General features: G+C 62.8%; 87 protein-coding genes and 1 pseudogene (1 of these 88 only partly in view). 54 read left to right on the top strand and 34 right to left on the bottom strand.

Features of this window, described 5'->3' with window-relative positions; genetic code table 11:
• Both HU764_RS24415 and HU764_RS24410 read right to left on the bottom strand, forming a co-directional pair.
• A partial coding sequence (locus HU764_RS24415; protein WP_217835015.1) for a M16 family metallopeptidase occupies nt 1–1,460 on the bottom strand: 1,460 nt, incomplete at its 3' end.
• Nucleotides 1,453–2,808, bottom strand: coding sequence for a M16 family metallopeptidase (locus tag HU764_RS24410; RefSeq protein WP_186683357.1), 1,356 nt, complete (start codon nt 2,806–2,808; stop codon nt 1,453–1,455). The genes HU764_RS24410 and HU764_RS24415, both read right to left, overlap by 8 nt.
• A 231-nt stretch (nt 2,809–3,039) precedes the next feature.
• On the opposite strand from HU764_RS24410, the gene ftsY reads away from it, so the two are divergent.
• From ftsY to rpoH, 4 genes are all read left to right on the top strand, one after another.
• Nucleotides 3,040–4,584, top strand: a complete 1,545-nt coding sequence (ftsY, locus tag HU764_RS24405) for a signal recognition particle-docking protein FtsY (RefSeq protein ID WP_186702456.1) — start codon at nt 3,040–3,042, stop codon at nt 4,582–4,584.
• Complete coding sequence (gene ftsE, locus HU764_RS24400) at nt 4,581–5,252, top strand: cell division ATP-binding protein FtsE (RefSeq protein WP_027592328.1); 672 nt, start codon at nt 4,581–4,583, stop codon at nt 5,250–5,252. Before ftsY ends, ftsE begins: the two co-directional genes overlap by 4 nt.
• Nucleotides 5,249–6,271, top strand: coding sequence for a permease-like cell division protein FtsX (gene ftsX, locus HU764_RS24395; RefSeq protein ID WP_085272240.1), 1,023 nt, complete (start codon nt 5,249–5,251; stop codon nt 6,269–6,271). Before ftsE ends, ftsX begins: the two co-directional genes overlap by 4 nt.
• A 113-nt stretch (nt 6,272–6,384) precedes the next feature.
• Entirely contained in the window at nt 6,385–7,239 is an 855-nt protein-coding gene (gene rpoH, locus HU764_RS24390; protein ID WP_023378197.1) for an RNA polymerase sigma factor RpoH, read from the top strand.
• Nucleotides 7,240–7,409: 170 nt separating this feature from the next.
• Here the strand turns inward: rpoH and mtgA are convergent, their stop codons facing one another.
• Entirely contained in the window at nt 7,410–8,120 is a 711-nt protein-coding gene (mtgA, locus tag HU764_RS24385; protein WP_027592330.1) for a monofunctional biosynthetic peptidoglycan transglycosylase, read from the bottom strand.
• Between the two features lie 64 nt (nt 8,121–8,184).
• On the opposite strand from mtgA, the gene HU764_RS24380 reads away from it, so the two are divergent.
• From HU764_RS24380 to trmB, 4 genes are all read left to right on the top strand, one after another.
• Nucleotides 8,185–8,556: a DUF423 domain-containing protein gene (locus tag HU764_RS24380; RefSeq protein ID WP_027592331.1), complete on the top strand. Its 372-nt coding sequence runs from the start codon at nt 8,185–8,187 to the stop codon at nt 8,554–8,556.
• Nucleotides 8,557–8,658: 102 nt separating this feature from the next.
• The gene (thiS, locus tag HU764_RS24375) at nt 8,659–8,859 is read left to right on the top strand and encodes a sulfur carrier protein ThiS (protein WP_033693942.1); all 201 of its coding nucleotides are present in this window, start codon (nt 8,659–8,661) and stop codon (nt 8,857–8,859) included.
• A 54-nt stretch (nt 8,860–8,913) separates the two neighbouring features.
• Nucleotides 8,914–9,708, top strand: a complete 795-nt coding sequence (locus tag HU764_RS24370; RefSeq protein ID WP_027592333.1) for a thiazole synthase — start codon at nt 8,914–8,916, stop codon at nt 9,706–9,708.
• A gap of 9 nt (nt 9,709–9,717) precedes the next feature.
• On the top strand, nt 9,718–10,440 hold the full coding sequence (trmB, locus tag HU764_RS24365; protein WP_027592334.1) for a tRNA (guanosine(46)-N7)-methyltransferase TrmB: 723 nt from the start codon (nt 9,718–9,720) through the stop codon (nt 10,438–10,440).
• Nucleotides 10,441–10,727: 287 nt separating this feature from the next.
• On the opposite strand, the gene HU764_RS24360 is transcribed toward trmB, so the two are convergent.
• From HU764_RS24360 to HU764_RS24320, 9 genes are all read right to left on the bottom strand, one after another.
• Entirely contained in the window at nt 10,728–11,054 is a 327-nt protein-coding gene (locus HU764_RS24360) for a DUF3392 family protein (protein WP_027592335.1), read from the bottom strand.
• A 9-nt stretch (nt 11,055–11,063) separates the two neighbouring features.
• Nucleotides 11,064–12,251 (bottom strand): radical SAM family heme chaperone HemW, encoded by a 1,188-nt coding sequence (gene hemW, locus HU764_RS24355; protein WP_186702455.1) that lies wholly within the window; start codon nt 12,249–12,251, stop codon nt 11,064–11,066.
• Complete coding sequence (gene rdgB, locus HU764_RS24350) at nt 12,248–12,844, bottom strand: RdgB/HAM1 family non-canonical purine NTP pyrophosphatase (protein WP_099430691.1); 597 nt, start codon at nt 12,842–12,844, stop codon at nt 12,248–12,250. The genes hemW and rdgB overlap by 4 nt, the downstream gene beginning before the upstream one ends.
• Nucleotides 12,841–13,275: a DUF4426 domain-containing protein gene (locus HU764_RS24345; protein ID WP_186676962.1), complete on the bottom strand. Its 435-nt coding sequence runs from the start codon at nt 13,273–13,275 to the stop codon at nt 12,841–12,843. Before HU764_RS24345 ends, rdgB begins: the two co-directional genes overlap by 4 nt.
• Before the next feature lie 22 nt (nt 13,276–13,297).
• Nucleotides 13,298–13,918, bottom strand: a complete 621-nt coding sequence (gene metW / locus HU764_RS24340; RefSeq protein ID WP_008092977.1) for a methionine biosynthesis protein MetW — start codon at nt 13,916–13,918, stop codon at nt 13,298–13,300.
• Between the two features lie 7 nt (nt 13,919–13,925).
• Nucleotides 13,926–15,065 carry a homoserine O-succinyltransferase MetX gene (gene metX, locus HU764_RS24335; protein WP_186676979.1) on the bottom strand — a complete coding sequence of 380 codons (1,140 nt, stop codon included), beginning with the start codon at nt 15,063–15,065 and terminating at the stop codon, nt 13,926–13,928.
• A gap of 102 nt (nt 15,066–15,167) precedes the next feature.
• Nucleotides 15,168–15,758 (bottom strand): YggT family protein, encoded by a 591-nt coding sequence (locus HU764_RS24330; protein WP_027592340.1) that lies wholly within the window; start codon nt 15,756–15,758, stop codon nt 15,168–15,170.
• A gap of 10 nt (nt 15,759–15,768) precedes the next feature.
• On the bottom strand, nt 15,769–16,587 hold the full coding sequence (proC, locus tag HU764_RS24325) for a pyrroline-5-carboxylate reductase (protein WP_186676982.1): 819 nt from the start codon (nt 16,585–16,587) through the stop codon (nt 15,769–15,771).
• A 38-nt stretch (nt 16,588–16,625) separates the two neighbouring features.
• Complete coding sequence (locus HU764_RS24320) at nt 16,626–17,312, bottom strand: YggS family pyridoxal phosphate-dependent enzyme (protein WP_186676997.1); 687 nt, start codon at nt 17,310–17,312, stop codon at nt 16,626–16,628.
• 65 nt (nt 17,313–17,377) lie between these two features.
• On the opposite strand from HU764_RS24320, the gene HU764_RS24315 reads away from it, so the two are divergent.
• A complete protein-coding gene (locus tag HU764_RS24315) occupies nt 17,378–18,367 on the top strand; it encodes a type IV pilus twitching motility protein PilT (protein ID WP_186702454.1) in 990 nt (329 codons plus the stop codon).
• A gap of 112 nt (nt 18,368–18,479) precedes the next feature.
• On the opposite strand, the gene HU764_RS24310 is transcribed toward HU764_RS24315, so the two are convergent.
• Nucleotides 18,480–19,106, bottom strand: a complete 627-nt coding sequence (locus HU764_RS24310; RefSeq protein WP_027592344.1) for a C40 family peptidase — start codon at nt 19,104–19,106, stop codon at nt 18,480–18,482.
• 167 nt (nt 19,107–19,273) lie between these two features.
• Here HU764_RS24310 and HU764_RS24305 point away from each other — a divergent pair, with 167 nt between their 5' ends.
• A complete protein-coding gene (locus tag HU764_RS24305; RefSeq protein ID WP_085272247.1) occupies nt 19,274–19,693 on the top strand; it encodes an NINE protein in 420 nt (139 codons plus the stop codon).
• A 44-nt stretch (nt 19,694–19,737) separates the two neighbouring features.
• Here the strand turns inward: HU764_RS24305 and HU764_RS24300 are convergent, their stop codons facing one another.
• The 3 genes from HU764_RS24300 to HU764_RS24290 all read right to left on the bottom strand — a co-directional run bounded on the left by HU764_RS24300 (nt 19,738) and on the right by HU764_RS24290 (nt 24,507).
• Nucleotides 19,738–20,436, bottom strand: a complete 699-nt coding sequence (locus HU764_RS24300) for an SPOR domain-containing protein (protein WP_186677016.1) — start codon at nt 20,434–20,436, stop codon at nt 19,738–19,740.
• Between the two features lies 1 nt (nt 20,437).
• Nucleotides 20,438–22,174 (bottom strand): arginine--tRNA ligase, encoded by a 1,737-nt coding sequence (gene argS / locus HU764_RS24295; protein WP_186677018.1) that lies wholly within the window; start codon nt 22,172–22,174, stop codon nt 20,438–20,440.
• A gap of 113 nt (nt 22,175–22,287) precedes the next feature.
• On the bottom strand, nt 22,288–24,507 hold the full coding sequence (locus HU764_RS24290; protein ID WP_027592348.1) for a primosomal protein N': 2,220 nt from the start codon (nt 24,505–24,507) through the stop codon (nt 22,288–22,290).
• Between the two features lie 168 nt (nt 24,508–24,675).
• On the opposite strand from HU764_RS24290, the gene rpmE reads away from it, so the two are divergent.
• The 3 genes from rpmE (at nt 24,676) to HU764_RS24275 (ending at nt 27,162) form a co-directional block, all read left to right on the top strand.
• Nucleotides 24,676–24,891 (top strand): 50S ribosomal protein L31, encoded by a 216-nt coding sequence (gene rpmE, locus HU764_RS24285; protein ID WP_027592349.1) that lies wholly within the window; start codon nt 24,676–24,678, stop codon nt 24,889–24,891.
• Between the two features lie 2 nt (nt 24,892–24,893).
• A complete protein-coding gene (locus HU764_RS24280; protein ID WP_186702453.1) occupies nt 24,894–25,715 on the top strand; it encodes a thermonuclease family protein in 822 nt (273 codons plus the stop codon).
• A gap of 178 nt (nt 25,716–25,893) precedes the next feature.
• The gene (locus tag HU764_RS24275) at nt 25,894–27,162 is read left to right on the top strand and encodes a malic enzyme-like NAD(P)-binding protein (RefSeq protein ID WP_027592351.1); all 1,269 of its coding nucleotides are present in this window, start codon (nt 25,894–25,896) and stop codon (nt 27,160–27,162) included.
• A 218-nt stretch (nt 27,163–27,380) separates the two neighbouring features.
• Here HU764_RS24275 and HU764_RS24270 read toward each other — a convergent pair whose 3' ends face one another.
• Entirely contained in the window at nt 27,381–29,831 is a 2,451-nt protein-coding gene (locus HU764_RS24270) for a penicillin-binding protein 1A (RefSeq protein ID WP_371918104.1), read from the bottom strand.
• Nucleotides 29,832–30,012: 181 nt separating this feature from the next.
• Between HU764_RS24270 and pilM the strand changes: the two genes are divergently transcribed.
• From pilM to HU764_RS24150, 24 genes and pseudogenes are all read left to right on the top strand, one after another.
• Entirely contained in the window at nt 30,013–30,876 is an 864-nt protein-coding gene (gene pilM / locus HU764_RS24265; RefSeq protein WP_186702452.1) for a type IV pilus biogenesis protein PilM, read from the top strand.
• Nucleotides 30,873–31,409, top strand: a complete 537-nt coding sequence (locus HU764_RS24260; RefSeq protein WP_186702451.1) for a PilN domain-containing protein — start codon at nt 30,873–30,875, stop codon at nt 31,407–31,409. Before pilM ends, HU764_RS24260 begins: the two co-directional genes overlap by 4 nt.
• A 29-nt stretch (nt 31,410–31,438) precedes the next feature.
• Nucleotides 31,439–32,419 carry a pilus assembly protein PilP gene (locus HU764_RS24255; RefSeq protein WP_189662476.1) on the top strand — a complete coding sequence of 327 codons (981 nt, stop codon included), beginning with the start codon at nt 31,439–31,441 and terminating at the stop codon, nt 32,417–32,419.
• Nucleotides 32,346–33,611 (top strand): type IV pilus secretin PilQ, encoded by a 1,266-nt coding sequence (locus tag HU764_RS24250; protein ID WP_186677028.1) that lies wholly within the window; start codon nt 32,346–32,348, stop codon nt 33,609–33,611. The genes HU764_RS24255 and HU764_RS24250 overlap by 74 nt, the downstream gene beginning before the upstream one ends.
• Nucleotides 33,612–33,615: 4 nt before the next feature.
• Nucleotides 33,616–34,134, top strand: a complete 519-nt coding sequence (gene aroK / locus HU764_RS24245) for a shikimate kinase AroK (protein WP_186677042.1) — start codon at nt 33,616–33,618, stop codon at nt 34,132–34,134.
• A gap of 96 nt (nt 34,135–34,230) precedes the next feature.
• The gene (gene aroB, locus HU764_RS24240; protein ID WP_186677045.1) at nt 34,231–35,328 is read left to right on the top strand and encodes a 3-dehydroquinate synthase; all 1,098 of its coding nucleotides are present in this window, start codon (nt 34,231–34,233) and stop codon (nt 35,326–35,328) included.
• A 15-nt stretch (nt 35,329–35,343) separates the two neighbouring features.
• Entirely contained in the window at nt 35,344–36,969 is a 1,626-nt protein-coding gene (locus tag HU764_RS24235) for an SPOR domain-containing protein (RefSeq protein ID WP_186702449.1), read from the top strand.
• A 372-nt stretch (nt 36,970–37,341) separates the two neighbouring features.
• Complete coding sequence (gene gltB, locus HU764_RS24230) at nt 37,342–41,787, top strand: glutamate synthase large subunit (RefSeq protein ID WP_186677047.1); 4,446 nt, start codon at nt 37,342–37,344, stop codon at nt 41,785–41,787.
• 123 nt (nt 41,788–41,910) lie between these two features.
• The gene (locus HU764_RS24225; RefSeq protein WP_186702448.1) at nt 41,911–43,329 is read left to right on the top strand and encodes an FAD-dependent oxidoreductase; all 1,419 of its coding nucleotides are present in this window, start codon (nt 41,911–41,913) and stop codon (nt 43,327–43,329) included.
• A gap of 251 nt (nt 43,330–43,580) precedes the next feature.
• The gene (gene hemE / locus HU764_RS24220; protein ID WP_027592362.1) at nt 43,581–44,645 is read left to right on the top strand and encodes a uroporphyrinogen decarboxylase; all 1,065 of its coding nucleotides are present in this window, start codon (nt 43,581–43,583) and stop codon (nt 44,643–44,645) included.
• Between the two features lie 113 nt (nt 44,646–44,758).
• Nucleotides 44,759–45,106: a YgiW/YdeI family stress tolerance OB fold protein gene (locus tag HU764_RS24215; RefSeq protein WP_186677061.1), complete on the top strand. Its 348-nt coding sequence runs from the start codon at nt 44,759–44,761 to the stop codon at nt 45,104–45,106.
• Between the two features lie 130 nt (nt 45,107–45,236).
• Complete coding sequence (gene gbpA / locus HU764_RS24210) at nt 45,237–46,703, top strand: N-acetylglucosamine-binding protein GbpA (protein WP_186702447.1); 1,467 nt, start codon at nt 45,237–45,239, stop codon at nt 46,701–46,703.
• Between the two features lie 55 nt (nt 46,704–46,758).
• Entirely contained in the window at nt 46,759–47,271 is a 513-nt protein-coding gene (locus HU764_RS24205) for a cytochrome b (protein WP_186702446.1), read from the top strand.
• A gap of 4 nt (nt 47,272–47,275) precedes the next feature.
• Nucleotides 47,276–47,773: a hypothetical protein gene (locus tag HU764_RS24200; protein WP_186702445.1), complete on the top strand. Its 498-nt coding sequence runs from the start codon at nt 47,276–47,278 to the stop codon at nt 47,771–47,773.
• Complete coding sequence (gene gspD, locus HU764_RS24195; RefSeq protein WP_186677085.1) at nt 47,770–49,611, top strand: type II secretion system secretin GspD; 1,842 nt, start codon at nt 47,770–47,772, stop codon at nt 49,609–49,611. The genes HU764_RS24200 and gspD overlap by 4 nt, the downstream gene beginning before the upstream one ends.
• Nucleotides 49,608–51,071, top strand: a complete 1,464-nt coding sequence (gene gspE / locus HU764_RS24190) for a type II secretion system ATPase GspE (RefSeq protein WP_186677087.1) — start codon at nt 49,608–49,610, stop codon at nt 51,069–51,071. The genes gspD and gspE overlap by 4 nt, the downstream gene beginning before the upstream one ends.
• A gap of 20 nt (nt 51,072–51,091) precedes the next feature.
• A pseudogene (gene gspF / locus HU764_RS24185) lies at nt 51,092–52,279 on the top strand (type II secretion system inner membrane protein GspF); the annotation flags it as partial.
• 1 nt (nt 52,280) lies between these two features.
• A complete protein-coding gene (gspG, locus tag HU764_RS24180) occupies nt 52,281–52,727 on the top strand; it encodes a type II secretion system major pseudopilin GspG (RefSeq protein ID WP_099455598.1) in 447 nt (148 codons plus the stop codon).
• Nucleotides 52,724–53,188 carry a type II secretion system minor pseudopilin GspH gene (gene gspH / locus HU764_RS24175; protein WP_186702443.1) on the top strand — a complete coding sequence of 155 codons (465 nt, stop codon included), beginning with the start codon at nt 52,724–52,726 and terminating at the stop codon, nt 53,186–53,188. The genes gspG and gspH overlap by 4 nt, the downstream gene beginning before the upstream one ends.
• A complete protein-coding gene (gene gspI, locus HU764_RS24170) occupies nt 53,166–53,549 on the top strand; it encodes a type II secretion system minor pseudopilin GspI (protein WP_186677106.1) in 384 nt (127 codons plus the stop codon). The genes gspH and gspI overlap by 23 nt, the downstream gene beginning before the upstream one ends.
• Nucleotides 53,536–54,120, top strand: coding sequence for a type II secretion system minor pseudopilin GspJ (gspJ, locus tag HU764_RS24165; RefSeq protein ID WP_186677108.1), 585 nt, complete (start codon nt 53,536–53,538; stop codon nt 54,118–54,120). Before gspI ends, gspJ begins: the two co-directional genes overlap by 14 nt.
• Nucleotides 54,117–54,974: a type II secretion system minor pseudopilin gene (locus HU764_RS24160; RefSeq protein ID WP_099455594.1), complete on the top strand. Its 858-nt coding sequence runs from the start codon at nt 54,117–54,119 to the stop codon at nt 54,972–54,974. Before gspJ ends, HU764_RS24160 begins: the two co-directional genes overlap by 4 nt.
• Complete coding sequence (gene gspL / locus HU764_RS24155; RefSeq protein ID WP_186702442.1) at nt 54,967–56,079, top strand: type II secretion system protein GspL; 1,113 nt, start codon at nt 54,967–54,969, stop codon at nt 56,077–56,079. The genes HU764_RS24160 and gspL overlap by 8 nt, the downstream gene beginning before the upstream one ends.
• Nucleotides 56,076–56,546: a type II secretion system protein GspM gene (locus tag HU764_RS24150; RefSeq protein ID WP_186677119.1), complete on the top strand. Its 471-nt coding sequence runs from the start codon at nt 56,076–56,078 to the stop codon at nt 56,544–56,546. The genes gspL and HU764_RS24150 overlap by 4 nt, the downstream gene beginning before the upstream one ends.
• A 13-nt stretch (nt 56,547–56,559) precedes the next feature.
• Here HU764_RS24150 and HU764_RS24145 read toward each other — a convergent pair whose 3' ends face one another.
• Nucleotides 56,560–57,747, bottom strand: a complete 1,188-nt coding sequence (locus HU764_RS24145) for an MFS transporter (RefSeq protein ID WP_225935768.1) — start codon at nt 57,745–57,747, stop codon at nt 56,560–56,562.
• A 165-nt stretch (nt 57,748–57,912) separates the two neighbouring features.
• Here HU764_RS24145 and HU764_RS24140 point away from each other — a divergent pair, with 165 nt between their 5' ends.
• A complete protein-coding gene (locus tag HU764_RS24140) occupies nt 57,913–58,812 on the top strand; it encodes a LysR family transcriptional regulator (protein ID WP_027592365.1) in 900 nt (299 codons plus the stop codon).
• A 110-nt stretch (nt 58,813–58,922) separates the two neighbouring features.
• The gene (locus tag HU764_RS24135) at nt 58,923–59,696 is read left to right on the top strand and encodes a ParA family protein (RefSeq protein WP_027592366.1); all 774 of its coding nucleotides are present in this window, start codon (nt 58,923–58,925) and stop codon (nt 59,694–59,696) included.
• Nucleotides 59,697–59,806: 110 nt separating this feature from the next.
• Here HU764_RS24135 and selO read toward each other — a convergent pair whose 3' ends face one another.
• The 6 genes from selO to betI form a co-directional block, all read right to left on the bottom strand.
• Complete coding sequence (gene selO / locus HU764_RS24130) at nt 59,807–61,267, bottom strand: protein adenylyltransferase SelO (RefSeq protein WP_186677126.1); 1,461 nt, start codon at nt 61,265–61,267, stop codon at nt 59,807–59,809.
• Nucleotides 61,268–61,415: 148 nt separating this feature from the next.
• Nucleotides 61,416–64,733 (bottom strand): mechanosensitive channel MscK, encoded by a 3,318-nt coding sequence (mscK, locus tag HU764_RS24125; protein WP_186702440.1) that lies wholly within the window; start codon nt 64,731–64,733, stop codon nt 61,416–61,418.
• 36 nt (nt 64,734–64,769) lie between these two features.
• Nucleotides 64,770–66,512: a potassium/proton antiporter gene (locus HU764_RS24120; protein ID WP_027592369.1), complete on the bottom strand. Its 1,743-nt coding sequence runs from the start codon at nt 66,510–66,512 to the stop codon at nt 64,770–64,772.
• Between the two features lie 251 nt (nt 66,513–66,763).
• Entirely contained in the window at nt 66,764–68,461 is a 1,698-nt protein-coding gene (betA, locus tag HU764_RS24115) for a choline dehydrogenase (protein ID WP_186677138.1), read from the bottom strand.
• A 76-nt stretch (nt 68,462–68,537) separates the two neighbouring features.
• Nucleotides 68,538–70,010, bottom strand: a complete 1,473-nt coding sequence (gene betB / locus HU764_RS24110) for a betaine-aldehyde dehydrogenase (protein ID WP_099455585.1) — start codon at nt 70,008–70,010, stop codon at nt 68,538–68,540.
• A gap of 38 nt (nt 70,011–70,048) precedes the next feature.
• Nucleotides 70,049–70,705, bottom strand: coding sequence for a transcriptional regulator BetI (betI, locus tag HU764_RS24105; RefSeq protein WP_027592372.1), 657 nt, complete (start codon nt 70,703–70,705; stop codon nt 70,049–70,051).
• Between the two features lie 478 nt (nt 70,706–71,183).
• Here betI and HU764_RS24100 point away from each other — a divergent pair, with 478 nt between their 5' ends.
• Together HU764_RS24100 and HU764_RS24095 are read left to right on the top strand one after the other, a co-directional pair.
• On the top strand, nt 71,184–73,187 hold the full coding sequence (locus HU764_RS24100; protein WP_027592373.1) for a BCCT family transporter: 2,004 nt from the start codon (nt 71,184–71,186) through the stop codon (nt 73,185–73,187).
• A 118-nt stretch (nt 73,188–73,305) separates the two neighbouring features.
• Nucleotides 73,306–77,991, top strand: a complete 4,686-nt coding sequence (locus HU764_RS24095; RefSeq protein WP_186677158.1) for a dermonecrotic toxin domain-containing protein — start codon at nt 73,306–73,308, stop codon at nt 77,989–77,991.
• Between the two features lie 5 nt (nt 77,992–77,996).
• Here HU764_RS24095 and HU764_RS24090 read toward each other — a convergent pair whose 3' ends face one another.
• The 4 genes from HU764_RS24090 to gpmI form a co-directional block, all read right to left on the bottom strand.
• Nucleotides 77,997–78,764: a divergent polysaccharide deacetylase family protein gene (locus HU764_RS24090; RefSeq protein ID WP_186702439.1), complete on the bottom strand. Its 768-nt coding sequence runs from the start codon at nt 78,762–78,764 to the stop codon at nt 77,997–77,999.
• Between the two features lie 8 nt (nt 78,765–78,772).
• Complete coding sequence (locus tag HU764_RS24085) at nt 78,773–80,089, bottom strand: S41 family peptidase (RefSeq protein WP_027592376.1); 1,317 nt, start codon at nt 80,087–80,089, stop codon at nt 78,773–78,775.
• Between the two features lie 102 nt (nt 80,090–80,191).
• Nucleotides 80,192–81,496: a murein hydrolase activator EnvC family protein gene (locus HU764_RS24080; protein WP_027592377.1), complete on the bottom strand. Its 1,305-nt coding sequence runs from the start codon at nt 81,494–81,496 to the stop codon at nt 80,192–80,194.
• A 241-nt stretch (nt 81,497–81,737) separates the two neighbouring features.
• On the bottom strand, nt 81,738–83,273 hold the full coding sequence (gene gpmI, locus HU764_RS24075) for a 2,3-bisphosphoglycerate-independent phosphoglycerate mutase (protein ID WP_186702438.1): 1,536 nt from the start codon (nt 83,271–83,273) through the stop codon (nt 81,738–81,740).
• A 206-nt stretch (nt 83,274–83,479) separates the two neighbouring features.
• Here gpmI and HU764_RS24070 point away from each other — a divergent pair, with 206 nt between their 5' ends.
• Genes HU764_RS24070 through secB form a run of 3 tightly spaced genes read left to right on the top strand, consistent with a single transcriptional unit; the run spans nt 83,480 to nt 84,674 of the window.
• Nucleotides 83,480–83,893, top strand: a complete 414-nt coding sequence (locus HU764_RS24070; protein ID WP_027592379.1) for a rhodanese-like domain-containing protein — start codon at nt 83,480–83,482, stop codon at nt 83,891–83,893.
• Between the two features lies 1 nt (nt 83,894).
• Nucleotides 83,895–84,149 carry a glutaredoxin 3 gene (grxC, locus tag HU764_RS24065; RefSeq protein WP_003249204.1) on the top strand — a complete coding sequence of 85 codons (255 nt, stop codon included), beginning with the start codon at nt 83,895–83,897 and terminating at the stop codon, nt 84,147–84,149.
• A gap of 39 nt (nt 84,150–84,188) precedes the next feature.
• On the top strand, nt 84,189–84,674 hold the full coding sequence (gene secB, locus HU764_RS24060) for a protein-export chaperone SecB (RefSeq protein WP_027592380.1): 486 nt from the start codon (nt 84,189–84,191) through the stop codon (nt 84,672–84,674).
• 154 nt (nt 84,675–84,828) lie between these two features.
• Here secB and trmL read toward each other — a convergent pair whose 3' ends face one another.
• The gene (trmL, locus tag HU764_RS24055; RefSeq protein ID WP_099455580.1) at nt 84,829–85,290 is read right to left on the bottom strand and encodes a tRNA (uridine(34)/cytosine(34)/5-carboxymethylaminomethyluridine(34)-2'-O)-methyltransferase TrmL; all 462 of its coding nucleotides are present in this window, start codon (nt 85,288–85,290) and stop codon (nt 84,829–84,831) included.
• On the opposite strand from trmL, the gene HU764_RS24050 reads away from it, so the two are divergent.
• Nucleotides 85,289–85,726, top strand: coding sequence for a hypothetical protein (locus HU764_RS24050; RefSeq protein ID WP_099455579.1), 438 nt, complete (start codon nt 85,289–85,291; stop codon nt 85,724–85,726). The genes trmL and HU764_RS24050 overlap by 2 nt on opposite strands.
• Nucleotides 85,727–86,123: 397 nt before the next feature.
• On the opposite strand, the gene ntrC is transcribed toward HU764_RS24050, so the two are convergent.
• From ntrC to glnA, 3 genes are all read right to left on the bottom strand, one after another.
• Nucleotides 86,124–87,560, bottom strand: a complete 1,437-nt coding sequence (ntrC, locus tag HU764_RS24045; RefSeq protein ID WP_027592383.1) for a nitrogen regulation protein NR(I) — start codon at nt 87,558–87,560, stop codon at nt 86,124–86,126.
• The gene (glnL, locus tag HU764_RS24040) at nt 87,557–88,642 is read right to left on the bottom strand and encodes a nitrogen regulation protein NR(II) (protein ID WP_027592384.1); all 1,086 of its coding nucleotides are present in this window, start codon (nt 88,640–88,642) and stop codon (nt 87,557–87,559) included. Before glnL ends, ntrC begins: the two co-directional genes overlap by 4 nt.
• A gap of 342 nt (nt 88,643–88,984) precedes the next feature.
• Nucleotides 88,985–90,391: a type I glutamate--ammonia ligase gene (gene glnA, locus HU764_RS24035; RefSeq protein ID WP_008095432.1), complete on the bottom strand. Its 1,407-nt coding sequence runs from the start codon at nt 90,389–90,391 to the stop codon at nt 88,985–88,987.
• 491 nt (nt 90,392–90,882) lie between these two features.
• On the opposite strand from glnA, the gene thiI reads away from it, so the two are divergent.
• The 3 genes from thiI to HU764_RS24020 all read left to right on the top strand — a co-directional run bounded on the left by thiI (nt 90,883) and on the right by HU764_RS24020 (nt 95,056).
• Nucleotides 90,883–92,337, top strand: a complete 1,455-nt coding sequence (thiI, locus tag HU764_RS24030; RefSeq protein ID WP_027592385.1) for a tRNA uracil 4-sulfurtransferase ThiI — start codon at nt 90,883–90,885, stop codon at nt 92,335–92,337.
• Nucleotides 92,338–92,465: 128 nt separating this feature from the next.
• The gene (gene typA, locus HU764_RS24025; protein ID WP_027592386.1) at nt 92,466–94,289 is read left to right on the top strand and encodes a translational GTPase TypA; all 1,824 of its coding nucleotides are present in this window, start codon (nt 92,466–92,468) and stop codon (nt 94,287–94,289) included.
• Between the two features lie 245 nt (nt 94,290–94,534).
• Nucleotides 94,535–95,056, top strand: a complete 522-nt coding sequence (locus tag HU764_RS24020; protein ID WP_186677167.1) for a hypothetical protein — start codon at nt 94,535–94,537, stop codon at nt 95,054–95,056.
• Between the two features lie 173 nt (nt 95,057–95,229).
• Here HU764_RS24020 and HU764_RS24015 read toward each other — a convergent pair whose 3' ends face one another.
• Nucleotides 95,230–95,634: a YkgJ family cysteine cluster protein gene (locus HU764_RS24015; RefSeq protein ID WP_016712459.1), complete on the bottom strand. Its 405-nt coding sequence runs from the start codon at nt 95,632–95,634 to the stop codon at nt 95,230–95,232.
• A gap of 198 nt (nt 95,635–95,832) precedes the next feature.
• On the opposite strand from HU764_RS24015, the gene HU764_RS24010 reads away from it, so the two are divergent.
• The 5 genes from HU764_RS24010 (at nt 95,833) to HU764_RS23990 (ending at nt 101,188) form a co-directional block, all read left to right on the top strand.
• Nucleotides 95,833–98,283 (top strand): glycogen/starch/alpha-glucan phosphorylase, encoded by a 2,451-nt coding sequence (locus HU764_RS24010; protein ID WP_186702437.1) that lies wholly within the window; start codon nt 95,833–95,835, stop codon nt 98,281–98,283.
• 267 nt (nt 98,284–98,550) lie between these two features.
• The gene (locus HU764_RS24005; RefSeq protein ID WP_027592388.1) at nt 98,551–99,561 is read left to right on the top strand and encodes a class 1 fructose-bisphosphatase; all 1,011 of its coding nucleotides are present in this window, start codon (nt 98,551–98,553) and stop codon (nt 99,559–99,561) included.
• A gap of 3 nt (nt 99,562–99,564) precedes the next feature.
• Nucleotides 99,565–100,161, top strand: coding sequence for a DUF924 family protein (locus HU764_RS24000; protein ID WP_186677170.1), 597 nt, complete (start codon nt 99,565–99,567; stop codon nt 100,159–100,161).
• Nucleotides 100,162–100,364: 203 nt separating this feature from the next.
• Nucleotides 100,365–100,619, top strand: coding sequence for an outer membrane protein assembly factor BamE domain-containing protein (bamE, locus tag HU764_RS23995; protein ID WP_079230016.1), 255 nt, complete (start codon nt 100,365–100,367; stop codon nt 100,617–100,619).
• Nucleotides 100,616–101,188, top strand: a complete 573-nt coding sequence (locus tag HU764_RS23990) for a lipocalin family protein (RefSeq protein ID WP_186677171.1) — start codon at nt 100,616–100,618, stop codon at nt 101,186–101,188. Before bamE ends, HU764_RS23990 begins: the two co-directional genes overlap by 4 nt.
• Nucleotides 101,189–101,236: 48 nt before the next feature.
• On the opposite strand, the gene HU764_RS23985 is transcribed toward HU764_RS23990, so the two are convergent.
• Nucleotides 101,237–102,601 carry a formimidoylglutamate deiminase gene (locus HU764_RS23985; protein ID WP_186677172.1) on the bottom strand — a complete coding sequence of 455 codons (1,365 nt, stop codon included), beginning with the start codon at nt 102,599–102,601 and terminating at the stop codon, nt 101,237–101,239.
• 143 nt (nt 102,602–102,744) lie between these two features.
• Between HU764_RS23985 and hutC the strand changes: the two genes are divergently transcribed.
• Nucleotides 102,745–102,798, top strand: partial view of a histidine utilization repressor gene (gene hutC / locus HU764_RS23980; RefSeq protein ID WP_172960436.1) — the 5' portion only. Its footprint extends 657 nt past the window's final position; 54 of the gene's 711 nt are visible here — the first part of the coding sequence; the start codon lies at nt 102,745–102,747; its stop codon lies beyond the right edge, outside the window.

Below are 102,798 nucleotides of genomic sequence, written 5' to 3'. Positions count from 1 at the left end.
GAAGGCTTGTCAGTGGGGGCTGGCAGCGGTTTTTGCGGCACCTTGGGGCCCGCGGTGACGATCACCAGTTTATCGGCTGACAGGTGTTTGTTCATGGCGGCCTTGACCTGCTCGACGGTGAGCGCCTGGGACTGCTGCATGAAGTCCTCCAGCCAGGTCAGCGGCAGGTTGTAGAAGCCAATGGCCCCCAGTTGGCCGACGATACTGGCGTTGCTGGCATTGGACAGCGGGAAGCTGCCGGCCAGCTCGCGCTTGGCATCGTCCAGCTCTTGCTGGGTCGGGCCGCTCTTGAGGTAATCGGCCAGGATGTCCTGGACCAGCTTGAGGGTGCCTTCGCTGAGTTCTGCGCGGGTTTGCAGGTTGATCATGAACGGGCCACGTACCTGCATCGGGCTGAACACCGAGTAGACGCCGTAAGTGAGCCCGCGTTTTTCACGCACTTCGCTCATCAGGCGGGTGCCAAACGCACCACCGCCGAGGATCTGGTTACCCAGCGACAGGGCCGGCCAGTCCGGGTCCTGGCGGTCGATACCCAGCTCGGCCAGCATCAGGTGGGTCTGCTTGGACGGGAAGTCGATGTGGGTCAGGCCCGCCTTGGGGTCGGTCGGTTGGGCCGGTGCAGCCAGCGCCGGGCCTTTCGGCAGGCCGGCGGATACCTGGGCGGCAATGGCTTCGGCTTCGGTGCGGCTGAGGTCGCCGACCAGGGCGATGACCGCGTTGCCGGCCGAGTAGGCCTTGGCGTGGAAGGCGCGCAACTGTGCCAGGGTGATGCCGTTGATGCTCTCGGCGCTGCCGTCGCTCGGGTGGGCGTACGGGTGGTCGCCGTACAGCTTGCCGAACAGGGCCTTGCCCGCGAGCTTGCCGGGGTTCTGCTTGTCGTATTCGAAGCCGGCCAGCATCTGGTTCTTGATGCGCTTGAGGGCGTCCTCGGGGAAGGTCGGCTTGCCTGCCACTTCAGCGAACAGCTTAAGCGCCGGTTCGCGCTTGTCCTTGGTGCTCAGGCTGCGCAGCGATGCCACGGCCATGTCGCGGTACGAGCCGTTGCCGAAGTCTGCGCCCAGGCCCTCGAAGCCTTCGGCAATAGCGGTCACGTCCTTGCCGGCCACGCCCTCGTTGAGCATGGCGTTGGTCAAGGCGGCCAGGCCTGGCGTGCCGCCGTCCTGGCTGCTACCGGCGGCGAAGGTGACGCGCAGGTCGAACATCGGCAGTTCGCGGGCTTCGACGAACAGTACCCGGGCGCCTTCGGCGGTGTTCCAGTGCTGGATGTTCAGTTGACGTCGGCTGGGGGCCTTGCCGTCCAGTTCGGCCAGCGACTGCAGGGTATTGGCCGGGCGGGCCGCGGTGCTGTCAGCCTTGGCCGCGTTGTCGGCCAGGGCCGGGGCCGTCAATACCGCCGCCAGCGCCAGGGCGCGGATGCCCGTCGCCAGCAGGGTGTGGCGTGGTGCGCTGCGATCACTCATGAGCGGACTCCTCGGGCAATACATGGGCAACGCTCAGGCGTTCGCGGGTGAAATAGGTGCGCGCAGCGTTCTGGATGTCTTGCGGGGTCACGCGCTTGAGCTCGTCCAGTTCGCTGTCGATCAGCTTCCAAGACAGGCCCACGGTCTCCAGCTGGCCGATGGTGGTGGCCTGGCTGCTGATGGAGTCGCGGTCGTAGACCAGGCCGGCGATCACCTGGGCGCGCACGCGTTCGAGTTCTTCGGCGCTGGGTGGGGTGGTCTTGAGTTCTTCCAGCAACTGCCAGATGCCCTTTTCCACGTCTTCCATGGTTTTTTGCTTTTGCACGTTCGGCGTGGCCGAGATCAGGAACAGGCTGTCGCCACGGGTGAAGGCGTTGTAGCTGGACGACGCACCGGCCACCAGCTCCTGGCCACGCTCCAGGCGGGCTGGCATCCGTGCGCTGTAGCCGCCATCGAGCAGGGCCGAGATCAGGCGCAGGGCATGCACCGTGCGCGGGTCCTTGGCGGTCGGCAGGCCAGGTACGTTGAAGCCGTAGATCAGGCTCGGCAACTGGGTGCGCACGTGTAAGGTCAACTGGCGTTGGCCGGGTTCGGCCAGCTCAAGCGGCAGCTTGGCGGGCGGCACCGCACGCTTGGGAATGCCGGCGAAGTACTTTTGCGCCAGGCCCTTGACCTCATCGACGGTGACATCGCCGACCACCACCAGGGTGGCATTGTTGGGCGCATACCAGGATTCGTACCAATGGCGCAGCTCTTCGACCTTCATGCGGTCGAGGTCGGCCATCCAGCCAATGGTCGGGGTGTGGTAGCCACTGGCCGGGTAGGCCATCGCGCGGAACAGCTCGAACGCCTTGGCATTGGGCTGATCGTCGGTGCGCAGGCGGCGCTCCTCTTTGATCACTTCTATTTCGCGGCTGAACTCGTCGGCGGGCAGGCGCAGGCTGGCCAGGCGATCGGCCTCCAGCTCAAGGGCCACTGGCAGGCGGTCGCGGGCCAGCACTTGGTAATAGGCCGTGTAGTCGTCGCTGGTGAAGGCGTTCTCTTCCGCACCCAGGTCGCGCAGGATGCGCGAGGCCTCGCCGGGGCCGACTTTGGCGCTACCCTTGAACATCATGTGTTCAAGGGCGTGGGACAGGCCGGTCTGGCCCGGGGTCTCGTAGCTGGAGCCCACCTTGTACCAGATCTGCGAGACCACCACCGGCGCGCGGTGATCTTCGCGCACGACCACCTTGAGGCCGTTGTCGAGGATGAATTCGTGGGTCGGTTGCACATCGGCGGCGAAGGCCGCGAGCGGCAGGCAGAGCGTGCCGAGCAACAGGCCAGCGGCGCGGCGGGCTAGAGCATTCATACGGTGTTTAACCTGTTCGGCGGCCCGCAGGGTTTAGCGTCGGCGGGCCAGGAGGTGCTAGGATACTGATCCGGTTGCCTGGCGACCATGCCTGTCGCCGTTCTGGCCCACAGGACACTAAGACAAAACGTTGCGCATGAACCAGCCGGCTTCAAGATAGTCTGTTCTGCGTATAGAGAATTCCCGATGCGTCATTGCTGGCGCATCGCTACCCTGAGATAGCCGTCCTCCATGTTTGGTTCCAACGACGACAAAAAAGCGCCGGCCGAGTCTGGCGAAAAGAAAGGCCTGTTCAGCTGGTTTCGCAAGAAGCCGCAGCAACCTGTCGCCGAACAGCCGCAAACACCCGAGCCACAGGCTGAAGAGCCGGTAGCAGCGCAGCCTGCCGTCGAGCAGCCTGCTGTGGCGCCGGCCGAACCGGTGGCCGCACAAGCCCCTGTTGCGCCCGAGCCGCCTCAACCTGTGCCGGCCCTGGCTGACCCTGAGCCTTCTCAGCCTGCCCAGCCCCCTGTGGCGGCGAGCATGCCCGCGAACGCGCAAGCCAGTGCGCCGCAGGTCGAACGCCCAGCGCCGGTGGTGACTGCCCCCGAAGCCCCGGTAATTCGTGCCGTCGAGCCGCCTGTCAGCAATCTGGTATTGCCCGTTGCCGAAGAGCCTGTGGCCCTGGTGCCGGACCTTGAGCCCACGGCCCCGCCTGCAATTCCTGAGCGCCCAGTGGTCGAGCCTGCCGCGCCGGTGGTTGCCGAACCCGCCCCGGTCGCGGCTCCAGCCCCTGCTCCAGCTCCAGCTCCCGCTCCGGTCGACCCTGAGCCCGTTGCCGCGCCGGTCGCCACTGAACAGTCCAAACCCGGCTTCTTCGCCCGCCTCAAACAGGGCCTGTCCAAGACCAGCGCCAGTATCGGCGAAGGCATGGCCAGCCTGTTCCTGGGCAAGAAAGTCATCGATGACGACCTGCTCGACGAGATCGAGACCCGCCTGCTGACCGCCGACGTTGGCGTGGAAGCGACTTCGGCCATCGTCCAGAACCTGACCCAGAAGGTCGCCCGCAAGCAGTTGGCCGATGCCGATGCGCTGTACAAGTCGCTGCAGGAAGAACTGGCCGCGCTGCTGCGTCCGGTCGAGCAGCCGTTGAAGATCCAGGCGCAAAACAAGCCCTACGTGATCCTGGTGGTCGGCGTGAACGGCGCCGGCAAGACCACCACCATTGGCAAGCTGGCCAAGAAGCTGCAGCTGGAAGGCAAGAAGGTCATGCTGGCTGCGGGCGACACCTTCCGCGCCGCGGCGGTCGAGCAGTTGCAGGTTTGGGGTGAGCGTAACCAGATCCCGGTAATCGCCCAGCACACCGGTGCCGACTCGGCCTCCGTGATCTTCGACGCCGTGCAGGCCGCCAAGGCTCGTGGCGTCGACGTGCTGATCGCTGATACCGCCGGCCGTCTGCACACCAAAGACAACCTGATGGAAGAGCTGAAGAAGGTGCGCCGAGTGATCGGCAAACTCGACGCCGAGGCGCCGCACGAGGTGCTGCTGGTGCTCGACGCCGGCACCGGCCAGAACGCCATCAGCCAGGCCAAGTACTTCAACCAGAGCGTCGAACTGACCGGCCTGGCCTTGACCAAGCTGGACGGCACCGCCAAAGGCGGCGTTATCTTCGCCCTGGCCAAGCAGTTCAGCATTCCGATCCGTTTCATCGGTGTGGGTGAAGGTATCGACGACCTGCGCACCTTCGAAGCCGAGCCGTTCGTCAAAGCGCTGTTCGCCGAGCGAGAGCATCCATGATCCGATTCGAACAGGTTGCCAAGCGCTATCCCAATGGCCATGTAGGCTTGCATGAGCTGAGTTTCCGGGCGCGCCGGGGCGAATTCCTGTTCGTCACCGGGCACTCGGGTGCCGGTAAGAGCACCTTGCTGCGCCTGCTGCTGGCCATGGAGCGCCCGACCAGCGGCAAGCTGCTGCTGGCAGGGCAGGACCTGGGCCAGATCAGCAATGCGCAGATCCCGTTCCTGCGCCGGCAGATCGGTGTGGTGTTCCAGAACCACCAGTTGCTGTTCGACCGCACGGTGTTCAACAACATCGCCTTGCCGCTACAGATCCTCGGCCTGTCCAAGGCCGAGATCACCAAACGCGTCGACTCGGCCTTGGAGCGTGTCTCGCTGGCCGACAAAGGCGAACTGTTCCCGGCCGATTTGTCCACGGGGCAGCAACAACGGGTCGGTATCGCACGTGCCATCGTCCATCAGCCGGCCCTGTTGCTGGCCGACGAACCCACCGGCAACCTTGACCCGCGCCTGGCCGCAGAGATCATGGGCGTGTTCGAAGACATCAACCGCCTGGGCACCACGGTATTGATCGCCAGCCACGACCTGGCATTGATCGCGCGCATGCGGCATCGCATGCTGACCCTGCAGCGCGGCCGTTTGATCGGCGATGGGGAGGCCGGGCAATGAGCACTACACGTACGCCGAAAGTTTCCGAACGGGTTGCGCCGAAACCCGCCGACCCGCAACCGGCGAAGAAAAAGCGCGACGACGATGACGGCCCAGATTTCCGCACACTGCTGCACGCCTGGCTGGAAAGCCATCGCGCGAGCATGGCCGACAGCTTGCGTCGCCTCGGCAAGCAGCCGATCGGCAGCTTCTTCACCTGCCTGGTAATGGCAGTGGCGTTGAGCATGCCCATGGGCCTGTCGTTGCTGCTGAAGAACGTCGAAAAGCTCGGCGGCTCCTGGCAGCGCGCCGCGCAGATTTCGCTGTACCTCAAGCTCGACGCTGGCAGCAAGGAAGGTGAAGCGCTGCGCGACGAGATCAAGCACATGCCCGGGGTGGCCGACGCGCTGTATGTCAGCCGCGACCAAGCGCTGGAAGAGTTCCAGCAGCAGTCCGGCCTGGGTGAGGCGTTGCGCGAGCTCCCCGAGAACCCGCTGCCTGGCGTGGTGGTGGTGACCCCGACCGAGGTCGACAAGCCAGCACTTGAAGCCTTGCGTCAGCGCCTGTCGGAGCTGCCAAAGGTCGAAGTGGCACAGCTGGACCTGGTCTGGGTCGAGCGCCTGGCGGCAATCCTGAAGCTGGGCGATCGCTTTGTCTTCGGCCTGGCTGTCATGCTGATTTCTGCGCTGCTGTTAGTAATCGGTAACACAATTCGTCTACATATTGAAAACCGCCGTACCGAGATCGAAGTGATCAAGCTGGTCGGCGGCACCGATAGCTATGTACGCCGGCCGTTCCTGTACATGGGCGCCTTGTATGGCCTGGGCGCGGGGCTGTTGGCCTGGGGCATCCTGGCATTCGGCCTGAACTGGCTGAACCAGGCGGTCGTCGGGCTCTCCGGGCTGTATGGCAGTGACTTCGCCCTGGGTGGGGTGCCGGCGTCCGATGGTCTGTCGCTCTTGATCGGAGCGGTACTGTTGGGGTATATCGGTGCATGGATCGCGGTCGCTCGCCATTTGAATGAGCTGGCGCCACGATAGTTTTTCCCGTGCCAGCATTGACTTTATTACCGTTTTGGGAACTTGTTTACCGGTTTCCGGTCAATGTTTGCAGTGCCCACAAGGCGCGAGTCTAGTAAGTCGGAGGTTCTTGAATGACCACATCGTTGCAACCTGCCTATGCCCTGGTGCCCGGTGCAAACCTGGAAGCCTATGTGCACACGGTCAACAGCATCCCGCTGCTGACGGTCGAGCAGGAGCGTGATCTGGCCGAGCGTCTCTATTACGAGCAGGATCTTGAGGCCGCTCGGCAAATGGTGATGGCCCACCTGCGTTTCGTCGTACATATCGCCCGTAGCTATGCAGGCTACGGCCTGGCCCAGGCTGACCTGATCCAGGAAGGCAACGTCGGCCTGATGAAGGCCGTCAAACGCTTCAACCCAGAGATGGGCGTGCGCCTGGTGTCCTTTGCCGTGCACTGGATCAAGGCCGAAATCCACGAATTCATCCTGCGCAACTGGCGCATCGTCAAGGTGGCGACCACCAAGGCCCAGCGCAAACTGTTCTTCAATCTGCGCAGCCAGAAGAAGCGCCTGGCCTGGCTGAACAACGATGAAGTTCATCGCGTGGCAGAGAGCCTGGGCGTCGAACCGCGTGAAGTGCGCGAGATGGAAAGCCGCCTGAGTGGTCAGGACATGGCCTTTGACCCAGCGGCGGAAGCCGATGATGACAGCGCGTTCCAGTCGCCTGCGCATTACCTGGAAGACCACCGCTACGACCCTGCCGTACAGCTTGAGGATGCCGACTGGAGCGACAACTCCACCAGCAACCTGCATGAAGCGCTGCAAGGCCTGGACGAGCGCAGCCGTGACATTCTCTACCAGCGCTGGTTGGCGGAAGAGAAGGCGACGTTGCATGAGTTGGCGGACAAGTACAGCGTGTCGGCTGAGCGTATTCGTCAGCTGGAAAAGAATGCGATGAACAAGGTCAAGGCGTTGATCACGGTGTGATTCACGTTTGGCTGTACCAAAAAGCCGCTGGCCTGAAGAGGGTTGGCGGCTTTTTTGTTTGTGTTGGCTTTACGGGCCCTTTCGCAGCACAAGGCTGCTCCTACAGGTATGCGCCGGACCTGTAGGCGCAGCCTTGTGCTGCGAAGGAGCCCGCAAAGCCCGTCGATGATTCAAAGCCTGCGCGAAGCATCCAGCTGCATCAGGTAGCTAGGCCCACCCAACTGGCTCATCTGCCGCCGAATCCACCCGGCCCGACTGGCCACATAGGCGCTGGGCCGGCTGGCGCTCCACTTGATCGGGCTGGGCAATACCGCAGCCAGTTGCGCGGCCTGTTGCCGATTCAGCCGGCTGGCGTCGACCCCGAAGTGGTAGCGCGCCGCCGCCTGGGCGCCAAACACGCCATTGCCCCATTCAGCGCTGTTCAGGTAGACCTCGAGGATGCGCTCCTTCGACCAGAACAGCTCGATCAGCGCTGTGAACCAGGCTTCCAGGCCCTTGCGGAACCAACTGCGGCCCGACCACAGGAACAGGTTCTTGGCCACCTGCTGGGTCAGCGTGCTGGCCCCGCGAATGTTGCCGCCGCGTTCGTTGTAGGCCAGCGCTGCCTGAATGGCCGGGATGTCAAAACCCCAATGGGTGGCGAACTTCTGGTCTTCACCGGCAATGACCGCGACCTTGAGCTCATCGGAGATGTTCTCCCACGGTTCCCAGTCGCGCTGCAGGTCGATGGGCTCGCCATTCAGCCAGGACTCGACCTTGCGCTCGGCCATCAACGCCGTGCCGGGGGGCGGCACCCAGCGAAACACCAGCACCAATACGATACTGCCGGCAGCGAACCAGAGCAGGGCGCGAGTGAGGCGGCGGATAAGGGATGGCAGCATGTCGATGGCTTGGCCGGGCGGGTGGAACGGGCCATTATACAGACCCGATAGAAGGAGTCGTCCCATGCTTCGCAGCTTCCTCATGCTTGCCGCCTTTTTCGGCTTTACCGGTGTGGCCCTGGGCGCTTTCGCCGCGCATGGGCTGAAAAACCGCCTGACGCCAGACTACCTGGCCATCTTCCACACCGGCGTGACCTACCAGTTGGTGCATGCCTTGGCGATTTTCGGTGTTGCCGTGCTGGCAGCGCATTTGCCGGGGCGCCTGGTGGGCTGGGCCGGCGGTCTGTTCGCGCTGGGTATCCTGCTGTTCTCCGGTAGCCTGTACCTGCTGACCCTGACAGGCGTGAGCAAGCTCGGCATCATCACGCCCTTTGGCGGCCTGTGCTTCCTCGCAGGGTGGCTGTGCCTGGGCCTGGCAGCCTGGCGGCTGGGCTGACCGAGTGGTCCACAATCGCGACTAATGGCGTGCACCGGCCTTGGGTAAACGGGGTGTTCGGCGCTAGAATGCGTGCCCCAAAGCACAATGGTGGCCGTGCGCATGCGCATTCAACTGAACGGTGAACCTTACGAACTGCCCGCTGGCGAAAGCGTCGCGGCCCTGCTGACGCGCCTGGACCTCACCGGGCGCCGGGTAGCAGTGGAACTCAACCTGGATATCGTGCCGCGTAGCCAGCACGACAGCACTGCGCTGAACGAAGGCGACCAGGTTGAAGTGGTCCACGCCATCGGCGGCGGCTGATAGCGGCTCGGCGGTTCACACGCAAGCCCAGTAACCTTTTCCCGAGGAACAACGATGAGCAACGTTCGTAGCGACAAGCCCTTTACCCTGGCCGGGCGCACTTTCCAGTCGCGCCTGCTGGTCGGCACCGGCAAATACCGTGACATGGAAGAAACCCGCCTGGCCATCGAGGCCTCGGGTGCCGAGATCGTCACCGTCGCTGTGCGCCGTACCAACATCGGTCAGAACCCGGGCGAGCCGAACCTGCTCGATGTGCTGCCACCCGACCGTTACACCATCCTGCCGAACACTGCGGGCTGCTACGACGCTGTCGAAGCCGTGCGCACTTGCCGCCTGGCCCGTGAACTGCTGGATGGCCACAACCTGGTCAAGCTGGAAGTGCTGGCCGACCAGAAAACCTTGTTCCCCAACGTGATCGAAACCCTCAAGGCCGCCGAAGTGTTGGTCAAGGACGGTTTCGACGTGATGGTCTACACCAGCGACGACCCGATCATCGCCCGTCAGCTGGCCGAAGCGGGCTGTATTGCGGTCATGCCACTGGCTGGCCTGATCGGTACCGGCCTGGGCATCTGCAACCCCTACAACCTGCAGATCATCCTCGAAGAATCCAAGGTGCCGGTGCTGGTCGATGCCGGCGTGGGTACTGCCTCCGACGCCACCATCGCCATGGAGATGGGCTGCGAGGCGGTGCTGATGAACTCGGCCATCGCCCATGCCCAGCAACCGGTGTTGATGGCTGAAGCCATGAAGCACGCCATCGTGGCAGGTCGCCTGGCCTACCTGGCCGGCCGCATGCCGAAGAAACTCTATGCCAGCGCCTCTTCGCCGCTGGATGGTCTGATCAAGTAAGAGCTCCTGATGACTGAATCGCAAGAAACGCCGATCACCGCCGAAGGCGAAGAGCGCCCACACCGTCGTATCAAGAGTTTCGTGATGCGCGCCGGGCGCATGACCGAAGGTCAGCAACGCGGCCTGGACCAGGGTGGCCCCCTGTTCATCCTGCCCCTGGCCGACAGCCCGGTGGACTACGACCAGGTGTTCGGCCGTTCGGCGCCGCGCACCCTGGAGATCGGTTTCGGCATGGGCCACTCCCTGCTGGAGATGGCCGCTGCCGCGCCTGAGCAGGATTTCATCGGTGTCGAAGTGCACCGTCCGGGCGTTGGCGCGCTGCTCAATGGCGTACTGACCCAAGGGCTGAAGAACCTGCGGGTGTATGACTGCGATGCCATCGAAGTGCTCAACCGCTGCGTGGCCGATAACAGCCTCGACCGTTTGATGCTGTTCTTCCCAGACCCTTGGCACAAAGCGCGCCATCACAAGCGCCGCATCGTGCAGCTGGAATTCGCAGAGCTGGTACGCCGCAAGCTCAAGCCGGGTGGCGTGTTCCACATGGCGACCGACTGGGAACCGTATGCCGAGTACATGCTGGAAGTGATGAGCGCTGCGCCCGGTTACCGTAACCAGGCGGCGGATGGCGCGTATGTGCCACGTCCGCAAGAGCGGCCGATCACCAAGTTCGAGCGCCGTGGTGAGCGCTTGGGGCATGGGGTTTGGGATTTGAAGTTCGAGAAGGTGGATTGATTGGGCGCTTGAGCCTTTCGAGCTCAGCCTGCTGAAATGACAGACAAAAAAAACCGCCTGAGAAGGGCGGTTTTTTTATTGAAGCGATCAGACTGAGGATCCTTCGCTTCGGGCTTTCACTGAAAGACCCCGTACTCATCCGGATCTTGTTTGTACTCAAGACCGCGAGGGATTCTGTGGGAGCGGGTTTACCCGCGAAGAATGCGACGCGGTATATGGCACGGGCTTCGCCCGTGTTCGCGGGTAAACCCGCTCCTACAGGGAAAGTGAAGTGCTGTAGTCGTGCCTTACCCCCGCCGATCAGCCACCACGCCGATCAACACCAGCACCACCAGCAGCACGGGTGCCAACGCATAATTATTGAACTGGCCCAGCCCCTTCACCACCCACGGGGTGGCATAGATCAGCGCTGCGCCGCTGCCGATCATCACCAGCAGGGCCATGAACGGCACGCGCAGGGCGCCGGCCAGGCTGCCCAGGCGTTGTTCCACCGTGGCTTTGATATCGGTGCCGAACAGCACCAGCAGGCAGCCTACCAAGGCCAGCGAAATCTCCGACAGGTTGCTGCGGCTCCAGCGGGAAGCCGTTGCAAGCAGATCAAGTACCAGGTCCATGGGTCATCCTTAGGTCAAGAAATACTGCAGCAGGTCATTGAGGAACAACTGGCCGCGCGGCGTGGCCACCAATCGATCCGGTTCGACCTGCAAAAGGCCCTTTTGTTCGGCCGCGCGACGGGCCTCGGCCAGTTGCGCCAGCGGCAGGCCGGTGCGCTGGGTGAACAGTTCGGCTTCGACGCCATCGGTCAGGCGCAAGGCGTTCATCAGGAACTCGAAGGGCAGCTCGTCCGCCGGCAGCCGCTTTTCGCCAGCCTTGAACGGTTTGGCCAGGTTCAGGTAGTCCTTGGGCAGGCGGGTTTTCCAGGTCCGCAGGATGCGCCCGTCAGCGAAGGTCAGCTTGCCGTGGGCACCCGCGCCGATGCCGATGAAATCACCGAAGCGCCAGTAATTGAGGTTGTGCTTGGCAGCACGGCCTGGCTGGGCATAGGCCGACACTTCGTACTGGCGGTAGCCGTGCTCGGCCATCAGGCTTTGGCCGGCCTCCTGGATATCCCAGAGGATGTCGTCTTCTGGCAGCTCGGGCGGTTGGTTCCAGAACACCGTGTTCGGCTCTACGGTCAGCTGGTACCACGACAAGTGGGTCGGCCCTAGGGCGATGGCCTGGCGCACGTCACCCAGCGCGTCGTCCAGCGACTGGTCGGGCAGGCCGTGCATCAAGTCCATGTTGAAGTTGTCGAACCCGGCCGCGCGCGCCATGTCGGCGGCGCGGATCGCTTCGTCGCCGTTGTGGATGCGCCCGAGCGCCTCCAGCTTGGCGGGCTGGAAGCTCTGCACGCCGATGGACAGGCGATTGATGCCCGTCTGCCGGTACGCCTTGAACTTCTCTTGCTCGAACGTACCAGGGTTGGCCTCCAGGGTGATTTCGATGTCAGGCGCGAACGGGATGCATTGTTCAACGCCACGCAGCAGCCGCCCAAGGGCGTTGGCACTGAACAAGCTCGGCGTACCGCCACCGAAGAAGATCGAGCTGATCGGGCGGCCTTGTACGGCTGCCAGCTCTTGATCGAGGTCGGTCAGCAGGGCGTCGACATAAGCCTCTTCAGGCAGCTCTGGGCCCGCCGCGTGGGAATTGAAGTCGCAATAAGGGCATTTGCGTACGCACCACGGGATGTGGATGTACAACGCCAAGGGCGGCAGCACGGCGAAACCAGCCGCACCCGCCGGGTGCGGTTGGATGGACAACGTTTCGATCATGCCAGGCCCAGGCGTTGACGCAGCAGGACCATGGCGCGGGCGCGGTGGCTGAGCTGGTTCTTGTCGACAGGGGCGAGGTCCGCACTCGAGCAATTGCGCTCTGGCACCCAGAACAGCGGGTCGTAGCCAAAGCCGTGCTCACCGCTGGCCTCAAACATGATGCGCCCGTGCCACAGGCCTTCGCACAGGATCGGCAGCGGGTCGTCGGCGTGACGCACCAGCGCCAGCACGCAGACGAACTGAGCGCCGCGCTCGGCCTCGGGCACGTCTTTCAAGGCGTCCAGCAGCTTGGCGTTGTTTGCCGCGTCACCCTTGCCATCGGCATAGCGAGCAGAATAGATACCCGGCGCGCCGCCGAGGTAGTCCACGGCCAGGCCCGAGTCATCGGCCAGTGCTGGCAGGCCAGAGATGCGCGCGGCATTGCGTGCCTTGAGAATGGCGTTCTCGACGAACGACAGGCCGGTTTCCTCTGGCTCGACCTGGCTGAATTCACCGATCGAGCGCAGCTGTACGGACGCGCCAAGCATGGCCTGGAGTTCCTTGAGTTTGCCGGCATTGTGGCTGGCCAATACGAGTTGCTGGAAATTCATCATTCGCCTGGGAACACTTCCTGGTTGAAGCTGAGAGAGTTACTGATGCCGCCGGTTTCGACATTGATGTCGAAGGTCACGGTTTCTGGCTGTTCGATCTTGAACTGGGCGATGTAGTAAATCGCGCCCTGTTCGGTGATCTGCTTGAAGGACAACGGGCTGCTGCGCCCGGTCAGGTCTTTCACCGTGCCGCTGACGACCGCCATGGCCGGCTTGTTGGCCTTGATCACGGCAATGTTGAGCACGCCCTGGTTCTTGCTGCGCACCAGGCCCGTGGCCGCGGCCACCTCCGGCGTCAGCATGCTTGAGGTGAACGCGCTGTAGTGTACCGTCACGTCGCCAAACACTTCCTTGCGCTCGGGACGGGCGGCATCGGCAGCCAGTACAGGCAGGGCCAGGCACAGGCTGATCAGGAACAGGGCTAGGCGACGCATGGTACGATTCCTCCGGTGAGCGTCAGACCGCGAGCTGGTGCTCCTGCAGGCCAGGGCTGCTGACGCGATAGATGCCGATCTCACCTAGAAGATTAGGCCATAGCCGGCCGCCCCACCCATTACGGTGCAAGTGGTCGACGGCCAGGCGGTCGAGGACCTTGGCGTGGCGCTCGTGGCACAGCTCTTCAAAGTCGGCGAAGGTGCAGAAGTGGATGTTCGGCGTGTTGTACCAGGTATACGGCATGAAGTCCGAAACCGGCATGCGGCCTTTGGTCGCCAGGTACCAGCGGCAGCGCCAGTGGCCGAAGTTGGGGAAGGTGATGATGCACTGACGGCCCACGCGCAGCATCTCGTCGAGGATGCGGTCGGGGTACTCCACGGCCTGCAGGGCCTGGGTCATGATCACCACATCGAAACTGTTGCTGGCAAAGTTGCCCAGGCCCTTGTCCAGGTCCTGTTCGATGACGTTGACGCCCTTGGCCACGCACGCGGCGATATTGTCGGCGTCGATCTCCAGGCCGTAACCGGTGACCTGCTTGCGGTCACGCAGCGAGGCCAGCAGTTCGCCACTGCCGCAGCCCAGGTCGAGTACCCGGCTGCCGGCGGGAATCCAGTCGTGGATGATTTCCAGATCGGCTCTCATGCTGTCCTCAGATGGCGATGCGGTTCATGTAGTTCGAGAAACCCTGCATGTAGCGAGGTGTGGGGATCAGGAAGGCATCGTGCCCATAAGGTGAGTCGATCTCCAGATAACACACGTTCTTGCGCGCGGCCATCAACGCATCGACGATCTCGCGTGAACGGGCAGGCGAGAAGCGCCAGTCGGTGGTGAACGACATGATGCAGTAGTCTGCCGTGACCGAGGCCAGGGTGGCGGCAAGGTCGCCACCGTGGGCTGCGGCCGGGTCGAAGTAGTCCAGGGCCTTGGTCATCAGCAGGTAGGTGTTGGCGTCGAAACGGCCGGAAAATTCCTCGCCCTGATAGCGCAGGTAGCTTTCGACCTGGAATTCGACGCTGTGGAAGTCGTAGTTGAGCTTGTCGCTCTTGAGCTCACGGCCGAATTTTTCACCCATCGAATCATCGGACAGGTAGGTGATATGGCCCACCATGCGCGCCAGCATCAGCCCGCGCTTGGGGATCACGCCCTGGTCCTGGAACGAACCGCCGTGGAACTCCGGGTCGGTGAGGATGGCCTGGCGCGCTACTTCGTTGAAGGCAATGTTCTGTGCCGAGAGCTTGGGCGCCGAGGCGATATCGACGCAGTGCCGCACGCGGTCGGGGTAGGTGATGGTCCATTGCAGCGCCTGCATGCCACCAAGGCTGCCGCCCACGATGGCCGCCCACTGGCCAATGCCCAGGCGGTCAGCCAGGCGTGCCTGGCTGTGCACCCAGTCTTCCACGGTCAGCACCGGGAAGTCGGCGCCATAGGGCTTGCCGGTAGCCGGGTTGACGCTGCTCGGGCCAGTACTGCCATTGCAGCCGCCGAGGTTGTTCAGGCTGACCACGAAGAAACGGTTGGTGTCGATTGGCTTGCCGGGGCCGATGCAGCTGTCCCACCAGCCCGGCTTGCGGTCGGTGGCGGCATGGTAGCCGGCGGCATGGTGGTGGCCGGACAAGGCATGGCAGATCAGCACGGCATTGCTGGCGCTGGCGTTCAGGGTGCCATAGGTCTCGTAGACCAGCTCGTAGCTGGCCAGCGAGCGGCCACAGGCCAGGGCCAGCGGTTCTTCGAACCGGGCTGTTTGCGGTGTAACCAGACCGACGGAATCTTCGGGAAGGACAGTGGACATCGACCCTGCTCACGCTTGACGGAGGCGTAAGTCTAAAGAGCGCTACCCCCTGCGGCAAGCAAAGGCTTGCCGCAGGGGGCGTCGATGTTCAAGGGCGTTGGATCAGATCATCCGCCACAGTTCTTGAGGCATGCCGGCATAGGCAGCCAGCGGCGGCATGACGAACGACTGGATCACCTGGATCGCCAGGAAGGCGAAGATGGGCGAGATGTCCATGCCGCCCAGGTTAGGCACGAGGCGGCGGAACGGTGCCAGCACCGGTTCGCTGATCTGGTAGGCCAGCTCCGCCGCCGGGTTGTGGCTGTTGGGCGCGACCCAGGAGACGATCACCATGACGATCATTGCTACCCAGAAAATCTTCAGGAACAGCGAGGTGATGCCGATGATGGCCCACATCAGCAGGTGCAGCACGTCACCGAAGGTGCCGTAGGTGACCATCAGTACGAAGCCCATCAGCAGCGCCTGGATGACCACTGCCAGCAGCAGCGACGAGGTGTCCAGGCCGCCAACGCTTGGGATGACCCGACGGATCGGCTTGAGCAGCGGCTGGGTGGCGCGTACCGCGAACTGGCACAGTGGGTTGTAGAAGTTGGCCTTGACCAGTTGCAGCACGAAGCGCAGCAGGACGATCACCAAATACAGGCTGACCAGGGTTTGCACCACGAAGATCGCGGCGCCAGACAGTGCATTCATCTAAAGCTCCTTATTTGCCCAGTTGTTCGGCCAGCTCGGCGGAGCGCGTCGCTGCGGCCTGCAGCGCTTGCTCGACGATGGCTTCGAAGCCGTTGGCCTGGAACGACTTGATCGCAGCTTCGGTGGTGCCGGCTGGCGAGGTGACACGGCGGCGCAGTTCGGCAGCGTCGACATCGCTGGCCACGGCCATGCGCGCCGCGCCCAGCGCGGTCTGCAGGGTCAGCTGGGAGGCGGTTTCGCGAGGCAGGCCGAGCTTTTCGCCTGCGGCGGTCATTGCCTCGATCAGCAGGAAGAAGTACGCCGGCCCGCTGCCGGAGACGGCGGTCACTGCGTCCAGTTGCTGCTCTTGGTCCAGCCACAGGGCAGTGCCCACGGCAGACAGCAGCTGTTCGGCCTGTTGCCGCTGTTCTGCGTTGACTTCCTGGGTGGCGTACAGGCCGCTGACGCCTTGGCGCAGCAGCGCTGGCGTGTTGGGCATGCAGCGCACCACCGGGCGTGGGCCTACCCAGCTCTGCAGGCTGGCGCAGGTGATACCGGCAGCGATGGAAACAATCAGCTGGCCTTCCTGCAGGTGGGCTTGCAGGGCTTGGCAAACGGCCTTCATGACCTGCGGCTTGACTGCCAGTACGATCACGTCGGCGCCAGCGATTGCCTGGGCATTGTCTTCGAAGGTTTCGATGCCGTGCTCGGCCTGGATGCGGGTACGGGTCTCGGCGCCCGTGTCGCTGGCGCGGATCTGCGAAGCCTCCAGGCCCTGGGCACGCAGGCCGCCGATCAGGCTGGCGGCCATGTTGCCGGCGCCGATAAAGGCAATACGTGTCTTGCTCATGTCAGGTCCTTGTGGGAAAGAGTGAGTAAAGCATGGAATCAGACGGGCCCGTAGTCGCGGGCACCGAACAGGGCGGTGCCGATACGTACCCAGGTCGCTCCCTGGGCAATCGCCGCCTCCAGGTCGTGGCTCATGCCCATGGACAAGGTGTCCAGGCCAAGGCCCAGGTGCTGCTGCAAGGTGCGCAGGCTGGCAAAAGCGGCCTCTTGGGCGGCGCGGTCATCGGTGGGCTCCGGGATGGCCATCAACCCGCGCAGGCGCAGATTGGGCAGTTTCGCCACGGCCGCGGCCAGCGCCGGCAGGTCGCCCGGGGCGCAGCCGGACTTGCTGTCTTCGCCACTGACATTCACCTGCAGGCAGATGTTCAGCGGTGCCAGTGCCGCAGGGCGTTGCTCCGAGAGGCGTTGGGCGATTTTCAGGCGGTCCACGGAATGTACCCAGTCGAAATGCTCGGCAATGGCTTTGGTCTTGTTCGACTGAATGGGGCCGATGAAGTGCCAGATCAAGGGCAGGTCGCGCAACGCTTCCTGCTTGGTCAGGGCTTCCTGCAGGTAGTTTTCGCCGACATCGCGCACGCCAGCGGCGTAGATTTCACGGATGGCGCTGGCGGGCTTGGTCTTGCTCACAGCCAGCAACTGGATGCTGGCCGGGTCCCGCCCGGCGGCCTGGGCGGCGCTGGCGATGCGGGCGGCAAGGGCGGATAGGTTGTCTGCTATGGTGGACATGGATCGATGCCGGCGGCGAAAGGGTCTGCGGCATTCTACCTGCTTGATCGCCTTTGGGGAGTCTCATGGATGTGACCGACCTGTTGGCCCGTGCTGTGGATGCGCGGGCTTCGGACCTGCACCTGGCCGCGGGCCAGGTACCAATGCTGCGCCTGGATGGCGAGCTGCAACGCATGGACCTGCCGCCGCTGACGGCAGCGGCGCTGAGTGATGCCATGGCGCCCTTGCTGGGCGATGACGCTTGCCGGCAATGGGCGCAGGGGGATGAGTTGGACCTTGCGTTGGCGCTGCCAGCGTTAGGCCGTTTTCGCCTGAACCTGTTTCGCCAGTTGAATGGGGTTGCGGCGACCTTTCGCCTGATACCCAGACGCATTGCGACACTGGACGAGCTTGACCTTGTGGAAGTGTTTCAAGCTGTTGCGCAGTGTTCTGATGGCCTGATTCTGGTGGGCGGGCCCACCGGCAGTGGCAAGTCCAGCACCTTGGCGGTGCTGCTCGATCAGCTCAACCGCGAGCGGCCATTGCATATCATCACCCTTGAAGACCCTGTGGAAGTTATCCACAACAGCCAACGGAGCCTGGTCAACCAGCGCGAGATGGGCCGCGATTGCCGTGGGTTTGCCCAAGGGCTGCGCAGTGCGCTGCGTCAGGACCCGGATGTGATCATGATCGGCGAGTTGCGCGATCTGGAGACGATTCGCCTGGCATTGCGGGCGGCAGAAACGGGGCACCTGGTACTGGCAACCGTGCATACGCGCTCGGCTGCGGGCAGCATCGACCGGCTGGTGGAGGTGTTTGCCGCCGAGGAAAAACCGCTGGTGCGGGCGATGCTGGCCGAGTCGCTGCGCCTGGTGGTGGCGCAAGTGCTGGTCAAGCGCGTGGGCGGCGGGCGAGTGGCGGCGCGGGAAGTGTTGGTGGCTAACACGGCAGTGCGTAACCTGATTCGCGAAGGGCGGATGGCGCAGCTGAGTTCGGTGATGCAGACGGGGGCGGCGGAGGGGATGCGAACGATGGAGGGGGCGATGCAAAGGCTGAAAGTGATGGGATGGGTGTAGGAGCAGCCTTGTGCTGCGAAGAGGCCTGTGACGTCAGCGACGATCCGCTGTGTTTTCACTGGCCTCTTCGCAGCACAAGGCTGCTCCTACCAGAGCCGTGGTCGAGGCTCGATCAGCGCTTGGCCAGGGCCAGCTGCTGCTGTTCTTTCGGCAACACCCGCTTGGCCACGACATAGTGCTTCTGCCAGTAAGGCTTGCTGAGGGTGTCGATGCTCACCCGCTTGCCGCGACGCGGGGCATGGATGAAGCGGTCGTTGCCCAGGTAGATGGCAACGTGGTTGACCCGTCGGCTCTTGATGTTGAAGAAGATCAGGTCGCCAGGCTTGAGGTCGCCCTTCGCCACCTTCACGCCGTGGCCCTGGGCCATGGCATTGGAGGTGCGTGGCAGGTCGACATCGGCCACATCATTGAAGGCGTATTTCACCAGGCCGCTGCAGTCGAAGCCCTTTTTCGGGCTGCTGCCGCCCCAGACATAGGGCGTGCCGAGCACATTCACCGCACGGCTGAGCACATCGCTGCTCTGCTTCGGCGACATGGAGGCAACCGGCAGCCCACGGCTGCTGGCCGCGTTGCTTGGGCGTGCGCGCAGCGTGGTGTGCTTGGCAGGCGCGTGTTTCACCGAGGCATTGGTGGTATAGCCGGTGAAACCATTGGGAAGACGTTGCTCACGATTGGTGGCGTGGGCGGCCAGGGGTAATAATAGACAGAGGGTCAGCCATGTCTTGAGTAAAGGCGGCATAGATGAAGCTCTTTATGAATAGTTATGTGTTAGGCGCGCAACTTTATAACAGCTTTTTGATCAATTTCTGATCCGTTGGTCGATTGGTGGGGTGCCATACGTCGGCCTGCGACGAGAAAGTCACATTTTTTCTTAGAAAATTTTCGGATAACCCACGAGGGCTATGAATGAACAGTTATCAACAGGGTGAGCCGCTTCACGACACCCACAGCAAGGTCATCGGCTACTTGTTGTGGATTTTCGGCTTCACCGGCTCGCACCGTTTCTACTACGGCAAGCCGATCACTGGGACGATCTGGTTCTTTACCTTGGGCCTGCTGGGCATCGGCTGGCTGATCGACCTGTTTCTGATCCCGGCGATGGACAAGGAGGCCGACTTGCGCTTCCGGTCCGGTCGGATCGACTACAACATCGCCTGGATTCTGCTGACCTTCCTGGGCATTTTTGGCCTGCATCGCCTGTACCAGGGCAAGTGGATCACCGCGATCATCTACTTCTTCACGGGCGGCCTGTTCCTGGTCGGCGTGCTGTACGACTTCTGGACCCTGAACAGTCAGATTTCCGAAGCCAACAGCGATCGTCGCTGATTGCAGATCGTGTAGGCGCAGCACAAGGCTGCGCCTACCGAGTTTTACTGGCGGGTCTGGCGCTGTTGCAGCAGCAGGTTGCTGAAGCCTGCGCCGGCAAGCTGTTTCTGCGCCCCGGTCAGTTGTTCGCGGTTGCTGAACGGGCCGACCAGTACGCGGTACCAGGTTTCATCCTTGACCGTCCCCGACTCCACCTTCACCGACTGGCCGAGCAGGATGATCTGCGCGCGGACCTTGTCGGCATCCGCCTGCTTGCGGAACGAGCCGGCCTGCAGGAAGAACTGCGTGGTGGCCGCAGGCTTGATCACCGGCGGTGCCGGTGGTGGCGTCTGGCCCAGCAAGGCGGCCTGAGCGCGTGCCGTGTCGATCTTCGCTGCTTCTGCCGGGGTGACCGGGGTCACTGGCTGGGCAGGCACCGGTGGCGTCTTCTCTGGCACGGCTTCCGGCGGCACGATGACCTCGGACTCCGGCAGCAGGGTGTAGAAGTCATACTTCGGCTTCACCGGCTGCTGCGCAGTGGCCGGCGTGGTCTTGCTGGCTTCTGCCACCTTTTCCGGTTTTTGCTGTTCAGGCTTGGTGCGCTTGATGTCCGCGCCGCCTGGCTCGAGCTTCATCAAAAAGACGATGAAAGCGCCCACGGTCAACCCGACTGCCAGCCATACCCAACCCGGGATCGGCTGCTTGGCCGGCGCCTGTTGGCGGCTGGCGCCGCGTTTTGGAGCAGGTTTTTTCTTGGCAGCCAACTTACATGCGCTCCAGGGTTTCCAGGCCGAGCAGTTCCAGACCTTGCTTGAGGGTACGGCCGGTCAGGGCAGCCAGGCGCAGGCGGCTCTGTTGCTGCTCCGGGGTTTCGGCGGCGAGGATTGGGCAGTTCTCGTAGAAGCTCGAGAACAGGCCAGCCAGGTCGTACAGGTAGCTGCACAGCACGTGCGGCGTACCCTTGTCGGCCACGCTGTTAAGCACTTCGCCGAATTGCGCCAGGCGCGCGGCGAGGTCCAGCTCCTTCTCGGCCTGCAGCACGATCTTGCCGTCGACCTCGTCGAAGCCCTTGCCCAGCTTGCGGAACACGCCCGCCACGCGGGTGTAGGCATACAGCAGGTAGGGCGCGGTGTTGCCTTCGAAGTTGAGCATCAGTTCGAAGTTGAAGCTGTAGTCGCTGGTGCGGTGCTTGGACAGGTCGGCGTACTTCACTGCGCCGATCCCGACCACTTCACCGATGCGGCGCAGATCGACTTCGGCCAGGCTCGGGTTCTTCTCCTTGACCAGGGCGTAGGCACGCTCCTTGGCCTCGGTGAGCAGGTCGATCAGCTTCACTGTGCCGCCGTCACGGGTTTTGAACGGGCGGCCGTCGGCGCCGTTCATGGTGCCGAAGCCCATGTGTTCCATTTGCATCGGGTGGCCGACGAAGCCTGCACGGCGCGCTACTTCGAACACCTGGTTGAAGTGCAGCGCCTGGCGCTGGTCGACGAAGTACAGGGCACGGTCGGCCTTGAGCACATTGCTGCGGTAGCGCACTGCGGCCAGGTCGGTGGTGGCGTACAGGTAGCCACCGTCGGCCTTCTGCACGATCACCGGCAGGGGTTCGCCTTCGCTGTTCTTGAATTCTTCGAGGAACACGCACTGCGCGCCCTGGTCCTCAACCAGCAGGCCCTTGGCCTTGAGGTCGCTGACTACGTTGGCCAGGTCGTCGTTGTAGGCGCTTTCGCCCATGACGTCGGCCATGGTCAGCTTGACGTTGAGCAGTTCGTAGGTCTTCTGGCAGTGCGACAGCGAGATGTCCTTGAAACGCGTCCACAGGGCCAGGCACTCAGGGTCGCCGGCCTGCAGCTTGACCACCAGGCCGCGGGCGCGGGTGGCGAATTCTTCGGACTCGTCGAAGCGCTTCTTCGCCGCGCGGTAGAAGTTCTCCAGGTCCGACAACTCGTCGCTGGTGATCGGGTTTTCCTGCAGGTAGGCCATCAGCATGCCGAACTGGGTGCCCCAGTCGCCCACGTGGTTTTGGCGGATGACCTGGTCGCCGAGAAACTCCAGCACACGGGCGACGCTGTCGCCGATGATGGTCGAGCGCAGGTGGCCAACGTGCATTTCCTTGGCCAGGTTCGGCGCCGACAGGTCGATTACCACCTTCTCGGCGGCGCCTGCCTTGCGCACGCCCAGGTGGCCGTCGGCCAGGGCGGCATCCAGGCGGTCGGCCAGGGCGCTGGTGTTCTGGAAGAAGTTGAGGAAGCCTGGGCCGGCAATCTCGACTTTGCTGATGTCGTCGCTGGCGGGCAGCGCGTTGATCAGTTTTTCGGCCAGGTCGCGCGGCTTCATGCCGGCAGGCTTGGCCAGCATCATCGCGATGTTGCTGGCGAAGTCGCCGTGGGTCTTGTCCCGGGCGTTTTCCACCTGGATCGCCGGCGATAGCCCTTCAGGCAGCACACCGTCGGTGACGAGTTGGGTGAGGGCTTGCTGGATCAGCTGGCGAATGGTGTCTTTCATGGGGTTCTCTTTTCGACCGCAAGCGCGGTGGAGCGCTTCGATGCGCAGGTGGAAAAACTGGGCATTATCCGTTGCCGGGAGCGGGTTGCCAACCTTTGCCAAGGCTCAGGGTGTCAGTAGAGGTCTACCGGGTCCACGTCCAGCGACCAGCGAACCTGTCGGCCGCTCGGCATTTGCTCCAACACTAGCAACCAGGCGCTGATCAGTCGATGCAGGGGTGCCCGGGTGTTGGCCTGTATCAATAATTGGGCGCGGAAGCGGCCTGCTCGGCGCTCCATGGGAGCCGGTACCGGGCCCAACAGTTCAATGCCTGGCAGGCGCTGTTCGGCCACCAGGCGCTCTGCTGCGCTGCAGGCTTCATCGAGGAAGCCTTCGGCCTGGCCCGGTTTGTGCGCTTCGGCGCGCAGCAAGGCCAGGTGCGAAAAAGGCGGCAGGCCGGCGGCGCGGCGCTCGTCCAGGGCTTGCTCGGCGAAGGCGAAATAGCCTTGTTCGGTCAGCTGTACCAGCAAGGGATGGTCGGCCAGGTGGGTCTGGATGATCACCTTGCCCGGCTCTTCGGCGCGCCCGGCACGCCCGGCAACCTGCACGATCAATTGCGCCATGCGCTCGCTGGCACGGAAGTCGCCGGAGAACAGCCCGCCGTCGGCGTCGAGGATGGCCACCAGGGTCACGCGTGGGAAGTGGTGCCCCTTGGCGAGCATCTGGGTGCCCACCAGGATGCTCGGCTGGCCACGCTGGATGGTGCCGAACAGGTTGTGCATGGCGTCTTTGCGCGCCGTGCTGTCGCGGTCCACGCGCAGGATCGGGTAGTCCGGGAACAGCACCTTAAGGCGCTCTTCGGCGCGCTCGGTGCCTGCGCCCACCGGCCGCAAGTCGACATGGTTGCACTGCGGGCACTGGTGCGGCAGGCGTTCGTCATAACCGCAGTGGTGGCAACGCAGCACGCCGGAACGCTGGTGCACGGTCATGCGCGCATCACAGCGAGGGCATTCGGACAACCAGCCGCAATCGTGGCACAGCAACGTCGGGGCAAAGCCGCGGCGGTTGAGGAACACCAGCACTTGCTGGCCTGCTTCCAGGGTCTGGCGGATGGCCTGCTGCAGCGGGCCGCTGATGCCACTGTCCAGCGGCAGGCTTTTCACGTCCAGGCGCAGCATGCGCGGTGGGCGCGCACCGCCGGCGCGCTGGTTCATGCGCAGCAAGGTGTAGCGGCCGGTCTGGGCGTTGTGCAGGGTTTCTAGCGACGGCGTGGCCGAGCCGAGCAGGATTGGGATGTTCTCCTGGTGGGCGCGCACCAGGGCCAGGTCGCGGGCGTGGTAACGCAGGCCTTCCTGCTGTTTATAAGAGCCGTCGTGCTCTTCGTCGATGATGATCAGGCCGGGGTTTTTCATCGGCGTGAACAGTGCCGAGCGGGTGCCGATGATGATGTCGGCCTCGCCATCGCGGGCTGCCAGCCAGGCGTCCAGCCGCTCGCGGTCGCCGACCGCCGAGTGCAGCAAGGCGATGCGGGCGTTGAAGCGTTGCTCGAAGCGCGCCAGGGTCTGCGGGCCGAGGTTGATTTCCGGGATCAGCACCAGCGCCTGTTTGCCGGCCTCCAGTGTTTCGCGGATCAACTGCAGGTAGACCTCGGTCTTGCCGCTGCCGGTAACCCCGGCCAGCAGAAACGCGTTGAAACTGCCAAGGCCCAGGCACACGGCATCGAAGGCGTTGCGCTGCTCTTCGTTGAGGGGCAGTTCGGGCTGCGCCAGCCAGTGCTCGTGGCGCGGCGTCGGCAGGTGGCGGCGTACTTCGACGGTGACCAGTTCCTTGGCCAGCAGCAGGTCGAGGCTGTCCTTGTTCAGGTTGAGCTTGCCCAGCAGGCTGTGGGCCACGCCGTGTGGGTGCTGCGCCAGGGTTTTCAGGGCATCGCGCTGGCGCGGTGCGCGGGCGATGCGGGGGTCATCGTGGCGGGCATCGGCGGCGACGTGCCAGAAGCGTTCCTGGCGCATCTCGGCCAGTTCGCCCTGGCGCAGCAGGGTCGGCAGCGCCCAGCTCAGGGTATCGCCCAGGCTGTGCTGGTAGTACTGGGCCGTCCACAGGCACAGCTTGAGCAGGGCCGGCGGCAGCGGCGACACCGGGTCCAGCAGCGCAATGGCCGGCTTGAGCTTGTCGGCGGGCACTTCGCTTTGGTCGCACACCTCCACCAGCACACCGATCATCTCGCGGCGCCCGAATGGCACACGAATGCGCATGCCAGGTGTGAGGGGCTGGCGCGCCATGCTCGCCGGCGCCCTGTAGTCGAACAGGCGACGCAGCGGGGAGGGCAGGGCAAGGCGCAGGATGACGTCGGACACGCGGAAGGTCTCGCAAGGGCATTTCAAAGACTGGCGAGCCTAGCAGACGACAGTCGGTGCAAGCGACAACTTGCGCTGAGGCTGGGCTCTGGTATTATTCGCCGCCTAATTACGTGCGGTATTCAACAATTGGTGTTGGGTGGCGGCACGCAGCTCGAGGAAGTGACCATGAAAGCAAATATTCATCCGAACTACGAAGTAGTTGCAGTCACCTGCAGCTGCGGCAACAAGTTTGAAAGCCGTTCGACCCTGGGTAGCACCCTGTCGATCGACGTTTGCAACCTGTGCCACCCGTTCTACACCGGTAAGCAGAAAGTCCTGGACACCGGTGGTCGCGTACAGAAGTTTGCCGATCGCTTCGGCATGTTCGGTGCCAAGAAGTAATAATGCGCATGGCGAATCCCTCGGGTTTCGCGCTGTTGCAAAAAAAAGCGCCCCTTGTGGGCGCTTTTTTTGTGGGCGCGATTTGGCATCTTCCTGCCCTGGCGTTCTGCCCGCTGCCGGCCAATCCTCAGCAGGTAGCAGTGCGGCAGGTGGTGGATGGCGATACCTTGCGCCTGACCGATGGCCGCAGTGTGCGCATGATCGGCATCAATGCCCCGGAGATCGGCCGCAAAGGGCGTACCAGCGAGCCCTATGCCGAGGCGGCCAAGCGGCGCTTGCAGGCCCTGGTCAAAGCCAGCGACGGGCGTGTCGGGCTGGTGCCGGGCGTCGAGGGCAAAGACAAATACGGCCGCACACTGGCACACATCTACGGCCGCACTGGCAACAATCTGGAAGCACAACTGCTCAGCGAGGGGCTCGGCTACCGCGTTGCCGTTGCCCCCAATGTGCGCCTGGTGGGGTGCCAGCAATTGGCCGAGCAAGCGGCGCGCAAGGCGGGTGTTGGCCTGTGGCGCAGCTCGCCGGTGCTGCGCGCACGGGATGTCCGGCAGTCTGGGTTCGCTGTCATCGGTGGCCGAATCGAGGCGGTCGAACGTAACCGCGGCGGCGTCTGGCTGAGCCTGGATAGCACCGTGGTGCTGCAGGTTCCCGCTCGTCTGCAACGCAACTTCCCGGCGAGCTTCTTCGATAATCTCAAAGGGCGCCAAGTCGAGGCGCGTGGCTGGGTGCTGGATCGTTCCCGCAAGGGCGGCCTGAAGCCTGGGCAGCGACGCTGGGTGTTGCCATTGACCGATCCGACCATGTTAGAACGCATTTCAGGCTGAAAAGATGTAGACATTTCGGTATTAGATTGTACACACTGTGATTCGTATGCCCCGTGGGTTATAGCGTAAAGTCGTAGGCTAAAGGCCTTGACACAAGTGACCGACCAGTCTTGTGACTCCCCGGCTCTTTGCGTATCCTCGGCGGTCCGTCAGAACAGTAAATAGCGGAATGCCCACCATGTCAGACCTGAAAACCGCCGCTCTCGAATACCACGCTCAACCTCGTCCGGGGAAACTGAGCGTCGAGCTCTCGAAGCCCACCGCCACCGCCCGTGACCTCGCCCTGGCCTACAGCCCAGGTGTTGCAGAACCCGTGCGCGAAATCGGCCGTGATCCAGAGCTGGCCTACAAATACACCGGTAAAGGCAACCTGGTTGCGGTGATTTCGGATGGTACTGCCATCCTCGGTCTGGGTGACCTCGGCCCACTGGCCTCGAAGCCGGTCATGGAAGGCAAGGGTGTTCTGTTCAAACGTTTCGCTGGCATCGACGTATTCGACATCGAAGTCGAGTCGGAAAGCCCGCAAGCTTTCATCGACACCGTTCGCCGCATTTCGATCACCTTCGGTGGCATCAACCTCGAAGACATCAAGGCTCCAGAGTGCTTCGAAATCGAGCGCACCCTGATCGAGCAATGCGACATCCCGGTCTTCCACGATGACCAGCACGGCACCGCGATCGTCACCGCGGCCGGCATGATCAACGCCCTGGAAATCGCCGGCAAGAAGCTGGAAGAAGCCAAGATCGTCTGCCTGGGTGCCGGCGCTGCCGCCATCTCCTGCATGAAGCTGCTGGTCAGCATGGGTGCCAAGGTCGAGAACATCTACATGATCGACCGCAGCGGCGTGATCCACGCTGGCCGCGACGACCTGAACCAGTACAAGGCGCAGTTCGCCCACGCGACCGACAAGCGCACCCTGGCTGACGCCTTGAACGGTGCCGACGTGTTCGTTGGCCTGTCCGGCCCGAACCTGCTGAGCGCAGAAGGCCTGAAGTCGATGGCGGCCAACCCGATCGTGTTCGCGTGCTCGAACCCCGATCCGGAAATCTCCCCAGAGCTGGCTCACGCCACCCGTAACGACGTGATCATGGCCACCGGTCGTTCCGACTACCCGAACCAGGTCAACAACGTACTGGGCTTCCCCTTCATCTTCCGTGGCGCCCTGGACGTACGTGCCAAGCGCATCAACGAAGAAATGAAGATTGCTGCGGCCATCGCCCTGAAAGACCTGGCCAAGTTGCCGGTTCCTAAGGAAGTTTGCGAAGCCTACGGCGTCGAAGGCCTGGAATTCGGCCGTGAGTACATCATTCCGAAGCCTCTGGATGCCCGTCTGATCACCGTTGTTTCCGATGCTGTCGCCAAGGCTGCTATCGAGTCCGGTGTGGCGACCCTGCCGTATCCTAAGCACTACCCGCTGAACAGCGTGGATGAAGTGTTCAACGGCTGATTGCCGTAAGTGACACAAAAAAGCCCCGGCTCGTATGAGCCGGGGCTTTTTATTGTGCGTTTGCCGGCAGCGTAGATCCCTGTAGGAGCGGCCTTGTGTCGCGATGGGCTGCGCAGCGGCCCCAGGATCTCGACAGCAGAAGGTCTCGCAAGGGGCTGCTGCGCAGCCCATCGCGACACAAGGCCGCTCCTACACAGGCGGCGCTAGCCTGTCAGGGGTCAGAACAGGTCCATCGGCGCTGCTTCGTCTGCTGGCAGCGGGCTTCCCGGTGCCGCGCCGTTGCCCAGTTCATCCCCCGACGGTGGCGAATCTTCGGCCTTGAACAACTCGAAGTAGGCGTTCGGCGTGCCCGGCGAGGCCGCGCGGCCGCTGACTGGGTCGACACGCAGGCTGAGGATGCCTTCCGGCTCCGCCGGTACGTGGTTGGGTTTGTCCTTGAGGGCGGCGCCCATGAAACTCATCCAGATCGGCAGCGCCGCAGTACCACCGTACTCGCGGCGGCCCAGGGTCTCGGGCTGGTCGAAGCCGACCCATACCGTGGTCACGTAATCGGCGTTGTAGCCGGAGAACCAGGCATCCTTGGACTCGTTGGTGGTACCGGTCTTGCCGGCCAGGTCGGTGCGGCCCAGGGCCAGCGCACGGCGGCCAGTGCCCCGTTTGATTACATCCTGCAACATGCTGGTGAGGATGTACGTGGTGCGGCCGTCGATGATCTGTTCCGCCACTGCCGGCGTTTGCGGTGCTGGCGTGACCTGACCAAAGGCGGCCGGCGCCTCGCCCGGCATGGCTGCGGTGCTGATCGGCTGTTCTGGCGCGGCAAGGCCTGCCTGGTCCTGGGCGCCTTGCGGCACGCGGGGCGGGTTGGCGGTGAACAGGGTCTCGCCGCTGCGGCTCTCGATGCGGTCGATCAAGTACGGGGTGATCTTGTAGCCGCCGTTGGCAAAGGTGCTCCAGCCCGTGGCGATTTCCATCGGCGTGAGGGTTGCGGTGCCCAGTGCCAGCGACAGGTTGCGCGGCAAGTCCTGCTTGTTGAAGCCGAACTTGGCGATGTAGTCGATGGTGCGGTCGACGCCCATGGCCTGCAGCAGGCGGATCGATACCAGGTTGCGCGACTTGTACAGCGCCTCGCGCATGCGGATCGGGCCGAGGAAGGTGTTGGTGTCGTTCTTCGGCCGCCAGACCTTGTCCAGGTACTCGTCGACGAACACGATCGGTGCATCGTTGACCAGGCTGGCCGCGGTGTAGCCGCTGTCGAGCGCCGCGCTATAGATGAAGGGCTTGAAGCTCGAGCCAGGTTGGCGCTTGGCCTGCATGGCACGGTTGTAGTTGCTTTGCTCGAACGAGAAGCCGCCTACCAGGGCACGAATGGCGCCGTTGTATGGGTCGAGGGTGACCAGCGCGCTTTGTGCGCCCGGCACCTGGCTGAACTTGAGCTTGCCGTCGTCCAGGCGCTGCAGGCGCACCAGGTCACCTACCTGGGCAACATCGGCGGGGCTTTGTGGTGCGCGGCCCTGGGAATTGCTATTGAGGAACGGGCGCGCCCACTTCATGGTGTCCCAGGCGACGGTTTCTTCCTGGCCGCTGCGGGTCAGCACCTTGAGGTCGGTCTTGTCGACCTGGGTGACGATGGCCGGCTCAAGGCCGCCCAGGGTGCGTTGCTTGCTCAGTTCCAGCAGCCAGGCCGCGTGGGTCTTGCCTGGGAAGCGTGCCTCGGGGCCGCGGTAACCGTGGCGTTCATCGTAATCGGAAAGGCCCGTGAGAATGGCTTTGTTGGCCATCTCCTGCATGTCGCTCGGCACGGTGGTGGTGACGCGGAAGCCCTCGGTGTAGGCATCGCTGCCATAACGGCCGACCATCTCGGCGCGGGCCATCTCGGCGACGTACGGGGCATTCACCTCAGGTGTCGGCACGTGATAGCTGGCGTTGAGCGGCTCGGCCAGGGCGGCCTGGTAGCTGGCCTGGTCAATCTTGCCGAGCTTGTACATGCGGCCAAGAATCCAGTCGCGACGCTCTTTTGCGCGCACCGGGTTGGCCAGCGGGTTGAAGCGCGAAGGTGCCTTGGGCAGGCCGGCGATCATCGCCATTTGCGCCAGGCTCACGTCGCGGATCGACTTGCCGTAATAAACCTGTGCGGCGGCATCGATGCCGTACGCCCGGTTGCCCAGGTAGATCTTGTTCACGTACAGCTCAAGGATTTCGTCCTTGGTCAGCTCACGCTCGATCTGCAGGGCCAGCAGAATCTCGTTGGTCTTGCGCGAAAAGCTGCGCTCGCTGGTGAGGAAGAAGTTCTTCGCCACCTGCATGGTGATGGTGCTGCCGCCCGTCTGGATGTGGCCGGTTTTTACCAGCTGAGTCGCGGCGCGCATCAGGCTGCTGGGGTCAACGCCGTAGTGGTTGAGGAAATTGTCGTCCTCGGCTGACAGAAGCGCCTGGATAAATTGTGGGGGGATTTCCGCGAAACGGATCGGCGAGCGGCGCATTTCGCCGAACTCGGCAATCAGCTTGCCGTCGCTGCTGTACACCCTGAGGGGGATCTGCAACTGGATGCTTCTGAGGGACTCGACCGAGGGCAGGCTAGGGCTAAGATACAGAAACGCACCGCTCACACCGAGTACGAGCGCGCTAATGACTGCGACGGAAGACCACCAGAAGAACTTCAGCAGACGTATCAAGGCTTTTGGGCGTCCAGGTTGATAAGTGAATTGCGTACGGGTCCGGCGGACCAAAAACGCTGGGCATTATAAGCATTTTTTCGCCTTGCCGGGTGACCGGCCAGGTGGCCCGTCGAACCGTTTGGCCGCTGGGGCCTAGCGCTGACGCGGGTTTGCGGCATACAGCAAAGGAGCAGCGATGCTTGGACGTTTCGGCATGGATGCCGGTTCACTCTTGGGGGTGGAAATTGCCCCCGACTCCGTTCGGATTGTGCAGCTGCAGCGACGCAAGGGGCGTTGCCAGGTCGCGGCCTGGGCGCACGAGCCGTATGAACCGTACAGTGGGGCTGATTGGGCGAGCGACCCTGCCCGGCTAGTGGCTGCGTTGCGCCGTGCCTGCAGGCGCAGCGGCAGTCGGCAGCGGCGCGTTGCGGTGGCGCTGCCGGCAAATCAGGTGATCTGCAAGGTGTGCCAACTGCCGACGGGCCTGAGTGAAGCCGATATCGAAGCCCAGTTGCTGGCTGATGCGGATCGCCTGTTTCCATTTCCGCTTGATGATCTGGCGCTGGACTTTCAGTTGCTCGGGGCCTCCGAGGCCCAGGCCGATTGCCAGGAGGTCATGGTGGCTGCCTGTCGCCAGCGTGCGCTGGAGCCCGTTGAAGCCCTGCTTGATGCAGCCGGACTGCAGGCTGAGGCGATGGAGGTCGACAGTATCGCGTTGCAGCGGATGTTGCCGCAGGGCGCGCTTGCGGGTTCGGCATTGCTGCGCATCGAAGCGCAAGGCGCGACGCTGCATTGTTGGCGGCAGGGCATGCCCGCGCAGCGCCGCGAAGTGCACCTTGGCCAAGCACTTGGCCAATGGCCGGCGCTTTTGGGCGACGACAGTCAACTGGAATGCGTGCTGGTCGCCGGCAGTTCACCGATCGAGCAAGCGTGGCTGGATAACCTGAGTGCAGAGGTGAAACTACCCTGCCGGCCCCTGCCTTCTATTGCCGGGTTGGAGCCTGGTGGGGGCGAGATGCTCTTGGCATGCGCCTTGGCGCTCGGAGGCATGCAGCCATGATGCGTCTGAACCTTTTGCCCTGGCGCGAGCGGCAGCGCCGGTCGATGCTTCGGCGCTTTCAGTGGATGTTGCTTGGCAGTGCGGCGCTGGCCCTGTGCGCCGTGATGCTGATCGATCAACTGGCACGCCAACGTGCGCAGCAGCAAGGGTTGAACACTGTTAGCCGTCACTCCGCCATTGCGCTGCTGGATGAACAGTTGGAGCAGCACGCTGAAGTGCGTGCCGCCCACGATGCTGCCCAGGCACACGCTGCGGTGTTGGCCAGCCTGCGTGCCGATCAAGGTGTATTCCCCGCGTTGCTTAGCGACCTGGAGGCCGCATTGCCTGCTGGTCTGCAGCTCACTGAACTCACGTTGGTAGGCGGCCGTTTGCAGGTGACCGGCCAGGCCGCGTCCGGTGCCGTGGTCGCTCAGTTCATACGCGACCTTGAGCGGTCCGCGGTACTGCAAGGCCTGGAGCTCAAGCGTGTGAAGCACCTGCCTTCGGGCGAAGAGTTTGTCCTGGCAGCGCGTGTGTCGGCGTTTTGGTCGTGAATGCAGCCTGGTGGGTGAGCTGGCAAGGCATGGCCGAACGTTCCGCTCGCTTCAGGTGGGGCGCTTCAGTCGGTCTGGGTGTGTTGGTACTGGCGCTGGGGTGTGGGCTACGCCTGCCGGAGTTGCGGCACGCCCAAGGGCAAGTGAATGCACAGTATGAGCAGTTGAGCGAGGAACATTCGGCCAAGGCAGCCCAAGTGCGGGAGCTGGCACGCATGCGCGCTGCGCTGGCCGCCACACAGCAGGCGCTGCACGTTGCCCGGTGGCGTCTCGCCGCTGGCGAGGGCATGAGTGACCTGCTCGATTCGCTTGCCGCCTCAGGGCATGAATTTGGCCTGCTGTTCGAGCGGCTCGATGTGCATGAGGCGGTGGAGCAGGCGCACTACCGAACCATCCCCCTCGATGTTCAGGTGGTGGGCCGGTATGCAGCACTGCGCCTGTGGTTGGATGAATGGCTTGGGCAGCTGCGGCTGCTGCGCGTGAGTGACCTGAGCATGAACGAAGTCGATGGGCGGCCTGGATTGTTGCGCGTTCGTCTGAGGGTTCACGCGCATCATGCCGATGCTACGACGCCGGCCGTTGCGTCGTTGGCAGATTTGCCCGCTCGGGCAGCGCCCGTGCCGCCATTGGTCGATCCGTTCTCCGCAGCCCCGGCGAACGTGGCACCTGGCGAATTGGGCCGTGTGCCCTTGGCGCAGCTGGAAATGGTCGGGAGCCTGGCGCAAGGCGGCGCGCATGAAGCGCTGTTGTTGTCTGCAGGCCAGTTGTATCGCGTGCGCCTGGGCGATCGGCTCGGGCGCGATGAGGGTGTTGTGGTGCACATCGACGAGCAGCGGGTCGACGTGCGCGAGCGGTGGTTCGTGGCGCGTGAGTGGCATGAGCGCACAGCCGTACTCACCCTCCGAAAACCCCTGGACCAGGAGGTCATGGACAAGGATGAAAAGGCTATGGATAGCGGCGGCGTTCGTCTTGTCGATCCCGCTGGCGACGGCAGCCCCCACTCGGGGTGAGCCACTGTCGCTGAACTTTCAGGATGTGCAGGTGCGCGCCGTATTGCAGGTGCTGGCAGACCATGCCGGCGTGAACCTGGTTGCCAGCGATTCGGTGCAGGGCAATATCACCTTGCGGCTTCAGGATGTGCCCTGGGAGCAGGCGCTGGATTTGGTGCTGCGCAGCAAGGGCCTGGCCCGGCGTGAAGAGGGCAATGTGCTGCTGGTGGCGCCGGCGGCGGAGCTTGCTGGGCAATCACTCGACGCCCGACTAGGCCAGGCGCTGGATGCGCAATTGCAACCGCTGCAGCGTGAACTGATGCCGATCCACCATGCCGTAGCCTCCGAGCTCGCAGAGCTGTTGCTGGCAACCCTGGCAGACGACGGCATCCTCACTGGGCGAGGCAGTTTGAGCGTTGATGCGCGCACCAATACCCTGGTGGCCTACCAGCCCGCTGACCGCCTTGCCGAGCTGCGCCACCTGGTGGCGCAGCTGGATGTGCCGGTGCGTCAGGTGGCGATCGAGGCACGCATCGTCGAGGCCAATGTCGATTACGAAAAGAGCCTTGGGGTGCGTTGGGGTGGGCCCTTGTACGGTGAGAACGTAAGGCCAGGCAAGGAGCTGTTCGTCGACCTTGGGGTGGAGCGTGCCGGCTCCAGCGTCGGCCTGGGCCTGCTGCGTGGCGGCATCTTGCTAGACCTTGAACTCAGCGCCATGGAAAAGAGCGGCAATGGCGAAATCATCTCGCAGCCCAAGGTGGTCACGGCCGACAAGGAAACGGCCAGGATCCTCAAAGGTACCGAGGTGCCCTACCAGGAAACCAGCAAGAGTGGCGCCACGTCCGTGTCGTTTCGCGAAGCGTCCCTGTCGCTTGAAGTCACCCCGCAGATTACCCCGGACAACAAGGTCATCATGACGGTCAGGGTGACCAAGGACGAGCCTGATTACGTCAATGCCTTGAACAACGTACCGCCGATCCGCAAGAACGAGGTCAATGCCAAGGTTCGCGTGGCGGACGGCGAAACGATCGTTATCGGTGGCGTCTACTCGACCACGCAAAACAATGTGGTCGACAAGGTGCCATTTTTCGGCGATCTGCCGTATGTTGGGCGGCTGTTTCGACGCGATGTATTACAAGAGAAAAAATCCGAGCTGCTGGTCTTCCTGACTCCGCGTATCATGAGTGACCAGGCGATTGCTGTGAGTCGTTGATTCTGTGCGAAATTTGATACTTGTGGGGCCAATGGGCGCTGGTAAAAGCACCATTGGACGCCTATTGGCCAAAGAGCTGCGCCTGCTGTTCAAAGATTCCGACAAGGAAATCGAACTGCGATGCGGCGCCAACATCCCGTGGATCTTCGACAAGGAAGGCGAGCCGGGCTTCCGTGACCGTGAGCAGGCGATGATCGCCGAGCTCTGCGGGCTCGACGGCGTAGTCCTGGCCACCGGCGGTGGCGCGGTAATGCGCGATGCCAACCGACAGGCGTTGCGCCAGGGCGGCCGGGTGATCTACCTGCATGCTTCGGTGGAGCAGCAGGTCGGTCGCACCGCACGTGATCGCAATCGCCCCCTGTTGCGTACCGCCAACCCGGAAGCGACCCTTCGCGCCCTGCTCGAAGCGCGTGATCCGCTCTACCGCGAGATCGCCGACGTGGTCGTTGAAACCGACGAGCGGCCACCGCGCATGGTGGTGATCGATATTCTCGAACGCTTGCAGCAGTTGCCGCCCCGATAAGCCGGGACTATTCTCGGCCTCCAGCGCCGAGGCGAGGTTCAACTTACCGCGTGCGTCGCCCAAGCGGCGCCGCGCCCAAGTACATTGTGGGGATACATGCAGACACTAAAGGTCGACCTGGGCGAGCGTAGCTACCCGATCTACATTGGCGAAGGCCTGCTGGACCAGCCCGAGTTGCTGGCGCCGCACATTGCCGGGCGGCAGGTCGCCATCGTTTCCAACGAAACCGTCGCGCCTCTGTACCTCGAACGCCTGGCCAAGACCCTGGGTGCCTATTCGGTGCTGCCCGTGGTGTTGCCTGACGGCGAAGCCCACAAGAACTGGGAAACGCTGCAATTGATCTTCGATGGCCTGCTCACTGCCCGGCACGACCGTCGCACCACCGTGGTGGCCCTTGGGGGCGGCGTGATCGGCGACATGGCCGGCTTTGCCGCTGCCTGCTACCAGCGCGGCGTCGATTTCATCCAGGTGCCGACCACCCTGTTATCCCAGGTCGACTCCTCGGTCGGCGGCAAGACCGGCATCAACCACCCGCTTGGCAAGAACATGGTCGGTGCCTTTTATCAGCCCAATGCGGTGCTGATCGACACCACCAGCCTCAAGACCCTGCCGGCGCGTGAGCTGTCCGCAGGCTTGGCTGAAGTGATCAAGTACGGCCTGATCTGCGACAAGCCGTTCCTCGCTTGGCTCGAGGACAATATGAAGGCCCTGCGTGCCTTGGACTCCACGGCCCTGACCGAAGCCATCCGCCGTTCCTGCGCAGCCAAGGCTGCGGTGGTCGGTGCCGATGAGCGCGAATCCGGCGTGCGGGCGACCCTGAACCTTGGGCATACCTTCGGCCATGCCATCGAAACCCATATGGGCTACGGCGTCTGGCTGCACGGCGAAGCCGTGTCGGCGGGCACGGTGATGGCCCTGGAAATGTCCATGCGGCTCGGCTGGATCGACCAGGCCGAGCGCGATCGCGGAATCCGCCTGTTGCAGGATGCAGGTTTGCCGGTGGTGCCACCACAGGAAATGACCCCGGCGCATTTCATGGAGCACATGGCGGTCGACAAGAAGGTGCTCGACGGGCGTCTGCGTCTGGTGCTGTTGCGCCAGATGGGCGAGGCCGTGATCACCGACGACTATCCGAAAGAGATTCTTCAGGCCACGCTGTCGGCGGATTACCGCGCGATCGTGGCCCAGCTTTGAGGTTGTGACAGCGCAATGACCAGTTTGCATGCCGATGAGGCCTTTCTCGACCATTACCAGTTGAGCCACGATCCGTTCGCGCCCCGCGTGCCCGGCTTCAAATTCTTCCCGGCACAGCGCAAGCCTGTGCTGGGCCAGCTGCATCACCTGGCCCGTTACAGCCAGCTGATGCTGGTGGTCACCGGCCCCCTGGGCAGCGGCAAGACCTTGCTGCGCCAGGCCCTGGTGGCCAGTACCAACAAGCAATCGGTGCAGAGCGTCGTGGTTTCTGCCCGTGGCGCCAGCGATGCGGCCAGGGTGCTCGCCCAGGTCGCGCAGTCGCTTGAGGTCGCCCAGCCTGAGGTCCAGGCCATACTGTCGAAGGTGGTGCAACTGGCGCTGACCGGGCAGGAAGTGTATTTGCTGGTGGACGATGCGGAACAACTCGACGAGTCGGCACTCCAAGCGTTGCTGGAGCTGGCGGCGGGTGTTCCGGAAGGGCGCCCGCACGTGTTCCTGTTCGGTGAGCCGTCGCTGATCGCCGGGCTGGATGAGCTGAGTATCGAGGAAGAGCGTTTCCACGTTATCGAGCTCGCCCCCTACAGCGAAGAGGAGACCCGCGAGTACCTGGAGCAGCGTCTGGATGGCGCCGGCCGGGGCATCGAGGTGTTCACCCGCGAACAGATCGTCGATATCCATGAACACTCCGACGGTTGGCCTGGCACAATCAACCAGGTCGCCCGTGACACTTTGATCGAAGCCATGATCGCCAGCCGTTCGACGGCCAAGCGACCATCCATGGGGTTGAAAATGCCTAAGAAACATGTGCTCGCGCTGTCCGCTGTGGTTGTGGTCGCCGTTGCTGCCGCGGTTCTCATGCCCAAGAAAGGCGACAAGGCACCTGCCGAGGTGCCGGCTGCCCAGGCTCAATTGCCATTAGGTGAAGGCCAGCCGGGCGCCGCCCAGGCCAATAATGGCAACCCGGCCATCGAGTTCTCCGGCTCGTCGCAGCCGATGCCACTGCCGCTGGTAGGGCAGTCGCAGCCGGTGATGCGCGAACCATTGGCCCAGGCCGCTGGCATGGGGGATGGCGAAGAGGGCAGCCCGGCCGGCAATACCGCGCTGCAGCCTGGCAACCCGCCGACCGTGACCACCATCGCACCGCCGCAAGGCGTGCCTGCCGGCCCGGCACCGACGCTGTCGAAGCCGACTGCCAGTGCACCGGTTCAGCCGGTTGCGCCTGCGCCAAAGCCCGTCGCAACCCAGCCTGCAAAACCGGTTGCACCTGCTAAGCCTGCGCCTGCGCCAACCCAGGTCGCCACAGCCAAGCCAGCTGCCAAGCCTGTCGAGAAGCCTGCGGCTACCGGCAGCAGCGGTGGTGGCTGGTATGCAGGCCAGAAACCGGGCAATTACGTGGTGCAGATCCTCGGCACCAGCTCCGAAGCCTCGGCCCAGGCCTTCGTCAAAGCCCAGGGTGGCGACTATCGCTACTTCAAGAAAAACCTGCAGGGCAAGCCGCTGTATGTCGTGACTTACGGCAGCTTCGCCAACCGTGACGCAGCGGTTGCGGCAATCAAGAACTTGCCAGCGAAGGTCCAGGCTGGTAAACCTTGGCCACGTACCGTCGCCAGCGTCCAACAAGAGCTGGCCACGGCCCGCTGATACCTGCCGGGCGGCACCACCCCGCCGCCCAGTTGCTGAGCGAATTCTAGCTTTCGACTAGCCTGCTGCGCCCGAGCGCGGCAGGCTTTTCTGTCCCAGGCTGCCGGCCACAAGCCTCTCTTGCAGTCATGGCTGAAACGCTTCAGACTCGAGCCAAGCCGCTATCACGGCGCATGGCGCAAAAACATTCAAATTTGCGACATAAATTTTCAATGGTGAGACATGAAAATTTGTGGGCATCGCTGTCGCTGTGCAACAATGGTTTTCCATGACCACCGCAAAAAAGCTGGCGTTTGATCGGCGTGGATGGTAAGTGGTTGTTAAAAAAGAGATTTGCCTCCGTTGAGAGGTGAACCTGGTGAGAAAGTGTCTATGAAAACAGGTCTGTACCATCCCGAAGAATTCAAGGACAACTGTGGTTTTGGCCTGATCGCCCATATGACGGGCGAGCCAAGTCACCACCTTCTGCAAACCGCCATGCAGGCACTGACGTGCATGACCCACCGCGGCGGTATCAACGCCGACGGCAAGACCGGTGACGGTTGCGGTCTGCTCATGCAGAAGCCCGATCAATTCCTGCGGGCCGTGGCCCAGGAACAATTTGCCGTCGAGCTGCCCAAGCAGTACGCCGTCGGCATGGTGTTCTTCAACCAGGACCCGGTCAAAGCAGAAGCCGCCCGCGCCAACATGGACCGCGAGATCCTCGCCGCTGGCCTGAAGCTGGTCGGCTGGCGCAAGGTGCCGATCGACACCCGCGTGCTGGGTCGCCTGGCGCTGGAGCGCCTGCCGCAGATCGAACAGGTGTTCATCGGCGGTGAAGGCCTGAGCGATCAGGAATTCGCCATCAAGCTGTTCAGTGCCCGTCGTCGTTCGTCCGTGGCCAACGCCCACGACACCGACCACTACATCTGCAGCTTCTCGCACAAGACCATCATCTACAAAGGCCTGATGATGCCGCGCGACCTCGCGGCGTTTTATCCAGACCTGGGTGACGAGCGCCTGCAGACCGCGATCTGCGTGTTCCACCAGCGCTTCTCCACCAACACCCTGCCGAAATGGCCGCTGGCGCAGCCGTTCCGGTTCCTCGCCCATAACGGCGAGATCAACACCATCACTGGCAACCGCAACTGGGCCATGGCCCGTCGCACCAAGTTCGCCAATGACCAGATCCCTGACCTCGAAGAACTCGGCCCGCTGGTCAACCGCGTGGGCTCCGACTCGTCGAGCATGGACAACATGCTCGAGCTGATGGTCACCGGCGGCATCGACCTGTTCCGCGGCGTGCGCATGCTGGTACCGCCGGCCTGGCAGAACGTCGAGACCATGGACGCCGACCTGCGCGCCTTCTACGAGTACAACTCCATGCACATGGAGCCGTGGGATGGCCCGGCCGGTATCGTCATGACCGAAGGCCGCCACGCGGTGTGCCTGCTCGACCGTAACGGCCTGCGCCCGGCACGTTGGGTGACCACCACCAATGGCTACATCACCATTGCGTCGGAAATCGGCGTATGGGACTACAAGCCTGAAGACGTCATTGCCAAGGGCCGTGTCGGCCCGGGCCAGATCTTCGCCGTGGACACCGAAACCGGCCAGATCCTCGACACCGACGCCATCGACAACCGTCTGAAGTCGCGCCATCCGTACAAGCGCTGGCTGCGTCAGCACGCCACGCGTATCCAGGCGACCTTGACCGACGACCAGGGCGCGGCCAGCTACGATGCTGACCAGCTCAAGCAATACATGAAGATGTTCCAGGTCACCTTCGAAGAGCGTGACCAGGTGCTGCGCCCGCTGGGTGAGCAGGGCCAGGAAGCGGTCGGCTCGATGGGTGACGACACGCCGATGGCTGTGTTGTCGCAGCGCGTGCGTTCTCCGTATGACTTCTTCCGCCAGCAGTTTGCGCAGGTCACCAACCCGCCGATCGACCCGCTGCGCGAAGCGATCGTCATGTCGCTGGAGATCTGCCTGGGCGCCGAGCGCAACATCTTCCAGGAGTCCCCGGAGCACGCCTCGCGGGTCATCCTCAGCTCGCCGGTCATCTCGCCTGCCAAGTGGCGCTCGCTGATGAACCTGGAGCGTGAAGGCTTCGACCGCCAACTGATCGACCTCAACTACGAGCAAAGCGTCGGCCTGGAAGCGGCCATCCGCAACATCGCCGACCAAGCCGAAGAAGCGGTGCGCAGTGGCAAGACTCAGCTGGTGCTGAGCGACCGTTACATCGCCCCGGGCAAGTTGCCGGTGCACGCTTCGCTCGCCGTGGGTGCCGTACACCACCGCCTGACCGAGCAGGGCCTGCGGTGCGACAGCAACATTCTGGTCGAAACCGCTACCGCCCGTGACCCGCACCACTTCGCTGTGCTGCTGGGCTTCGGTGCCTCGGCCGTCTACCCGTACCTGGCGTACGAAGTGCTGGCCGACCTGATCCGTACCGGCGAAGTGCTGGGCGATCTGGACGAGGTGTTCAAGTATTACCGCAAAGGCATCTCCAAGGGCCTGCTGAAGATCCTGTCGAAGATGGGCATCTCCACCATCGCTTCGTACCGGGGTGCGCAGCTGTTCGAAGCCATCGGTCTGGCCGAGGAAGTAGTCGGCCTGAGCTTCAAGGGCGTGTCGAGCCGCATCAAGGGTGCGCGTTTCGAAGACCTGGAAAGCGACCAGAAGCTGCTCGCCGCCGAAGCCTGGAGCGCGCGCAAGCCTATCCAGCAAGGTGGCCTGCTCAAATTCGTCCACGGTGGCGAATACCACGCCTACAACCCGGATGTGGTCAACACCCTGCAGGCGGCTGTGCAGCAGGGCGACTACGCCAAGTTCAAGGAATACACCTCGCTGGTCGACCAGCGCCCGGTGTCGATGATCCGCGACCTGCTCAAGGTCAAAGTGGCCGACCAGCCGCTGGCGATCGAGCAGATCGAACCGTTGGAGGCCATCCTCAAGCGCTTCGATTCCGCCGGTATCTCGCTGGGCGCTTTGTCGCCAGAAGCCCACGAGGCGCTGGCCGAGGCCATGAACCGCCTGGGCGCGCGTTCCAACTCGGGCGAGGGCGGTGAAGACCCGTCGCGCTACGGCACCGTGCGCAGCTCCAAGATCAAGCAGGTGGCCACCGGCCGCTTTGGCGTGACCCCGGAATACCTGGTCAACGCCGAAGTGCTGCAGATCAAGGTAGCCCAGGGCGCCAAGCCGGGTGAGGGCGGCCAGTTGCCAGGCGGCAAGGTCAACGGCCTGATCGCCAAGCTGCGCTACGCGGTACCGGGCGTGACCCTGATCTCGCCACCGCCGCACCACGATATCTACTCGATCGAAGACCTGGCCCAGCTGATCTACGACCTCAAGCAGGTCAACCCGCAGGCGCTGGTCTCGGTCAAGCTGGTCGCCGAAGCAGGCGTGGGTACCATCGCCGCCGGCGTGGCCAAGGCCTACGCCGACCTGATTACCATCTCGGGCTACGACGGCGGTACCGGTGCTTCGCCACTGACCTCCATCAAGTACGCGGGCGCGCCGTGGGAGCTCGGCCTTGCCGAAACCCACCAGACCCTGCGCGGCAACGACCTGCGCGGCAAAGTGCGGGTGCAGACCGACGGTGGCCTGAAAACCGGCCTCGACGTGATCAAGGCGGCCATTCTCGGCGCCGAGAGCTTCGGCTTCGGCACCGCGCCGATGATCGCCCTGGGCTGCAAATACCTGCGTATTTGCCACCTGAACAACTGCGCCACCGGCGTCGCCACCCAGAACGACAAGCTGCGCAAGGACCACTACATCGGCACCGTCGACATGGTGATCAACTTCTTCACCTTCGTCGCCGAAGAGACCCGCGAGTGGCTGGCCAAACTGGGTGTGCGTAGCCTGGGCGAGCTGATCGGCCGCACCGACCTGCTCGACATCCTGCCAGGCGACACCGAGCGCCAGCAGTACCTGGACCTGTCGCCGCTGCTGGGCAGTTCGCACATTCCGGCGGACAAGCCGCAGTTCTGCGAAGTCGACAAGAACCCGCCGTTCGACAAGGGCGAGCTGGCCGAGAAGATGGTCGAAATGGCCATGCCGGCGATCCGCGACCAGTCCGGTGGCGAGTTCAGCCTCGACATCTGCAACTGTGACCGCTCCATCGGTGCACGCATCTCGGGTGAGATCGCCCGCTTGCACGGCAACCAGGGCATGGCCGCCGCGCCGATCACCTTCCGCTTCAAGGGGACTGCGGGCCAGAGCTTCGGCGTGTGGAACGCCGGTGGCCTGAACCTGCACCTCGAAGGCGACGCCAACGACTACGTCGGCAAAGGCATGACCGGTGGCAAGGTCACCATCGTGCCACCTGCCGGCAGCCCGTTCGAAACCCAGCACAGCGCCATCGTCGGCAACACCTGCCTGTACGGTGCCACTGGCGGCAAGCTGTTCGCCGCCGGTACCGCGGGCGAGCGCTTCGCTGTGCGTAACTCTGGCGCCCACGCTGTTGTCGAGGGCACTGGCGATCACTGCTGTGAATACATGACCGGCGGCTTTGTCTGCGTCCTGGGCAAGACCGGTTACAACTTCGGCTCTGGCATGACCGGCGGCTTCGCCTACGTGCTCGACATGGACAACAGCTTCGTCGACAAGCTCAACCATGAACTGGTGGAAATCCAGCGCATCAGTGGTGAAGCGATGGAGGCGTACCGCAGCCACCTGGCGCGCGTCCTTGGCGAATACGTGGACGAGACCGGCAGCGAGTGGGGGCGTGAGCTCTTCGAGAACCTGGACGACTACGTGCGGCGCTTCTGGCTGGTCAAGCCGAAGGCGGCCAACCTCAAGCAACTGCTGTCCAGCACCCGTGCCAACCCGCAGTAACAACAGCTGCAAGTGGCAAGCCTCAAGCTGCGAGTAAACGCAGTGCGAGGTTTGCCGGACCCAAGTGATCGACTTGCAGCTTGCGGCTTGTAGCTTGCGACTGCGGTAAAGAGGTTTTGAAAAATGGTTGAACGTCTGAGCAACGACTTCCAGTTCATCGAAGTGGGGCGTAAAGACCCAAAGAAAAAGCTGCTGCGCCAGCGCAAGAAAGAGTTCGTCGAGATCTACGAACCCTTCAAGCCGCAGCAGTCCGTGGAGCAGGCGCACCGTTGCCTGGGCTGCGGTAACCCGTATTGCGAATGGAAGTGCCCGGTGCACAACTTCATCCCCAACTGGTTGAAGCTGGTGTCCGAGGGCAACATCCTGGCGGCGGCAGAGCTGTCGCACCAAACCAACACCCTGCCTGAAGTGTGCGGCCGTGTTTGTCCGCAGGACCGCCTGTGCGAGGGTGCCTGCACCCTGAACGACGGTTTTGGCGCGGTGACCATCGGCTCGGTGGAGAAGTACATCACCGACACCGCTTTCGCCATGGGCTGGCGCCCAGACATGTCCAAGGTCAAGCCGACTGGCAAGCGTGTCGCCATCATCGGTGCCGGCCCGGCGGGCCTGGGCTGTGCCGACGTGCTGGTGCGCGCCGGCGTGACCCCGGTGGTGTTCGACAAGAACCCGGAAATCGGTGGCCTGCTGACCTTCGGTATCCCCGAGTTCAAGCTGGAAAAGACCGTGCTGAGCAACCGCCGCGAAGTCTTCACCGGCATGGGCATCGAGTTCCGCCTGAACACCGAGGTGGGCACCGACATCACCATGGAGCAGCTGCTGGCCGAGTACGACGCAGTGTTCATGGGCATGGGCACCTACACCTACATGAAGGGCGGCTTCCCGGGCGAGGACCTGCCGGGCGTGCATGACGCGCTGGACTTCCTGATCGCCAACGTCAACCGCAACCTGGGCTTCGAGAAATCGCCGGAAGACTTCGTCGACATGCAGGGCAAGAAGGTCGTGGTGCTGGGCGGTGGTGACACCGCGATGGACTGCAACCGCACCTCGATCCGCCAGGGCGCCAAGTCGGTGACCTGTGCTTATCGTCGTGACGAGGCCAACATGCCGGGTTCGCGCAAAGAGGTGAAGAACGCCAAGGAAGAGGGCGTGAAGTTCCTCTACAACCGCCAGCCGATAGCCATTGTCGGTGAAGACAAGGTCGAAGGCGTGAAGGTGGTCGAGACCCGTCTCGGCGAGCCGGACGCCCGTGGCCGCCGCAGCCCTGAGCCGATCCCGGGTTCTGAAGAGATCCTGCCGGCCGATGCCGTGGTGATCGCCTTCGGTTTCCGCCCGAGCCCGGCGCCGTGGTTCGAGCAGCATGGTATCCAGATGGACAGCCAGGGCCGCGTTGTTGCGCCGGAAAAGGGCAAGTTCAAGCACCAGACCAGCAACCCCAAAATCTTTGCGGGCGGCGACATGGTGCGGGGTTCGGATTTGGTGGTAACGGCCATTTTCGAAGGCCGCACGGCCGCTGAAGGTATCCTGGATTACCTGGAAGTCTGATTGAATGCTGGGGCTGCTTCGCAGCCCTTTCGCGACACAAGGCCGCTCCTACAGGGAATCGCGTTTCCGGTGTAGGAGCGGCCTTGTGTCGCGAAAGGGCCGCGAAGCGGCCCCAGGTTCCTCCAGGCTGTAGCGTTTTGTATACAAAATTGCTTGATCCAAGGCACCCAATAGACAAAACGCATGGCCTTGGCCGTGCCTTTTGTGCTGGCGTCTGAGAAAATGCCCGCACTTTTTTGCCGGATGCCGACATGACTGCCCTGAAGAACGATCGTTTCCTGCGTGCACTGCTCAAGCAACCCGTAGACGTCACCCCGGTCTGGATGATGCGCCAGGCTGGCCGTTACCTGCCGGAGTACCGCGCCAGCCGTGCCAAGGCCGGTGACTTCATGAGCCTGTGCATGAACCCGCAGTTCGCCTGCGAGGTCACCCTGCAGCCGCTGGACCGCTACCCACTGGACGCGGCGATCTTGTTCTCGGACATCCTCACCATCCCCGATGCCATGGGCCTTGGCCTGTACTTCGAAACCGGCGAAGGCCCGCGCTTCAAGAAAGTCATCAGCACCCCGGCCGACATCGAGGCACTGCCGATCCCTGATCCGCAGAAGGACTTGGGCTATGTGATGGACGCCGTCAGCACCATCCGTCGCGAGCTCAACGGCCGTGTCCCGCTGATTGGCTTCTCGGGCAGCCCATGGACCCTGGCCACTTACATGGTCGAAGGCGGTTCGTCCAAGGACTTCCGCAAGACCAAGGCCATGGCCTACGACAACCCGCAAGCCCTGCACCTGTTGCTGGACAAGCTGGCCCAGTCGGTCACCAGCTACCTCAACGGCCAGATCCTGGCCGGTGCCCAGGCTGTGCAGATCTTCGACACCTGGGGCGGCAACCTGTCGGCGGCGGCCTACCAGGAGTTCTCGCTGGCCTACATGCGCAAGATCGTCAGCGGGCTGATCCGCGAGCACGACGGGCGCAAGGTGCCGGTCATTCTGTTCACCAAAAACGGCGGCATGTGGCTGGAAAGCATCGCCGAAGCCGGTGCCGATGCACTGGGCCTGGACTGGACCTGCGAGATCGGCGATGCGCGCCGCCGTGTCGGTGACAAGGTTGCGCTGCAGGGCAACATGGACCCAACCGTGCTGTACGCCAAGCCCGAAGCCATCCGCAAGGAAGTGGCGCGTATTCTGGCCAGCTACGGCAAGGGCACCGGCCATGTGTTCAACCTCGGCCACGGTATTACCCCGGAAGTCGACCCAGAGCACGCCGGTGCGTTCATCAACGCCGTGCACGAGTTGTCGGCGCAATACCACCAGTGATTTGATGCACTGCACAAAAAACCCGGCCTTGATGCCGGGTTTTTTGTATTAAGTTTGAATTCAGCGATCGTCGTTAATCTGGTCCCATCGAAACCGAAACAGGACCTGATCTTATGAAAGCCCGTTACCTCGCCCTGATCCTCGCCCCTTTGTTCAGCACCGCCGCACTGGCAGCGGGCTACACCGGCCCGGGCGCCCAGCCGGTGACCACCGTGGCCGCTGCCAAGGACGCCGCCGATGACACGCCGGTGGTGCTGGAGGGGTATGTGACCAAGAAGATCAACAACGACGATAAGTACGAGTTCAAGGACAACAACGGCACGATTACCGTCGAGATCGACAATGAAGACTTGCCGGCTACTCCGTTCAATGAAAAGACCAAGGTCAAAATCACCGGTGAGGTGGAAAAACACCTGATGAGCCGGGAAGTGGATGTCGACCTGGTAGAAATTGTTAACTGAATCAGCAAGAGCAAACTGACTAGTTCGCTAGCTTATTCCTACATATCGGTGCCGGACGCGTCTTTAGACTTTGGTACGTCTGTCGGGAGTTGCCGCTCCTGACCGCTCATCCAAGCGTCCGGAGTGCCCGATGAATACAAGAAAAAACCTGCGTAAATTAGTTGCCAGTAGTGCCTGGGTGGCTATTGCTGGGGCTGGCCTGCATGTGCAACTGGCCAATGCCCATGGCTATACCTCTAACCCACCCTCCCGCGCGTACGCCTGTCAATCGGGCTTGAACAGTGGCTGTGGTCCAGCCATGTACGAGCCGCAATCTGTCGGTGAAGGGCCTAAAGGCTTCCCGCAACGCGGGCCCGCCGACGGTAAGATTGCGAGTGGTGAGCTCACCAGTTTTGCCCTGCTCGATGAGCAAACGGCCGGCCGTTGGCATTTGACGCCCATTCGAGATAGGCAAGTCGCGTTCGACTGGTACTACGCAGTTGGGCATAAAACCACTAAGTGGGAATACTTCATCACCAAACCCAACTGGAATCCGAACGTGGCGTTGAGCCGCGAGGCATTCGAGTTAACGCCATTCTGCGAGGTCGATGGCCAAGGCAAACCTGCTCGGGGAGAAGGCCAGCCCATGACAGGCCCGGCCCTTGAAAAGCATCAGTGCACGCTGCCGGCTGACCGCACCGGGCATCACGTTATTCTGGGTCTCTGGACCATTGACGATACCGCAGCTGCTTTCCATGACGTCATGGACGTGGATATCCAGGCCGAGGGCGGACCCGCGCCAGAATGGCCGCACGTAGGCAGCATCAATCCAAATCGGCACTTGCAGGTCGGCGACAAGGTCAAGGCCCGAGCCTTCGTGGGTACGTCGGAAAGCCCGCAGTACAGCGTCAGCATTGACATTGAACATGCCGAGGAGGCCAAAAAGGATAACTGGTCGCTCAAGCTCGCCAAGCGCATCAATGAGACTCAGAACCTAGTACAAGCCGGCCGAATCGGTAGCGAAGGCATCATCAAGCCGATGCCGGGCATCAATAACATCTATGCCAAACCAGAAACCGAAATCACGAGCTATCAACTGGAGATCGAAGGGACACCGGTGGACGATAGCTACCTTCACCTGCATGGCCTCAAGCCTGACTATACCCTGACCGACGGCAAGACCATCCTGGACTTCACCGTCATGACCAACCGTCAGTTGCAGCTCACTACTCGCCTGTTTGACGCCGCCAATCAGCAGGTCGGCTTCGTTGAGCAGGACGTCGATGCCACTACCAGCCCAGTTGCAGTACCGGTCGAAAGTACCGCAGGCGAGCACCTGCTCAAGGTCGTAGGCGTCAACAAAAGCGGTCGCGTACTGCTGCAGGAAGAGCGCACGGTCCAGTTGAAAGCCGCAGGCAGCGAAGGCTACGACTTCGAATTTCCGCAGTCGATCGCCAGCTATAAAGCCGGCACGCGGGTCCTGCAGCCCAAGACCGGCGACGTCTTTGAATGCAAGCCGTTCCCCTACGAAGGCTGGTGCAAGACCTATTCGGAAAGTGCCACGCAGTATGAGCCTGGTGTAGGCAGCCACTGGCAAGACGCCTGGATCAAGCGATAAAGGAGTTGGCCCTGGCAGCCCGTGATGGGCTGCCAGGCCAGCCTGGGTACTTTCAATGCATGAACACAAGTATTGCTGGCAGCAGGTGCTGTTGCACTGGGTCTCTGCCGTGGTGATCGTCTGGGCGCTGGTCAGTGGCTTTTACGTTGCAATTTTCGATGTTGAGCCCACTACTGCCAGCCTCATTGGCTTCGTCAACGTCAGCCTGACGACCCTTTTCATTCCCCTGTTCCTGGTGCGCTGGCTGGTTCGCTTGTTTAAACCCAGGCCAGGCGCTGTACATGATGACCCCGCCGGGCAGTTGATCGCCCACCTGGTTCATGAAGGCCTTTATTGGGTGACGGCCGTGGTGCTGTTGTCCGGCGTGCTGATGATGGACGGGCCAATCGACGTATTTGGCTGGTTTACCTTGGCCCCCCTGTTGAGCGATTGGTTCTGGCTGGCCGCGTGGTCGAAGCTGCACATCGTGGCGAGTTCTCTGTTGGCACTGGGCGTGTTGCTGCACGTTGGTGCAGTGGTTTTCCATGAGCTCAGCGGGCGACGCGTATTGCGTCGGATGTTGCCTTGAACCCATGAAACGCTCTTCCTATCTGCCCTGGATTGCAATGCTGCTGGTGGCTGTGGTCATCCTGGGCGTGCGTGAAATGGCGCGCCCAGGTATCGACGCATCTGCTGTGCAGGCACACGCGACCACTGCGCCACCTGCACCGGAGCAGCCCCTGTCCACTGCAGCGCTGGCGCTGGCATTTGGTTTCAGTGCACCTGGCCAGCAGTCCTCGAACCAAGCCGGCATCGTGCTCAAGGCGTGCTTTGTTTCCAGCCGCGGCGATGCCTGGGCGCTGGTGGCTAGCCGCGAGGGCGAAGGCGTGCACCGGGTTGGCGACAGGCTTGCGGGCGGCAGTGTGCTAAGGCGCATCGGTGTGCGTTCCATCACGCTCTGGGTCGATGGCCGTGAGGAAGTCGTAACGCTGTCTGGCACTCACACCACGCTCTTCCACCCCACTGGTAACACGGCCACCCCCGGCCGTGTCGCTGCTGATTCACCCCGCTTGTTGCGGGAGGTGCAATGACTTTCAAACGATACCTGCGCGTTGCGACGTTCGGTGCCTGCATGACCCTGGCCAGCCCGCTGATCTTGGCTGATGAGCCTACCTGGCAGTTGGCAATGAGCGACGCCGATGTGCGTGATGTGGTGCGCGAGGTAGGGGCGATCCTCGACCAGACGATCGTGCTCGACCCGCGTGTTCAAGGCCGTATCACGGTACTGTCCAATCAAGCGCATGACCGCGAGGGCATTCGACGGCTGTTTTACTCCGTGCTCAATGCCCAAGGTTTTGCTGCAGTCAACGACGGTGATCGGCTGTTGGTGCTGCCGGCCAGTGAAGCCAAGGCCTGGGCCAACCAACAGGTCGATGCGATCCCTTCGGCATTCACCACACGGGTATTCACCCTCTCCGGCAGCATTGCCGCTGACCTGGCCGGGCTGCTGCGGCCGTTGGTATCGAGCAACGGTTACATCGGCCCGTCCAGTTCAGCCAATGCCCTGGTGGTTACCGATTCGGCTGCCAACCTCGATCGCCTGCAAGCCCTGGTTGTGCAACTCGACAGCGGCCAGCGGCACGACTACGAACTGGTGACCCTGCGCACCGCCCAGGCCAGTGACGTGCTGCCGGTGGTCGAAGCGTCTGCGGGCGGCCCGGACAGCGGTGTTCGGGTGCTGCTCGACCCGCGTGGCAATCGTCTGTTGATTCTCGGCCCGGCAAAGGCTCGCCAACGCCTGGCGCAACTGACCAACGACCTCGATGCCCCTGCGCCTGCGTCATCGCAAAACTGGCGGGTGGTGCGTCTTCAGCATGGCAACGCCGAGCAATTGGCCGAGGTGCTGGGTGAAGTCGGCAAGCGCCTGGATGGCAAGGCGGGCACGGAAAGCTTGGGCCAGCCGCTGGCGGCAGGGGCCATGGTCAAAGCCGATACCAGCCAGAATGCGTTGGTGCTGTTAGGCGAGCCTCAGACCTTGGGCAGCGTGGTACAGATTATCCAGCAGCTGGATCAGCCTCGTGCGCAGGTGTTGATACATGCGGCAATCGTCGAAGTCAGTGGCGACATCAACGAAGCCTTGGGGCTGCAATGGGGCGTCGATACCGGGAGCGTGAAGGGCGGGGTGACCTTCCCTGACAGCGGTACTTCATTGGCGAACCTGTTGGGGCCGGAGAAGGCCTTGCCCAGCGGCGCGGCGCTGGCGATAGGCTCCGACCGCTTCGGGCTGCTGGTCTCCGCGCTGGCCAGCAATAGCCGGAGCAATCTGCTCTCAACCCCAAGCCTGCTGACCCTGGACAACCAGGAGGCACACATCCTGGTGGGCCAGAACGTGCCCTTCAAGACCGGCTCCTACACCACAGCGGGCAGCGGCGCGGACAACCCGTTCACCACCGTCGAACGCAAGGACATCGGCATCAGCCTGAAGGTCCGCCCGCACATCAATGAAGGCCGCAGCCTGCGCCTGGAAGTCGAGCAGGAAAGCTCCGAACTGGCGCCGAGCACGGTCGAGGGTGACCTGATCACCAACAAGCGAACGCTCAAGAGCACCATCCTCGCCGCCGATGGCGAGATCATCGTGATTGGCGGTTTGATCAAGGACAGCATACGTACCGAGCAGCGTGGTGTCCCTCTGCTTAGCCGCATACCGTGGGTGGGCGGGTTGTTTCGCTGGACCCGGGACACCCAGGAAAAGACCAACCTGATGGTATTCCTGCGGCCAACCATTTTGCGTGGTGAGGCTGAGCTGATCGAAGCAGGGCGCCGGGCGTATGACGACGTGCGCGCAGCCGACCCTTCGAACGTGCCGCAAGACCCTCAGCGCCTGTTCGATGTCCGCCGCCTGCCCACTGTCGAGGAGGCCGGCTTGTGAGTGAGTTGTTGCCGTTCCACTTCGCCCGGCGCCACGGCGTCCTCCTGGCCCAACAGGCCGCCAAGCCCGCTTTGCTGATGCGCGATAACGCATCGCTGGATGCGCTGTCAGAGGCGTTGCGCCTGGTGGGCAACCACTGGCCGTTGCGCCTGGTGGATGAAGGCGAGTTTGCCGCGCAGCTCGCCCTTTGCTACGGCGGCGCGCAGGATGCGGCGCAGACGGTGATCCAGAGGCTCGACCAGCAAATCGACCTGACCCGCCTGGCTGAGGCGTTGCCGCAGACCAGCGACCTGCTCGATCAACAGGACGACGCGCCGATCATCCGCTTGCTCAATGCGTTGCTCAGCGAAGCCGTCAGGTCGCGCGCCTCGGACATTCACCTGGAAACCTTCGAGCAGCAGTTGCGCGTGCGCATGCGCATCGATGGGGTCCTGCGTGAAGTGCTGACGCCACCAAGGGCGCTGGCCGCGTTGCTGGTATCGCGAATCAAGGTCATGGCTCGCCTGGACATTGCCGAAAAGCGTGTGCCGCAGGACGGTCGCATAAGCCTGCGCCTGGCAGGCCATGAAGTGGATGTGCGGGTGTCGACCTTACCCGCTGCCCATGGTGAGCGGGTAGTGCTGCGCTTGCTGGACAAACAGGCGGTGCGCCTGGACGTGGAACACATGCAGATGCAGGCGTCGGTGCGCCGTGGGTTTTTGGGCATGCTGGAAAAACCCCACGGCATTTTCCTGGTGACCGGGCCGACCGGCTCCGGCAAGACCACCACGCTTTACACGGCGCTCTCGGTGCTCAACCAGACGTCGCGCAACATCCTCACCGTCGAGGACCCCATCGAATATCACCTGCCCGGCATCGGCCAGACGCAGGTCAACACCAAGGTCCAGATGACCTTTTCTCGCGGGTTGCGGGCCATTCTTCGCCAGGACCCGGACGTGGTCATGGTGGGTGAGATCCGCGACCGGGAAACCGCCGATATCGCCGTGCAGGCCTCGCTGACAGGGCACCTGGTGCTCTCGACCCTGCACACCAACAGTGCCCTGGGGGCCATTACCCGTTTGGCGGACATGGGCGTGGATACCTGCCTGCTGGCGTCTTCCCTTGCCGGTGTCATGGCCCAGCGGCTGGTGCGGGTGCTGTGCCCGCACTGCAAGGTCGCCTACGCAGTGGACGACGCTACGGCGAATGCCCTGGGCAACCCCGCGACGTTACCCACGCAACTGTATAAGGCCGCAGGGTGTATTGAGTGCCAGTTGGGCTACAGCGGGCGCGTGGCCTTGCACGAGATGGTCGTGGTCAACCCCGCACTGGCTCAGGCCATTCACGGGCGTGCCTCGCAGGCGCACATGCGTGAGCTGATCCGCAGCGATACGCCGAGCCTGTTCCAGCATGGCGTCGAGCGTGTGTGCCTTGGCCAGACCAGCGTCGAGGAACTGCTGCGCGTGACGGGCCAGGACTGAGCATGGCCGTTTTTCGTTAACAAGCCCAGAGCGCTGCCGGCGCCCGCCAGCGCGGCATGTTGGACGCCACCAGTGCGCGCCAGGCGCGGCAGCAATTGCGTGAGCAGGGGCTGGTGGTCTTGACGATTGAGGCGCAACGGCGATCGCCCTTTGCGTCCGTGCGCAGCAGCAACCGCTTGAACCTCGCGCGTCGTTGCCTGTTGACCCGGCAACTGGCGACCTTGCTGCAGGCGGGCATGCCGTTGACCGAGGCCCTGCACGCAGTAGCGGTGCAGAAGCACCAGCGTCAAGTCAGGCAGGTAATGCTAGGCGTGGCCGAGCGTGTGGCCGAAGGCAATACCTTGGCCGACGCGCTGGCGCGCTACCCCTCGGCCTTCCCGGTGGTGTATCGCGCAACGGTCGCGGCAGCCGAGCGTTCGGGTGACCTGGCCGGTGTGCTCGAACGCCTGGCCGGGCATGGCGAGAACCAGCAGGCCCTGCGCCAGAAAGTCCAGCTGGCGATGGTCTACCCGCTGATCCTGATGATCGTATCGCTGCTGGTCGTAGGGTTTCTGCTGGGCTACGTGGTGCCTGACGTGGTGCAGGCGTTTGCCCGCGACCATGCCCAACTGCCCCTGGCAACTCAAGTACTGATCGCCCTCAGCGATGCGACCGGCCGCTACGGCCTGCTGGCCGTGGTGCTGTTGTTGGTGCTTGCGGCGGTGATTGCCCTGGCGCTTCGTGCGCCAGCAAGGCGGCGGCATTGGCATGCGATTGCGCTGCGCCTGCCGGGTTTTGCGGAGCTGGTCCGCACCAGTGACGCCGCGCGTTTCGTCAGCACCCTGGCGATTCTGGGCAGAAGCGGCGTGGTGCTGGTCGAGGCCATGAGCATCGGCGCCGGGGTGGTCGGCAACCTGGTGTTGCGTGAGCGTTTGCAAACGGCCGCCCGCGAGGTCGCCGAAGGCGCGTCCCTGGCCAGCAGCCTGGCGCGCAGCGAGGCATTGCCTGCACTGATGCTGCACATGATCGCCAGCGGCGAACGGGCAGGCGAACTTGAAAGCATGCTCGAACGCGCCGCCGACCTTCAGGAAAAACAACTCGCCGGGCGGATCTCGCTTCTGGTGAGCCTGTGTGAGCCGCTGATGCTGCTGATGATGGGTGGCATCGTGCTGTTCATCGTGTTGGCCATCCTGCTGCCCATTCTCAACCTCAATCAACTGGTCAACTGACATGCCCCTTGGCTCTACACGGCGTTTGCAACGCGGCTTCACACTTATCGAAATCATGGTCGTGGTCATCATCCTGGGCGTACTGGGGGCGCTGGTGCTGCCCAATGTCATGAGCCGCCCGGATCACGCCAAGCTCACGGCAGCGCGCACCGATATACAGTCCATCTCCACTGCGCTGGAAATCTACCGCCTGGACAACGGGCGCTACCCGACCACAGCCCAAGGCCTGCAAGCGCTGGTCAAACGCCCGACCGTGGCCCCGCTGCCACGCCAGTGGAATACGCAAGGCTACCTCAAGACTGCTGCGTCCGACCCTTGGGGTGCCCCCTATCAGTACGCCAACCCCGGCACGCGCTCCGGACAGGGCTATGACCTGTACTCGCTGGGCGCTGACAGCCAACCGGGCGGCGAAGACAGGGATGCGGATATCGGAAACTGGGCCGAATGACATTGCGCCGCTCGCGGGGCTTTACCTTGCTTGAACTGTTGCTGGTGATGCTGCTGGCAGGCATTGCTTTGGGCATGGCAGGGCTGGCGGGTGGGGGGGATCGGCAACGGCTGGCCTATCGAGAAGCCGGCCTGCTCCTGCAAGTGGTGCAGCATGCCAGGCAGCAAGCGGTGCTCGAAGGGCAAGCACTGGGGCTACGCATCGATCCCCATGGCTACCAATTGATGCTGCGCGCGGGGCAGGTGTGGGCGGCGGCGGGCCAGCGGCGCGCCATCGAGCTGGACCTGCAGTTGGAAATCGACGGCGTGGCGGTGGTGCTTCACGGGGCAGCCAGCGGCGCGCAACTGGTATTTGCCAGCACCGATGAATACACCCCGTTTTCATTGCACTTTCATGAGGCGGGCGTGCGCCTTGCCTCCCTCACGAGCGATGGCCTCAATGACCCCTGGCTCGAACGCTGAACGCGGTTTCACCCTGTTGGAAGTGCTGGTGGCATTGTCGGTGTTCGCCGTGCTGGCCGCGGCAGTGACCTCTGCCACCCAGCATGTGCTGGCGCAGTCGCAGGGGGGGCGTGATCGCTTGTTCGCCAGCTGGATCGCCGACAATCACTTGACCGAATTACGCTTGCAGGCGCCATCGGCTGTTGGGCGTCGCACCCTGGAAGTCAGTTTCGACCAGCGCAGTTGGGTCGTGGCCGAGTCGAGGCGGCGCCTGGCTCAAGCGGCTCTTGTCGAAGTTGACGTGCGCGTGGGCCTGGCCGCTGATCCGCAGCCCCTGCAGCTGGCCACGGGCTGGCTGGAGGCTGGCGATGCCACGCAGTGACGGTGCCCGTGGCCAGCAGGGTTTTACCTTGCTGGAGCTGCTGTTGGCGCTGGCCATCTTTGCCTTGCTGGCGACCGGCAGCAGCCTGCTGCTGGACGCACTGGTGCGGGCCGATAGCGTACGTCAGGCGCAAGCCGATGAACTACGGGCCTTGGGCCGGGCCATGAGTGTGCTGCAGCGTGATGCCCTGCAGAGCTACTGGCCTGCGCCAAAGAGCAGGCGCGCAGGTTACAGCGTGCAGCTGGAACAGCAGCGGGTAGGCTGGCTGCTAGGGGCTGAGCGCGATAGCCAGCCGTTGCCACGCAGCGACCTGAGAGTGGTCGAGTACTGGCTGGCGGACGGCGTGCTGTGGCGTCAACGTCGCACGCTGGAACACGGCGTGGGGCAGCCTCAGCGGCTGCTCGAAGGGGTCGTCGAATTGCGTTGGCGGTTACACGCTAACGGCGCTGGGTGGCAAACCAGCTGGCCGCCGGCCCAGGTGCATCCACCCCAAGCCCTCGAAATCACCTTGTCGACCCAGCGTTTGCAAGGGATACGCCGCGTGCTGCCGCTGGCGGGGAGCAGCCTGTGAGCCGGGCGCGACAGCGCGGCGTGGCGTTGATCACGGTGTTGCTGGTCATGACCCTGCTGACCCTGATGGTTGCCGGCATGTTGCGCAGCCAACAGGGGCTGATCGGGGGCATCCGTCAGCAAATCGAGGCATCACGCCTGCAACAGCTCGCACACGCCGGAGAGCGCCTCGCCTTGGTTGAATTGAAGCAGCAGCGTGACACCCTGCTGCAGGTGACCCATGGCGGCCAGCCCTGGGCGCGAAAACAAACGCTGGATGTCCAAGAAGGGCGCGTGCAACTACGCCTGGAAGACCTCTCTGGGCGGTTTAACCTGGCTGCACTGACTGCGGGGAAAACACTCGACCCGGTCCTGCTCAAACGGTGGCAGCGCCTCTGCCATTCATTGCAGATCGAGCCACCTGCGCTGGACGCACTGGCCGGCAAGCCGCTGCTCGACCCTACCCAGTTGCGGGCGCTACCGGGTGTCAGCGGCGAGATGATGACGCGTTTGCAGCCGTGGGTAGTGGCGCTGCCACCTCGGGCGGCGCTCAACGTCAACACGGCCTCGGCGCGCATGCTCGGAGCACTGGAGGGGGTGGAGTTATCGGTTGCACAGCGCCTGGTGGATGTGCGCCCCGCCGCGGGGTACCCCAGCGTCCAGCGCTTCTTGGCGCTGCCCGAACTCATCGGCCTTGGCATTCAAAACCATGGCCTGACAACAGCCAGCCGATGGTTCCGCCTGGAGGTCCAGGCCGTGCTGGGTAACAAGCGCATGTACCTCTACAGCGACGTGGAAATCGACCTGAACACCGACCAGGTTCGGGTGGTGCGTCGTGTTTTTTCTGCACAGCCGGAGCTAAGGCCAGATGAGTGAAGTTTTTCTGTTTCTGCTGGCCGAGGGTATGGCCGCAGCCGATACCTCGTGGCCAGTGATTGTGCGCACGGCGCAGGGCCTGGAGCAGCGAACGCAACTGGGCGACCTACCGGCAGCGCTGCCAGGTGCAGCGGTGGTGGTGATCGTGCCGATGGAAATGGCCGGGTGCTGTGTGATCGGGCCAGTGCCTGGCAAGCGCCCCCGACGCGAGTCGCTGGCCTATGCCGCCGAAGAACAGCTGGCATCCCCGCTGGAAACCTCTCACCTGGCATTCGGGGCAGCGGATGAGCAGGGCTGCAGAAGGGTTTTGATGGTGGCGCTGGAAGGTTTTCAGCAGCTGCTGTCGCTGTTGCAGGCGCAGGGCATCGACCCCGTTGCTGTGCATGTCGACGCCGACCTGCTGGGAGGCAATGAAGCGTGCGCGCTGTGGTTCGAGGGGCGATGGCTGCTCGGCGGCGGTGGCTGCGCGCGTCTGGCAGTCAGTGCCGACGCCGCTCAGTTACTGGCGCGTCAGCTCCCGCGCATGGCCTGGATGGCCGAAACACACCACCCGGGCATGGCGCTGTGCAACCACCCGGTCCCTAGCGCCCTGGCTACCCTGGTGCAAGGGCGTGCGGGCGCGATCGACCTGCGCCAGGGCGCTTTGCGTCGACGGCGCAAGGGCCCAGGCTGGCATGGGTTGGCGGCAGGGCTGGCGCTGATCGTGCTGATGGCCAGCGTTGCCGATTACTTGCGTGCCGAATGGGTTTTGCAGCGTGCAACACAGCAGCAGGCCGAAAACGTCATGGCGTTTCAGCGTTGGGCGCCCGATCAGCCAGTGGGGCCTGATCTGGCGGCGCGCATCGTTGCTCTTGAACAGCGGACCATGCCCTCGACCGCTGTGGAGCGGTTGGCGTGGTTTGCCGAGCATCTGGTCTCCGCCGGGAATGTCACCCTCGAACGGGCCGAATCAGACCCCGCTGGCAGCTGGCGCATGGACGTTGCCGCGCAAGGCTTTGGTGACCTGGAGCGCCTTCGCGAACGGGTTCCCGGGTTGCTGGTGGAGCATGCAAGCCAGTCTGAACACGGCGTACGGGCTGCGCTCTCGTGGCAGGAGGCCGAATGAAACGTTGGCATGAATCGGTATGGGTGCGCCAATGGCAGCAGTTACCGGCTGGCCGGCGCACGTCATTGAACGTTGCGCTGTGGGGCCTCGCGTTTATCGCGGCCTGGCAACTCGCTTGGCTACCGGCCCAGGCCCGCCTGCAGCAGGCTGAGCAAAAACTGCTGCGAGCGCAGGCGCTGGGCGCGCAACTGCAGCGTGTCTCGCGGGCGCCGGTGCGTTCGCAAGGCTCGGTCGAGCGGCTTACCCCCGCCAGCCTGAGCGAGAGCGCTCGTGTGGCCGGGCTTTCCATCACCGCGCTGGAAACCCGGGCGGAGCAGGTGGATATCAGCCTGCAAGGCCCGCCTGCTGCGGTGTTCAGTTGGTTGCACAGCCTGGGCCGAGACACCGGAGGCGTGCGCAACATCCAGCTGCACGTAGACGGTGAGTGGCTTCAGGCCCGCTTTGCGCTGGCATTGAGCGAGGCCTGAAGCGAGGCGATGATCAGGCTGTCTTGGCGGGAAGGCGGCTCAGGTGCAACGCCACCAGCAACGCCACCGCCAGCAGGCTGCCAATGAACAGGCCGATGCCGTTCCAGCCCCATTGATGCCAGAACACCCCACCCGCGGTCCCCGCGACACTGGACCCTGCGTAGTAGCAGAACAGGTACAGCGACGAAGCCTGGCCCTTGGCCTTCAACGCCCGCCGCCCGATCCAGCTGCTGGCCACCGAGTGGGCACCGAAGAAGCCAAAGGTGAACACCAGCATGCCGAGAATCACCATCACCAGCGGGCTGGCCAAGGTCATCAGCAAGCCGCCCGCCATCACCACGATACTGACCCAGAACACCTTGCGCCGCCCCAGCTTGTCCGCCAGTGCGCCGACCTGCGCAGAGCTGTAGATACCCGACAGGTACACCACCGACAATAAGCCGACCAGCGCCTGGTTCATGTGGTAAGGCCCTGCCAGCAGGCGGTAGCCGATGTAGTTGAACAGCGTGACGAAGGCGCCCATCAGCAGGAATGCCTCGAGGAACAGCCAAGGCAGCCCGGCGTCCTTGAAGTGCATGACGAAGCCGTCCAGCAGGCTGCGAGGGTTCACGGCCTGCGGGCGGAAGTTGCGTGATTCAGGCAGGACCTTCCAGAACACCAGCGCCGCGACCAGTGCCAGGCCGCCGATGGTCAGCATGGCTGTGTGCCAGCTGACGAAGTCGATCAGTACCCCGGTGATGAGGCGCCCGCACATGCCGCCGATGGCATTGCCGCCGATGTACAGGCCCATGGCCAGGCCGATGTGCTGCGGGTGGATCTCTTCGCTCAGGTAAGTCATGGCCACTGCCGCCAGGCCGCTTAATGACAGGCCGACCAGTGCACGTGTCGCCAATACCGCTTCCCAGGTCGGCATCACCGCGCTGGCCAAGGTCGACAGGGCCGCGCAGACCAGCGCAAACACCATCACCGGTTTGCGCCCGAGGCGGTCGGAGATCGGCCCGGTGATCAACAGGCCGAACGCCAGCATGGCAGTCGATACCGACAACACCAGGCTGCTCTGCGCCGCGTTGATGGAAAACTCCTGCGACAGCAGGGGCATCATCGGTTGTACGCAGTACAGCAGGGCGAAGGTGGCGAAGCCGCCGCTGAACAGGGCCAGCACGGTCTTCATGAAGGCGGGGGTGCCTTTCTCGATCCACATTTCGTTAAGGGGGGCAGGTTCTGGGTCGACGGGAAGGGGAGCTACAGCAGTTTTCACGGGCGGGTACCTCTGGCGCAATGAAAAAAGCATATAGCTGGCTAATGATTAGATCCAATATATTGTTCGACCTATTTAAGACGTTTAGCGACTTGTTTGGAGCCGATCATGGAACTGCGCCATCTGCGTTACTTCATTGCTGTGGCAGAAGAGCTGCACTTTGGCCGCGCGGCCCAGCAGTTGGGCATTTCGCAGCCCCCCTTGAGCCAGCAAATCCAGGCGCTGGAGCAGGAGCTGGGTGCCCGTCTGTTCGACCGTACCAATCGTCGGGTCGAACTGAGCGAGGCGGGGCGGTTATTCTTGGAGGAAGCACGCCAGGTGTTGGCACAGGTGGAGAAGGCAGCCGATGTGGCGCGCAGGGCGCAACTTGGCGAGCTCGGCGAAATGAAGATCGGCTTTACCTCGTCGGCGCCATTTACCTCGAAAATCCCCAAGGCAATCCATGCCTTTCGTCAGCGCTTCCCGGCCGTGCACCTGAACCTCAAGGAGTTGAGCAGCCGTGATGTGGCTGAAGCGGTGTTTGACGAGTCCATCGAGGTGGGGCTGATGCGGCCCATGCCGTTGCCGGAGGGCCTGGTGGCGACCGAGCTGTTTCGCGAGCCGCTGGTGGCCGTGATCAATGCCTCGCACCCCTTGGCCGTGGGCACCGAGCAGGGGGTGCACATGGCCTCCCTGGCGCATGAGCCGTTCGTGTTCTTTCCGCGCAGCTATGGCAGTGGGCTGCATGCGCAATTGCTCAGCCTGGCGCGGCACGCCGGGTTCAGCCCGCATTTTGCCCAGGAGGCGGGGGAGGCGATGACCATCATCGGCCTGGTGTCTGCGGGGCTGGGGGTTTCGGTATTGCCGGCCTCGTTCCAGCGCATGCGCATCGAGGGTGTGGTGTACCGCACCTTGTTGGATGAAGGCGCGATGACCGCGGTGTGGCTGGTGCAGCGCGAACACGGCAGCTCAGCGATGGCCAAGGCGTTTGCCGAGCTGTTGACCGGGCAGGTCACGAAGCCTTCGTAGTGGCGCCCGGGCATCGCGATCAGTTCGCCATCATCACCCGACAATTGCCGCTGGCCTTCGCTGGCGAGCCACCACATACTCGGGCATTCGTTGATACACGGAGGTCTCTCATGCGGCGCGTGGTGTTCAATCAGAAAGGTGGCGTGGGCAAGTCGAGCATCGCTTGTAACCTGGCGGCGGTCAGTGCCAGCGAAGGTTACCGGACCTTGTTGATCGACCTGGATGCCCAGGCAAACTCGACTCAGTACCTCACCGGCCTGACGGGTGAAGATATCCCCATGGGGATCGCCGATTTCTTCAAGCAAAGCCTGTCCAGCGGGCCCTTCAGCAAAAAGAACAAGGTCGATATCTACGAAACGCCATTCGACAACCTGCATGTGGTGACGGCCACCGCCGAACTGGCTGACCTGCAGCCCAAGCTTGAGGCCAAGCACAAGATCAACAAGCTGCGTAAGTTGCTCGACGAGTTGGACGAGGATTACGAGCGGATCTACATCGACACGCCGCCGGCGCTGAATTTTTATGCGGTTTCTGCGCTTATCGCGGCCGATCGCGTGCTCATCCCCTTCGATTGCGACAGCTTCTCGCGCCAGGCCCTGTACGGCCTGCTGGCGGAAATCGAAGAGCTCAAAGATGACCACAATGAGGACCTGCTGGTCGAGGGCATCGTGGTCAACCAGTTCCAGTCCCGCGCCAGCCTGCCCCAGCAGATGCTCGACGAACTGCTGGCCGAAGGCCTGCCGGTGCTACCGGTTTACCTGGGCAGTTCGGTGAAGATGCGCGAGTCGCACCACGCCAGCTTGCCGCTGATTCACCTGGAACCACGGCACAAGCTGACCCAGCAGTTTGTGGCGTTGCATTCGTTGCTGGAAGAAAACGCTTAGGGGTTCAAGGGTAGGGCGTGAGCGTTGTGGTGGGGCAGAGACCGAGCGCCGCCCGCGCGGCGCTCGGTCTTACAGGCACAGAAAGCCTCAAGGCAAGCACCTTCCAGGCATCACGATGAACAGCTGATTTCCAGGTGCTTGCCCCACTCCGGCGGGCGCTGGGCGTATGGCTGCATCCCGGCCTGCTCCTCGAACGGCCGGCTCAGCACCTGGTGCAGCCGGCGCACTTCACTGTAATCCCCGGCCTCGGCCGCTTCGATGGCCTTCTGCGCCAGGTAGTTGCGCAGCACGTACAGCGGGTTCACCGCATGCATGCGTTCACGCCGTCCTTCGCCGTTCCCGGCCTCACGCGCGCAGCGGGCAAGGTAGTCCGCGCCCCAGGCGTCGAAAGCCAGCAGGTCGATGAAGTCGTCGCGGACGACCTTCAGCGCCTCGGCGACCGGCTGTTCACCCAGTTTGCGGAAGAACAGGGTGTAGTCCACGCCGCCCTTTTGCATGCATTGCAGCAGGCGCTCGACCAGTGCGAGGTCTTCATCCTCGGCGGTCGTCAGGCCCAGGCGCCGGCGCATGAGGTCCAGGTAATGCGCCTGGTACAACGGCAAGAACAGCCCCAGCGCCTCTTTGAGCGGTTCCACTTCGATCACCGTGGTCAGCGCCTGGGCCAGCGCACTGAGGTTCCAGTGGGCGATAGGCACTTGGTTGCTGTAGCTGTAGCGGCCACGGTCGTCGGAGTGGTTGCAGATGAAGTTGGCGTCGAAGTCGTCGAGGAAGGCAAAGGGGCCGAAATCGAAGGTGATGCCGAGGATCGACATGTTGTCGGTGTTCATCACCCCGTGGCAGAAACCATAGGCTTGCCAGCGGGCAATCAGCTCGGCGTTGCGCTCGACGATCGTGCGGAACATGGCCAGGTAGGGCTGTTCGGCCTCGCGGCATTCGGGGTAGTGCTGCTCCAGCACATGGTCGATCAGCACGCGTTGTTGCTCGGGCTGGCGGGTGTAGTAGAAGTACTCGAAATGGCCGAAGCGCACATGGCTCTGTGCCAGGCGCGTGAGCATGGCCGCGCTTTCGCGGCTTTCACGCCAAACCGCGGTGCTCGAACCGATCACGCACAACGCCCGGCTGGTCGGGATGCCGAGGGCGTGCAGGGCTTCAGAGGCGAGAAACTCGCGGATCGACGAGCGCAGCACGGCGCGGCCGTCGCCCATGCGCGAATACGGGGTCTGGCCAGCGCCTTTGAGGTGCAGGTCCCAATGTTCGCCCGCATCGTTCAGCACTTCGGCCAGCAACAAGCCACGGCCGTCGCCCAGGCGCGGGTTGTACGAGCCGAACTGGTGGCCGGAGTAGACCATCGCGCGTGGGTCGGCTTCTTCCCAGAGCTTGTGGCCGCTGAACAACTCGGCGAACACCGGCAAGTCGGCTTGCGCGGGGTCGAGGTCGAGCAGGGCCATGGCCGACTCGCTTGCCACCACCAGGCGCGGGTCTGCGATGGGTTCGGGCAGGACCTGGGTGGAAAACGCATCGCCCAGGCGGGCGAAGCGGTTGTCGAAGCTGAGTTGGTCGAGGGCTTTCACGGGTTGCTCCTGGAAATCGGTGCCAAGGGGGCCGCTTCGCGGCCCATCGCCTGATGGCTAGCGCAGCCCCCTGTAGGAGCTGGCTTGCCTGCGATCGAGGGCGCAGCCCTCGCAAGGATTCAGAACAGAATACGGTATTCGAGCCCCTTTATACCGCTTCAGTGCCATCCGATTTCGGCTGCTCCAGCGGAATCAACTGCTGCTTGCCACCCTTCTGATCCATCAGGAACACCTCGACCTGGCGTACCGAGATCTTGATGTTATGCGCCTTGAACTCGCGGTTGATGTAGCGGTTGATCTCGTCCAGCGTCGGGTTACGGTCGCCCAAGTCACGCACGTGCATGCGCAGTTCGTGGTCCAGCGAGCTTTCGCCGAAGTTGAGGAAGTACACGATCGGCTCCGGGTCCTTGAGCACCCGCGGGTTCTCATGGGCACCCTTGAGCAGCAGGTCGCGCACCAGGTCGAGGTCGGAGCCGTAGTCGATGCCCAGCTTCAAGGTCACCCGGGTGACCGTGTCAGTCAGCGACCAGTTGATCAACTGGCCGGTGATGAAGGTCTTGTTGGGGACGATGATGTCCTTGCGGTCGAAGTCGGTGATGGTGGTGGCGCGGATGCGGATTTTGCTCACCGTGCCGGACAGGTTGCCAATGGTGATGGTGTCGCCGATGCGCACCGGGCGCTCGAACAGGATCATGATGCCGGAGATGAAGTTGGCGAAAATCTCCTGCATGCCGAAGCCCAGGCCAACCGACAAGGCCGCTACCAGCCACTGCAGCTTGTCCCAGCTCACGCCGAGGGTCGACAGGGTACTGACGATGCCGATACCGACGATGGTGTACGACAGCAGCGTGGTGGTGGCGTAGGCGCTGCCCTGGGCCAGGTTCAGGCGTGACAGCACCAGCACCTCGAGCAAACCCGGCAAGTTGCCGGCCAGGGCGAAGGTGATGCCGACGATCACCAGCGCGCCGAGCAGGTCGCCCAGGCTGATGGGCACCATGCTGGCGGCAGTGCCGGTGCCACTGGTGTATTCGTACAGGGTGAAGTTGTTGAGGTAGGCGAACACCGAGATCAGGTCCGACCACACCCAGTACAGGCCGGCAATGAAGCCACCCAGCAAGGCCAGGCGGATCAGGCGCAGCGACTGTTGGTTGACCTGCTCGATGTCCAGCGTCGGCTCTTCGGTGATGACTTCGCCATCCAGCCCTTCTTTGGCCGCTGCACGTTTGCTCAGGGCGCGCTGGTAGGCCAGGCGCCGTGCGGCCACCGACAGGCCCCGCACGAACGCCGCTTCGATCACCAGCCAGAACAGCAGCAGGTACAGGGTGTAGATCAGCCGGTCGGTCAGCTTCAGCGCGGTGTAGTAGTAGCCGAAGCACACTGCGACGAACAAGGCGATCGGCAGGGCGGTGAACGCCACGCCGACGGCCTTGCGGAACAGCGACGTGTCGCGGTGCGCCGGGCTGCTCAGCAGCAGGCGGCTGAGCAGCCAGGCCATCAGCGCGTAGCAGGTCAGCACCACGCCGATGCCGAGTACATCATCGGCCAGTGCCGAAGGCTGGTGCTCGGCAACCGCCACCACGCCGACCAGTGCCAGCACCACGGTACCCAGCCTGCGCACCCAGCCCCGGAGGAATTCGACCTGCGGCTTGTGCCAACGGAAGTGCACTTCTGCCACGCCGCCAGGGGCGAGGATGCGGTAGGCGGTGTAGAACACCAGCCAGGCCTGGGCCAACTGCCACAGCGCCGCGCCGAGGTTGGCGTTTTGCCCGCGGGCGTCGATCTGCAGGGCATAGCTGCACAGGGCCAGGCCCAGGCTTACCGGCATCGCCAACAGAATGTTGATCAGGATGGCTTGGGGCGTGTGCCACTGGCTGTCACGGCGGAAGTGGCCGATGTCCTGGTGGACCTTGCTCAAGCGCAGGTAGAGGTATTTGCGCCGCCACAGCAGGGCGCCGATCACCAGCAGCAGCGGCAGGAACAGCAGCGGGCGCTGGCTCAAGCCATCGGCCAGCTCCTTGAGGCCGGAACCCCAGGGCAGGTCGGCGACCTGGCTGGCAAAGCGCTCCGGCACATAGCGCAGCCAGTCCCAGTCCAGCGGCTTGTTGCTGGGGATCCAGAACATCTGCTCGTCGAGGGTGGTGCGCAGGCCTTGGGCCGTGCCCAGCAACTGCTTCTGGTTGAGCTGCAAGGTGATCGATTCGTTGAGCAGCGCCGACAGTTCGCGGTTCAGGCGCTCCAGCAGGTCGGTGCGGGTGATCGCCACTTCCAGCAGGGCCTTGCGCAGTTGCGGCGTGACGTCTTCCGGCGGCTGGTTGGCCAGCAGCTTGTCGACGTAGGTGACCGGGCTGCTCATCTGCTCGCGCTGCTGGTTGATTTCGAACTGGTAAAGGCGGGTGTCGGCGATCTGGTCGGCGAGGTCGCGGTCGACCTTCAGGTGCGGCAGGGTCTGCTTCTGCTTGTAGAGGATCTTGGACAGCAGCAGGCTGCCCTTGAGCACGTTGATCTGCTCGTCCAGGGCCTGGTCGGCCTGGGTCAGGCTGTCGAGCTGCTGTTTGGTGCGCAGGTTCTGCTGGGTCAGCTCGTTGAGGCGGTCGGTGCTTTTCAGCAGGTAGTCGGACAGCTTGAGGTTGATCGTGCTTTCGGTGGCCAACAGGCTGCTGCCGCCGGCCTTTTGGGCTTCGATCGACTGCTGGGTGACCGCTTCCTGGGATTGAGCCAGGCGCTTGTCGTTGATCAGCGTCTGCAGGTCCTGGATCTCCTGCTCCAGGCGTGTGGCGCGCTCGATCAGCAAGTCGTGGCGGGCATTGCCAAGGTCTTGCAACAGGCTGTTGCCGGCCAGCTCCTGGCGGCGCAGCAGGGTCAGTGCATTGAGCGAAGCGAGCTCGGCACTGAGCTGGTTGCGCTGGTCGGCGTTGAGCGCCTTGCCGTTGTCCTTGCCAGATTTGAGGGCATTGTTGATTTGCTGGGAGCGGGCCTGGCTGTTGCTGATCTCGGCCTGGGCGCGCTCTGGGCGGGTTTGGGAATTGATGATCAGGCTGTTGGCTTCGGACAGCGCCTTTTGCAGCTCGCCTTGCAGGGTGCTGCGCTCGCTGAGCAGTTGCTCCAGCTGGGGCACCGAGAGGGTGGCATAGCGCTGCGCGACAGGCTGCGGCTTGCTTTCCTTGAGCCGGGCCAATTCTTTTTGGCTGTCGCTGGTTTCTTTCGGTGCGCCGGCCAGCTGTTGCTTCAGCGCGGCGAGCTTGCGCTCGTTGTCTTCCTTGCTGGCCAGCAGGCTCAGGGTTTGTTCGAGCACCTGCTGCAGGGCCTTCTGATCGGCCTCGGGCAGTTTGCGCTCGGCGATCTTGTCGAGGCTGTGCTGGATGCTGGCGGTGGTCGGCGCTTCGGCCGCGGCGTTCGCGGTGGCCGCGAACGAGAGGGACAAGCACAGCCCGAACAGGGCTGTGCGAAGGTACACGCGCAGGGACATAGGCAGACTACATTGTGGATCAGGCAGAAACGGAGTTTAGAGGAACAATCCTGGTCCGGGTCGCGTTCCTTCGGGGAATCTGACGCCCACTTTCTGGACATTGTTCCCGTCCATGGTCGCCACGGTCCAAATCGTGCCATGCCATTCGACCTGGTCGCCTACTACTGGAGCGCCTCCGACCTTCTGTCGGATGAACTGCGCCAGCGGCATTTTTGCGTCCAGGCCGTCGAGTTTCAGGCCGTAAAGTGCGGCCACGGCGCCGAGTTCGGCATCGCCTTCGAGCACGAAGTCGCCGAAGAAGCGCAGGTCCAGGCCACGTTGCGGCGCCTGGCTGAACAGCTTGCCCAGCGCGGGCAGGTTATGTTCGTGGCCGATCACGCAGAGCATGTCGCCCACCTCAAGTACCGTACTGCCCGACGGGTGCAGCAGTTGTTCGCCCCGGAACAGTGCGGCAATCCGTGTGCCTTCGGGCATCTTCAGCTCGCGCAGGGCCGCGCCGATGCACCATTTTTCGGCGCCCAGGCGGTAGACGAACAGCTCCCACTCGCTGGTGATGTGCACTTCCAGCGCCGAGCGGGAGATCGGCGCTGGGTCTGGCGGTACCGTGACCTTCAGCAGCTTGGCCATCCACGGCAGGCTGGTGCCCTGCACCAGCAGCGACACCAGCACGATGAAGAACGCCAGGTTGAAGAACAGCTGCGCATCGGGCAGCCCGGCCATCAGCGGGAACACCGCCAGAATGATCGGTACCGCGCCGCGCAGGCCGACCCAGGAAATAAAGCCCTTCTCGCGGCCATGGAAGGCCTTGAACGGCAGCAGCGCGGCGACCACCGACAGGGGGCGTGCAATGAGGATCATCCACAGTGCCAGGCCCAGGGCCGGCAGGGCGATCGGCAGCAGGTCATGCGGCGTGACCAACAGGCCCAGCACCAGGAACATGCCGATCTGCGCCAGCCAGGCCATGCCGTCGAGCATGTGCAGGATGCCGTGGCGGCTGCGAATCGGCTTGTTGCCCAGTACCAGGCCGCACAGGTACACGGCGAGGAAGCCGCTGCCATGCAGGGCGTTGGTCAGCGAAAACACCACCAGGCCGCCCGCCACCACCAGGATCGGGTACAGGCCACCGGCCAGGTTGATGCGGTTGACCAGTTGCAGCATCAGCCAGCCGCCGCCCAGGCCCAGCAGGCCACCGATGCCGAATTCGCGCAGCAGGTGGGTCAGCAGGCTCCAGTGCAGGCCGGTCTGGCCGCTGGCGATCATGTCGATCAGGGTGACGGTGAGGAACACTGCCATCGGGTCGTTGCTGCCCGACTCGATCTCAAGCGTAGCGGTGACCCGCTCGTTCAGGCCCTTGCCGCCCAGCAGCGAGAACACCGCCGCGGCGTCGGTGGAGCCGACGATGGCGCCGATCAGCAGGCCCTGGATCAGGCTCAAATTGAACAGCCACGCCGCGACCAGGCCGGTGAGGGCGGTGGTGATCATCACCCCTACCGTGGCCAGCGACAACGCCGGCCACAACGCCACGCGGAAGCTGGCCACGCGGGTGCGCAGGCCGCCGTCGAGGAGGATCACCGCCAGTGCCAGGTTGCCCACCAGGTAGGCGGTCGGGTAGTTGTTGAAGATGATGCCGCCACCGTCCACGCCGGCGACCATGCCGACGGCGAGAATGATCACCAGAATAGGGATGCCCAGGCGAGAGGACAGCGAACTGACCAGGATACTTGCACCCACCAGCAATGCGCCGATCAGAAACAGGCTGTTGATGGTGCTGGCATCCAAAGGCAGGTACTCCGGGATATCGCGGGAAGGGGGCTTGACTGGCAAGTCGCGTGCCAACTGATTCTAACCTGATGAATTGGCAGCATGTAAAGCGTTTCTGCAGATGAAAAAAAGGCACCGCGAGGGGTGCCTTCTTTTGTGTTGCCTGGGCGGGCCTCTTCGCAGCGCAAGGCTGCTCCTACAAGGGAGCGCGTTCCCCGGTAGGAGCAGCCTTGTGCTGCGAATGGGCCGCAAAGCGGCCCTCAGGGCAATCAGCCTTGCTTCACTTCACGCATCGGCTTGCCTTTGACTGGCGCACCGTTGGCCACGTAGTACTTGGCGGTGCTGCGCGGCAGTGGCTTGCGGTTGCGGATCTTGTCCGCGATTTTCTCGGCGATCATGATCGTGGTGGCGTTGAGGTTGCCGGTGATGATGATCGGCATGATCGACGCATCGACCACACGCAGGCCCTGCATGCCATGCACGCGGCCTTCACCATCGACCACTGCCATGTCGTCGGTGCCCATCTTGCACGAGCAGGACGGGTGGAAGGCGGTTTCGGCGTGCTCGCGGATGAACTTGTCCAGCTCTTCGTCCGTCTGCACGTGCGCACCCGGGCTGATCTCGCGACCACGGTACGGGTCCAGCGCCGGCTGGGCCATGATTTCGCGGGTCAGGCGGATGCCGTCGCGGAATTCTTGCCAGTCCTGCTCGGTGGCCATGTAGTTGAACAGGATGCTCGGGTGCTGGCGTGGGTCTTTCGACTTGGCCTGGATGCGCCCACGGCTTGGCGAACGCATCGAACCCATGTGCGCCTGGAAGCCATGCTCCTTCACGCCATTGGAGCCGTTGTAGTTAATCGCCACTGGCAGGAAGTGGTACTGGATGTTCGGCCACTTGAATTCAGGGCGGGTGCGGATGAAACCACCGGCCTCGAACTGGTTGCTGGCGCCGATGCCGGTGCCATTGAACAGCCACTCGGCGCCGATGGCCGGTTGGTTCCACCACAGCAGCGACGGGTACAGCGACACCGGCTGGGTGCACGCGTACTGCAGGTACAGCTCGAGGTGGTCCTGCAGGTTTTCGCCAACGCCCGGCAGGTCATGCACGACCGGGATGTCGAGGCTTTCCAGCAGGGCGCGCGGGCCGACGCCGGAGCGCTGCAGCAGTTGCGGCGAAGCGATGGCGCCGGAGCTGACGATGACTTCCTTGCGGGCACGGGCTTCGACGCGCTCTTCGCTGTCGCCGACCAGGTAGGTCACGCCCACGGCACGCTTGCCGTCGAACAGCACGCGGTCGCTCAGGGCATGGGTGACGATGGTCAGGTTCGGGCGCTTCTTGGCCTGGTCCAGGTAGCCGCGCGCGGTGCTGGAACGGCGGCCGTTCTTGGTCACCGAACGGTCCATCGGGCCGAAACCTTCCTGCTGGTAGCCGTTGAGGTCTTCGGTGCGCGGGTAACCGGCTTGCACGCCGGCCTCGACCATGGCGTGGAACAGCGGGTTGTTGCCAGCCTTGGGCGTGGCGACGCTGACCGGGCCTTCGCCACCGTGGTAGTCGTTAGGGCCGATGTCGCGGGTTTCTGCTTTGCGGAAGTACGGCAGGCAGTCCAGGTAGGTCCAGTCTTCCAGGCCTGGCAGTTCTGCCCAGCCGTCGAAGTCCATGGCGTTACCGCGGATGTAGCACATGCCGTTGATCAGCGAAGAGCCACCCAGGCCCTTGCCGCGGCCACATTCCATGCGGCGGCCGTCCATGTGCGGCTCTGGGTCGGTCTCGTAGGCCCAGTTGTAGCGGCGGCCCTGCAGCGGGAAGGCCAGGGCGGCTGGCATCTGGGTGCGGAAGTCGAAGCGGTAGTCGGGGCCACCGGCTTCCAGCAGCAGTACGGTGACGCTGGCGTCTTCGGTCAGGCGAGTGGCCAGGGTGTTACCGGCGGAACCTGCGCCGACGATGATGTAATCGAATTCTTGGGACATTTAAGTACCCTCGTTTGGCGGTGATCAGGGAGCGGGAACGCCCGTGCGCGCTGGCACGGGCGTGACTACACGCGGTTTAGAAAACCGAGGTGTAGCCGCCCAGCTCGACCTGGACCGACTTGATGCGCGTGTATTGAGCCAGCGAGCTGATACCGTTTTCACGGCCAACGCCCGACTGCTTGTAGCCACCGACCGGCATTTCGGCCGGCGATTCACCCCAGGCGTTGATCCAGCAGATGCCGGCTTCGAGCTTGTGGATGATGCGGTGGGCACGGGTGATGTCGTTGGTGCACACGCCCGCGGCCAGGCCGTATTCGGTGTCGTTGGCGCGGCGGATGACTTCTTCTTCAGTCTCGTAGCTGAGGATGCTCATCACCGGGCCGAAGATTTCTTCCTTGACGATGGTCATGTCGTCGGTGCAGTCGGTGAACACGGTCGGGGCCACGAAGGCACCCTTGGCGAAGTCACCTTCGGTCAGACGCTCGCCACCGCACAGCACGCGGGCACCTTCTGCTTTACCCTTGGCGATGTAACCCAGCACGCTTTCCATGTGCTGGAAGCTGACCAGTGGGCCGAAGTTGGTGTTTTCGTCTTCCGGGTTGCCAGCACGGATGCGGGCAACGCGCTCGGCGATCTTGGCTTCGAAGGCGGCTTTCAGCTCGGCAGGGATGAACACGCGGGTGCCGTTGGTGCACACCTGGCCGGAGCTGTAGAAGTTGGCCATCATCGCGATGTCGGCGGCCTTGTCCAGGTCGGCGTCGGCGCAGATGATCAGTGGCGACTTGCCGCCCAGTTCCATGGTCACTTCCTTGAGCGAGGAGCTCGAGGCGCTGGCCATGACTTTCTTGCCGGTGGTGGTGCCGCCGGTGAAGGAGACTTTTTCGATGCGCGGGTGCTCGGTCAGCCAGGTGCCGACTTCGCGGCCGCTGCCGGTCAGCACGTTGAACACGCCATCAGGCAGGCCGGCTTCGGTGTAGATCTCGGCCAGTTTCAGGGTGGTCAGCGAGGTGACTTCCGACGGCTTGAAGATCATCGCGTTGCCAGCGGCCAGGGCTGGGGCGGATTTCCACAGGGCGATCTGGATCGGGTAGTTCCACGCGCCGATACCGACGGTCACGCCTAGCGGCTCGCGACGGGTGTAGACGAAGGAGCTTTCACGCAGCGGGATCTGCTCGCCTTCGATGGCCGGCACCAGGCCTGCGTAGTACTCCAGCACGTCGGCGCCGGTGACGATGTCGACGTAGCGGGTTTCGGAGTACGACTTGCCGGTGTCCAGGGTTTCCAGCTGAGCCAGTTCATCGTTGCGCTCGCGCAGGATGTCGACGGCGCGGCGCAGGATGCGCGAACGTTGCATGGCGGTCATCGCAGCCCAGACTTTCTGGCCACGCTCGGCGCTTTCGACGGCTTTTTCGACGTCGGCCTGAGTGGCACGTTGCACGTGCGCGAGGACTTCGCCGTTGGCCGGGTTGATGGCCTCGAAGGTGGCATCGCTGCCAGCGTCGACATAACCACCATCAATGTAGAGTTTTTGCGTTCCGAAACGGGCCATAGTGTCCTCGCAAGTGCAGTGTGTGGTTGGCTAGCGCGTCACGCTCCTGCCGGGTTGGCAACGGCCGTGCGCGGTGGTTCAGAAGCCTGGTCGGTTGTGCCCAGGGACTGCTGTTTAGCCAGTTGTAGATCCATGTATTCGTAAGCGATTCGTATCGCCTGGTCGGTGTCGAAAGCATCTCCCGACAACGCGCCACGCAGCCATAGGCCGTCGATCAGGGCCGCCAGCCCGCGGGCTGCCTTGCGCGCATGGTAAAGCGGCAGGACGCGGCGGAACTGACAGCATAGGTTGGAGTACAAGCGGTGATCGTTGATCCGCTGCAACCTGTGCAAATCGGGCTGGTGCATGCTGGACGCCCAGAAGGCCAACCAGGTTTTCATTGCCGGGCCGTTCACCTGGCTGGCATCGAAGTTGCCCTCGATGATCACTTTCAGGTGGGCACGCGGGCTGTCGTCCGTCAGTGCCTGGCGCCGTGCTGCAACGCCTTCGTTGAGCATGTTCATGATGTAACCCATCGTCGCTGCAATCAGGCCGTTCTTGTCCCGAAAGTAGTGACTGATGATGCCGTTCGACACGCCGGCCAAACGGGCAATGAGCGCAATGCTGGCATCTCCCAGCCCCACCTGATCGACCGCTAGCAGGGTGGCTTCGATCAATTGCTGGCGGCGGATGGGTTGCATACCGACCTTGGGCATCTTGCATTCTCCTCAGGCCTGACAAGCAGACGACAAGCGGCTGACTCGGCGAAGGCCAGTCTATTTTGTTTTGATTGAACGTTCAATCAATAAAGAATAAGCTCTGCGACAATTTGTGCCATTGACAGTTTTTCAGGCTGTTTCGAGCGCACGGATTGACACCCCAGGAAATCGCGTAACCCCCGGAATACAAGGCGTTGACGGGCATGTGCGATGCGAAATGCAGATTCTGCCGAACGGTCATCGACCTGCGGCAGGCCCTTGGAGCGGGCGGGGTGCTCTGTGACGAATGCGCGCACCACGGTGTTGGATGCGGCATTTTTTGCAGACCACCTGTCTGTTTTTTTGCAACGTATCGATTCGGGATCACGGTTTCCAGGGTGCTTTTATAACACCTGACGCAGTGGGGGTATTCCACCAATTGCTCGGGAAAAGACTGATTAGCCTCCACAGCCGTACTGCCCGGAGCATTCGTGCAATGAGTTCTGCCTCCCTTACCAAACCCCCCGCCGAGAGGGTCCGGGTCAATAGCGTCGTGTTCTACACCTCGGCGTTGCTGATCCTTGCGTTGACTGCCTTGCTTATCGCTGTACCCGAAACCGCAGGCCAAGTGCTGGGCGTGGCCCAGAAGTGGCTGACGCGCACCTTCGGCTGGTACTACATGCTGGTGATCTGCGGATACCTGGTGTTCGTCGTTTACCTGGCCTTCTCCGACTACGGCAAGCTCAAGCTGGGTGGCAAAGATGACCAGCCCGACTTCAGCTACGGCGCCTGGGCCGGCATGCTGTTCTCGTCCGGTATCGGTATTTCGCTGCTGTACTTCGGCGCGTCCGAGCCGCTGGACCACTATTTCAACCCACCGGAAGGCACGCCTGCCAGCCTCGAAGCCGCGCGCCAGGGCCTGCAGCTGACCTTCTTGCACTGGGGCCTGCACGGCTGGGCGATCTACGCCCTGGTCGGTCTGGCCGTGGGTTACTTCGCCTACCGCCACAACCAGCCGCTGGCACTGCGCTCGGCGCTGTATCCGCTGGTGGGTGAGCGTTGGGTCAAGGGCGCTGCCGGCAATGCCGTGGACATCTTCGGCATGTTCGTCACCCTGCTGGGCTTGGTCACCAACCTTGGGATCGGCTCGATGCAGGTGTCTTCGGGCCTTGAGTACCTGTTCGGCATGGACCACAGCAAGACCAACCTGCTGGTGGTCATCCTGGTCATGGCCGGCGTTGCCACCGTGGCCGCAGTGTCGGGCGTGGAGAACGGCATCCGCCGTCTGTCCAACCTGAACATCATCCTGTTCAGCGGCCTGCTGATATTCGTGCTGCTGGGCGGCGAGACCCTGCACCTGCTCAATGGCTTCGTGCAGAACGTTGGCGACTACCTCAATGGTATCGTGCTGAAGACCTTCGACCTGTACGTCTACGAAGGCGAGGCGGGCAAGTCCGAGCGCTGGTTGGGCCTGTGGACCGTGTTCTACTGGGCCTGGTGGATTTCCTGGGGCCCGTTTGTCGGCATGTTCATTGCTCGTATCTCCAAGGGCCGTACCGTGCGCCAGCTGGTCATGGGCGTGTTGCTGATCCCGCTGGGCTTCACCCTGGCCTGGCTGTCGATCTTCGGCAACACCGCGCTGGACCTGGTGATCAACCAGGGCGCCGTGGAGCTGGGCAAGACGGCCCTTGAGCAGCCGTCGATGTCGATCTACCAGCTGCTGGAATACTTCCCGGCCGCCAAGATCGTGATCGGTGTGGCGGTGTTCGTCGGCTTCGTGCTGTTCCTCACCCCAGCCGACTCCGGCGCGGTGATGATGGCCAACCTGTCGTGCAAAGGCGGCAAGGTGGACGAAGACGCCCCGCACTGGATGGTGGTGTTCTGGTCGGTGATCATCACCCTGGTCACCATTGGCCTGCTGTTCGCCGGCAACTTCGAAGCCATGCAGACCATGGTGGTGCTGGCTGGCCTGCCGTTCTCGGTGGTGCTGGTGCTGTTCATGTTCGGCTTGTACAAAGCCATGAAGCAGGACGTTGCGGTGGAGCAGGAGCGTGCCGAACTGGCCGCCCGTGGCCGCCGCGGCTTCAGCGAGCGCCTGACCCAGCTGGAACTGCAGCCGACCCAAGCCGTGGTGCAGCGCTTCATGGACAAGCAGGTCAGCCCGGCCCTGAAAGAAGCGGCCGAGCAGCTGCGCACCCTGGGCTTCGAGGTTGAAACCCGTGTGGGCCAGTCGCGCAACATGATGGGCCTGCGGGTGATGATGGAAGAGGGCAACCCCTTCGTCTACGAAGTGAGCCTGGACGGCTACCTGGCCGCGCCGAGCGAGGCGCCGGTCGAGGGCGAGCCGGAAGTGCAACAGCGCTTCTACCGCGCCGAGGTGTACCTGCACGATGGCAGCCAGGAGTACGACCTGATGGGCTTCGCGCCGGAGCAGATCGTGCGTGATGTACTCGACCAGTTCGAGAGCCATCGCCAGCTGCTGGGGCGTGTGTACAGCTGATCGTTGTGAAAAAGGGCCCTGCTGAACAGCAGGGCTTTTTTTTGCCCTGCAATAAGTAGCACCAGGTGGCAGAGCGCACGCGACAGGCTTCCCGCTCATTTACCTGGAGTGCCTTCGTATGACCCCCTCGGACGCATCGACATTCGATTTCAAGCGAGCCGCTGCCCGGCAGTTCGCCGCCCGTCCCACACTACGCCAGGTCGTCAGCGACCAATTGCTCACCTTACTGCTGGCAGAGCTGCCATGGCTGGCCTATGTACAGCCTGCATTGCCGTCCGCTGATAAAATCATGCTGGACAGCCCGGACCCCTCCACACCCTATTGGTCCACTCAGCCTTTGGTCGATCGTGTACTGCAGGCCATGCTCGAATCGCGCTTTCTCGATCTGGAGCCTGTCGAAGGCCGCCATCATAAGCTCGGCCTTGATGGGCATTATCGCTTCGCCGGCTCCGACAACGTGCTCGACACCCGCCAGCTCAGTGGCCTGAGTGAACCGCTAAATGACTTGATCGAGCAGCTGCCGCAGCTTTTCTGCGAGGCGCAGCTCGGCTTTTGGGCGAGTGCCGGGAGTACCGGTGCAAGCCGTGATCATTGGCTGCAGTTGCTGTTGAGCACGGCCCTGCTGCGGGGGCTGCCCTTGCAAGGCCTGGATGCACAGGAGCAGGCCTGCATTCGCGGCCTGATACGCGGCGGTGCCGACCAGCCTTCTGTGGGCTTCGTGAAGGTCCAGTTGACCCAGGGTTCCCGTGAGTCGGAAGAATTGCTTAGCCATCTGCTGGTGACAGGTGAGTGGGATGAGCGGCAGGTCGTGCTCTGGTGCGCGCCGTCTGGCGAGGTACGCAGCTTTGCCTCGCTGGCCGCTTTCGCCTGGGCCCTGCGTGATGACCTGGCGCAGCGCTACAGCTTCGATGCCATGTCCTGGCGGCTTTATCCGGTTGAGGGCAATGTATTTGCACAGCAGGTGTCGGCGTTGCTGGAGACGCTGTTCACTCAGGTGGACAGGGTGAGCTACCGCCGCTTGAAAGATATCGCCGCTCTTGAGCAACTGTTCGCCCAGATAAGTGACCCCGCGCAGTGGTTTGACAGCTACCTGGACGACACTCCGGCGGTCAAGCCCCCACCGGCTTTGTCGACCAGTTCCGGCAGCGACAGCGTGGCCTACCGGGCGGGTCTGTTGCAGCTGGCAGTCGCTCAGCTCGACGCCGAAGGGGTGGCCGCCTTGGACGGCATCCTGAGCCTTAAGGATTACACCCGCCAGCAGCTCACTGAACAGATGCAATCCGCTCACGCGCAGGCTATCTCCCCGGATGACCTGGTGATCGAGTTCTTCGTGGCGCTGGGTATTCCGGGGGGCGCAGGCGTGGGCCCAGGCGGCGGTGAGTCGGTGGCGTTCGAAGGTAGCAAGACCCTGACCGAGTTCGCCATTGGCAACCTCGGCACGCTCAGTGGCGCCTCGATACGGCGCATACGCCGCGCCGATGGTACCGCTGCACCGGCATGGCTTGATGCCAATGCGGCCAGTCAATTGGTGAGTCAGATCGATGTGGGTGGCAACTATCCCACCTACGTCGCACATCTGCTTGACGACCCGTTGCAGCGTGCGCAGCGCGTCCGGCGCTTCGCCCGAGAGTGGCGCAACGCCCTGCGCTTCAGCGCATTAGGTGCCAAGCTCGACGGCAAGGTCACGGAAGCTGGGCTGCAATGCGTCGTTGACTTCTGTGCAGGCCATTTCGACCCGCAGACACCCCGTATGACCCTGATGCCGCTGACCTTTCGACGCCAACCAGGCTCCCGCCAGCAGGACCTCGTTCGCGGCATGTATGTGCTGTTCTGTGCCAAGCCTGAGCTGGTGCTGCTGTACCGGCCTTTATACCCGCAGGACACCCTGCGTGAGTACTCGAGCCTGGCGGCGTTGCTCGCTCACATCCAGGAGTCCACGCTGCTGCAAGCGAGCATTTTGGACTGGCTGAACCCACAGGTCCGCCATATTTACGACCATGGCGGGTTCCATGAGCCGCACGTCACCAGCATTGGTATCGACCCGTCCAGTTTGCCCGAGCGCCCTCAGCCGCCTGTCATAGAACCGGTGTTCTGGACCACCGCTATCGATGAAAGGTTATACAACGCCAACCGTGATCTGCTTGTCGAACTAGCGGACATGCAATCCACCTCGAATGCCGAGCGGCGGTGGGAAACCCTGTCCCAGGGCGCCTGGCTGCTGTTCGATGTGCTGTCGCTGGCGCTGCGTGGCCCGGTGGCTAGCGTGGCGTGGCTGGTGCAACTGATCACCTCGCTGGAGAACGACCTGCTGGCGCTCGAGCAGGGCGGCGAGTTCGACCGCCCCGCTGCTGTTTCAGATCTGTTGCTGAACTTGAGCATGGTACTGCTGCATGCGCGGCAGCCGGCTCCGCACCCTGTTCCGCACCCTGCCACGACCGGAACACCTCCCGATGTTTCGACGTTCGACTTACCTGCCCCGCAGCGCGGGGATTTTGCCGAGGTCTTGGTGGTCCCTGCTGGCGGTGAGGCGGCGGACATCGGTCAGCTGTCGGCACAGCCGCAATACCATCTGGACTTCTCCTGGCGTGGCAATCAAGGGTTCAACTGGCTTGCACCTGAGCAGCGCCGAGCACTGCGCGCCATGCGTACGGGGGTGTCGCTACCCGACTCTGCATTGCAGGTCACGGGCGAGAAAGCAGGTCTGTATCAGATCGAGGGGCACCTGTACGCGACCCTGGATGCCGATGCTTACCTGGTTGAAGTGGTCGACGGTGGTGTGCGGGTGATCGACGGCAAGGGCGGCTTTGGCCCGTGGCTGATTCATGCTAACGGCGCTTGGCGTATCGATGGTTCGCTTCGTCTCTCTGGCGGGATGAGGCGACATACACGCGACAACATCGCCCATCTCTTCCGCAAGCACCATTCTACTGTTGCCAAACTTAATGAGCAGGTCAGAGCAGCGACGCTCCGCTTTGCCGATGCCGGCTTCAGCATTCCGGTTTTGCGAGAAAAGGTCGCAAAGCTGGGTGAACTGCTGGAAACAGAGCGGGCCAAGCTGGCGTTGGCCACCACAGACAGCGAGCAGGCCGCGTCCAGGGCAATGATTGGCCGGTACGAAGCGCGTCAAGCCGAATGGGACGCGCAAATTCGTAGCAAGCGCAATGAAGCGGTAGGGCAGGTTGAAGAGATCGTTCGGGACTGCCAGGAGATTCTTGGCACGATCGAGACCATGTTTGAACCCAAATTTGCCCGCGAACGGCGAGCGGGGGTGGAAGCTGGTCTGACAGAGCAGCGGCGAGAGGTTCAGCTCAGCCTGATTCGTAACAGCGATTTTATCCTCAGTGAGCTCTGGGATTTGGCGGATTATCAGGATCTGACCGCTATGCAGCAGCACCTTCATGGTCAGCCTCTGCAACAAGTGCTTGAAGCCTATAAGGCATTTCGCCGCAAGCTCGAAGGCGTCGTAGAGATTCAGGATCGCATGTTGGCTGCATTCGAACATCTCGACCAGCTATTGGTCGATGTGCCAGGCGAGGAAATCATCAGCAATCCCACCGAACCGGAAAGCCGCAGCGTTGATTCACTTATTGCCAAGCGCACGTTCAGCACGGTTCAGTTCCGCTTCCATCAGGTGTTGAACCTTGCCGATTTGGCTTTACACCTGGATAGCATCGATGGTCAGCGCACAATCAATGTATTCCGGGAGGAGCTGTCGGGGCTGTCATTGCGTAATGCGGGGGGTGCCCATGGTGAGCTCGACTTCGCCAACCTGCCGCTCGAGGACCGTATCACCATCTTGCAGGAGGCATGGGACGAATACGCAGCTGCGCTGGTCAACAGCTTGCGAATTCGCGAAACGGGTGGGGCGTTGATTGAAGTTTCGATGTTGGACCGCTACCGGACGGAGTTGGAGAAGCTCAAGCGTGATGCAGGGCGTCGGCTGGTCGCGTTGATCAAGGAGCAGGAGGGTGCCCGTGCGCCTGACGCGCGCTTGCCCTACATCATCTCAAGCGAGCCGCAGCGGGCGGTGCGTAACGCGGAAGGGCAGATACTGATCGGCAAGAAAGAGCTCGATGCCGATGGTCAGACGGTGTATCAGGTGCGTGATCCGTTCAATAACTCGGTGTTGGCCACCTTTGACTGGAGGGACGGCCAATGGCATGAGCGAGGCCGTGAGCCAGCACCGGCCGACCCCGAAATTGACGCAACTGATACGGCGTTTCGGGTGCAGGCGCTGCTGGACGAGAACGATCAGCTTCTGTTGAAGGCCGACGAATACGTGGTGAATGACCTTAAAAGCACGTTGCTTGCGCGCCTGTTTGATCTTCAGATAGACAAGCTGGGGCAGGCGGCAACGATATTGGGCGAGGAAGGCGCCAACGCCACCCTTATAAGACGCCTGGAGGTTGCCTCGGACCAGATGCGGTCGCAAAAAAACCTCAAGCTGACCATGCTGTACACCGACACGCGCTACCCCAGCGCCGATGCGTTACGTTTTCTGCATGAACAGAACCTGATCAAGGTGGAGTACGTCGCCCCGCGTCAGGTCATGGCCAATGGCAGCACCTTCGACGAGTACAAGATCATGCGTCTGGCGCAACCAGGCGCCGCATCAGGCCGGCCGTTGTGGGCCGCACACTTCCACATGCCTGCCGCTGATGCGCTGGCGCGTGACTTCACCTTGGGCCATTTGAAAACCTGGAGCCAGCGTCGCTTGAGTGGGCGCGAGGAAGGCTCAACCCAGCGGGTGCATAGAGGCAAGCTCACCCTGGAACAGGCGCGCGGCATCATCCCGTTCGATTAAGGCGTTCAGCGGTTGCTGTACCGGCCATGTTTGCCGTGGGCAGGCATGGCTTGGTTACCGCGTTCGGCAATCATCTGTTTGAGCCCGATCAGCTCAACGCCTTGGCTTCTCAGGCGCGGGATTTCCCGTGCCAGTACTTCGAGGGTTTGCGGGTAGGGGTGGCCGATCAACACGGCCGAGCCTTGCTTGCGGGCCATCGCGATACCCAGTTGCAGTTGCCCGGCAATGGCTTCGGGGGTGCGCACGTCATCCAGGAACACATCCCGCGACACGTGTGCCACATCCTGCGCCTGAGCTTCGGCGGCGGCCACCGTGGCGGCACTGGTGCGGCTGTCGACGAAGAACAAGTGGCGGTGCTGCAGTTCGCCCATCAGCCAGGTCATGGCTTCGCGTTGGGCGGTCATGCGGCTGCCCATGTGGTTGTTGATGCCGGCCGCGTACGGCACCTTGGCCAAGGCCGCGTCGAGCCGGCTGGCCAGTTCGGGCAGCGGTAGCCCGGGGTGCCAGGCATAGGGGCCGGTAGCCGGGTCCATGGGCATGTGCAGGATCACGGTCTTGTGGGCTTTGTGTGCCTGGCGGGCGAAATCGCTAGCGTGCGGGGTGTCGGGCATGATTGCCATGGTGACCGGGCCGGGCAGCGCGAGCGTGCGGCTGTCACGCTCGGTGCTTTGGCCAAGGTCGTCGATGATGATGCTCATGTAGGCCTTGCTGGCCGGCGCCGCTTGGGCGACGCCAACCAGCAGGTAGCACAGCAGACACAGCAGATACCGCATGGGCGCGATCATTTACCCGAGGTGATGTTCAAGCCCTTGAGCAGGCTCAGGGCCTGGCTCAGCTGGAAATCATCGTCCTGCGGGCGTTCCTTGCGCTTGCTGCTGCCAGTCGGGCGCTCGGCGCCGCCGTTGCCGTTGCCCAGGTGGCCCTGCAGGTCGGCTTCCTTGAAGTTGTCAGTATCGATTTCGGCAGTGAGTTTGGCCGGGCGCACTTCGATGTCCGGCACGATGCCCTGGGCTTGGATCGAGCGGCCGTTGGGGGTGTAGTACAGCGCAGTGGTGAGCTTCAGGGCGCGGTCGTTGGCCAGCGGCAGCACGGTTTGCACCGAGCCTTTGCCGAAGCTGTCGGTGCCCATTAGCACAGCGCGCTTCTGGTCCTGCAGGGCGCCGGCGACGATTTCCGACGCCGAGGCGCTGCCGCCGTTGATCAGCACCACCAATGGCACGCCTTCGCTGGCGTCGGCCGGGTCGGCGGAGAAGCGCAGTTCGGAGTTGGCGATACGGCCCTTGGTGTAGACGATCAGGCCCTTGGTCAAGAAGTGGTCGGCCACTTCGACCGCCGACTGCAGCACGCCGCCGGGGTTGTTGCGCAGGTCGAGCACCACCCCGCGCAGCTTCTTGCCATTGTCCTTGCGCAGCTTGGCCAGGGCCTTGCCCACCTCGTCGCCGGTCTTGACCTGGAACTGGGTAATGCGGATGTAGCCGTAGTCGTTTTCCAGCAGCTGGCTTTTCACGCTCTTGACCTGGATCACCGCGCGGGCGAGGGTCACGTCGAACGGGTTGCCGCCATCGCGGACCAGGGTCAGGGTGATTTTTTCGCCGACCTTGCCGCGCATCTTGTCCACGGCTTCGGTCATGGTCTGGCCACGGGTCGGGGCGCCGTTGATCTTGACGATCAGGTCACCGGCCTGCACGCCGGCCCGGGAGGCGGGGGTGTCATCGATGGGCGAGACCACCTTGATGAAGCCGTCTTCCTGGCCCACTTCGATACCCAGGCCACCAAATTCGCCGCTGGTGCTCTCTTGCAGCTCCTGGAAGTCCTCGGGGCCGAGGTAGGCCGAGTGCGGGTCAAGGTTGCTGAGCATGCCCTTGATGGCGTTTTCCAGCAGGGTCTTGTCGTCCACCGGCTCAACGTAAGCGGCCTTGATGCGGTCCATGACCTCGGCGAAGGTGCGCAGCTCCTCCAGCGGCAGCGGCGCCTTGGCCGTCACCTCGGTAGCTGGCACCGCTGCTGGCTTGGCCGGCTCTGCGGCAATGGCCAGGGGCGCGCCGACCGCCAGGGCGATGGACAGGGCCAGCTGGGTGAGACGAGGCGAGTGCAGCATGTCGAACGAACTCCTGATCCTGAAGGCGCTCCGTGAGGAGCATCGGCGCAGCATTCAGGCTACGCCGTAAAAAGGTGAACGGGGTTGTTTTTCGGACAAACCCTAGCCTCTGCACCACTGCGACGGGTCGGTAGGCCGGCCCTGCTGGCGGATGGCGAAGTACAAGCCTGCGCTGTCCTGGCCACCGCTGTCACCCACGGTGGAGATGGCTTCGCCGGCTTTGACGATGTCACCGGCGCTCTTGAGCAGGCTCTGGTTGTGGCCGTACAGGCTCAGGTAACCATTACCATGGTCGAGAATGACCAGAAGTCCAGCACCGCGCAACCAGTCGGCAAACACCACACGGCCGCCGTGTACGGCGCGTACTTGCGTGCCTGGGTTGGCGCTGATCATCACCCCGTCCCATTTGGCCCGGGCGTCACTGCCGCGTGCATCGCCGAAGCGTGCCAGCAATCGACCATTGACGGGCCACGGAAGTTTGCCCCGTGCAGCAGAAAAAGCGCCGCCGTAGTTGGCGCCATCGCTGGAAACCATCGGGCCCAGGGTGGTGCGGGCCTTTTTCGGCGGCTCGACCGGCTCGCGGGCTTCTTCGCGCGCTGCGGCGGCGGCCAGGGCTTCCTGCTGGCGGCGTTTTTCCGCCTCTTGCTGGGCCAGCAGGGCTTTCTTGCGCGCTTCCTCTGCCTCGCGGGCCTGGCGTGCCAGGGTTTCCTCGATGGTCTTGAGTACTTTGCCAAGGTCGGCCTGGTCCTGCTCGCGGGCCTGTAGCTTCTGGTCGCGGTCTTTCATGTCATTGTTGAGCTTGGCCAGTACTTGCTGGCGCTTGCTGCGCTCGGTCTCGAGGGCCTGGCGGCGGCTGTCGAGGTCGGCGCGCTGGGCCAGCAGTTGCTCCTGCTGGCGGGCGATGTCCTGTTCGACGTTGGCCAATTGGCGCAGGGTCTCGTTGAAGGTGCGCAGTTGCTCCAGGCGCGCCTTGCTCAGGTAATCGTAATAGGTGAGGGTGCGCGCGAATTTCTCGGGGTTCTGCTGGTTGAGCAGCAGCTTGAGGTATTCCTCGCGGCCGTTCTGGTAGGCCGAACGGGCCTGGATGGCAATCAGCCGTTGTTGTTCAACGCGGGCGCTCTGGAGTTTTTTTTTCTCGGTATCAAGGCGCTCCAGCTCGCCCTCGGTCTTTTTTAGTTCTTGTTGCAGGGCCTCCACCTGTTTCTCGAGGTTGCCGATGTCGGTCTCGGTGGACTTGAGGTCTTTCTGCACGCCGGATTTCTCTTCCTGGAGCTTGCCCAGCATCTTTTTGAGCTCGGCGATGTCCTGGCGGGTGGCGTCCAGTTGTTGCTGGGTCTGTGCGCGCTCATCGGCAAATGCCGGGCTGAGCAGGCAAGACAGGGCGAGTAGGATCAGGGCGCGGAGCATGGGGTTGGGCGTACCAGGGATGGAGACTGGCCTAGTATGCCCGCGCGAGCCTGCAAAAAAAACGCCTCGCGGCAGATGCGGCGAGGCGTTTGTCTGGAATTCATGTGTCAGGGGTCTGCTTCGCAGCCCATTCGCGGGGCAAGCCCGCTCCCACAGGAGAGTTGCTGCTGTTGAAACAGTACCGCCCCTGTGGGAGCGGGCTTGCCCCGCGGATGGGCCGCAAAGCGGCCCCCTACACCGATCAGGCGTCGATCAGGATCGACGTCCCGGTCATTTCCACAGGCTTTTCCATCCCCAGCAATTTCAGCATGGTCGGCGCCACGTCGGCCAGCACGCCGCCTTCGCGGACCTTGACCTTGCGCTTGCCCACATAGATGAACGGCACTGGCTCGGTGGTGTGCGCGGTGTGCGCTTGGCCGGTGCAGGCGTCTTCCATTTGCTCGACGTTGCCGTGGTCGGCGGTGATCAGCGCTTCACCGTCGACTTTATCCAGCGCCTCGACGATACGCCCGACACAGGTATCCAGCGCTTCGACGGCCTTGACTGCAGCCTCGAATACACCCGTGTGGCCGACCATGTCGCCGTTGGCGTAGTTGACGATGATCACGTCGAAACGCTGTTGCTCGATGGCTTCGACGATGCGGTCGGTGACTTCCGGCGCGTTCATTTCCGGTTGCAGGTCGTAGGTGGCGACCTTCGGCGACGGGATCAGGATGCGCTCTTCGCCTTCGAACGGCTCTTCACGGCCGCCCGAGAAAAAGAACGTGACGTGCGCGTACTTTTCGGTCTCGGCGATGCGCAGCTGGGTCTTGCCGTTCTTGGCCAGGTATTCGCCCAGCACGTTGTCCAGGCTGGACGGTGCAAAGGCTGCTGGCGCCGGGATTTTTGCCGAATACTGGGTCAGGCCGATGTAAGCCGCCATCTTCGGCAGGCGCGCACGCGGGAATTCGTTGAAGTCCGGCTCGACGAAGGCACGCGACAGTTCGCGGGCGCGGTCGGCGCGGAAGTTCATGAAGATCACTGCGTCGCCGTCTTCAACCTTGACGGCCTCGCCAATGCGCGTGGCTTTGACGAACTCGTCGTTTTCTTCACGGGCGTAGGCGGCTTCAAGGCCGGCCAGGGCGGTGTCTGCGGTGTAGTCGGCAACGCTGTCGACGATCAGGTTGTAGGCCGCGGCAACGCGGTCCCAACGGTTGTCGCGGTCCATGGCGAAGTAGCGGCCGATGAGGCTGGCGATGCGGCCCTTGCCCAGCTTGGCGAAGGTCTGGTCGAGCAACTCGATGGACGACTCGGCGCTGCGTGGCGGCGTGTCGCGGCCGTCGAGGAAGGCGTGCAGGTAGATTTTTTCGGCGCCACGCTGTGCGGCCAGTTCGGCCATGGCGATCAGGTGGTCCTGGTGGCTGTGCACGCCGCCGTCGGACAGCAAACCGAGGATGTGCACGGCCTTGCCGGCACCGACAGCCTTGTCTACCGCGCCGGTGAGCACCGGGTTGCTGAAGAACTCGCCATCACGAATAGCCTTGGTGACCCGGGTGAAGTCCTGGTAGACGACGCGGCCGGCACCGAGGTTCATGTGGCCGACTTCGGAGTTGCCCATCTGCCCGTCTGGCAGGCCGACATCCATGCCTGAACCGGAGATCAAGCCATGCGGCTGACTGGCGCGCAGGCGGTCATAGACCGGTGTGTTGGCGGCATAGATGGCGTTGTATTCGGGGCTTTCGCTGTGGCCGAAGCCATCCAGGATGATCAGGACCAGGGGTTTGGGCGTACTCGTCATCAATCAAACTCACGGTTGTTCAAAGATGATAAAGACACGCATTTTAGGGCAAATGCGCCATCAACGGCGAATATTCGTCCCATCCCCCGACCGGCGCAGCCACCGCGCCAGGGCAAAGCTGCTTTTCTGGCCGGCCAGTCGGGCTTTGGTGGTCATGGGGGGCTGTGTATACTGGCCGGCATTTTCAATCGCCTGGAACACCGCTGATGGTTGCTCACCTGATTCAATTCGCGACAGATCACTACATCCTGGTTGCGATCTTCGTTGTTCTGCTGGTCCTGCTGCTCATCAATGAAGTCCGCCGTGGCGGCCAGAGCCTGAGCAATGGCCAGTTGACTGCCCTGGTCAACGCTGACAAGGCCCTGGTCATCGACATCCGTACCGCCAAGGAATACTCCGCGGGCCACATCGTGGGTGCCGTGAACATCCCGCAGGACAAGCTGGTCAGCCGTATGGCCGAGCTGGAAAAGCACAAAGAAAAGACCCTGATCATCGTCGATGCGATGGGCCAGCAGTCCGGCACGCTCTGCCGCGAGCTGCTCAAAGCTGGTTACAACGCCGCCAAGCTGAGCGGTGGCGTTTCCAGCTGGAAAGCCGATAACCTGCCCCTGGTGAAGTGATATGAAGCCCGTCATCGTTTATTCCAGCGACTACTGCCCCTACTGCATGCGCGCCAAATACCTGCTCGAGAGCAAGGGCGTTGCGTTCGAGGAAATCAAGGTCGACGGCAAACCGCAGGTTCGCGCCGAAATGAGCCAGAAGGCCGGCCGTACGTCGGTGCCACAGATCTGGATCGGCAGCACCCATGTCGGTGGATGCGATGACCTCTATGCCCTGGAGCGCGCCGGCAAGCTCGACGCGCTGCTGGCGGCCTGATTTGCACTGCATTCAAAAACATTAGGATAAGGATCTGCCATGACTGACCAACAGACCAACGGCGCAGCTGCCGAAGACAACAGCCCTCAGTTCTCCCTGCAGCGCATCTACGTGCGTGACCTGTCGTTCGAGGCCCCGAAAAGCCCGCAGATCTTCCGCCAGCAGTGGGAGCCGAGCGTTGCCCTGGACCTGAACACCAAGCAGAAAGCCCTGGAAGGCGACTTCCATGAAGTGGTGCTGACCCTGTCGGTGACCGTCAAGAACGGTGACGAAGTGGCCTTCATCGCTGAAGTGCAGCAGGCCGGCATCTTCCTGATCGCCAACCTCGACGCTTCGTCGATGAGCCACACCCTCGGCGCGTTCTGCCCGAACATCCTGTTCCCGTACGCCCGTGAGACTCTGGACAGCCTGGTGACCCGCGGTTCGTTCCCAGCGCTGATGCTGTCGCCGGTCAACTTCGACGCCCTGTACGCGCAAGAGCTGCAGCGTATGCAGGAAGCGGGCGAGACGCCGACCGTTCAGTAAGAGCTGCCGGTTTCAGAAAGGCGCCTCTCGGGGCGCTTTTTTATTGCCTGTTCTGGCCTCTGCGCGGGGCAAGCCCGCTCCCACATTGAAATGCGTACGCCAAACCATTGTGGGAGCGGGCTTGCCCCGCGAAGAGGCCGTTCCTGCCAATGCATCAGCTTCCGGCAAACCCATTCTGCCGCCAGGCCTCATACACCGTCACCGCCACGGTATTGGACAGGTTCAGGCTGCGGCACCCCGGCCGCATCGGCAGGCGCAAGCGCTGCTCGGCCGGCAGGCTGTCCAGCACGTCGGCTGGCAAGCCGCGGCTTTCGGGGCCAAACAGGAAGGCGTCGCCCGGCTGGTAAGCTACTTCGTGGAAGGGGTGCGAGCCCTTGGTGGTGAAGGCGAACAGCCGTGGGTTACCCAGGCTTTCCAGGCATCCGGCCAGGCTCTCGTGGCGCTTGAGCGTGGCATACTCGTGGTAGTCCAGCCCCGCCCTGCGCAGGCGCTTGTCATCCAGTTCGAAGCTGATGGGCTCGATCAGGTGCAGGTGGCAACCGCTGTTGGCGCAGAGGCGAATGATGTTGCCGGTATTCGGCGGAATTTCTGGTTGAAAAAGGATGACGTGAAACATGCACGGCTCCAGGCGTGAAGATGACGAGCATTCTACCCCTGAACCGGACCTGCGTTCGAAGGCCTTCCCACGGGTGATGCTATCGCTGGCCATTGTCGGCCTGATGGTGGGCTTGATGATCGGCCGCCTGACCACCCCCGATGAGCGGGTGCTGGAGCAGGTCGAGGTGGTTCAGGACGGGCTCGACCTGTGGTTCAACGAAGAGCCGAAGCTGCATGGCGAGAACGTCGAGGGCACGGTTGCCCTGCTGTTCGAGGCCCAGGGCAAGGCCCAGCGGGGGCAATTGAGCCTGCAGGGTAAACCGGTGGGCTGGCGTGTGCAGAAAAGCGAGGAAGGGCTGTTGCTGACGGTGGTGGCCGCGCGCCCTCTGCACGGCGAGTGGGCCGGTGCAGAGGACGCTGGGCGTTGGCGTGTGCAGGTGAGGCTGCACGAATAAAAGAGGGGATGTCCCGGCCTGCCTGTACCAGGGTCCCCAAAACTTGCGCTATTGCAAATAAAAGAGGGGTTTTCCCGGCCTGCCTGTACCGAGGACCCCGAAACTGGAGATACAGGACTTATTGCAGGGGGCGTGCCAGTTTTGCAAAACCCGGAAACATTGGCTTTCAGGGCTTTCTTGCCAGGTTTTGAGGGTTTTTGTGCCTTCGTGCGGTGCAGAGGGCACAGGATCGGTGCATGCGGCTGAAATGATTGGGGCCGCTTTGCGGCCCTTTCGCGGCACAAGGCCGCTCCTACAGGCCCGCGCTGGATTCAAGGTAAGCGCGGACCTGTAGGAGCGGCCTTGTGCCGCGAAAGGGCTGCAAAGCAGCCCCAGTATTCAATGACCTGTGTGTGCCTCAATGGTCTTCGCTGTCATCCTCATCGCCGCCGGCGACATTCATCCCCAGCTCCTTGATCTTGCGCGTCAAGGTATTGCGCCCCCAGCCCAGTAACAACGCCGCATCCCGACGCCGCCCGGCCGTGTGCTTGAGGGCGGTCTCGATCATGATCCGTTCGAAACTGGGCACCGCACTGTCGAGCAGGTTCGATTGACCACGGGCCAGCGCCTGGTCCGCCCACTGGCGCAGCGCCTGTTCCCAGTTGGTCACGGGGGCGGCGTCCTGCGGCAGGTTCAGCAACTCGGGAGGCAAGTCACCGATCAGCACTTCACGGCTGGACGCCATCACGGTGATCCAGCGGCAGGTGTTTTCCATCTGCCGCACGTTGCCCGGCCACGGCAGGTTGCGGATGAACTCTTCGGTTTCCGGCTTCAGCAGTTTTGGCTCCACCGCCAGCTCCTGCGCGGCGCGGGCGAGGAAGTGGCGGGCGAGCGCAGGGATATCTTCGCGGCGGTCGGCCAGGCGCGGAATGTGGATGCGGATCACATTGAGCCGGTGGAACAAGTCCTCGCGGAACTTGCCAGCCTGCACCAACGACTCCAGGTTCTGGTGGGTGGCGGCAATGATGCGCACATCCACCTTGACCGGCACGTGGCCACCCACCCGGTAGAACTCGCCATCGGCCAGCACCCGCAGCAGGCGGGTTTGGGTGTCGGCGGGCATGTCGCCGATCTCGTCGAGGAACAACGTACCGCCATCGGCCTGCTCGAAGCGGCCGCGGCGCAGGTTGGCCGCACCGGTAAAGGCGCCTTTCTCGTGGCCGAACAGCTCGGACTCCATCAGGTCCTTGGGGATGGCTGCCATGTTCAGGGCAATGAACGGTGACGCCGCACGCGGGCTGTGGCGGTGCAACGCATGCGCCACCAGCTCTTTGCCGGTGCCGGACTCACCGTTGATCAGTACCGTGATGTTGGAGTGGCTCAGGCGACCGATGGCGCGGAACACCTCCTGCATCGCCGGCGCTTCGCCGATGATCTCTGGCGTGCGGGCCAAAGCTTGTGGCACATCGAGGCCTTGCTGCTCCTGGGCATGCTGGTTGGCGCGCTTGACCAGCGACACTGCCTCGTCCACGTCGAACGGCTTGGGCAGGTACTCGAAGGCGCCGCCCTGGTAGGACGCCACGGCACTGTCGAGGTCGGAGTGAGCGGTCATGATGATGACCGGCAGGCGCGGGTGCTGCTCGCGGATCTGGGCCAGCAGGTCAAGGCCGCTGGTGCCCGGCATGCGGATGTCGGAAATGATTACATCCGGTTGCTGGCGGGCCAGGCGGCCCATCACGCCATCAGCGCTGTCGAAGCTCTGGGTGGTCATGCCTTCCTGTTGCAGGGCTTTTTCCAGGACCCAGCGGATGGAGCGATCATCGTCGACGATCCATACGGTTTCACTTCGGCTCATGAGGCGGTGGCTCCTTGTTCCAGAGGCAGGTAAATCGAGAAGGCGGTATGGCCCGCGTGGCTTTCACACTCGATCAGGCCCTGGTGCTGGCTGATGATGTTCTGGGTGATGGCCAGGCCCAGCCCGGTACCGTCTGGGCGCCCGCTGACCATGGGATAGAAAAGGGTGTCTTGCAGTTCCGACGGGATGCCCGGGCCGTTGTCGATGATCTCGACGCGTGCCACCAGCCGGTGGCGCACATGGCCAATGGTGAACTGGCGCAGCGCACGGCTGCGCAGGGTGATGCGGCCCAGGCGCAGTTCGTTCTGCGAGCTGATCGCCTGCATGGCGTTGCGCACGATGTTCAGCACCGCCTGGATCATCTGCTCACGGTCGATCAGCACATCCGGCAGGCTTGGGTCGTAGTCGCGCACCAACGTGATGCAGCCCTGGCTTTCGGCGTCCACCAGGCTGCAGACCCGTTCCAGCACTTCGTGGATATTGGTCATGGCCAGCGAGGGCAGTTTGTTCGAGCCCAGCATGCGGTCGACCAGGTTGCGCAGGCGGTCGGCCTCTTCGATGATCACGTTGGTGTAGTCGCGCAGGCCTTCTTCAGGCAGCTCGCGGGCCAACAGCTGCGCCGCGCCGCGGATGCCTCCGAGCGGGTTCTTGATCTCGTGGGCCAGGCCACGCACCAGCATCTTGGTGGTTTCCTGCTTGCTCAGCTGGGCTTCTTCCTTGGTGATGCGCAGCAGCCGATCGCGCGGGTGCACCTCGAGCAGCAGCAGGGTCTGGCCCTGGTGCAGAATCGGCGTGACAGCGTAGTCGACGGTGATGGTCTGCCCGGTCAGCGAGGTCAGCTGCGCCTCGCGCTTGGTGAACGGGTGCGCCTGCTCCACCGCCTGGCGCAGCGAGCTGAGCGCTTCGGTCGACTCGGTGAACAGCTCGCTGATGAACTGCCCATGGCTGCGCTGGCCACTGACGGCCAACAGCATTTCTGCCGCCGGGTTCATGTATTCCAGGCGCAGCTCGGCGTTCAGCAGGAGCGTGGCGGTGGTCAGGTTGTCCAGAAGCAGACGGTGCTGTGCATCGCTGATGGTCATAAGGCGTCGTTGACCTCTTTTGGCGCTTGCCTGGCACTAGGTGGCCAGAGCTGGGCGCGCTGTGGATCCGCTGATACCAAGAAAATGCAAGAAACAAACCAAAGCTCCGAAAAGAAGCGAGATTTGCCCATAAAGGCCTGTATCTGCGCAGTTTCGGATCAGAAACTCTGGATGAAACGTTTCACTTGACCCAGATTGGGGAGCATATAAGGGCACGACTGGCAGTTGTGCACCAAGATAGAGCATAGCGGGAGTGGCGAGGGTTCTGCGTGGGCAGAAACAAAAACGGCCTCCCGAAGGAGGCCGTCTTGATCACGTCATCGGCGCCAGGCGCCGATCAGATCAGCAGCTGTAGTACAGCTCGTATTCCAGCGGGTGCACGAAGGTACGGACTTTGATCTCTTCTTCGCTCTTCAGCTCGATGAAGGCATCGATGAAGTCGTCGGAGAACACGCCGCCCTTGGTCAGGAACGCACGGCCTTTATCCAGCTCTTCCAGGGCCTCTTTCAGGCTGCCGCAGACCTGCGGGATGTCTTTCGCCTCTTCAGGCGGCAGGTCGTACAGGTTCTTGTCGGCAGCATCGCCTGGGTGGATCTTGTTCTGGATGCCGTCCAGGCCAGCCATCAGCAGGGCCGCGAAGGCCAGGTACGGGTTGGCCGATGGGTCCGGGAAGCGCGCTTCGATACGGCGGGCTTTCGGGCTGCCGACGTACGGAATACGGATCGAGGCGGAACGGTTGCGCGCCGAGTAGGCCAGCATCACCGGGGCTTCGAAGCCTGGGACCAGACGCTTGTAGGAGTTGGTCGACGGGTTGGTGAAGCCGTTCAGGGCCTTACCGTGCTTGATGATACCGCCGATGAAGTACAGGGCGGTGTCGGACAGGCCGGCATAGCCTTCACCCGAGAAGGTGTTCTTGCCGTCTTTCCAGATCGACATGTGCACGTGCATGCCCGAGCCGTTGTCGCCGTACAGTGGCTTCGGCATGAAGGTGGCGGTACGGCCGTAGGCGTCGGCAACGTTGTGCACGACGTACTTCAGGGCCTGTACTTCGTCAGCTTTCTTCACCAGGGTGTTGAACTTGACGCCGATTTCGTTCTGGCCGGCAGTCGCCACTTCGTGGTGGTGAACTTCAACGGTCTGACCCATTTCTTCCAGTGCGTTGCACATGGCAGTACGGATTTCGTGGTCGTGGTCGAACGGCGGAACAGGGAAGTAGCCGCCTTTGACGCCAGGACGGTGGCCTTTGTTGCCGCCTTCTACGTCAGCGCCAGTCATCCACGAGCCTTGCTCGGAGAAGATCTTGAACATCGAGCCGGAGATGTCCGACTGGAACTTCACTTCGTCGAAGATGAAGAACTCAGGCTCTGGGCCGGCGAATACAGTGTCACCGATGCCGGTGCTCTTCAGGTACTCTTCGGCGCGCTTGGCGATGCCGCGTGGGTCGCGATCGTAGCCCTGCATGCTCGACGGGTCGACGATGTCGCAGGTGATGATCAGGGTCGGCTCTTCGGTGAACGGGTCCAGCACGGCGGTGTCATCGACCGGCATCAGGATCATGTCGGAGGCTTCGATGCCTTTCCAGCCAGCGATGGAGGAACCGTCGAACATCTTGCCGACTTCGAAGAAATCTTCGTCCAGGCCATCACGCGCCGGCATGGTCACGTGGTGCTGAATGCCTTTGGTGTCCGTGAAACGCAGATCAATCCACTTGACGTCATGATCTTTGATGAGTTGAACCGACTTCGACATGTTGTCCTCCGGATGGTCTAGAGCGCGGTGGGCCGCTGCCCTGGAAAAAGGGTGTTGCCGGGCGCGGATAGTCGGCCAAGCTTACCTGCCTCACAAGGGAGCAAATTGCATGCCAGTGCCCGAAAATGGCGAGGGCGGGATAAAAGAGGGCGTTTGCGGGCATCTGGCGACAGGGTAGCGAGGAAAAGTGCACCCTTAAGATGCGGTTCTTGGTATCAGTGCACCAATAGTGTGCGCGTGTTCAGTGTTGTGCTTTCTTTGAGGGCCTCTTCGCGGGTGAACCCGCTCCCACAGGGACCGCAGGGATTTCGAAGATTGTGCAATCCTCTGTAGGAGCGGGTTTACCCGCGAAAGGGCCGGAACAGGCACCCCAAAACCCCGGCCTTGCATTTATCTCAAAGCTTCTGATCAAAAGTTGGTCAAATCCTGAGCAATTTCCGATATAATTCGCGCCCCTCATTTTCGGCAGGCCCTGCGCGCGCTGTTAACCAATGAAACTTATCGTCAAAGTCTTCCCAGAAATCACCATCAAGAGCCGGCCGGTGCGCAAGCGCTTCATCCGTCAGCTCGGCAAGAACATCCGCAACGTGCTCAAGGATTTGGATCCTGAGCTCGCGGTCGATGGTGTTTGGGACAATCTCGAAGTGGTCACCCGCGTCGAAGACGAGAAGGTCCAGCGCGAGATGATCGAGCGCCTCACCTGCACGCCGGGTATCACCCACTTCCTGCAGGTCGAGGAATACCCGCTCGGCGACTTCGACGACATCGTCGAGAAGTGCAAGCAGCACTTCGGTCACCTGCTGGCGGGCAAGCATTTCGCCGTGCGCTGCAAGCGCGGCGGCCACCACGACTTCACGTCGATGGACGTCGACCGCTACGTCGGCAGCCAACTGCGTCAGCAGTGCGGCGCCGCCGGCATCGAGCTGAAGAACCCGGAAGTCCTGGTACGCATCGAAATTCGCAACCAGCGCCTGTACGTGATCCACAACCAGCACCAGGGCATCGGCGGCTATCCGCTGGGCGCCCTGGAGCAAACCCTGGTACTGATGTCCGGTGGCTTCGACTCCACCGTGGCGGCCTACCAGATGATGCGCCGTGGCCTGATGACCCACTTCTGCTTCTTCAACCTCGGCGGGCGTGCCCACGAACTGGGGGTGATGGAAGTTGCCCACTACCTGTGGAAAAAGTACGGCAGCAGCCAGCGCGTGCTGTTCATCAGCGTGCCGTTCGAAGAAGTGGTCGGCGAGATCCTCAACAAGGTCGACAACAGCTACATGGGCGTGACCCTCAAGCGCATGATGTTGCGCGGCGCCGCCCATATGGCCGACCGCCTGCAGATCGACGCGCTGGTCACCGGCGAGGCAATTTCCCAGGTCTCCAGCCAGACCCTGCCGAACCTGTCGATCATCGACTCGGCGACCGACAAGCTGGTGCTGCGCCCGCTGCTGGCCAGCCACAAGCAGGACATCATCGACCAGGCCACCGAAATCGGCACCGCCGACTTCGCCAAGCACATGCCTGAATACTGCGGCGTAATCTCGGTAAACCCGACCACCCACGCCAAGCGTCACCGCATGGAGCATGAAGAGAAGCAATTCGACATGGCCGTGCTGGAGCGCGCCCTCGAACGCGCCAAGTTCATCTCGATCGACCACGTGATCGACGAGTTGGGCAAGGACGTCGAGGTGGAAGAAGTGCGCGAAGCGCTGCCTGGCCAGATCGTCATCGACATCCGTCACCCCGATGCCCAGGAAGACGAACCCCTGGTGATCGAGGGCATCGAAGTCCAGGTGATGCCATTTTATGCAATTAATAGTCGCTTCAAGCAGCTGGATGAAACACGCCAGTACCTGCTGTATTGCGACAAGGGTGTGATGAGCCGACTGCACGCACACCACCTGCTCAGTGAGGGACATGCCAATGTGCGTGTTTATCGTCCGGCATAAGACGCCAGGGCTGTATGGCGGCAGCATCCGCCATCGCCCTCCCGACCACCGGGCCTGCTGAGCCTTATACCTTACATATTGGTCGCCTAGACTAGGCGGCAACCGAATCCTCTGATCGAGATACACTTGTGATCGAAAATCTGCGTAACATCGCCATCATCGCCCACGTTGACCATGGTAAAACCACGTTGGTCGACAAACTCCTGCGTCAGTCCGGCACTCTGGAGCGTAACGAGCTCAACGACGAGCGCGTCATGGACTCCAACGACCAGGAAAAAGAGCGCGGTATTACCATTCTGGCGAAAAACACCGCCATCAACTGGAACGGCTACCACATCAACATCGTCGACACCCCCGGCCACGCCGACTTCGGTGGCGAGGTTGAGCGTGTAATGTCGATGGTCGACTCCGTGCTGCTGCTGGTCGACGCTCAAGACGGCCCGATGCCGCAAACCCGCTTCGTGACCAAAAAGGCCTTCGAAGCTGGCCTGAAGCCAATCGTTGTCATCAACAAGGTTGACCGCCCGGGCGCGCGTCCTGACTGGGTTCTGGACCAGATCTTCGACCTGTTCGACAACCTCGGTGCCACCGACGAACAGCTGGACTTCAAAGTCGTCTACGCCTCGGCCCTGAACGGCATCGCCGGTCTGGACCACACCGAAATGGGCGAAGACATGACTGCCCTGTACCAGGCTGTCATCGACCACGTTCCAGCGCCAGCTGTTGACCGTGACGGCCCGTTCCAGATGCAGATCTCCGCTCTGGACTACAACAGCTTCCTGGGTGTTATCGGTGTTGGCCGTATTGCCCGTGGTCGCATCAAGCCGAACACCCCGGTTGTTGCCATCGACGCTGACGGCAAGAAGCGTAACGGCCGTATCCTCAAGCTGATGGGCCACCACGGCCTGCACCGCGTCGATGTCGAAGAAGCCCAAGCTGGCGACATCGTCTGCATCAGCGGTTTCGACGAGCTGTTCATCTCCGACACCCTGTGCGACCCGACTGCCGTTGAGGCGATGAAGCCGCTGACCGTTGACGAGCCTACCGTTTCGATGACCTTCCAGGTCAACGACTCGCCGTTCTGCGGCAAGGAAGGCAAGTTCGTCACCAGCCGTAACATCAAGGACCGTCTGGACAAAGAGCTGCTGTACAACGTTGCCCTGCGCGTTGAAGAAACCGACTCCCCAGACAAGTTCAAGGTCTCGGGCCGTGGTGAGCTGCACCTCTCGGTACTGATCGAAACCATGCGTCGCGAAGGCTTCGAGCTGGCCCTGGGCCGCCCAGAAGTGATCATCCGCGAAGTGGACGGCGTGAAGCAGGAACCGTTCGAAAACGTCACCATCGACATCCCTGAAGAAGCCCAGGGCAAGGTCATGGAAGAGATGGGTCTGCGTAAAGGCGACCTGACCAACATGGTCCCGGATGGCAAGGGCCGTGTACGCCTGGAATACAACATCCCGGCGCGTGGTCTGATCGGTTTCCGTAACCAGTTCCTGACCCTGACCAACGGTGCAGGCATCCTGACCTCGATCTTCGATCGCTACGACACCGTGAAGTCCGGCCACATGTCCGGCCGTCAGAACGGCGTACTGGTTTCGGTCGAAACCGGCAAGGCGCTGACCTACTCGCTGGAAACCCTCCAGGCGCGTGGCAAGCTGTTTGTCGAGCACGGTCAAGAGATCTACAACGGTCAGATCATCGGCCAGAACAGCCGCGACAACGACCTGGGCGTCAACCCTACCAAGGGCAAGAAGCTCGACAACATGCGTGCTTCGGGTAAAGACGAAGTCATCGCCCTGGTTCCGCCTGTTCGCTTCACCCTGGAACAGGCTCTGGAATACATCCAGGAAGACGAGCTGTGCGAAGTCACGCCGAAGTCCATCCGTCTTCGCAAGAAGATCCTGGACGAAAGCGAGCGTACCCGCGCTGCCAAGAAAGCCAAGAACAGCTGATTTAGCTGTGGCTGAATGAAAACGCCCCCGGTCGAAAGGCCGGGGGCGTTTTTGTTTGAGCGTTTATTGCCCCATGTTGCAACGGAAGTAATTGCTAACTAAGCAGTTTTTGGCAATGCACCACAGCCCCAGTACGCTGCCTGCTTGTAAAAATCAGGGAGCCGAAGATGAAGGGCAGGGGGTGGAAGGAGCATTTGGCGCGTGGCCATATTGATGTTGCGGGAGTGTCCTGGAGCTTGCTCCACTTGCGTCCCGGCTTGCATCAAGTAGTTATCCCAGCCCATTCCACTCAGGAACCGCAAGAAGTGGCGCTGGTAATAGAGTATTCAAGCCACTGTGTCAGTTACGGGCCGAAGCAAGGTGCTGAATTGAATTTCGAGGCTCTAGGCCTCGAGCATTTGCTGATAGATCACAGGGGGATATGCCGGGCGTTTTGCGCTGGGCGATACAGGCTGTCCGTCCAACTGCCGACCATCATGGCATCACTGGCGGATAGGCAGTGTCTGTTTACGGGGCATAGCAACTGGCTGACCATGGAAGGGCATCAATTTGGCTATCCAGAAGGAAGCCGCTATGAGGTCTATTTCAGTCTGCGTCGTGAATCAGCCCGGAGCCTGAAGGTATATGTTGAAAGTGCCTACGTGCGAGACGTTGATCATCCCTCTCATCGTCCGCTTCGCCTGAAACGGCATGAAAAGATAAAGGGCTGGCTGTTGATCATGAAGAAGCTGAGAAATGAGCCGATTCGACGGCCAGTGCAGCGTTAGCTGGCTGCAGAAATACGAAACCCCCAATTAAGGGGGTCGTATCGCGGATGCCCTTAGGGACTTATCCCATCAACCGGCACGGCCGGAACCAGGTGGCGGCGTCTAGACACTTCCCGAGGGAAGCTCCGTGTACATCAAGACGGTTGAAAGTCTATTGGGTCTCTGATGGATCGTCAACGCCCAACCACTTTAGGCTTATAGGCGCAGTACCCCGGCCGCGGCCCAACCTTGGGGTGGTTGCGGCAGGTGTCCGGGCGCTTGTCATAAATGGTGCACAGCCGGCTCTTACGATCCAGGTACATGCAGTCATCGTTGCTCATCCGGGTCAGGGTGAAAATGCCTGACTTCTGGTTGAAGCGTTCGATGATGCCTTCCTTCTGCAGGCGTTTGGCCACGTTTTTGGGCGGTTCGTCTTTTTCGAACTCGTCTACCACGCCAATGCGGATCAGATCCTTGATCTTCACCTCCACCGGCAGGGTGCAACAGGTCGAGTGGCAGCCACCGCACATGTGGCTGGCATAGCGCTGCCAAGTCTCCAGGCGGTCGACTTCGGCGGCGGCGATCAGGGTCGTTTTCATCGTTATGGGGGTGAATCACGGGCTTGGGGCGCGCGATGATACCGGAGTTGTTCAATTTGTGAACAACCTTTTGCCCGATTCACGGTGTTGATTCAGTGTTCAGGCATGAAAACTGCGAACAGGAACGGTAAGTCCCTGTCGAAGGGTCTAGTCTCTTCACTCTCCCTCCGTATTCGTCAACTTGCCCGAGGATGCCGCATGTCCCAGGAACCCAAAGCACGTGACGCCGAGGTGGCCGATTTTCGCGCCGCTGTACTGGATAAGCTGACCTACGCGGTCGGCAAGGACCCCGAGCATGCCTTCGACCATGACTGGTTCGAAGCCATTGCCCTGGCCGCGCGTGATCACATGGTCGATCACTGGATGGACCACACCCGTCAGGCCTACCGGCGCAGTCAAAAGCGGGTGTATTACCTTTCTCTGGAGTTTCTCATCGGGCGGCTGCTGTACGACAGCCTGAGCAACCTGGGCTTGCTGGACATCGCCCGTGAAGCCCTTGATGGCCTGAATGTCGACCTGGAGCGTATCCGCCTGCTCGAGCCGGATGCGGCGCTGGGCAACGGTGGCCTGGGGCGGCTCGCCGCTTGTTTCATGGAAAGCATGTCGACCCTGGGTATCGCCGCCCACGGCTACGGCATCCGCTACGAGCACGGCCTGTTTCGCCAGGCGGTGGTCGATGGCTGGCAGCAGGAGCAGACCGAAAACTGGCTGGACTTTGGCAACCCCTGGGAGTTCGAGCGCGCCGAGGTAATCTACCCGATCAGTTTCGGCGGCAGCGTCGAAACGGTGCAAGACACCCACGGCCAGCAACGGCAAGTCTGGTGGCCTGGCGAGACGGTGCGCGCGGTGGCCTATGACACGCCGGTGGTCGGCTGGCGTGGCGCCAGCGTCAACACCTTGCGCCTGTGGCGTGCCCGGGCGCTGGAAGAGCTGCACCTGGAGCGCTTCAACGCCGGTGACCATCTGGGCGCGGTCGCCGAAGTGGCCCGTGCCGAGAGCATCTCACGCGTTCTCTACCCGGCCGACAGCACCGAGGCTGGGCAGGAACTGCGCCTGCGCCAAGAATACTTCTTCGTTTCGGCCTCGCTGCAGGACCTGCTGCGACGCCACCTGAACATGCACAAGGACTTGCTCAACCTGCCCGATGCGGCGGCCATCCAGCTCAACGACACGCACCCGTCGATTGCCGTGGCCGAGTTGATGCGCCTGCTGGTCGACCAGCATGAAATCCCGTGGGAAAAGGCCTGGGAGCTGACCGTCGGCACCCTGGCCTACACCAACCACACCCTGCTGCCCGAGGCGCTGGAAACCTGGCCGGTGGCGCTGATGGAGCGCATGCTGCCGCGGCACATGCAGATCATCTACCTGATCAACGCTTACCATATCGACGCCCTGCGCGCGAAAGGTCTGCATGACTTCGACGTGCTGCGGGCGGTGTCGTTGATCGAGGAAGAAAACGGCCGCCGGGTCCGCATGGGCAACCTGGCGTTTCTGGGGTCGCACAGCGTCAACGGCGTGTCGGCACTGCACAGTAAGTTGATGAAGAGCACGGTGTTCGCCGAGCTGCACAAGCTCTACCCGCAGCGGATCAACAACAAGACCAACGGCATCACGTTCCGGCGCTGGCTGTACCAGTCCAACCCGCAGTTGACCGAAATGCTGGTTGAGGCGCTGGGCCCGGAGCTCAAGGATGACCCGGAAGGGTTGCTCGCCAACCTGGTGCCGTTTGCCGACAAGAGCAGCTTCCGCAAGCAATTCGCCGCCCAGCGCCTGCACAGCAAGCGCGCCCTGGCCAGCATCATCCAGGACCGTATCGGCGTGACGGTCAACCCGGAGGCGTTGTTCGATGTGCAGGTCAAGCGCATCCACGAATACAAGCGCCAACTGCTCAACCTGTTGCACACCGTGGCCTTGTACCAGGCCATACGCAACGACCCGGGCACCAACTGGGTGCCGAGGGTGAAGATTTTCTCCGGCAAGGCTGCGGCCAGCTATCACCAGGCCAAGCTGATCATCAAATTGGCCAACGACATCGCTCGGGTGGTGAACAACGACCCGACCGTGCGCGGCCTGCTCAAGGTGGTGTTCCTGCCCAACTACAACGTCAGCCTGGCCGAAAGCATCATCCCGGCGGCGGACCTTTCCGAGCAGATCTCCACGGCCGGCTATGAAGCATCGGGTACCAGCAATATGAAGTTCGGCCTCAATGGCGCGCTGACCATTGGCACACTGGACGGCGCCAACGTCGAGATGTGCGAGCACGTGGGGGCCGACAACATGTTCATCTTTGGCCTGACGGCGCAGCAGGTCGAGGCGCGGCGGCGAGCGGGGGATTTTGGCGCCAGTGTGGCGATTGCCGAGTCAAGTCGCTTGAACGATGTGCTTCAGTCGATTCGCAGCGGGGTGTTCTCGCCGGATGATCCCTCGCGCTATACCGGGTTGATCGATGGGCTGGTGGCGTATGACCGCTTCCTGGTGTGCGCCGATTTCGATGCCTACTGGGATGCTCAGCGGCGGGTCGAGGAGCTGTGGCATACGCCGCAGGAATGGTGGCGGATGGCGGTGCTGAACACGGCAAAGATGGGCTGGTTCTCGTCGGACCGGACCATTCGGGAGTATGCGGGGGAGATCTGGAAGGCACTGGATTGAGCAGGGGGCCGCGGTGCGGCCCATTCGCGGGGCAAGCCCGCTCCCACAGGATCTGCGTTGCCTTGAAGGCTGCGCAAAACCTGTAGGGGCGGGCTTGCCCGCGAATGGGGCGCACCGCGGCCCCAGTCGACAGCCGGCCTGGCAAAGGCTGAACTACCGACCTATTGTGCCGTCAGACAGCCCAGGCGAGTCTCATCACTCGCTAGCATCGCACTCTCCCTGTAAACTGCGGGGGTTTTTCTCCCCCTTTCCATTTCGGAGCCATACATGTCCCGCGTTACCCTGAGTCGCTATCTGATTGAGCAGACCCGCAGCAACAATACCCCTGCCGATCTGCGCTTCCTGATCGAAGTGGTGGCGCGCGCGTGCAAAGAGATCAGCCACCACGTGTCCAAAGGCGCCCTGGGCGGCGTACTGGGCAGCATGGGCACCGAAAACGTGCAAGGCGAAGTACAGAAGAAGCTGGACGTTATCTCCAACGACATCCTGCTGGAGGCCAACGAGTGGGGCGGCCACCTGGCCGGCATGGCGTCCGAAGAAATGGACAACGCCTACCAGATCCCGGGCAAATACCCCAAAGGCGCCTACCTGCTGGTCTTCGACCCGCTGGACGGCTCGTCGAACATCGACGTCAACGTTTCGGTCGGCACCATCTTCTCGGTACTGCGTTGCCCTAATCAGTACCTGAGCCAGAACGAAAGCCTCAACGAAGAAGCGTTCCTGCAGCCAGGCACCGAGCAGGTTGCTGCCGGTTATGCCATCTACGGCCCGCAGACCATGCTGATCCTGACCCTGGGCAATGGCGTCAAAGGCTTCACCCTGGACCGCGAACTGGGCAGCTTCGTCCTGACCCACGAAAACATCCAGGTACCGGCCACCACCGCCGAATTCGCCATCAACATGTCCAACCAGCGCCACTGGGAAGCCCCGGTACAGCGTTACGTGGACGAACTGCTGGCCGGTGAAACCGGTCCGCTGAAAAAGAACTACAACATGCGTTGGATCGCCTCGATGGTCGCCGACGTGCACCGCATCCTGACCCGTGGCGGTCTGTTCATGTACCCGCGTGACGCTCGCGACCCGAGCAAGCCGGGCAAGCTGCGCCTGATGTACGAAGCCAACCCGATGTCGTTCATCATCGAGCAGGCGGGCGGCGCATCCACCAATGGTTACGATCGTATCCTCGACATCAAGCCAGAGAGCCTGCACCAGCGCGTGTCGGTCATCCTCGGCTCGAAGGAAGAGGTCGAGCGCGTCACCGCGTATCACAAGGAGTAAGTCATGCTCGCACCTTGGCAGCCGTTGCTGGAGTGGTGGTTCGGTTGGGGCACCAGTCCCCAGGCCGTGGCTGACGAGAAGAGCACGCTGTGGTTCGGCAAGCATCACGATGCCGAGGCCCAGGCGCTGTTTGGCGACTTGGTCGAGCACGCCCTGGCGGGCGGGCTCGATGAGTGGCAGCAGAGCCCGCAAGGCTGGCTCGGCCTGCTGATCCTGCTGGACCAGCTGCCACGCATGATCTACCGCGACACGCCGCGCGCCTTCGAAGGCGACCGGCGTGCCCAGGTGGTGGCCATGCAGGGCCTGCAAAAAGCCTGGGATTACCAGTTGCTGCCGATCCAGCGGGTGTTCGTGCTGTTGGTGCTGGAGCATGCCGAGGTGCTGGACTGGCAAAACCTGTGCGTCGAGCGTTACCAGGTGCTGCTGGACGAGCAACCGGAGGCCAATCGCCGGTTGTTCGAGGGGTTCCTCGACTACGCCGAGCAGCACCAGCGGGTGATTGCCCGGTTCGGGCGTTTCCCGCACCGCAACCTGATGCTGGAGCGGCCGAGCACCAGTGAAGAGATGGACTTTTTGCTGGAGCCTGGCTCCAGGTTCTGATTGCCACTGGGCCTGCTGCGCAGGCCTGTCGCGACACAAAAACCGCGCCTGCATCTGCAGGCGCGGTTTTTTTGTGCCTGCCGTTGGCCAGCCGACCAATGGTGTAGGTGAAAAGGGGGGAGGGCAGGGAACCAGGGAGGGATTTTCCCGTCGAAGGTCACTGCAGGCCACTCGCCTGTATCCCCTGTTCAGGAGTGTCCTTCATGTCGTTGCGTTCCCTCGCCCTGTTGTCCCTGTGCGTCGTTCTGACCGCGTGCAGCAAGATCAACCAGGAAAACTATTCCAAGCTCAAGGCCGGTATGAACAAGGCCGAGGTCGAGCAACTGCTCGGCACGCCCACCGAGTGCTCTGGCGCACTGGGCATGAGCAGCTGTACCTGGGGGGACGAGAAGAGCTTTATCAGCGTGCAATACGCGGCCGACAAGGTACTGATGTATTCAGGGCAGGGCCTCAAATGAGGCGTGTCCACCTGCTGCTGGGGTTATGCCTGGTGATGCTGCTGGGCGGCTGCGCCACATCTGCACATGACCCGCTGGCGCCGAAAACCGCCGGCAATGTCGACCTCAAGCGCTACCAGGGCAAATGGTACGAGCTGGCGCGCCTGCCGATGCGTTACCAGGAGGGCTGCGAGCAGTCCGAGGCGCATTACAACCTGAAGCAGGACGGCACGTTTGGCGTGCTCAATCGTTGCCGCACGATCGGTGACGAATGGCTGCGCGCCGAGGGGCATGCCAACATCCAGGAGCCGGGGCATACCGACAAGCTGTGGGTCGAGTTCGATAACTGGTTCACGCGCCTGGTGCCGGGTGTGGCGAGAGGCGAGTACTGGATTCTGTACGTGGACGACCGCTACCACACGGCGATCGTCGGCAGCCCGGACCGCAAATACCTGTGGATCCTGTCCCGTACACCGAGCCTGCCAGCCTGGCAGCGCGAAAGCTTGCTGGCCAAGGCACGGCAGCAGGGGTATGACACCAGCCGGCTGATCTGGCGCACGGCTGACCAGCAGATCGTCAAGTCTCATTGATGCCATTCACGCTGTGTGGTTAGGCGCAGCACAAGGCTGCGCCTACCCTCAATTGAGCAGTTGACGCAAAACCTCGACGAACGCTCGCGCGCTTTCCTCTTCCTGCGCATGGCGCCCCTGGCGCACTACCCATTGCCCGTTGACCATCACATCGCGCACCTGGCGATCGCCGCCCGCGAACAGCCAGCGGTTGAGAATCGCATCGTCCTTTGCCGTAGCGATGTACGGGTCCTGCCCGTCGAGCACCAGCCAATCGGCTCGCTTGCCCACTGCCAACTGGCCGACCGCTTGCCCAAGTGCCTGGGCACCGCCGCTCAAGGCCGCGTCATACAGCGTGCGGCCGACCATCGGTTGGTCGCTGCGGTACAACCGGTTGCGCCGTTGATCGCGTAGCCGCTGGCCATACTCCAGCCACCGCAGCTCCTCCACCACGCTGAGCGACACATGGCTGTCCGAGCCAATGCCCATGCGCCCACCTTGTGCCAGGTACTCCACCGCCGGGAAGATACCGTCGCCCAGGTTGGCCTCGGTGGTCAGGCACAGGCCTGCCACGGCGCCACTGCGGGCCATGGCGGTAACTTCATCGGCTTCGGCATGGGTGGCATGCACCAGGCACCAGCGCGCGTTCACGTCGACATGTTCGTACAGCCACTGCAGCGGGCGGCGGCCGCTCCAGGCCAGGCAGTCGTCGACTTCCTTCTGTTGTTCGGCAATGTGGATATGCACCGGGCTGTGCGGGCTGCCAGCCTCCAGCACATGGGCGATCTGCCCTGGCGTGACCGCCCGTAGCGAGTGGAAGCACAGGCCCAGTTGCTGTGCGGGCTGCGCGGCCAGCAGGGGGGCGAGTAGTGCCTGCAGGCGCAGGTACTGCTCGGTGGAGTTGATGAACCGCCGTTGCCCTTCGTTCGGAGCCTGGCCGCCGAAACCGGCGTGGCTGTAGAGCACCGGCAGCAGGGTCAGGCCAATGCCGCTGCTGGCTGCCGCCGCGCTGATGCGCCGGGACAGTTCGGCAGGGTCAGCGTAGGCCTTGCCAGCCTGGTCGTGGTGCACGTAATGGAATTCGGCCACCGAGGTGTAGCCGGCCTTGAGCATCTCGATATACAGCTGGCGGGCGATGACCTGCAGTTGCTCCGGGGTGATCTGGCCCACCAGGCGGTACATCAGGTCACGCCAGGTCCAGAAGCTGTCGTTGGGGTTGCCCGCCACTTCCGCCAGCCCTGCCATGGCACGTTGAAACGCATGGGAATGCAGGTTGGGCATGCCCGGCAGCAGCGGGCCGGCCAGCCGTTCGGCGCCTTCGGCCGAAGCATCGGGCTCGATACGGGCCACGTTGCCATCGCTGGCGACCTCGATTCGGACATTGCTGGCCCACCCATTGGGCAGCAGGGCACGTTCGGCGAAGTAGGCGGACATCGGTGAAATCCTGTTATTGTTAACTTGTATATACATATACAGGCGTTTGCCTGCCGGGTAAACTGCGGCAAGCTACCGCTCATTCAATCGCACAAGGATCCAACGCCGTGCCGACACCTCCTGTCTCCGCGCTGGTTGCCCAGATGGGCGAGGGCCCGGCGCCGCTGTACGCGCGGGTCAAACAGATGATCATCCAG

The sequence above is a fragment of the Pseudomonas kermanshahensis genome (assembly GCF_014269205.2).
Classification (GTDB): domain Bacteria; phylum Pseudomonadota; class Gammaproteobacteria; order Pseudomonadales; family Pseudomonadaceae; genus Aquipseudomonas; species Aquipseudomonas kermanshahensis.
The sequence above is the reverse complement of the archived record's forward strand: the minus strand, read 5'-3'. Positions and strand labels throughout refer to the sequence as shown.

Bases quoted from the DNA above. Each gene is read 5' to 3' on its own strand.
- HU764_RS24410 (WP_186683357.1), bottom strand. From the start codon at position 2,808: ATGAATGCTCTAGCCCGCCGCGCCGCTGGCCTGTTGCTCGGCACGCTC.
- ftsY (WP_186702456.1), top strand. From the start codon at position 3,040: ATGTTTGGTTCCAACGACGACAAAAAAGCGCCGGCCGAGTCTGGCGAA.
- ftsE (WP_027592328.1), top strand. From the start codon at position 4,581: ATGATCCGATTCGAACAGGTTGCCAAGCGCTATCCCAATGGCCATGTA.
- ftsX (WP_085272240.1), top strand. From the start codon at position 5,249: ATGAGCACTACACGTACGCCGAAAGTTTCCGAACGGGTTGCGCCGAAA.
- rpoH (WP_023378197.1), top strand. From the start codon at position 6,385: ATGACCACATCGTTGCAACCTGCCTATGCCCTGGTGCCCGGTGCAAAC.
- mtgA (WP_027592330.1), bottom strand. From the start codon at position 8,120: ATGCTGCCATCCCTTATCCGCCGCCTCACTCGCGCCCTGCTCTGGTTC.
- HU764_RS24380 (WP_027592331.1), top strand. From the start codon at position 8,185: ATGCTTCGCAGCTTCCTCATGCTTGCCGCCTTTTTCGGCTTTACCGGT.
- thiS (WP_033693942.1), top strand. From the start codon at position 8,659: ATGCGCATTCAACTGAACGGTGAACCTTACGAACTGCCCGCTGGCGAA.
- HU764_RS24370 (WP_027592333.1), top strand. From the start codon at position 8,914: ATGAGCAACGTTCGTAGCGACAAGCCCTTTACCCTGGCCGGGCGCACT.
- trmB (WP_027592334.1), top strand. From the start codon at position 9,718: ATGACTGAATCGCAAGAAACGCCGATCACCGCCGAAGGCGAAGAGCGC.
- HU764_RS24360 (WP_027592335.1), bottom strand. From the start codon at position 11,054: ATGGACCTGGTACTTGATCTGCTTGCAACGGCTTCCCGCTGGAGCCGC.
- hemW (WP_186702455.1), bottom strand. From the start codon at position 12,251: ATGATCGAAACGTTGTCCATCCAACCGCACCCGGCGGGTGCGGCTGGT.
- rdgB (WP_099430691.1), bottom strand. From the start codon at position 12,844: ATGATGAATTTCCAGCAACTCGTATTGGCCAGCCACAATGCCGGCAAA.
- HU764_RS24345 (WP_186676962.1), bottom strand. From the start codon at position 13,275: ATGCGTCGCCTAGCCCTGTTCCTGATCAGCCTGTGCCTGGCCCTGCCT.
- metW (WP_008092977.1), bottom strand. From the start codon at position 13,918: ATGAGAGCCGATCTGGAAATCATCCACGACTGGATTCCCGCCGGCAGC.
- metX (WP_186676979.1), bottom strand. From the start codon at position 15,065: ATGTCCACTGTCCTTCCCGAAGATTCCGTCGGTCTGGTTACACCGCAA.
- HU764_RS24330 (WP_027592340.1), bottom strand. From the start codon at position 15,758: ATGAATGCACTGTCTGGCGCCGCGATCTTCGTGGTGCAAACCCTGGTC.
- proC (WP_186676982.1), bottom strand. From the start codon at position 16,587: ATGAGCAAGACACGTATTGCCTTTATCGGCGCCGGCAACATGGCCGCC.
- HU764_RS24320 (WP_186676997.1), bottom strand. From the start codon at position 17,312: ATGTCCACCATAGCAGACAACCTATCCGCCCTTGCCGCCCGCATCGCC.
- HU764_RS24315 (WP_186702454.1), top strand. From the start codon at position 17,378: ATGGATGTGACCGACCTGTTGGCCCGTGCTGTGGATGCGCGGGCTTCG.
- HU764_RS24310 (WP_027592344.1), bottom strand. From the start codon at position 19,106: ATGCCGCCTTTACTCAAGACATGGCTGACCCTCTGTCTATTATTACCC.
- HU764_RS24305 (WP_085272247.1), top strand. From the start codon at position 19,274: ATGAACAGTTATCAACAGGGTGAGCCGCTTCACGACACCCACAGCAAG.
- argS (WP_186677018.1), bottom strand. From the start codon at position 22,174: ATGAAAGACACCATTCGCCAGCTGATCCAGCAAGCCCTCACCCAACTC.
- rpmE (WP_027592349.1), top strand. From the start codon at position 24,676: ATGAAAGCAAATATTCATCCGAACTACGAAGTAGTTGCAGTCACCTGC.
- HU764_RS24280 (WP_186702453.1), top strand. From the start codon at position 24,894: ATGCGCATGGCGAATCCCTCGGGTTTCGCGCTGTTGCAAAAAAAAGCG.
- HU764_RS24275 (WP_027592351.1), top strand. From the start codon at position 25,894: ATGTCAGACCTGAAAACCGCCGCTCTCGAATACCACGCTCAACCTCGT.
- pilM (WP_186702452.1), top strand. From the start codon at position 30,013: ATGCTTGGACGTTTCGGCATGGATGCCGGTTCACTCTTGGGGGTGGAA.
- HU764_RS24260 (WP_186702451.1), top strand. From the start codon at position 30,873: ATGATGCGTCTGAACCTTTTGCCCTGGCGCGAGCGGCAGCGCCGGTCG.
- HU764_RS24255 (WP_189662476.1), top strand. From the start codon at position 31,439: ATGGCCGAACGTTCCGCTCGCTTCAGGTGGGGCGCTTCAGTCGGTCTG.
- HU764_RS24250 (WP_186677028.1), top strand. From the start codon at position 32,346: ATGAAAAGGCTATGGATAGCGGCGGCGTTCGTCTTGTCGATCCCGCTG.
- aroB (WP_186677045.1), top strand. From the start codon at position 34,231: ATGCAGACACTAAAGGTCGACCTGGGCGAGCGTAGCTACCCGATCTAC.
- HU764_RS24235 (WP_186702449.1), top strand. From the start codon at position 35,344: ATGACCAGTTTGCATGCCGATGAGGCCTTTCTCGACCATTACCAGTTG.
- gltB (WP_186677047.1), top strand. From the start codon at position 37,342: ATGAAAACAGGTCTGTACCATCCCGAAGAATTCAAGGACAACTGTGGT.
- HU764_RS24225 (WP_186702448.1), top strand. From the start codon at position 41,911: ATGGTTGAACGTCTGAGCAACGACTTCCAGTTCATCGAAGTGGGGCGT.
- hemE (WP_027592362.1), top strand. From the start codon at position 43,581: ATGACTGCCCTGAAGAACGATCGTTTCCTGCGTGCACTGCTCAAGCAA.
- HU764_RS24215 (WP_186677061.1), top strand. From the start codon at position 44,759: ATGAAAGCCCGTTACCTCGCCCTGATCCTCGCCCCTTTGTTCAGCACC.
- gbpA (WP_186702447.1), top strand. From the start codon at position 45,237: ATGAATACAAGAAAAAACCTGCGTAAATTAGTTGCCAGTAGTGCCTGG.
- HU764_RS24205 (WP_186702446.1), top strand. From the start codon at position 46,759: ATGCATGAACACAAGTATTGCTGGCAGCAGGTGCTGTTGCACTGGGTC.
- HU764_RS24200 (WP_186702445.1), top strand. From the start codon at position 47,276: ATGAAACGCTCTTCCTATCTGCCCTGGATTGCAATGCTGCTGGTGGCT.
- gspD (WP_186677085.1), top strand. From the start codon at position 47,770: ATGACTTTCAAACGATACCTGCGCGTTGCGACGTTCGGTGCCTGCATG.
- gspG (WP_099455598.1), top strand. From the start codon at position 52,281: ATGCCCCTTGGCTCTACACGGCGTTTGCAACGCGGCTTCACACTTATC.
- gspH (WP_186702443.1), top strand. From the start codon at position 52,724: ATGACATTGCGCCGCTCGCGGGGCTTTACCTTGCTTGAACTGTTGCTG.
- gspI (WP_186677106.1), top strand. From the start codon at position 53,166: ATGACCCCTGGCTCGAACGCTGAACGCGGTTTCACCCTGTTGGAAGTG.
- gspJ (WP_186677108.1), top strand. From the start codon at position 53,536: ATGCCACGCAGTGACGGTGCCCGTGGCCAGCAGGGTTTTACCTTGCTG.
- gspL (WP_186702442.1), top strand. From the start codon at position 54,967: ATGAGTGAAGTTTTTCTGTTTCTGCTGGCCGAGGGTATGGCCGCAGCC.
- HU764_RS24150 (WP_186677119.1), top strand. From the start codon at position 56,076: ATGAAACGTTGGCATGAATCGGTATGGGTGCGCCAATGGCAGCAGTTA.
- HU764_RS24145 (WP_225935768.1), bottom strand. From the start codon at position 57,747: ATGTGGATCGAGAAAGGCACCCCCGCCTTCATGAAGACCGTGCTGGCC.
- HU764_RS24140 (WP_027592365.1), top strand. From the start codon at position 57,913: ATGGAACTGCGCCATCTGCGTTACTTCATTGCTGTGGCAGAAGAGCTG.
- HU764_RS24135 (WP_027592366.1), top strand. From the start codon at position 58,923: ATGCGGCGCGTGGTGTTCAATCAGAAAGGTGGCGTGGGCAAGTCGAGC.
- mscK (WP_186702440.1), bottom strand. From the start codon at position 64,733: ATGTCCCTGCGCGTGTACCTTCGCACAGCCCTGTTCGGGCTGTGCTTG.
- betA (WP_186677138.1), bottom strand. From the start codon at position 68,461: ATGTCCCAAGAATTCGATTACATCATCGTCGGCGCAGGTTCCGCCGGT.
- betB (WP_099455585.1), bottom strand. From the start codon at position 70,010: ATGGCCCGTTTCGGAACGCAAAAACTCTACATTGATGGTGGTTATGTC.
- betI (WP_027592372.1), bottom strand. From the start codon at position 70,705: ATGCCCAAGGTCGGTATGCAACCCATCCGCCGCCAGCAATTGATCGAA.
- HU764_RS24100 (WP_027592373.1), top strand. From the start codon at position 71,184: ATGAGTTCTGCCTCCCTTACCAAACCCCCCGCCGAGAGGGTCCGGGTC.
- HU764_RS24095 (WP_186677158.1), top strand. From the start codon at position 73,306: ATGACCCCCTCGGACGCATCGACATTCGATTTCAAGCGAGCCGCTGCC.
- HU764_RS24090 (WP_186702439.1), bottom strand. From the start codon at position 78,764: ATGCGGTATCTGCTGTGTCTGCTGTGCTACCTGCTGGTTGGCGTCGCC.
- HU764_RS24085 (WP_027592376.1), bottom strand. From the start codon at position 80,089: ATGCTGCACTCGCCTCGTCTCACCCAGCTGGCCCTGTCCATCGCCCTG.
- HU764_RS24080 (WP_027592377.1), bottom strand. From the start codon at position 81,496: ATGCTCCGCGCCCTGATCCTACTCGCCCTGTCTTGCCTGCTCAGCCCG.
- gpmI (WP_186702438.1), bottom strand. From the start codon at position 83,273: ATGACGAGTACGCCCAAACCCCTGGTCCTGATCATCCTGGATGGCTTC.
- HU764_RS24070 (WP_027592379.1), top strand. From the start codon at position 83,480: ATGGTTGCTCACCTGATTCAATTCGCGACAGATCACTACATCCTGGTT.
- grxC (WP_003249204.1), top strand. From the start codon at position 83,895: ATGAAGCCCGTCATCGTTTATTCCAGCGACTACTGCCCCTACTGCATG.
- secB (WP_027592380.1), top strand. From the start codon at position 84,189: ATGACTGACCAACAGACCAACGGCGCAGCTGCCGAAGACAACAGCCCT.
- HU764_RS24050 (WP_099455579.1), top strand. From the start codon at position 85,289: ATGCACGGCTCCAGGCGTGAAGATGACGAGCATTCTACCCCTGAACCG.
- trmL (WP_099455580.1), bottom strand. From the start codon at position 85,290: ATGTTTCACGTCATCCTTTTTCAACCAGAAATTCCGCCGAATACCGGC.
- ntrC (WP_027592383.1), bottom strand. From the start codon at position 87,560: ATGAGCCGAAGTGAAACCGTATGGATCGTCGACGATGATCGCTCCATC.
- glnL (WP_027592384.1), bottom strand. From the start codon at position 88,642: ATGACCATCAGCGATGCACAGCACCGTCTGCTTCTGGACAACCTGACC.
- glnA (WP_008095432.1), bottom strand. From the start codon at position 90,391: ATGTCGAAGTCGGTTCAACTCATCAAAGATCATGACGTCAAGTGGATT.
- thiI (WP_027592385.1), top strand. From the start codon at position 90,883: ATGAAACTTATCGTCAAAGTCTTCCCAGAAATCACCATCAAGAGCCGG.
- HU764_RS24015 (WP_016712459.1), bottom strand. From the start codon at position 95,634: ATGAAAACGACCCTGATCGCCGCCGCCGAAGTCGACCGCCTGGAGACT.
- HU764_RS24010 (WP_186702437.1), top strand. From the start codon at position 95,833: ATGTCCCAGGAACCCAAAGCACGTGACGCCGAGGTGGCCGATTTTCGC.
- HU764_RS24005 (WP_027592388.1), top strand. From the start codon at position 98,551: ATGTCCCGCGTTACCCTGAGTCGCTATCTGATTGAGCAGACCCGCAGC.
- HU764_RS24000 (WP_186677170.1), top strand. From the start codon at position 99,565: ATGCTCGCACCTTGGCAGCCGTTGCTGGAGTGGTGGTTCGGTTGGGGC.
- bamE (WP_079230016.1), top strand. From the start codon at position 100,365: ATGTCGTTGCGTTCCCTCGCCCTGTTGTCCCTGTGCGTCGTTCTGACC.
- HU764_RS23990 (WP_186677171.1), top strand. From the start codon at position 100,616: ATGAGGCGTGTCCACCTGCTGCTGGGGTTATGCCTGGTGATGCTGCTG.
- HU764_RS23985 (WP_186677172.1), bottom strand. From the start codon at position 102,601: ATGTCCGCCTACTTCGCCGAACGTGCCCTGCTGCCCAATGGGTGGGCC.